Raw genomic sequence first — 115343 nt, 5'->3', positions numbered from 1 at the left:
AGTGCACGTTCGCTCCGGTGAGCAGGCGGGTGTCGCCACCGGTGCCGTACTTGTCGATGTGGGTGCCGTCGAGCAGTTCGCGGGTGGGGTCGCCGTCCCACCAGATCAGGAAGTTCGCCGACGACGGCTTGCGGCCGATCGTCTGGCCCTGGGTGTTGCGAATCTGGCTGTCCGCACTCGACCACGACTCGGCGCCGGGGCTGCCGGCGTGGACGTCACCCGACACACCACGGCCGTTGTCGCCCGCCGGCGCGGTCCGCCAGAGGACCTGACCGGTGCGCGCGTCGGCGAACCACGTACCGGGCTGGCTGCCGTTCTCGGACACCTTGTAGTACTCCAGGCCAGGCCGTGACGGGTCGAGATCACCCAGGTGGGCCGCGTCACCGTGACCGAAGCGGGTGTTCCACAGACCACGGCCGTTGTCGTCCACGACCGCCGCGCCGTAGACGATCTCGTCGCGGCCGTCGGCGTCCACGTCACCGATGGTCAGCGAGTGGTTGCCTTGTCCCGCATAGGTTCCGTTGCCCGAGGCGTTCGAGTCGAACGTCCACCGCCTCACCAGCCGGCCGTCGCGGAAGTCCCACGCCGCGATCACCGCGCGGGTGTAGTAACCGCGAGCCATGATCAGCGACGGACGAGCACCGTCGAGGTAGGCGGTGCCCGCGAGGAACCGGTCGACGCGGTTGCCGTAGCTGTCTCCCCACGACGCCACGTTCCCGCGTGGCGGGTCGTAGTTCACAGTGGACAGCGCGGCACCGGTGAGGCCGCTGAACATCGTCAGGAACTCCGGGCCGGCCAGCACGTAGCCGTCGCCGTTGCGGTGGTCGGCCGAGGCGTTGCCGATGACCGTTCCCCGGCCGTCGCGGGTGCCGTCGGCGGTCTTCATCGCGATCTCGGCACGGCCGTCACCGTCGTAGTCGTAGACCTGGAACTGGGTGTAGTGCGCGCCGGAGCGGATGTTGCGGCCGAGGTCGATGCGCCACAACCGGGTGCCGTCAAGACGGTAGGCGTCGATGAAGGTGTTGTCGGTGACACCGGCCTGCGCGTTGTCCTTGGCGTTGTTCGGATACCACTTCAGGAAGACCTCGTACTGCCCGTCGCCGTCCGCGTCGCCCACACTCGCGTCGTTCGCGGTGTACGCGCTGCCCGGCGGCGAGATCGGAACGTCGAGATAGCCCGCCGCGAACGACAACGACGCCGCGGAAGCCGGCTGCTCGGCACCGTTGACCACCGCTCGCACGGTGTACGACGCACCGGAGGGGCCACCGGAGTCGAGGTAGTTCGTGGACGCCGTGACCGGTGCCGAGTTGAGCTTCGCCCCACCCCGGTAGACGTTGAACCCGGTGTCCCGCGCGTCCCCGGCGAGCAACCGCCAGCTGACCAGGTTCCCACTGCCCGACCGCACGCTGACCACACCGCGGTCCAGCCGCTCGACCTGCTTGCGCCCGGCCGGATCACCTGGGCCTGGCCCCGGCCCCTGGCTCGTGGTGGTCGTAGTGGTGGGTGCTGCACCGCCGTTGCACAGGACTCCGTTGAGCGTGAACGCCTCCGGTTCACCGACCTCGGAACCGGACACCGTTCCGTTGAAACCGAACGACACGTTCCCACCGGTCGGGATCACCCTGTTCCAGTCTACATTGGACGCCACCACGTCCGCACCGGACGGCGCGAACGTGGCGTTCCAGCCCTCACCGAAACGCTCAGAACCCGGAAATGTCCACGCAAGCCTCCACCCGTCTACCGGATCACCAAGATTCTTGATCGTGACGTTGGCGGAGAACCCGCCTTGCCACTTGTTCTGCACCAGGTAGTCGACCTCGCAGCCGGGGGCGGCCGCAGCCATCCCCGCGGCCGCGAAGCCACCTGCAACCACGCAGAGCGCCGTTCCCACAGCGAGTGCGCGCGCGCCAACATTGCTGAGCACCATTGCTCCTTTTGTCTGATTTCTGGGAACGCTCCCAGAGATGCCGCGCATCCATGACAGCACCGGACACCAGGACCGGTCAATGGTTGAAACGTTTCATTTCGAGGCGGACGGTAAGCGCTTTCCACCTTGCAGCGCACCAAACAGATCTTCGTCGTCGCACCTCGGAGGGCGTACGGCACACGGCCAGGGCGAGAACCTGCTCGGCCCGTTCTGGGCGCGAAGCCCGCCGAGCCCCCGCCTTCACTGTCGAACGCTTCGACGGTTCGAAAGACAGCAGTGGACGATTGACGAGGTGTCCGCGATCCTCATCCAGGCAGCGCGCATGGCACGGCGATTGGACATCTCATGACAGTGATCATGGCGCACGACCGTCATCAGCCACGGCCATCGCGGAAGAACCGGTCGTCGCGTCGATCGCTGACCGCCCTTGCGGTGGCCGCACTCACCGCATCGCTGAGCCTCGTCGGCACCACACCCCGGGCCGATGCCGCCACCAGCCAGTTCCGCGGCGTGAACTGGGCCGTGCTGGGCGACAACTTCAGCACCACCGCCCTCGTCGTGCAGGGCCTGAGCAAGTCCGACAGCAACGCCACCGTGCGGGCCAAGGCCAACGCCCTCTACGACGACATGGCCTCCACCTTGGGAATCAACACGGTCCGGTTGCCCGTCAACACCCACACCGTGGCCGACACGACCTGGTGGAACGCCTACCGGGGCGCCATCGACGCCGCCACCGAACGCGGGTTCAAGGTCATCCTCGCCTATTGGGAGGACGGCGCCGCGGCCAACGGCAGAATCACGAACATGGCCGCGTGGAACAGCATGTGGTCCAGCGTGACCAACACCTACGGCTCGAACGGCAACGTCTACTTCGAGCCGATGAACGAGCCGGTCGGCTACAGCTCGGCGGACTGGCGCAACGTCGCCGCGAACTGGCTCAGCCACCACACCTCGGCGGTGCCTTCCCGGGTGCTCATCGGCGGCATCGGCTACAGCCAGGATCTGCGGGACGTCTGCAACGACAGCCGCTTCAACTCGACACTGCTGTCCTTCCACCACTACGCCTTCTTCTACGACGCGATGACGTACGACCAGTTCCGCAGCCACATCCAGACGCGGCTGGGCAACTGCGCCTCCCGCGCGGTCGCCACCGAGTTCGGCGCGCCCATGTCCACCGGCCTCGACTACAGCGACGCGAACAGCACCAACAATTTCGTGCGCCACATCCGCGCCATGGCCCAGGTCATGCGCGACAACAGGATGGGCGGCACCTACTGGCCGGCCATCGGCGGCAAGCCCGGGAACATCGGCTACGACCACTACTCGATGTACTCCCTGAGCGGCAGCGGCACCAACCTCGACCTGACCATCCGCAACGCCTCCGGCGCCGACCGGCTCCGGTACGCCTGGGGCGACGGCACGAACCCGCCCGTGGCGACGTTCCACCGGATCACCGCGCGCCACAGCGGCAAGGCCATGGACGTCCAGCAGCCGAACACCGACAACGGCGCGCGTGTCGGCCAGTACACCTACAACGGCAACGCCTGGCAGCAGTGGGAGTTCCGGGACGCCGGCAGCGGCTACTGGCACATCGTCAGCCGGCACAGCGGCAAGTGCCTCGACGTCGCGAGCGCGTCCACCAGCGACGGCGCCGAACTCATCCAGTACACCTGCGGCAGCGGCGGCAACCAGCAGTTCCAGATGGTCGCCAACGGCAGCTACTTCCAGCTGCGGGCTCGGCACAGCGCCAAGTGCGTCGACGTGCCGGCCGCTTCCACTGTGGACGGTGCGATTCTCAAGCAGTACGCCTGCAACACCGGCACCAACCAGCAGTGGTCACGCGCGCCCGTCTGACGGGTCATGCCAGACGTGAATCAGACGGGCTCAGCGCCGGCCAGCTCCGGCACGCGGAAGTCGAGGACGAAACAGCCGATGGCGCCGTCCCCGGTGCGTCCGATCCACACGGGGTACGAGCCGTCGCTCCACCCCGGCACGATGACCAGGTCAGTGCCGGTCTTCGGATCGGCAAGCCGGTGGAAGACGGCCTCCCCGGCCGTGGCGGCGTCGATGTCGGCCTGCTGGAACGCCTTGACGCCGGCCTGATCGACCAAGGCGAGCGTGGCGGTGTCCACCGGGTTGCCGAAGAACTCGCCGTCGCCCAGGTCCAGTTCGTGCCGGCCTTCGAGCAACGCGAGGTCCCACGACGTGACAGGCGCGTCCTTCACGGTCACCCGGCAGGCGACCGTCCAGGCCGACTTCCCGTCCTCCGCCAGCTCGAACACGTCCACCGGGTACTCACCGGGCGAGACAGTCGCGGTCAGCGGTTCGGGGTCGGTGTGGAGCCAGCCGGGGTCCGCGACGAGCAACTTGCCGCTGGGCAACCTGATCGTGCCCGCCGGGACCCGCTTGATGGTCTGGACACGACCGTTCTGCGTGCGGAAGCGCGAGCCGTCGGTGACGACTTTCTCGATGTGACGGGGGCGCAGCGGGTGCGGCGGGCGCCACGGGAACGTGGCGGGGACGACGTCGGGGCCGGGGCGGACGGTCACCGGGCCGGTCATTCCCGCGAGCGCGGGCCAGCCGTCTGATGCGGGTACGGCGACGTCGTCCGGTGGACGCGTCGGTTCCGGCCAGTTCTGCCAGTCGCGCCAGGTGTCGAGCTTGCCGCCGCTGGACAGTTCCGCCGAGACCGCGACCTGCTCGACCGTCGCGGTCACGGTGCGGTGGACGCGGGCCCGGAACGTCGGGTTCTCGCCGGCGAACTCAGGGGTGTCCTGCTCGCCGTAGCGCCAGCCGCGGACCTCGAACAGTCGCAACCGCCCGTCCGGCCAACGGCGGTAGGCGACGCCCCGGTAGCGGCGGCCGGACTCGTCGATGTGCCACACCTCGGCGTGGCGGGCCGACCAGCACACCTCGACGACTGCCCGGGCCACCCCGCCGACGAACAGGACCGCGGCGTACTGGTCGCCTGCCGCGTCCCGCGCGCGTGCGACCGCCTCGGACATCGGCGAGGCCGCGGAGCGCGTGGCGGGGTCCCATCCCGCGCAGTGCACGACCTCGACCGGCTCGTCCGTCTGGGCAGGCGCGGGCACCGACTCCCAGCTGTGCGGATCATGCGGCCGCGGACCGCGGGAGGTCCGCATCGCCTGCACCCCCAGTGCCACCACCGACGCGGCAACGGTGCCGCCTAGGAGCAGCGATCTTCGCGAAAGACGCGTCGGTGTCCTGTACTTGTCCCCCGCAGTCACGGGTCGCAATGCTACTTGCGTCCGAGGAGCAGGCAGCCGGGCACTTCTCATGCCACCTTGATGACGACCTTGCCCGAAGCGTGACCGTTCTCGACCGCGGCGAGGGCGGCCAGGGCGTCGGAGAACGGGTGGACCGCGGTGATCACCGGTGCGAGGACTCCGTCGAGGGCCAGCCTGGCGGACCGCTCCAGGTTCTCGCGGTCGAGGCGACGCTCGACGAAACGCCCACCGAGATCGGACACGGATGAGTCACCCACGGCGATGACGTTGCGGGTATCCCGGGCCAGCGGGGCGACCGCTCGCAGCGAGGTGCCGCCGACCAGGTCGACGATCCCGTCGAAACCGTCCGGAACCAGCTCGCCCGCCGCGGCGACGACGTCCCCGGCGGTGTAGTCGATGAACCGCACCCCGATGGCCTCGGCGGCCTCGCGCTTGGCGGTGCTCCCGGTGCCGATCACCCGCAGCTCGCGCCCGGCGGCCAGCCGGGCGACGGCGAGGCCGACCCCTCCCCCGACCCCGTTGACCAGGACCGTGGCACCGGCCGGGAGGCCGAGCTGGTCGAGTGCGTCCACCGCGGTCGTCCCGGCCACCGGCAGCGTTGCCGCCACGGCCGCGGACAGACCCGCCGGGATGCGCGCGGTGTTCGGCGCGGACAGCACCGTCGTCTCGGCGTAGGTGCCGCCACCGGTGAGCGCGAAGCCGAAGACCGCGTCCCCCACCTCCAGCCCGTCGACGTCCTCCCCCAGGGCGAGAACGGTTCCGGCTGCCTCCATGCCCAGCACGCGGGGAAACGGACGCCCGCCGTCGAGGCCGTCGACCAGACCCGAGCGCACGATGTGGTCAAGGGGATTCACGCCGGCGACGTCGACCCGGATCAGCACCTCGCCTCGACCGGGAACGGGGTCGGGACGATCGAAGAACTCCTGCACCTCGGGCCCGCCATACCTGCCGAAACCCCACGCCTGCCCCATCTTCTGCCGCCTCTCGGGTGACCGGCCCGGTGGTTCCGGGCTCTGCGGCCATCCTCACCGTTGACACCGATGTGAGGGGCAACCGGCTGAGGTGCAGATCACAGCGTCAGGCCGGCTGTGCCACCGGTTCCGGGGTCGCGGACAGCTCCGCCCGGTGCCGGCTGTTGGCCCTGATCACCACGTCGAGCGCATCCCGGGTCTCGACCAGGTGCGCGATCTCGGCGTCGATCCGGTCGCGCTCGCGCATCATCGCCGTGAACGTCTCCTCGGCGACGCCGAGGTCGTCCGGGAGGTCCACGCACGGCAGCAAAGTCGCGATCACCCGGCTGGACAGACCCGCGTCAAACAACTGCCGGATGAGCGACACGCGCTGGACCGTGGCATCGGAATAGTGACGCTGCCCCGCGCCGGAGCGTGAGCTGGCCAGCAGGCCCTGCTCTTCGTAGTACCGCAATGAGCGCGGACTCACGCCCGTGCGCTTGGACAGCTCGCCGATCCGCATCCCGGAAAGCCTACGCCCGCGTACTCCCCCGAGGTGGCGTGGCCGCTAGCCGGCGAACAGGTGCCCGAGCCGGTAGTCGATGATCCGCGTCGCCTGTTCGGTGTCGTAGGCCTCGACCAGAATTGCGCTGAGCAGGCCGGCGGTCATGGTCGCGAGCGCGTCGGCCTCCAGCCGGGTGTCGAAGTGCACCGGAACGCCGCCGCGCTGCTGGGCTTGGTCGAGCTGGCCGGCGAGCAGGCGTACGAGGTGGGGCAGCATGGCCTGCTGGTCCGGAGCCTGGCCGCCACGGGTGACGTCGACGGCGAAGTAGGCGATCTGCACCGCGCACAGCATGCGGCTGCGTTCGTCGGCCGGCAGCACGGAGAGCAGGCACGCGCGGACGACGGCGCGTTCGTCGCCTGTCCGCAACGCCTCGGCGATGTCTCGTCCTGACCGCTCGCCGTTCAGTTCGGTGATGCGGTGCCAGGCGTACTGCAGCATCTGCTCCTTGGCGGGGAAGTAGTACTGCACCTGGAACATCGAGATGCCGGCCTCCGCGGCGACCGCCCGCAGCGTCACCGCCTGAAGGCCCTGCGTCGCCGCGATCCGGAAGAGCGCCTCCGCGATCTCACGCCTTCTCTCGTCGTGGTCAACGCGTTTCGGCACGTGATCACTGTGCCACACCGGCCTGCTGGCCTGACGAACCGATTTGCCATAACATTGCATCTGCATTGGAAAAACGACCTGGGGGCGGGATGCTCGGAAGATTCAAGGATCAGAAGGCGCAGGAGAGGTACTTCGTCACGTACGAGGCGATCTTGCGGAAGTGGCCCGTTCCGGCTGAGGAGCTGGACGTCGAGACGCGGTTCGGGCCGACCCGGGTCCGGCGCAGCGGCACCGGGCAGGGCACGCCGATCGTGCTGCTGCACGGCGTCATGGGCACGTCGTTGTCCTGGTATCCCTACGTCGCCGAGCTGGCCGAGCGGCACACGGTGTACGCGGTGGACACGATCGGCGAGCCGGGTCGCTCGGTTCAGACGCGTCCCGTGCAGAGCGGCGAGGACCAGGCAGACTGGCTCGCCGACGTGCTCGCAGGCCTCGGCCACGAGGAGTTCCATCTCGTCGGGATCTCCCGCGGCGCCATCTTCGCGCTGGACCTCGCCACGCGCTCCAGTGACCGGATCGCCAGTGTGATCGCCTTCGAACCGGGGGGCTTCGGGACCATCGGGCTGCGGTTCGTCCTCTGGGGCTTCGGCCAGATGTTCCGCTGGCTGCTGCCGGCGCCGATCCTGCGCCGGATCATGTCCGGAGATCCCCACGTGCGCCGCACCCTGGCCCCGTTGCTGTTGCGCGGGCTCAAGTACGAAGCGCACGTCCCGCCGCAGCACGAGTTCACCGACGACGAACTGCGCGCGATCGACGTGCCCGTCCACTTCGTGTTCGCCGAACGCAACGGCGTCTACGACGCGCGCGAGGTCACTGCCCGCGTCCAGTCGCTCAATCCCCACCTCCACGCGGAGATCGTGCCGAAGACCACCCACGCACTGCCCCTGGAGGAACCGGAGCTGACGATCTCCCGGATCCTCACCCTCGTCGAGGACTACGAGGCGGCCTTGCCGGACGATTCCCCGTGACCCAGCCAGTCGAGGTTGATCGAACCGGTGTCGCCCGCGCGGCAGGACAGCGTCACCACCGGGTCGCGACCGCTCAGCGGGACGTTGTCGAAGGTCACCGTGCCCCAGGCGTCCCAGCTGTCGGAGACCTTCGGGAAGCTCACCTGGCGCACCACGCGTCCGTCCACAGAGAGCGTCATCGTGCGCGCATCGCTGTTGGCGTTCGCGTACCGGACGGTGATCGCGCCCGAGCCTTGCCCCTCCGACGCGCGGTGCAGCATGAACGACGACGCGGCGCCCTGGGCCCAGAGTCCGTCGTAGCGGCTGCGCACCGACCTGATCGCCTGGATCGACACCGACGTCCATCAGTGCTCGCACCGACCCGCACCTTCACGGAGCCGGACCCAGCGCCGGACGTGGCGAGTTTCTTGATTTGCCCCGTGACGTCTTCCGGCAGCACCACGAAAGCTCACGAGCCCCTGTGTCAAGCATCTCATGACCACGTTTCGGCGACGAAGGCGAGCTCTTCAAAATATGGGACCAAACAGGTGATGTGTCCGTCGTCGCATCACGTAATGGCATCCACGTCTTGAATGTGGCTTAGGTTAGCTTTACCTTGTCGACACCCGTTCTGACCTGGGGGGTGAGCTGAGGAGGACCGCTGGTGAGGCGTCGTGCACGCACCGTGACGCTGGTGGCAGCACTGTTGGCGTCGACGTTGACTGCTTGCAGTTCAGCAGACGACCTGATCATTTACTCCGGCCGCAACGAACAATTGGTCGGGGCCCTCCTGGACCAGCTCGAGGACGCCGTCGGAATCGATGTCGAGGTCCGCTACGGCGGCAGCGGAGAAATGGCCGCGCAGCTGTTGGAAGAAGGTCAGGGCAGCGAGGCGGACCTGTTCTTCTCGCAGGACGCCGGCGCGCTGGGCGCGGTCGGGGCGCAGGGCAGGCTGGCCGAGCTGCCCGCGGACGTGCTCGGCATGGTGCCGGAGACCTACCAGGCGCGTGACAAGCGGTGGGTGGCGACGAGCGCACGGGCCCGCGTGATCGCTTTCGACCCCCGTGTGGTCGGCGAGGACGAGCTGCCCAAGTCCGTCGAGGAGGTCGTCGACCCGAAGTGGAAGGGCAAGATCGGCTACGCGCCCGCCAACGGGTCCTGGCAGGCGTTCGTGACGTCGGTGCGGGTGCTCAAGGGCGAGGACTTCGCCAGGGACTGGCTGAAGAAGTTCGCCGCCAACGAACCGAAGCGCTTTGACAACAACAACAGCATCCTCAAGGCGGTCGACGACGGTCAGCTCCCCTTTGGACTGATCAACCACTACTACTGGTACGCCATGGTCGCGGAGAAGGGCGGCGAGGCCAACGTCAAGGCCAGGCTGCACCGGGGCGGCGGTGGTGATCCGCTCGCGCTGGTCAACGTGGCCGGTGTCGGGATCATCCAGGGCTCCAACCAGAGCGAGGCCGCGCAGAAGGCCGTACGGTTCCTGCTGTCCGAGCAGGCACAGCGGCACTTCGCCGACGTCACCGCCGAGTACCCGGCGAATCCGGGTGTGAAGCCGGGCAAGCACCAGCTCCCGCCGATCACGGACCTGCAGGCGCCCGACATCGACCTCTCCAAGCTGTCGTCGTTGCAGGAGACGGTGAAGCTGTTGCAGGAAGCGGGGTTGTCCTGAGGCCCGGACACCGGGCCGCCCCAGCTCTCACCACGCTTTCGCTCCTCGTCGCCGCGGTGGCCGTGCTGCCGCTGGCGTACCTGGCCGTGCGTTCGTTCGAACGCGGCGGAGGTGTCGTGTGGGACGTGCTGGCCCGGACCCGGACCGCGGAACTGGCACTGCGCAGCTTCTCGCTCGCGGTGGCGGTGACGGCCGCGTGCATCGTGCTGGGCGTGCTCAGCGCGTGGCTCGTGACGCGCTCGGACCTGGCCGGGCGGCGGGCTTTCGGAGTGCTGCTCGTGCTGCCGCTCGCGGTGCCGTCGTACGTCGCCGGGTTCACCTGGATCTCCGTGGCACCACAGCTCACCGGGTTCACGGGCGCGTTCGTGGTGCTGACGCTGGTGTCGTACCCGTACGTGCTGCTGCCGGTCGCCGCCGCGCTGCGCACGGCCGATCCGGCGGTGGAGGAGGTCGCGCGGTCGCTCGGCAGGACCGGTCGTCAGGTGTTCCTCTCCGTGACGCTGCGGCAGATCCGGCCCGCGGCCCTCGCCGGCGGGCTGCTGGTGGCGCTGTACGTGCTGAGCGACTTCGGCGCTGTGTCGCTGATGCGGTACGAGGCGTTCACCCTCGGCATCTACACGAGCTACCGGGCCACGTTCGACCGCACGCCGGCCGCGATCCTCGGGCTGGTCCTGGTGGTGCTGGCGGTCGCGTTGACCATCGGCGAACGCCGGGCGCGCGGGGTCATCGCGCTGCGCGGGCGTCGTCAGCCGCTGACCGTGCCGCTGGGACGGGCTCGCGTGCCCGCGCTGGCCGGGACAGTGGTGTTGCTCGTGCTGACGCTCGGGGTGCCGGTCGTCAGCCTGGTGTGGTGGCTGGTGGCGGGCACCTCGACGTTCGAGGTGTCCGACCTGCTGGCGACCACCGGGAACACCGTCGCGGTGTCGGCGTTCGGCGCGGTGCTGACGCTGCTGCTGGCGCTGCCGGTGGGAGTCCTGGCGGCGCGGCACCAGGGCCGGCTCGCCAGAGGGGTCGAGCTCGCCAGCTTCGCGGGGCACGCGCTGCCCGGCATCACCGTCGGGCTGGCACTGGTGTTCTTCGGGATCAGGTTCGCGCCTGCGCTGTACCAGACCATCCCCATGCTGGCCTTCGCGTACGCGGTGCTGTTCCTGCCCTTGGCCGTGGGAGCTGTGCGCACCGGCGTGGCGCACGCACCGCCGGTGCTGGAGGACGTCTCGCGATCGCTCGGCCACGGGCGTTGGCGGACAGCGTTGCGGGTCACCGTGCCACTGTCCGCGCCGGGCGTCCTGGCCGGCGCCGCGCTGGTGTTCCTGACGTGTGCCAAGGAGTTGCCGGCGACGTTGCTGCTGCGGCCGACCGGGGTCGACACCCTGGCGACCGAGCTGTGGACCCGCACCGAGGTCGCCGCTTATGCCGCTGCGGCGCCCTATGCGGCGGTGCTGCTCGTGGTGGCGGCGATTCCCGCGGTGGTGCTGGACCGGTTCCTGCGCCAAGACGATTCGGCAGGTGAGCGATGAGCGGCTTGACGGTGAAGCGACTGGTCGCGGGCTACGGCGGAGAACCCGTGCTGCGCGAGGTCGACTTCGAAGTGCCGGAAGGCGGGTTGCTGGCGGTGCTCGGGCCTTCCGGGTGCGGCAAGACGACGCTGCTGCGGGTCCTCGCCGGATTCCACCCGATCGCCTCGGGCGAGGTGTGGCTGGGCGAGCGGCAGCTGACCTCCGACGTGCCGCCGGAGCGGCGCGGGATCGGGATCGTGCCGCAGGAGGGCGCGTTGTTCCCGCACCTGAGCGTGGCGGGGAACGTCGGGTTCGGGCTCAGCCGGGGTGAGCGCGGTGACCGGGTCGAAGAGCTGCTCGACCTGGTGGGCCTGGGCGGGTTCGGCTCGCGGATGCCCGCACAGCTCTCCGGCGGCCAGGCGCAACGGGTGGCACTGGCCCGCGCTCTGGCACCCCGGCCCGGGGTCGTGCTGCTCGACGAGCCCTTCTCGGCGTTGGACGCCGGTCTGCGCGAAGAGCTGAGGGCTGACGTCCGCGCGACGTTGAAGGCGGCCGGCGCGACGGCGTTGCTCGTGACGCACGACCAGGAAGAAGCACTGGGTGTCGCGGACCACGTGGTGGTGCTGCGAGACGGCGTCGTGGCGCAGTTCGCCCGGCCGCAGACGATCTACACCTCGCCCGCTGATCTCGGGGTGGCGTTGTTCGTGGGCGAGGCGGTGACGTTCGCCGGCGTCGCCCGTTCCGGCCTGGTGGAGACACCGCTCGGGATCCTGCCGACGTCCGGTGACGGTCCCGGCACGGTGTTGTTGCGGCCCGAGCAGCTGATCCTCGGCAGCACCGGTGTCCCGTCCACTGTGGACGACGTACTGTTCCACGGGCACGACGCGACGGTTCTGTTGCGGCTCGCCGACGGCACACGGGTGCGGTCACGCGTGCAGGGCCGCATCTCGGTGCGGGCCGGAGACGCGGTCTCCGTGTCGGTCGACGGGACCGCCCTGTTCTTCGAGGGCACACCGTGACGGCCACGGCGGACCTCGGGTTCGCTGATCGTCTCGCGGAGCACGGTGACCGGCTCGCCCTGGTGACACCCGACGGCTCGCTGACCTATCACGAGCTGGACCAGCGGGTGACCTCGGCGGCGGAGCGGCTCGGCACGACGCGGCGGTTGGTGCTGCTAGCCGCGGAGAACGACATCGACTCGGTCGTGGCCTACCTGGCCGCGCTGCGCGGCAGGCACCCGGTCGTTCTCGCGTCCACCGCGCAGATTCCCGCTCTGACCTCCGCCTACGACCCGGACGTGGTGATCTCGGGCTCGTGGACGGAACGGCACGCGGGCACCGTGCACGCGCTGCACCCCGAGCTGGCGTTGCTGCTGTCGACGTCCGGTACGACCGGCTCACCGAAGCTGGTGCGGCTGAGCGCGGACAACCTCGCCGCGAACGCCGCCGCGATCGGCTCGTACCTCGACATCCGGGAGACGGACCGCGCCGTCACGTCCTTGCCGCTGCACTACTGCTACGGCTTGTCGGTCGTGAACAGCAACCTCGCGCGCGGCGCCGGGCTGGTGCTCACCGCACGATCGGTGATCGAGCCGGAGTTCTGGGATCTCGTGCGTTCCCACGGCGTGACGAGCCTGCACGGAGTGCCGCACACGTTCGGGCTGCTGGACGGCATCGGCTTCGAGTCCGTGGACCTCCCGAGTCTGCGCTACGTGACGCAGGCCGGCGGCCGGCTGCCCCCCGCGGACGTGGTCCGGTACGCCCAACTGGGCGCCGCGCGCGGCTGGCGGTTCTTCGTGATGTACGGCCAGACCGAGGCCACCGCGCGCATGGCCTACCTTCCGCCCGAACTCGCCGCCTCACACCCGTCCGCGGTCGGTGTCGCGATCCCCGGCGGAAAGCTGCGCATCGACGACGGCGAACTCGTCTACAGCGGCCCCAACGTCATGCTCGGGTACGCCCACGCGCCCGAAGACCTGGCGCTGGGACGCACGACCTTCGAGCTGCGGACCGGTGATCTGGGAGTGGAGTCCCACGGCCTGTTCTCGGTGACCGGCCGCAAGAACCGGTTCGTGAAGCCGTTCGGGCTGCGCGTCGACCTGGACCAGGTCGAACGCTCGCTCGCCGCCGACGGCCTCCGCGTGGCCTGCACGGGTGACGACAGCGGCCTGGTCGTCGCCGTGCTCGGCGACGCGGACCGCGCGGCGAGGTTGGTGCGCGCCCTGACCGGCCTGCCCGCGACCGCCGTTCGCACCTACGCCGTGACGTCGTTTCCGTTGCTGTCCAACGGCAAAGTCGACTACCGAGCCGTCGTGGCACCGTCCAGTCGCGACTCGAACTCCGTGCGCGAGGTGTTCAGCTCGGTTCTCGGCGTGCGGTCCGTGCCGTCCGACGCGACCTTCAACTCGCTGGGCGGCGACTCGCTGCGCTACGTCCAGATGACCGTTCAGCTGCAACGGTTGCTCGGCGACCTGCCGTCCTCCTGGCCGACGATGCCGGTGTCGTCGCTGGAAGAGCTCCGCGCCGAGCACCGCCGCGTCCCGCTGATCGACACCACGATCGTGCTGCGGGCGTTGGCGATCCTGCTCATCGTGGGCTCGCACGTCGGTTTCTTCAAGCTGCTCGGCGGCGCGCACCTGCTGCTCGTGGTCGCGGGCTGGAACCTCGCCCGCTTCCTGCTGCCCGCCGATCCGCTCCGGATCCTGCGGGCGGCGGCGCTGATAGCGGTGCCGACCTCGCTCTGGCTCGTCTACCGGATGGCTGTCACCGACGACGTGACCATCGACAACGTCCTGCTGGTCAACAACTTCACCCGTGTCGGCGCAGCCGGGTACTGGTTCGTCGAGGTCGTCGTGCACGTCCTTCTCCTGTGCGCACTGGTCTTCGCCGTACCGGCGATCCGGCGCTGGGAACAGCGGCATGGCTACGCACTCGCGTTCGTGATGCTCGGCCTGACACTGGCGCTCAGGTTCACCGTCGACGGCGATTTCTTCGCTCGCAACATGACCACGCTCGGCGCGGCCTGGTTCGTCGCCCTCGGCTGGCTCGCCCAACGCTCCCCCGCGTTGTGGCAGAAGTGCTTCGTCGTGGTGGTGCTGGTCATGATGGTCCCCGGCCGGATGGAGGACCTCTCGCGCGAGATCGTCGTGATCGCCGGCGTGATCCTGCTGCTGTCACTGGCCCGCGTGCCGGTGCCGCGCGGACTGCTCACCCCGGTGAGCCTGCTGGCCAGCGCGTCACTCGCCATCTACCTCACGCACTACGCCGTGTTCCCGCACCTGCAACCACAGGTGCCGTCACCGATCGTGTGGGTCGTGTGCATCGTGGTGGGGTGCGCGGTGTGGCTGGGAATCGACCGCGCGATCAAAGTGGCTCGCTGACGCGGTGGATGCGTCCCCCGCCGCGCGGCGGAACCTCGTCGCGAGGCGGTCGAACGCCACCGCGAGCTCGTCTCCGTCGATCACCTCGATGTCGACGTCGAGCTGTGCCATCCACAGCGCGAGCCGGTCCGGGTCGTCGGAACCCACCGCGACACGGCACGTGGACTCGTCGACCTCCTCGATGTCGACCGGGATGTGGATCTTCGCGGCGACCTCGGCCGCGGGAGCGTGCACGAGTACCTGGGCGCGGTACTTCCAGGCACCCTTGCTGACGCGTGCGACGACGTACTCGACGGCACTGGCCCCCGGGATCACGCGCGGCCGGAACCGCGCACCCGTCGGTGCGTGCGGAACCATGCGGTCGACACGAAAGACCCGCCAGTCGTCACGGTCGAGATCCCACGCCAGCAGGTACCAGAGCGTTCCCCAGCTCACCAGCCGTTGCGGTTCTGCGTGGCGCGCCTCCTCGTCGCCCCTGGGCTTCGTGTATCCGAACCGGAGCCGTTCGTGGCTGCGGATCGCGGCGGCGACCGCGCCGAGAACCGAGGGATCGAGCGTCGGCCCGGCTCCTGGAACAACGCTCATCGCCTCGCGCACGGCCTCCACGCGCCGACGCAGACGCGAGGGCAGCACCTGCTCCAGCTTCGCGAGCGCGGTCAGCGAGGTCTCTTCGACCCCGAGCCTCTGGGTCGCGACCGCACCCAGTCCGACCGCGACGGCGACGGCCTCGTCGTCGTCGAGCAGCAGCGGGGGCATCGCCGTCCCGGCGGCCAGCCGGTACCCGCCCGCGACGCCGGGCCGCGCGTCGACGGGATAACCGAGCGACCGCAGCTTGCCGACGTCGGCGCGCACGGTCCTCGTGCTCACGTCGAGCCGGTCAGCGAGCTCGGTGCTCGTCCAGTCGCGCTTGAGCTGGAGCAACGACAGCAGTTCGAGCAGACGAGCCGAGGTCTCCAACATGTTCTCGATCATTCCAGCAATCGCGGAAGCCATCCTGCCGCAATTGCTGAAAACGTCCAGGTCATGAACGAGAACAACGCACTCACGCCGTTCCACGTCGACATCCCGCAGACGGACCTCGACGACCTGCGCAACCGGCTGGCGCACACGCGCTGGCCGATCCCCGTGCCGGGCCGGGACGAGCGCACCGACTTCAGCCGCGGCATCCCGCTGGTGTACCTGAAGGAGCTCGCCGAGTACTGGCGCGACGGGTTCGACTGGCGTGCGCAGGAGGAGAAGCTCAACGAGCACGATCAGTTCACGACGGTCGTCAACGGCCAGACGTTCCACGTCGTCCACGCTCGATCGGCGAACCCGAAGGCGACCCCGCTGATGCTGAACCACGGCTGGCCGGGATCGTTCGTCGAGTACCAGCGACTCCTCCCGCTGCTGACCGACGAGTTCCACGTGGTCATCCCGGCCCTGCCCGGCTTCGGGTTCTCCACCCCGCTGTCCGGGACCGGCTGGGAGCTGGCGCGGACGACAAAGGCCTACGCCGAGATCATGACGCGTCTCGGCTACGAGAGGTTCGCGGCCCACGGCACCGACATCGGTGCCGGCACCACCGGCCGTCTCGCGGCGATCTACCCCGAGCGCGTCATCGGCACCCACATCGGCGTCGACCCCCGGTTGCTCGGGTTGCTCGGCGCCAAGTTCCCCTTCCCCGACGGCCTGTCCGATGACGAGATCGCCCAGATCGAGGCGGTGCGCACCGAGGACGCGGCCGATCACGGGTATCTCCTGATGCAGGACCACCGTCCCGACACGATCGGCGCGGCGCTCACCGACTCGCCGGTCGGCCAGCTCGCGTGGATCGCCGAGAAGTTCAAGACCAGGACCAGCGGCGACCACCGGACGCCGGACGAGTCGGTCGACCGCGACCAGCTCCTCACGAACATCAGCCTGTACTGGTTCACCCGCAGCGGCGCGTCGAGCGCGCAGTTCTACTACGAGTCCGAGCACTCCGGACTCGACCTGGTCATGGCGTCCGGCGTGCCATCGGGATGGGCCGTGTTCGACACCCACCCGCTCGTGCGCCGCGCGATGGATCCCTGGAAGGCGATCGGTCACTGGAGCGAGTTCGCCGAGGGTGGTCACTTCCCCGCGATGGAGGAGCCGAAGCTGCTCGCGGACGACATCCGCACCTTCTTCCGCGGCATTTCCTGACCCCCACGCCTGCAACGAGGAGCCACCTGTTCCACGAAGAGCTCGTTCGTGGTTCAGGCGTTCCTCGTCATCGTGGGCGGGATTGGCACCACGCGCAGCTGTCGGACGGCATCGGTGATGGGTCGGGCCCGCCGGGCCAGGGCCGTGGAGGCCTCCGGCCCGGCGGGGTCGTCGAGCCGCTCGCGCAGCATCACGACCCAGGGCTCACGCGCCGGTCTTGGTGGTCTTGGTGACGAGTTCGATCAGTGCGTCGGCGGCCGGACCGGAGGAGGCGGGGTTCTGCCCCGTGATCAGCAGGCCGTCGACCAGGACGTACGGCGCCCAGTCGTCGCCCTTGGAGTAGTCGCCGCCCAGCCGCACGAGCTCGTCCTCGACCAGGAACGGGACCACCTCGGTGAGCTGGACTCCCTCTTCCTCGCTGTTGGTGAACCCGGTGACCTTCTTGCCCCGCACCAGCGGCGTGCCGTCCGCGTTCACCGCGTGCTGCAGGACGCCGGGGGCGTGGCAGACCAGGGCGAGCGGCTTGCCGGCGCGCAGGGTCGTCTCGATCAGCCGGATGGAGGTGGCGTCCTCGGCCAGGTCCCACAGGGGGCCGTGACCGCCGGGGTAGAAGACGGTGTCGAAGTCGTCGACGGAGACGGAGTCGAGGCGGACGGTGTTGGCGAGAGCGTCCATTGCCGCGGCGTCGGCTTCGAAGCGGCGGGTCTCGTCGGTCTGGCTGGCCGGCTCGTTGCTCTTGGGGTCCAGCGGGGGCCGGCCGCCCTCGGGCGAGGCGAGCACGATGTCGAAGCCTGCGTCCCGGAAGCGGTAGTACGGGGCGGCCAGCTCCTCCAGCCAGAAACCGGTCTTCCTGCCGGTGTCGCCGAGCTCGTCGTGCGAGGTGAGGACGAGGAGAACCTTCATGAGTACTGCTCCTTCGAATGTCGCCGGCCTAGTAGACCAGTCGTCTCTCAGTGATCAAAACTTGTGGTGGGCCATGCGGCGGCGTTACACGTGCAGGAGCCGGCGAGTGACCGTCATGGTCGTGTCCAGAGGGCTGATGTCGCGGTGGATCTTGGCCATGACGCTTGCGCCGAGCCACATGTCGTACAGGGCCTCCGCGGTGGCACGGGCGTCGCCGTCGATCGCGAGCGAGCCGTCCTCCAGGCCGGCGGCGATCACCCGTTCCAGGCGGTCGACGATGGCGGTGGTGCCTTCCTTCAGCGCGAGCCGCATCGACTCCGACAGGTCGGCGACCTCCGCGCCGAGCTTGACGGCCAGGCACTTGCCCTGGCACTCGTCGACGCTCTGCGTCTCGCGCCAGCTCTGCCAGTAGTTCATCAGCCGCTGCGCCGAGGTCAGGCCCGGACCGGCGAGAACGCGGTCCATGTCCGCGAGGTAGTCGACGAAGTACGACTTCATCATCGCCTCGCCGAAGGCGTCCTTGGAGTTGAAGTAGTGGTAGAAGGACCCCTTGGGCACTCCGGCCTCGGAGAGGACCTCGTTGATCCCCACGGCGGCGAACCCCTTGTGCGACATGATCCGCTGAGCCGCGTCGAGAATGCTGCGACGGGTGTCGCCCTGGGCGCCTGGCATGGATTCCATCCTAGCAGCGATTAGACCGGTCGTCTAGTCGGTCGGCCATTGAGGAAGCCGAGCAGGAAGGGTTCCAGCGAGGCCAGGAGGACGGCCTTGGCCGCGCGGGCGGAACCGTAAGCGGATGGGGCGCACGAGTCCCAGGCCAGGGCCCTCAGGCAGTCAGGATTCGCAGCACCAGCGCGGCCGCCGCAAGAAGCGTGAGCATGACCGCCGGCACGGTCTCGGCGACCTTGTCCTCGGCGCGCACGTGGACGATCACCGCGCCCGCCATCAGCACCGTCAGGCCGAGAGCCGCCGCGATGCCCAGCGGCGCCCACCACAGACCGATGAGCAGACCCGCGGCGCCCGCGACCTCCAGCAGGCCGATGTTGCGGTAGCCGTTCGCGGTGAACCCGTGCGTCTCGGCGGCGGTGACCATCGCGGGCACCTTCATGACCTTCGAGACCCCGGCCCCGATGAAGGCGACGGCGAGCAGTGCGCTGAGAACAAGCGTTGCGATGAACATACGATGGAACATAGCAGATCGTTGACGTCCATCAATGGTTTAGTCGGCCGCTATAGTTGTGGGGTGGACGGGGAACGGGTTGGAATGCTCCTGATGCACCTGGGAAGGGACGTCGACGTCCGGCTGCGCAGGCAGTTGAGCACCTACGGCCTCACGCCCAGGCACGGATACACGCTGTCGCACCTGTGCGAGAACGGTCCGACGAGCCAGCAGAGCCTGCTGGAGGTGCTGGACGTCGACCCCAGCGTCCTCGTCGCGATCCTCAACGACCTGGAGAACGCCGGCCTCGCCGAGCGCAAGCGTGACCCCGAGGACCGCCGCAGGCACATCGTCGAGATGTCCGAACAGGGCCGCACCGCGCTGACGGCCATGGAGGGCACGATCGACACGATCGAACGCGAACTGCTGGCCGACCTGTCCCCCACCGACGCCGACCACCTGCGCTCACTCCTGTCGAAGGTCCGCTCCCCCGGCGACTCCTCCTGCGCGGGCGACTAGAGCCTCGACTGCCGCTCGCGTTCATCCACCGGCCGGGCACGAACTGGTCGATGCCGCTTTGATTCGACGCGGTGTTCGACAGTCCGCGCGAAAAAAATAGGCAGGATAACCACCCCAAAAGCCTTCTGACCAGCCTTTTCTATTCTACCGGCATATCCAAACACTCATTCGACAATCTGCCGCATCATTGACACCTCGGTACGCTGGGAGCGCTCCCATATCCCTGTCACAGGAGTCATCATGCGAAGGACCATCCGTGCCGTCGCCGCTGCCGGCCTGCTGGCCGCGAGCACGTTCGTCGCGACGGCGAGTCCGGCTCACGCCGATGTGACCATCTGCGACCAGTACGGGTCGACCACCATCCAGGGCCGTTACGTGGTCCAGAACAACCGGTGGGGCACCTCGGCGCAGCAGTGCATCAACGTCACGTCATCGGGCTTCCAGATCACCAGGCAGCAGGGCTCGTCCCCGACCAACGGGGCGCCGGTGTCGTACCCGTCGGCGTTCCTCGGTTGCCACTACACCAACTGCTCCCCCGGCTCCACCCTGCCGATGCAGGTCAGCCGGATCCGCAGCGCCACGTCGTCGATCAACTACCGGTACGCCGGCGGCACCTACAACGCCTCGTACGACATCTGGCTCGACCCCACGCCGAAGACCAACGGCGTGAACCAGATGGAGATCATGATCTGGTTCAACCGCCAGGGCTCGATCCAGCCCATCGGCAGTGCGGTCGGCACGACGAACGTCGGCGGGCGCAGCTGGCAGGTGTGGCGCGGCAGCAACGGTTCCAACAACGTCATCTCCTACGTCGCGCCGTCGCCGATCAACTCGTGGTCGTTCAGCGTGCTCGACTTCATCAACGACGTGCGCGCCCGCGGCGCGATCACGAACTCCTGGTACCTGACCAGCATCCAGGCCGGATTCGAGCCCTGGAACGGCGGTGTCGGCCTGGCGGTCGACAACTTCTCGGCCGCGGTCAGCGGCTGAGCCGCACCAACGAAGGCCGGTCGACACCCGAAGGCACCTGCCAGGTGCGGGAGTCGGCCGGCCGTTGCTGGCACAGAGCGGGTCTGCATGTCGTTCGAAGAGATCAGCAGGTGACCTTGACGGTCGCGCTCGCCTGGAACGACACGTGCACGTGGTCCATGTGGTTGGCGGTGGGGCTGCCGCGGTCCTCCATCGGCGTGAAGCCGCTGCCGTCGTTGTAGCGCTGCCGCCAGATCACGTAGGTCACGCCGAACGCCTTGCGGTTGGCCAGCACGTAGTCGGCCAGGGCGTTGCCGGTGGCGGTGTCGACCATGAAGTCGAGCGCCAGGCCCGTGGGGTGGTCGCCGGAGCCTCCTCGGCCGGCGGCGCCGCCGATGTCCTCGACACCGAACTTGCCCGCGATGTGGTGGCCCACCTGCGCCACGTGCGGCTTGACGCCGTCCAGGGTGGTCGGGCAGGGCGGCGGCGGTGGAGGCGGCGGGGGCGCCGGAGGCAGCGTGGTGGTCGTGGTCACCGGGGGCGCCGTGGTGGTCGCCGGGGGCTGCGAGGACGACGGCGTGGTGCTCGACGTCGTGCTGGTCGGCGGGCCCTGACTGGAAGAGGTCGAGGCGGCGGCCAGCTGGGCGGCCGCTCCGGTCGGATCTACCTGCTGGTCGGAAGTGCGGACCACCCAGAAGGTCGCTACGAGGCCCGCGGTGAGGGTGGCGGCGACTGCGATCGGGAGCTTCCGGTTGGGTGTCTCTGGATGCGTTCTATGTCGGCCCGGCATTCGGGAACACCTTGCGTTGGGGACAGGGCATGTTCACACGGGGCGCCACATTACGAAATGAACACGAGAACGTCACAGGCCAGTGTTCATGGTCACATCTCTGCTGGTGAGCGCGTCACTACAGCAAGTGACCGCCCTGTTGTCGTGGGAGGTCACCGCGCCCGGCACCGCCCAAGGCAGACGGGGGCGGATCTTTGAACGGTCAGGCCGCTCTGGTGCTCAGCCCTAGTGTTCGGAGCATGACGCGATACGTCGACGAGGATCTGCACGGTGCGGAGTTCCGCGAGTGCGACCTGACCGGGGCACGCCTGATCGGCGTCGTCATGCAGGACGCCGTGATCGACGGGCTCGTCACGAACCTCGTGGTGAACGGTGTCGAGGTCACCGGGTACGTCGAGGCAGAGCTCGACCGGCGTCATCCGGAGCGGGTGCTGATCCGCTCCGAGGACCCTGCCGATCTGCGCGAGGCATCACGTCAGCTCCATGCCGACTGGGCCGCCACGACCGAGCGGATCCACCGTACGCCCGGCATCGAGCGCCGCAGCGTGAACGACGAGTGGTCGGCGGTGCAGACGTTGCGCCACCTGGTCTTCGTCCACGACTCGTGGTTCCGCCGCTGCTGCCTGGGCTCGACGGAGCTGTTCACGCCGATGGGCATCGGGCCGACCGTCGAGCCCTACCGCGAAGCGCACGGCCTCGACCTCTCGCTCGATCCGGACCTCGACGAGATCGCGAGCGTGCGTGCCGCACAGACCGCCGAGCTCCAGGCGTGGCTCGACGAGGTCACCGCTGGGCAGCTCGCAGCACGGGCGCCGGTGCCCGGCGACGACGTCTGGCCGCCGTACGCCCGAGGCCGCTCCGTGCAGCAGTGCCTCCGCACGGTGCTCAACGAGACCTTCGAACACCACCGCTTCTGCGTCCGCGACCTCGGCCTGATCGAGGCACAGGACGCCGGATAGGGCCGGCTGCGGACTCAGCACCTGCGCTGTCGCGGATCGCCGTGACCTAGGCGCACGGGCGCAGCTGCCCGAGCAACGTGAGCGCGGCCTCCGCGGCCGAACCAGGCTGCGCCGTCACGACGGTCAGCGTCTGGTCCGGGGCGTGCGGGAGGCGGAGCGTCTGCTGCTTCACCAGGAGCTCCCCCACGACGGGGTGGTGCATCTGGTGCGCGGTGCTGTCGCAGGCGCGCACCCGGTGGTCGGCCCACATCGTCGCGAACTCGGGGCTGCGGGTCGCCAGTTCACCGATGAGGGCGCTCAGTTCCCGGTCCTCCGGGTACTTGCCGGCGGTGAGGCGGAGGTTGCCGACCACCGCGCGGGCCTTGACCGCCCAGTTGCGGTAGAGGTCGCGGGTGTGCGCGTCGAGGAAGACCAGCCTGGTCATGTTGGGACGGTCCGCGGGGCGTTGAGGGCTGGACTGGTCGAGGTGGCCCGCGAAGAAGGCGTGGCCCAGGGGGTTCCACGCCAGGACGTCGCCGCGCCTGCCCAGCAGGATCGCCGGTTGGGCCAGCGTGGCGACGAGTTCGGCGGTGTCGGGCGAGACGCGTTCGGGTGGTGGCTTCGGCGCGGTCCGGTGGCGTCGTGGCTGGGCCAGTTCGCGCAGGTGGGAGTGTTCGTCGGGGTTCAGTCGCAACGCTCGGGCGAGTGCGGCCACGACCTCCTGCGACGCGTGCAGCGCTTGTCCTTGTTCCAGCCGGACGTAGTAGGAGGCGCTGACGCCCGCCAGACCGGCGACCTCCTCGCGACGCAGACCGGGGACCCGTCGCCGTTCGCCGTAGGTCGAGAGGCCGACCTGTTCCGGTCGCAGGCGCGCCCGGCAGGCTTGGAGGTACTCGGCGAGCTGTCCCTGTCCGCTCATCCGGCCAGTATGCGCACGCCGGTCACGCCGAGCCTGACCACGCCAGTGGTAGGCAAGAGCGGGTCTGGTTGCCCGCGGCCGGGGTTCGCAGCATCGACGGCATGGACACGATCGAACTGGGTGACGTCTCCGTCACCCGTGTGTGGGAGTACTACGGCTCGGTGGAGATGACGCCCGAGGTCTTCTTCCCCGAGAGCTCACGGCAGGTCTGGGAGGACGTGGCACCGGAGTTCCTCGACCCCGCCACCGGCAACGTGCGTGCCGCCATCCAGACGTGGTTGTTGCGCAGCGAGGGCAGAACGATCCTGGTCGACACCGGGGTCGGCAACCACAAGGAACGCCCCTACGCCCCGGTGTGGAGCCACCTCACGACGGACTTCCTCGGCAACCTCGCCCGCGCCGGCGTCCGCCCCGAGGACGTGGACGTCGTCGTCAACACCCATCTGCACATCGACCACGTCGGCTGGAACACCCGCCTCGAGGACCGCGCCTGGGTGCCGACCTTCCCCAACGCCACCTACCTGATGCCGAAGGACGACTTCGACTTCTGGAACCCCGCCAACAACAGGACCGCCGTGCTCGGCCGCGGCAACCAGAACGTCTTCGAGGACAGCGTCGCCCCCGTGCACCAGGCCGGTCTGGCGCGGCTGTGGGAGCACGGCCACCAGATCGACGCCAACCTGCGCCTGGAACCGGCACCCGGCCACACTCCGGGCTCCAGCGTCCTGACCCTCGCCTCCGGCACCGACCGCGCGGTGTTCGCAGGCGACATGGTGCACGCCCCGGCACAGGTCCTCGAACCGGACGCCAACAGCTGCTTCTGCGAGAACCCCGCCGAGGCCCGCGCCACCCGCCGCAGGATCCTGGGCGAGGCCGCGGACACCGGCACGCTGGTGTTCCAGGCGCACTTCCCCGGCGGGGGCGCCGTGGAGGTCGCGCGCGACGCGGGCACGTTCGCCATCAAGGACTGGGCGTCCTTCTCCCCTTACGAGCAGAGGTGAGGCCGGTGGAGGTCGTCACCACCCGAGGTGCCGTGCGCGGGCTGAGCCGGGACGGGATCGCCGCTTTCCTGGGCATCCCCTACGCCGCCGCACCCTCCGGTGCCGGCCGGTTCGCGGCACCCGCGGAGCACGAGCCGTGGCGGGACGTGCGCGATGCCACCGGGTTCGGGCCCACCGCCCCGCAGGCGCCGCGCCTGCTCGGCACCATGGACCTGCGCGCCTACTTCGGCGAAGGCTGGCACCGCGGTGAGGACTACCTCACCGTCAACGTCTGGACGCCGGATCCCGGTGCCACCGGGCTGCCCGTCATGGTGTTCGTGCACGGTGGCGGCTTCGTCGCGGGCTCCGGACGCGCCGAGCTGTACGACGGGTCGGCGTTCGCCCGCGACGGCGTCGTGCTCGTCACCGTGAACTACCGCCTCGGTGTCGCCGGGTTCCTCGACGTTCCCAGCGCGCCGGCCAACCGCGGCCTGCTCGACGTGGTCGCGGCCCTGCACTGGGTGCGGGAGAACATCAGCGGGTTCGGCGGCGACCCCGGCGCCGTCACGGTGTTCGGCCAGTCCGCCGGGGCGACCATCGTCGGCGGGCTGCTGGCCACGCCCGAGGCCACCGGGCTGTTCCGGCGCGCGATCGTCCAAAGTGGAAGCGGTCTGGGCGCCTTCTCCTCCGAGCAGGCGTCCCTCGTCACCCGCTCCGCCGCCGAGCTCCTCGGCATCGAGGCGAGCGCCGGCGCCTTCGCGGGGATCTCCGACGAGCGTCTCGTGGAGACGGCGTCCAGGCTCGCGGGCATCGACCTGCGCACCGCGACGCACACCGATCCGCTGGCCGGGCTGAGCCCTTTCAGCCTGGTGCTCGACACGCAACCGGCGGACGCCGTAGTCGCCGAGGTCGATCTGCTCATCGGCACGAACACCGAGGAGGGCACTCTCTACCTGGTCCCGTTCGGCAAGTACGACAGCTCGACCAGCGCGGACGTCGACGCCGTCGCGGCCAAGGCGCACCCCGACCCCCTGCTGCTGGTCAAGACCTACCGCGAGCAGCGGCCGGCGGCCACCGACGGGGAGATCCGGTCCGCCGTCCTGGGTGACGCCCTGTTCGGCGCGGGCACCTGGGCGCTCACCGAGGCGTACGCCCGTCACTCCCGGGTCTTCGCCTACGAGTTCGCGTGGAAGTCACCCGCGCTCGACGGCGCGCTCGGCGCCACGCACACGGCCGAGCTCCCGTTCGTGTTCGGGCGGACCGACCTCCCCTCACTGCGCGGGCCCAACAGGCTGCTCGGTGACGACGACGCGCCGTCGTCCCTCGTCACGCGGGTCCACGACAGCTGGGTCCGCTTCGCCCGCACCGGAGATCCCGGCTGGCCGCGCTACACCCGGGACCGGCGCACCACCATGCGGTTCGACCTGGACAGCGGCACGGTCGACGATCCACGCGGGAAGGAGCGCCAGGCTTGGGAACGGCCCCTGCCGAGCTGACGGCGGTGACGCCGGCCTCGGTGACGGTGAGGACGAGCCGGCGCTCGTCCTCACCAACCGGCTCACGCCGCGACGAAAGCCGTGCGCGACCCAGATCCACAAGGGACGACGTCACCGGATCCTCGTCCGGAACACCCAGTTGCGGAACAGCAGGAACCTCAGCACGGTGGCCGCGAGGTTGGCCAGCACGACGGCAACGATCTCCGCGTGCCCGCCCGGCGCCGTGACCTGCTGGATGAGCACGAGTGAGGCACTCGTGAGACCGAGTCCCACACCGAAGACGATCAGTCCCTCGAACTGGTGGCGCACCGCGCCCGCTGCTCCTCGCACCCGGAAGGTGAACCGCCGGTTGGCCGCCGTGTTGGCGATCGCGGTGACCAGCAATGCGACCAGGTTGGCCGCCTGCGCCCCGATCCCGCCGCGCAGCAGGAGGAACAACACGAGGTAGGCCAGTGTGCTCACGACCCCGATCGCACCGAACCGCACCAGCTGGGTGAGCAGTCCCGCCGGAACACCGGGCTGCGGCTGCTCCAGCGGCGCGCGTCCCAGCCGGACGCGCAGCTCCGCGATCGGGACGGCACCCGAGGCGAAGCCCCGCAACAACCGCGCGATGCCCTTGAGGTCGGCGATGGCGGTCGACACGAGGTCGACTCGGCTGTCCGGGTCGTCCACCCAGTCCACCGGCACCTCGTGGATGCGCAGGCCCGCCCGCTCGGCGAGCACCAGCAGTTCGGTGTCGAAGAACCAGCCGGTGTCCTCGACGTGGGGCAGGAGTCCACGGGCGACGTCGGCGCGGATGGCCTTGAAACCGCACTGGGCGTCGCTGAACCGGGCAGCCAGGACGCTGCGCAGGATCACGTTGTAACACCGGGAGATGAACTCCCGCTTGGGACCGCGCACCACGCGGGCGCCACGCGCCAGCCGGCTGCCGATCGCGATGTCGGAGTGTCCGGAACTCAGCGCTGCCACCAGGGGAGGCAACGCGGCGAGGTCGGTGGACAGGTCGACGTCCATGTACGCCAGCACAGCGGCGTCCGATGAGGACCACACCGCCTTGAGCGCGCGGCCCCGGCCCTTCTGGGCGAGGTGCACCGCTCGCACCTCACTCATCTCGTCCGCGAGTGCGTCCGCGATCTCCGCCGTGCCGTCCGTGCTGGCGTTGTCGGCGATGGTGATCCGGAAGGAGTGCGGGAACCGCTGCGTGAGATGCGTGTGCAGCTTCCGCACGCAGGGTGCGAGGTCGTTCTCTTCGTTGTAGACGGGGACCACCACGTCGAGCACAGGTGCGGTGGTGGCCGTCGCGGTGGTGTCGGGAGCGGGAGTCGCGAGGCTCATGGCGCCAGGGTCTTCAACGGATCTTGGCGCCCGATGTGGTGCGGCTGTGCGGAGGCTGTGAGAGGCGCGCACAGCACCTGTTCATCCCTTGCGCAGTGGACTCACAGGAACGGTCGCGACAGCAGTTCGTCGATCTCCGTCAAGAGCGATGACGGCTGCGCGAGGACCTGCACCTTCCCCAGCGACTTCGTCAGCACCGCCCGGGACGTCCGGACCGGTGACACCGCGACCCGGACCGATCTGGGGCCGGGCCGAGTCGTTGCCGTGATCGCGGCAACGCAGGCTGGTCCCATGCGAGCTGGGGTTTTCCTGCGCTGGGTGGCGCATCCGCTGACCGTCGGGGCCACCGCGGTCCTGCTGCTCAACGACCACGTGTTCAAACAGGCGTGGCCGGGCCTCGTCACCGGCAAGCTCAGTGACGTCGCCGGACTGGTGGTGGCGCCGGCGGTGCTGGGGCTGATGTCCGGCCTGTTCCGCGCCGGCCGGATCGGCGCCGCGGTGGCGACGCTGCTGACGGGAGCCGGATTCGCGTGGGTCAAGCTGACCAGCACGGGAGCCGAGGTCGCGTCGGCGGCGTGGTCCGTCGTCAACGGACCTTCGGTCGTTCTGGCCGACCCGAGCGACCTGGTCGCGCTGCCCGCGCTGGGCCTCGCCTGGTGGGCCTGGCGGAGGTCGGCGGCGGCTCCGCCACTGCCGGACCGCATGGCTCAGCGGTTGCGGGTGGTGCTCGCGATGCCGTTCGCGGTGCTGGCGATCGCCGCGACTTCCGCGCCCTCCGTGAGGATTCCGTCGGTGGACTCCGTGGAGATCATGGGCGAGCAGGTGGTCATCGAGGTGGACGAGCGGTTGTACGGTTCCGGCTCCGGTGTCGGCGACTGGACGCTGCTGCCGGAGACGCCGCCCGGACAGTTGCCGGAGCGCCGGCAGGTCGAAGCGTGCGTACCCGATGACACCGCACACTGCTACCGGGTGCACGGCGGTGACCTCGACCTCGACTTCGTCGAAGGGACGCCCCGCGGCGGCCGGCTGCTCGGCGTCGACGAAACGACCGACGCCGGTCGGACCTGGCACACCGCCTGGGAGGTGCCGGCCGCCCGGTGGCCGTTCGTCAAGCGCCAGCACCCGTTCCCCGGCGGGATCGAACACGTGTCCAAAGTGGCCAGTGTGGACGTCCAGGTCCGTGCCGTCCCGGGTGGACACGAGGTGATCGTGGCCAACGGCGTCGAAGGGCTCGCGGTTCGCGGCGCCGACGGCGCGTGGCGACGCGTGCCGGTCGTGGTCGCGGCGACCGGGCTGGAGCTCCGTCCCGCGCCGCTCACCGGGTTCGGCCAGGTGATCGGAGACGACGTGAAGGAAGCCGGAACGATCACCCTGCTCGCCCTGCTGATCGGGATGTCGGTCGCGGTCTGCCGGACCCGCGCCCGGCTCGGACACGTGCTCGTCGTGGTGATGCCACTCGTCTTCCTCCTCGTGGCGGCCGTCCCGATCGCCGGCGCGATGGCGTTCGACAACTCCAGCTCCGGGATGTCGACCGTTCCCGCACTGGTGTTCGCGCTGTGTCTCATCGGCATCGGCATCGGTCTCACGATGGCGCAGGGAGCGGTGCGCCGGTCACGTGCGGCGGTGGTGGACGCCGCCGCCGTGCTGACCGGCCTGGCGTTCCTCGTGCCCTCTCTCGGCTGGACCCTGGGCTTTCCTCCCGAACGCGGGACCGTCGGCCAACTCGGTCTGATCTTCGCAGCGGGATGCGTGGTCCTGGTCGTCGCGGCCGGCGGGTGGGCCGGCCGCGACCCGGCGACCACCGGCGACCTGGTCGCCGACGCGCCTTGGCCGCCTGTTCCCGGCTCAGCCGGTTGAGCGACCGGCCGGTCGTGATCGGGTGAGTGCAGGCACAATCACATCAGGGCCCCGGTGAAGTATTGGGGTCGAATCCAATTGAACCTTTTACGTCGTTGACGACCTGTTTTTCAGCGGTAACACTGCCTTGGCGGCGACATTCACCCCGCACCGCCAGGCGAAACGCCGAAGACGTGACCTCGGTGGAGGTCGACGTGGGCCGCCTGCGCCACAGCCACGTCCGACCCCACCGAGGCGGGATCGCCATTGCCCAGCTCAGCACCGTTCATGATCTGTCCAGGGTTCGTGCGCCGCTCCTGGTGGCGCTCCAGCCAAAGTGCAAGGCTCGCGGTAGCCGGCTTGAGCGTCGTCACCACGGTCGCCACCACGGGAGCGATCGCCTTCAACGGTGTCGCGGTGCCGGGGATGCGCGGGAGCTCGGACCTGGAAGCGAACCTGCGCAGAGGTGACTCCGTCCAGGTGACGGTCCACGAGGTGTCCGAAGTGGACTCTTTCGAGGGCGCGGAGCCGGGCACCGGTCTCCTCGTCCGCGCCCGCGTCGCCGGGGTACGCCGGGTCGGCGACTGCTGGCAGGCGGAGTCCCGCGCCGCCGCCCGGAACCTGTTGCTCGGCAAGGAGGTGCGGCTGGTCATCAGAAGGGATGACAGTTCGGGCAGTGATCACGTCATGGTCGACGTCCTGCTGCCGAACGGCGACGACTACGCCCGCACCGTCGTGCTCGACGGCGCGGCGTCCGCGGATCCGTCGATCCGCGAGGACCTCGCGCCGGTCGAGTCCGACGCTCGCCACGAGCGCCGTGGCGTGTGGGCGACCACCTGTGATCCCGCCGGAACGGAGGTGACGGCGACCGGCGCGCCTTCGACGTCCGCGCAGACCACGACCATCACCGCGACAACCGTTCCAGCCCTGACGGAGTCTCCCCCGCCGCCGTCGTCCTCGGTGACACGGTCCTCCACGCCACCTGACGATCTGCGGGTGGACGTCCTGAGGGGCAGGCGGTGCGCCTCCGAAGGTGAGCGGCGGACGTCCATCATCGGCGGGGAGATGGTGTGTGCCCGCAACGAGAAGGACGAACTGAGGTGGCGGCGTGCGGAATGAGGTCGGTGTCGATCTGTTCGGCAGGCCGGTCCACGTGGTCGAGCCGGCACCTCGCTTGGAGGACGGCAGGCCTCCGCGTGGCCTGACGGCGCAGGGCTGGGTTCGCACGACCGGCTGGCTTCAGATCGGCGACCGGCCGGTGAGTTCCGCCTACGTCGCCGCGGCGGTCGGCTTCCTGTGGGCGCCGATCGTCGCGGTCACGCTGATGGCCGAGTTCCCGGTCGCGGCCGGGGTTCTGGTCATCGCCACTCCTGCGCTGTCCGGTGTGGCGTGGTGGTTCTTCACCACCTGCGTGAAGCCTGCGTCCTCGGCACGGAACATCGGCCAGAAGCACGCGAGCGATCTGCTCTCAGGGGACGTCGTCCGGCTGTGCGGCTCGATCGGACCGGTCGGCAGGGTGACCGCGGTGGTGCACGACGACGTCGTCATAGTGGACTTCCACGGCGGAGGGCGTCAGTCGTGGGCTCCCTCGCGCGTTGTGCACGTCGCGGAGTTGCTCAGTTGAGGACCAACCCAGGAGGCCGGGTGCGGGCCGTCATGGCCAAGCCCGAGCCCACCGCGGACGACCTGGTGTACCTGTTCCTCCCCGAGACCGACACCGGCCGCACCGCAGGACGTGCTTACCTCGCAAGGGTGTCCGCACGGCTGGCGGCCGGCGGTCCCGCCGTCTCCGCGGCCGCCGCCCGGGGTCAGATCACCGCGATCGACAAGAACGCCTCCGTCCCCGTCGACCGGGTGGTGGCCGACCTGAAACCATCACCCACCCGGTTCTCTGCGCCACCGGTGTCCAGGACGTCATGATCCCTGCTCTGGCCTCCTGGACAGCCGTCCAGCATCTCGACGACGTCCCGCACCCGGGGAGATCGCCCTGGCCCCGCGAGCCTCCTGCTCACGGGGCCGGGAAGGCGTCAGCCCGCGGCGCGGAGGACGAGGTCGGCGACCGCGTTCGGACGCGAGACCGCCACGGCGTGCGAAGCTCCCTCGACGGTCACCGTCGCGCGTGAGCCGGCCCGGTCGGCCATGAACTTCTGCGCCCGCACGGGAATGTTCTTGTCTGCGCCGGCCAGCAGAAACCACGAGGGGATGCTCGCCCAGGCGGGTGCGCCGGACGCCTCGTTCAGGGCAACGTCCCGGATGGGGCGCTGGGTGCTGGCCATGAGGGCGGCCTGTCGCGCCGGGACGTCGGCTGCGAACTGCTGCCGGAAGAGCGAGGGCTTGATGTACAGGTCCTTCGAGCCGTCGGGCAACAGGACCGGTGCCAGCGTCTCCCCCAGTGTGCTGCCGGGGTACTTCGCGGCGAGCTGTGCCGCGGCTTCCCCCTCGGCGGGGGCGAAGGCGGCGACGTACACCAGTGCCTTCACCTTCGGCGATCGCGCCTTCACGTTGGTGATGACGGCACCGCCGTAGGAGTGGCCGACGAGCACCACAGGTCCGTCGATGGCAGCGAGACGCGTGTCGAGGGCCTCGGCGTCGGAGCCGACTCCGCGCAGGGGGTTGGCCACGGCGACGGCGGTGAAGCCCCGTCGCTGCAACCGCTCGATGACGGGATTCCAGCCGGCGCCGTCTGCGAAGGCGCCGTGGACGAGGACGATCGTGGGCTTCTGCCCCGTTGCCGGGTGGGCGGCTACCGCGTTCGACATGCCGGACAGGGCGAGCCCGGCGGCAGCGGCGAGCACGGCCAGCAGAGCGGTGACGCGGTGCGTGAGTCTGTGCATGTCCGGTTCTCAGTCTGTGAGGAAGGCGATCAGGGCGGCGTTGACCTCGGCCGCGTGGGTGAGCAGCAGACCGTGCGGAGCGCCGTCGATCTCGACGTAGCGCGCGTCGGGCAGGCGGCGGCGGAACTCGCGGGCGGTGGCGTCGATCGGCAGGATGCGGTCGGCGGTGCCGTGCAGGATCAGCGACGGCACGTCGATGCGCTCCACGTCGGCCCGGAAGTCCGTCAGCCACGCCGGGACGCACGCGTACGCCGCCACGGGCGCCGAGGCGATGGCGGTGGCCCAGTTCGCCCGCAGCGCGGCGTCGCTCAGACGGGAGCCGAGCGTCTCGTCGGTGTTGAAGAAGTCGACGAAGAAGTTCTCGTACCAGGCGTAGCGGTCGGCCTCGGCCTGCTCGGCGATGCCGTCGAACACCGACTGCGGCACGCCTGCGGGGTTGTCCTCCGTCTGCAGCAGGAACGGCTGGAGCGCGCCGAGGAAGGCCGCCTTCGCCACCCGCTGCGAGCCGTAGGTGCCGAGGTAGCGGGCGACCTCGCCCGAGCCCATCGAGAAACCGACGAGGACGACGTCACGCAGGTCGAGCTGCGTCAGGACCTTGTCCAGGTCACCCGCGAAGGTGTCGTAGTCGTAGCCCGTCATGGTCTTGCTCGACCGGCCGAAGCCCCGGCGGTCGTAGGTGATGACCCGGTAGCCGGCCTTGACCAGCGCGTCGGTCTGCTTCTCCCACGACTGCCCGTCCAGCGGGTAGCCGTGGATCAGGACGACCGGCTGGCCGGAGCCGTGGTCCTCGTAGTACAGCTCGACGTCGGTCGAGTTCTCGGTGCCGACGGTGATGGTTCCCATGGTGCCTTCCCGCCCGTCCGCCGTGTGCGGACCGGGCATGGCACGAACCTAGGGAGCGAGCAGGGCCGGCCGCGTCCGTTGGACTACGTCTTCGGCGTACGTCATCGTGCCGCGCAGCACCGCGGCGAGCTCGCCGCGGGACGTCACGCCCAGCTTGGGGAACATCCGCTGGAGGTGAGTGCTCACCGTCCTGGGCGAGACGTAGAGCCGCTCGCCGATCTCCCGGTTGGTGAGCCCTTGCGCGGCGAGCTGGGCGACGTGCAGCTCGGTCGACGTGAGCCGGTCGACGGCGGCCGGGTCCTGGCGGGGCGACGACGTACCCGCTGCGCGCAGCTCCTGACGTGCCCGCTCCGCCCAGGCTGATGCGCCGAGCGCGTCGAAGACCTCGCGCGCGGCCTGCAGGACGACGCGGGAGTCCGCCGGCCGCCGGTGCCGCCGCAGCCACGCCCCCAGGGCGAGGTGCACCCGCGCCCGCTCGAACGGCCAGTCGACGGGAACGGCGTCGAGGGCCTCCCGGAAGAGCTGCTCGGCGGCGTCCGGCGGGCTGAGCAGGGCACGGCCGAGGCGCAACCCGCAGAGCAGGGCGGGTGAGGGGGTCCCCTCCGCGAGTGGCGTCAGCTCCCGCAGGACGTCCCGCGCCGCTTCGGCGGACTCGCTGCGCACGGCCGCCTCGGCCAGTTCAGCGACACCGTAGAACCGCAGCCAGGGGTGGAAGGCGGGGTCGGCCGGCTCGAAGACGCGGTGCAGGTGCCCGAAGGCGTCGCCGTAGCGCCCTTGGCAGAGGGCTGCCTGCCCGCGGGCCATCTGCACGATGGCGAGCGCCGGGCGGGCGCCACCGGGAAGGGCGGTGCGCTCCGCTTCCGCTGCCCACACCTCCGCCTCCGGGTCACCGCAGACGGCGGCGAGCTGTGCGCGGATGGCGTGCACCATCGCGTGCACCAAGGGCTGACCGGTCTCGCGGGCCAGCTCGGCGGCCTCCTCGGCGGCGAGATGAGCGGCACGCACGTCACCGAGCCGTGCGGCACTGCCCGCCTGGACGCAGAGGGCCCTGGCCAGCATCGACAGACGGCCCTGTGCCCGCAGGGCGTCCAGCGACCTCGCTGCCAGCCGACCGGCCAGGGCGGGAGCACCCACCGTCACCGCGGCGGCGCCCAGGAGCTGGTCCCCCTCGGCGTCCTCGGACGAACGATCCAGCTGACGGGTCAGGGACTCGAGGACTGCTCGCCCGCGCTCGACCGGCGCGCAGTACGCCCGCAGGGCCACCAGGTCGGCGTTGTCCGCGTTCACGGGCATCCGGTCGGCGGCGGCGGCGATCCGCCGGCGGGCGTCCGGCCCCGGCTCGCCCCAGAAGCAGTGCAGGACCGCACTCCACAGCATGCGCAGCCCCAGCAGCCGCTCGCCGTCAGCGGCGATCCCGACGGCCAGCTCGGCCAGCTCGGCGGTCGCGGTGCCCTCGCCCTGCGCAGCGCCCTCGACCAGGGCGATGCCGACCCAGGCCGCACGGCCCTGGTCCCGGACCGACAGGTCCAGCGAGCGCGCCTGGGCCACCAGGTGCGCCGCGACGTCGCTCTGGCCCGACTCCAGAGCGAGCTCGGCCGCGCGCAGCAGCCGGTCCGCGCGGGCGGACGGGTCCGCGGTCAGCTCCGCCGCTCGCCGCAGCGCGGCCAGGGCCGCGGCGACACCACCGCGGCGCAGGGCCCTGCCGGCCGTGGAGTCCAGGTCCCGCGCCGCGTGCTCGTCGGAACCGGCGGTGGCGGCAGCGCGGTGCCACGCCTGCCGGTCAGGCTGCCCCTGGAGCTCGCAGGCGAGAGCGGCGTGCGCGGCCTGTCGTTCCGCGGCCGTCGCGGCGTGGTGCATCGCCGAGCGGACGAGCGGGTGCCGGAAGACCAGTTCCCAGGGCTCCACCAGGCCCGCACCGACCGCCGGTTCCAGGGCGGCGACGCCGACCGCCGTCCCGAGCATCCGGGCAGCGGCGGCGAGGCACTCGTCCATCGTCCCGTCACCGTTGAGGGCCGCGAGGAGGAGAACTGCGCGAGTGTCGGCCGGAAGCCGGGAGACCCGTGCCGTGAAGGTCCGCTCCAGCCGCTCGGTCAGCGGCAACGGGCCCGGCGTGAGCGCGTACGCCCCACCGACCGACTGCAGCGCGACCGGCAGCTCGGTCAACGCCAGCGGGTTTCCCGCCGCCTCCACCAGCAGCCGCCGCCTGACCTGCTGCCCCAGGCCGGGGGCCACCGCGTCCAGCAGTTCTCCCGCCACCTCGTCCGTCAGGGGGTTCAGGTGCAGCACGGGCAGCCCGGCGCCGCCGAGCCGGTCGTCGAGGGAGCGGGTGACGGCGACCAGTGCGAGGGGGTCGGACTCGATCCGCCGCGCGACGAACCCGAGCACGTCGAGGCTGGCCCGGTCCATCCAGTGGGCGTCCTCGACGACCACCAGCAGCGGTGCCTTCACCGCCGCGTCCGACAACAGGGTCAGCGCGGCCAGGCCGACGAGGTAGAGGTCGGGAACGGCCTCGTCGACGAGCCCGACGGCCGCGCGCAACGCGGCACGCTGCGGTCCGGGCAGGTCGTCGATCCCGTCTCGCAGCTGGTGGACCAGCTGGTGCAGGCCGGCGCAGGGCACGTCCTCCTCCGACTCCACCCCCACCGCCGTGATCACCCGCGTCCCGCGGTCAGCGGCCCGCGCCGCCGCCTCGGCGACCAACGCCGACTTGCCGATCCCAGGTGCGCCGAGGACGACCACGGCGCCGCCCGACCCCGAGGCGGCCTGCTCGACCAGGGCGGCCAGTGCACGGCGCTCCGTCTCACGCCCCAGCAGCGCCCGTCGTTGCATGCCGCGCTCTCTCTTCCGTGCAACTCCCCGCCGCCGGCAACCGCGGCGGTGACCGGAAAGCGAGGGTTCCAGTTCGTCCGGGGGTATTTGAGCACCAACTTGAACAATCAAGGGGCTTGTTGCTCACGGAGGTGGTGCGCTTCACAGGCGCGCTTCGAACCTCGCCGCACTCACCCGCGGGACCGAGGTGCAGCCTGCTCTACCTGGAACCTGGAAGCCTGCGGTATCGGCGACGCCGGCGAACGCAACTAACTTCGTTGCCATGAACGAAGAAGCGAAATTCTCCCCCGCCCGCAGCCGAGCCCTGCTCGCGGTGGTGCTGGCCGGCAGCCTCGTGGCCAACGTTGCCGCTCAAGCCTTCGGCCTGAGCCTCTACATCAGCGCCGCTTTCGGACTGATCGCCATCGCCAGCGGTGTCGCGCTCTTCTCCAACTACCGCAAGAACCGTCAAGACTCGCGGAACTGAAGCGGCCGTCGAACAGCCCGGCACGGTGCCGGGACAGCGAAAACGGGCGGGATGGGAGACCCGATCCCGCCCGTTCCACAGATGATCAGTCGGTCAGTCGTCCTCCACCTCGGTCATGTTCGTCGTCATCGCGTCGGCGTCGCCGCCGTGCCCGCCGTTGCCGGTGTCGCCGCCGTTGGTGCTGCTGTGGTTGACGGCGTCGCCGGAGTTCCCCGTCGACGTGATGCCGGAGTGGCCGGAGCCGGTGCCGGTCAGACAGGTCGAGTAGACGCACATCACCCAGGCGTCGTTGTCACCGGTGTCGCCGGAATCGCCGGAGTGGCCGGTGTTCCCGGACACCGCGGTGTTGGAGCTGACGGCGTGGCCGCCGTTGCCGGAGGGCGCGCCGTTCCCGGCCGTGGCGGTCGCCGCGACGTCGGTGTTGCTGTGGACGGTGTTGCCCTCGGTCTCGGTTGCGTTCTCCGTTGTGGCGACGGCGTCTCCACCGCTGCCGCCGTTGCCGGTGTCGCCGCCGTTGGTGGTGCTGTGGTTGGTGGCATCGCCGGAGTCCCCTGTCGACGTGGTGCCGGAGTTGCCCGAGCCCGTGCCGGTCGTGCAGGTGGCGTGGACGCACATCACCCACGCGTCGTTGTCACCGGTGTCGCCGGAACCGCCGGAGTGATCGGTGTTGCCCGAGGTAGCGGCGTTGTTGTGGCTGAAGGCGTTGCCGCCGTTTCCGGAGGACGCGCCGTGGCCGGCCGTGGCGGTTGCCGTGGTCTCGGTGTCACTGTGGACGCTGTCGTCGTCTGATTCGGTCTCGGTGGCGTTCGCTGCCGTGACGTTGGCGTCGCCGCCGTTGCCCCCGTTGCCGGTGTCACCGCCGTTGGTGCTGCTGTGGTTGGTGGCGTCGCCGGAATCTCCCGTGGACGTGGTGCCGGAGTGGCCGGAGCCGGTGCCGGTCACGCACGTGGCGTGGACGCACATCACGTGGGCGTCGTTGTCACCGGTGTCACCGGAGTCGCCGGAGTGGCCGGTGTTCCCGGACACCGCGGTGTTGGAGCTGACGGCGTGACCGCCGTGCCCGGCAGGCCCGCCGTGTCCGGCGATGGCGGATGCCGCGACGTGGTGTCCGAACCACTCACCGGACATCAGGTGTCCCGCACCGCTTATGCGGAACGGGTGGAACGCGCTGATGTCGGCACTGGCGGTCGGACCGCCGGCCAGAACGAGACCACTGGCCGCGACTACGGCCAAGAGGCCTGTTTTGACGTTCTTGCGCATGGTCTTCCTTTCATGCGAGGCGTCTCCTGGTGCGGCCGCGCGGTTCGTCCACGGCCCGGAGCACGTCAGCGTCCGTTCCGCGGGTCCCGCCTGCCGCCGCGCCGGTGTTCCGTGCAGAAGTCCCTCCGCTCTCGAACGGATCACCGTGGTTGCGCCGTTTGGAGTAGCCGCGTCGAGGGGGCGAAAACCTGCCGAACGTCTGCCAGCTGAACGGGCGACAAGCGGTGCGTCTGCGCGATGGTGACGGCCACCTGGCAGGGGACGTCCACCTCGGCCAGGGGACGCATGATCGGATGACCGGTTACCGGCGGCCACGTCCATCGACACAGACGAACGTGCCCGGCGTCCACAGTGGAGCGCCGGGCACGTTCGCGACAGGGAGGTGTTACGGGGTGACAGGGGCGTTGGTCAGGCCCTTCACCGCCCCGGCCACGGTGTTGGAGGAGTGGACGACGTTGGGCATCGCCGTGCACTTCGACACCGAGGTGATGTTGATGGCGTACTGGCCCACGCCTCCGAGGTCCGAACGGTTGTTGCGCCAGGTGTTGCCGCAGCCGTTGGGCAGGGTGGGGGTCGTGCTGGTGTTGTGCGTCTCGTAGCCGTTGGCGAAGGTGCCGGGACTGCGGAACGTGCCGGTGTTGTCCTCGATCACGTAGCCGATGCCCTTGACGTCGACCCAGGAGTCGGCCGAGTTCTGGCCGCTGATGCCCTGGCCGTCGAACGTGTTGCCGCGGATGACGCCCTCGTAGGTGCCTTCCTTGACGTCGACGGCCTCGGCCGCGACGTTCGGGCCGATCCTGTTGTTCAGCACCTGGACGCGGTCGCTGCGGTCGATGCCGCCGTTGTTGCCGTGGCAGCCCCAGTTGGAGTTGGCGGAACCGAGGTACACGCCTTCGCCGTAGCCGGGCTGGACCAGGCCGGTGTCGGTGATCGTGGAGTTGCGGATGACGCCGTCGGCCGAGGAACGGCGGAAGTGGACCGCCTCCTCGTCGAGGTGGTGCACGGAGACAGCGTCGATCGTGGCGTGGTGCGAGTCGTCCAGGACGATGCCCTTCTTCGACTCCCGCACGGTGAACCCGGTGAGGTTCCAGTACGGGGAGCCGAAGAGCCACAGGCCGTATCCCGAGTCCCAGCCCGCGGTGGGCGTGGGGCAGGACGGGGCGACGCCGGTGGGGCCGTCGTTGACGAGGACGGCGTCGCGCGGGCCGCTCAGGGTGATGCGCTGGGTGGCGGTGCCCGCCCGGCCGTTGGCGACGAAGGAACCGCGGTACGTGCCCGGCGCCATCCTGATCGTCTGGCCGGGGGCGGCCGCGGCCAGTGCGGCCTGGAGCTGTGCCGCGGTGGACACGTCGACGGTGCCGCCACCGCCGCTGTCCGGGCTGGTCGTCACGCTCACGGCGGTGCTCGCCGCCGACCTGTTGCCCGCCGCGTCGTTGGCGCGGACCGAGAACGAGTACGCGGTGGCCGGCGACAGGCCGCTGACGGTCGCCGCCGTGCCGGTGACGGTCGTGCTGACCGCGTTGCCGAGCAGCACCTCGTAGCCGGTGACGCCGACGTTGTCGGCCGACGCCGTCCACGCGAGCGACACCGAACTCGACGTCACCCCGGTGGACCGCAGGCCGGCCGGCACGGTGGGCGCCTGCGTGTCGGCGGGCGGGGTGGTGCCGCCGCCGCACGGCACGCCGTTGATCGTGCAGTTCACCGGCAGGCTGCCGCCGGACGCGTTGAAGCCGAACTTCGCGCTGGCACCCGGTTTGACGGCGCCGTTGAAGCTCGCGTTGGTGAACTTGTGGTGCTGGCCGGTCGAGGTGCGGACCGAGCTCCACGAACTGGTGATCGTGGTGCCGGACGGCAGGTCGAACTCGACCGTCCACGACGTGCTCGCGGCGTCACCGGAGTTGGTGATCGTCACGTCCGCGCCGTACCCGCCGTTCCACACCGACGTCTGGGTGACCGCCGCCTTCAGCACCGGTGCCGCGGCCTGTGCGGACGCGCCGCTGAGCAGTGCCACGACGGTCGCGGCCACCCCGGCCAGCGCGAATGCCCTGGTGCCCATCAGTTGCCTCCGCAGGTGTTGCCGTTCACCGTGCAGCCGGTGGGAAGACCGGTGCCCGAGGCGTTGAACCCGAACTTCGCGGTGGCACCGGGCTTGATCGCACCGTTGAAGCTCACGTTCGTGAACTTGTGGTGCTGGCCCGTCGAAGTGCGGACCGAGCTCCACGAACTGCTCACCGAGGTACCGGACGGCAGGTCGAACTCGACCGTCCACGCCGACGTCGCGGTCGCGCAGCCGTTGGTCAGCGTCACGTCGGCGCCGTAACCGCTGCTCCACACCGAGGTCTGGGTGATCTTGGCGGTGAGGCACGAGCCCGACGGCGGGTTGGTCGTGGTGGTGCTGGTGCTCGTCGTCGTAGTGGTGGTCGTCGTCGACGTGGTGGTGCTGGTCGGCGGGGTGCCGTTGACCGAGTTGAGGAACAGCGACGCCGCCGAGTCGGTCTTCGTGGCGTCCACGCCGTGGCCGCCGGTGAAGTCGCGCTGCTCGTTGGAGGCCCAGTCGGTGATCGGCGTGCCGCCGATGTCGAGGTGCTGGTAGGCCGTGCCGTTCCAGCCGAACTGGTAGATCCGCGCGTGGTCGGCGTAGTAGTCGGTGAACGGGCCGCCGGTCGCGGTCTGCTTCGTCATGGTGTTGTTGAAGAAGACGTTGCGCGGCCCGGACGCGCCGGACCACTTGACCGCCTTCTTGCCCGCGCCCCACCAGATCGGGAACCAGTTCGAGTTGTCGGGACCGCCGCCGCCCTCCTCACCGCAGTTGGCGCGGCAGTTGGCGGACCGGTGGGCGTAGGGCACCCGGACGGTGTTCAGCTCGAAGAGGTTGTTGCGCTCCCAGCCGCCGTGGAGGTTCAGGTCGGAGTCGAAGTCGTTGCCGATCACGACGTTGCCCGAGGCGGACCACTGGAACGTGAAGTGGCGCAGGTTGCGCGAGGTGTTGCCGGCGTAGAGCGAGTCCCAGACGCGCGAGCCGCGGAAGTAACCGTTGCCGCCCTTGCCCTTGTTCCACGAGCCGTCGAGCTCGTTGTTCACGATCTGGAGGTTCTTGGCCTCCTCCGTGACGATCGGGTGCGACCCGGTCATCTCCGCGCGGATGCCCTTCACCCACGAGTTCGCCGCCCACTTGAAGACGATGCCGTGCATCTGGGCGGCGGGCGCCATGTTGCCGTAGTTGTTGACCGAGTCGGCCTGGTTGAGACCGGGCATCGCCTGCGTGAAGCCGAAGTCCTCGAAGCCGACGCCGACGACCGGGTCGACCAGCGGCGACACCTTCGAGTCGTACGCCGTCCCGCCGATCGCCGGTGAACCGTCCGACGTGGAGTTGACCGGAACGTCGAACTCCAGCGGCTTGTCGAGCGTCACGGTGGTGCCCGACACCGACGCGACGGTGAAGATCTGCTGTCGCATGTGCATGTTCACCATCGGGTACGGCGTCCCCGTCGCGAACTGCTGCTCGTAGAACTTGACCGAGTTCGCGGCACGAACGTTGACGAACGTGCCCGGCTTGATCGCGCTGACCGAGGCGACCGCGATGGCGCGGTCGCCGGCCTTCGCGGCGGCACTCACCTTCACACCGGCCTTCCAGTGCACGTTGACCGTGCCCTCGAAGAGGTCCTTGCGGTTCTCCGGCGCCGCCGCGTAGTCGCTCGCGTAGCTGGAATGCACGCCGCGCGACTGCACGCGGAACAGGCCGCGGCCCGGCCACAGCCAGCCGCCCTTGCCCTGGCCGGACGTCATCCCGTCCTCGTCCCAGTCCGAGCCGTCCGGGGTCAGGGTGTCGTACAGGGTGTTCGCGTCGGGCCGGAAGGTGATCTTCGTGGCGTCCCTGCCCGCGCCGCGGATGATCAGGTAGTCCGCGTCCGCGTGCAGTTCGCGCGAGACCTCCAGCTCACCGGCGGGCAGTGTGATCAGGCTGAGCTCGGAGTAGCTCGCCGACGGTGAACAGGTCGTCCTGATCGAGTCGATGGCCGCCTGCAGACCCGCCGAGTCGTCCTGTCCGTCATTCGGCTTCACGGTGTACTGGCTCGCCAGTTCGGCGGCGGTGATCTGGCACGCCGCACTGGCGTTGATCTCGTTCTGGCCGGGGAGGTTCTGGCCACCCCGATAACCGGCCCTGCTCCAGTCGTACAACCCGCTGACGGGTGCCCGGCGATTGCCCGCCGAGGTGTCCAATCCGGTGAGCGCGCCCGCGCCAGGGGCCGCATCGGCCGCGTTCACCAGCACGGCGATGCCCGCCGCGGCGACTGTGCCCACGATGCCGAGCACCGCTGCTCGTCGTAGGGCTTGACTTCGGGACACGCATGCCTCCAGGGACTCTTCGTGACCGCGGTTGTGGGGCGGCTCACACCGCGGAGTCGAATTGTGAATAGCCCACGAAGTCCCCGTCAACAATTCGCGCGTAATTCGCCACGATGTTCGAGCATGTGAACATCAGATATGTGAATTAGGGAATCGGCAACGTTTGCAGAAGTCTATTCAACCGCTTTCACGACGTCCGTCGAACAGGAATTCATCCCGCGGCCTTCAGCGCGGCGATCACCTCGTCGGCGGCGCGGTCGCCCGAGGTGATGGCGCCCTCGACGTGGCCGTTCCAGACCGACGCGGTCTCCGTCCCCGCCCAGTGCAGCGCACCGGTCGGGGCGCGCCAGCCGTGCTCGCCGTACTCCGTCCAGCCGCCGGGGTACACGAAGCACGCGTAGCCGCCGATGGTCCAGCCGTCCTCGGACCAGGCCATCTCGGCGTAGTCGACGGGCATGCGCGCACGGGCACCGGCGACCTCCGCGAGCGCCGCGAGGACGTCGGCCCGGCGAACGTCGTCCGGCGCCGCGGCCCAGCGGTCGACGCGGTCGCCGTGGATGAACGCCACCAGCACGCCTCGTGACGCGTCCTGCGGCGAGTTGTCGAACACCGCTCCGACCGGGTTGCGGCCGTGGAGGGTCGCGATGCCGGAGCGGTCCTTCTTGCGCCAGAACGGTTCCTCGTAGACCGCGTGCACCTTCGCGACGCGTCCCATCGGGGTGTGGCCCGTCCAGCCGCGGCGCGCGGGTGGCAGGGCGGGCTCGAAGCCGATGCGTCCCAACGCGGCCGGCGGCACGGTGACGATCGCCCGCCGCGCCGTCACCGCCGCCTTGCCGGTGATCACCTCGACGCCGTCGCCCGTGTGCCGGATCGTCAGCACCGGCTCGTCCAGCCGGACGGTCAGCGACGCGGCCATCGCCAGGGCGAGAGCGTCCGCGCCGTCGGCGAAACGGGAGTCCTGCGCGCTTCCGGAGGTCCCCGCCAGCTGCTCGAAGCCGCCCGCCGAGGCGACGTGGAACAACACGTGGAAGAACGAGATCTCCCTCGGCTCGCAACACCACACGCGCTGCACGGCGTGCGCCAGCCTGCGCAGCGCGTCCTCGTCGTCGGTCTGCGAGTGGAAGAACTCCTCCGCGGACATCGAGTCGAGGACCTCGAAGTTGGGGGTGAGCCAGGGTTGGTCCAGCTCGACGGTCAGCGCGAGCTCGCCGAGCGCCGCGATGACGCGACCGTGCTCGGCGACGCCGGGCCCGGACTCCGGCATCGAGCCGGAGTGGTCGCTGCGGGTGCCGTCGTGCCAGATCTCGACGTGCCGGCCGGTCTCCCAGGCCGGGAACGTCGCGCACTCGAACTGCGCCGCGAGCTCGTGGAACCGCTTCTGGGACGGGCCGATCCACTGGCCGCCGTGGTCGACGCGCACACCGGACGGCAGCACCTCGCTGACCACCCGGCCGCCCACGCGGTCCGCAGCCTCCAGGACGACCACACCGAGTCCGGCGGCCGCCAGGCGGGACGCGGCCGCGAGGCCCGCGTAGCCGGCGCCGACGATCACGACGTCGGCCGAATGCTGCTCCAGTCCAGTCACGACGCACACGATGGCAGAACGGACCCGGCAGTCAAGGCAGGAGCCGGTGGATGGCCGGGAGCAGGAACGATCTCGGCGGATCCCAGACGTGCCGGTCCTCGAACCGCCACGCGTAGGTCAGGGCGCCGTCGCGGACGCAGTCGAGCAGGCCCGGCGCCGACAGCTCGGCCGCCGACCACTCGTAGAGCCGCCGCAGCCGCGGCACGATCATCCCGAAGTCCACGAGACGGGCGAACCCGTGCTCCTCGCCGAGGTAGTACCGGACGTCGGCGCGCAGCGGGTACTCGTCCGGCAGCACGCGCGAGAGCTGCAGGAAGATGCCGGTCATGCCGAGCCTCGGGTCGCCCAGCAGCGGCGCGAGCGGGCGCAGCCAGCTCAGCGAGAGCGCGGGCGCGGCCACCAGGGCGTGCGTGTAGAGCACCCGGCACAGGATGACGTTCATGAAGAACCGCTCGGGCTCGCGTTCCGCCTCCGCGAGTTCGCGGTGCTCCAGGTAGGCGGCGACCACACTTCCGTTGTGCGCGCGGTACCACGCTGCCGCCGTGGGATCGCACGCGAAGGCCAGCCACTGGCCGGCCGTGCGCGACGACGGCGGACCACCGAGCCCGCCGCTCAAGCCCACCGCCTCGCACCCGTCGCGGAGGATGCGCTCGTTCACCGCACGCCACCACGGGCTGCCGGGACGCGGGTGGAACGCCGGCTGCAGCACACCGCGGCGCAGCTGCCAGCGCACGAACGACCTAGGCCCTGTCCTGCAGGTCCGTTCGATGAGAGTCACGGTCGAGAGACCCGGAGGCGGTGCCGCCGCAATGCCCTCATACCGGGCGTATCCGGGCCTTGCGGCGGTGCCGCCTCCGGGGCCCTCGGCCGCGACCATCGCGGACGAGACCTGCAGGACAGGGCCTGGCCGCCCGGCGGAACGGCAAATGCCGCGGTGCCTGGCCGAACGGGCCGTAATAGCAGCGTTCCATCAACGCCAGGCGGCCGCCGGGGTCGTCGCGGACCATCGCCACCTGCTGCCCGGCCCAGTCCGCGGCGTCCACCATCAGGCCAGGGGCGCGGCCCAGCGGACCATCAGAAGTCGTCGCCGCTCGTCAGCACGTGCTCGATGGCGTCCGCGCGGCCGACCAGCAACGCGAGCGGGCGCTCGAACTCCTCCCGCACGCTCAGGTCCTCCAGCGGCACCACGTGCTTGAGCAGCGCGAGACCGTCCACCACGGCCGCCCCGCCCACCTGCGACTCGCCCGCGAGCTCGAGGAAACGGCGCAGGTCGACGTCCGCGGCGCGGCCGACCGGCGAGGAAATCTCCACCCACGCCGCCCCGCCGAGGTCCGGCAGGTGGTGCACGGCAACCTGTTGCGTCCGCGCGCCGTCGGTGTCGAGGCGGAAGCGCAGCCAGGCGTCCGATTCCTCCAGCACCTCGTACCGCAGCCGGACATAGTTGATCACTTCAACCCAGGACGTCACGCCCGGTTCCGCCTCTCTCACGCCCGTTTCCACCACCACCGTAGTGCGGAAACAGAGCGTTCGTGTCGCTTTGGCGGATCGTGTCGCAACCGGGTCACGACGCCGCCGGTCACCCGAGTTGGACGAGCAGCGAGCCCGTCACGAGCAGCGCGAGTCCGAAGACCCGCGCGGAGGTGAGCGGCCTGCGGGGCATCCGGAACAGTCCACAGTGGTCGATCACCGCCGACGCGATCTGCTGCCCGGTGACGGTGAGCGCGACCGTGGTCGCCGCGCCGATCTCCGGGATCAGCAGGAACGTCGCGGTGACGTAGGCCGCCGCACACCCGGCACCGAGCCAGCCCCACCACGGCATGTCCCTGAGCGGCACCAGCTTCGGCGCCGGGGTGCGGTTGAGCAGCAGGACCACCGCGATGGCCAGCGTCGCCACGGCGAAGCTGATCAGAGCGACGGCGATCGGCGCGTGCAGGTCGGCGCGCAGCCTGGCGTTGACCGCGCCCTGCACGGGCAGCACCGCACCCGCCGCGATGCCGAGCCCGATCCAGCCTGCCCGCGTGGCCCGCACCGGCCGGGAGAGCACGGTGATGCCCGCGAGCACCGCCGAGGCCCCGATCACGATGCCCGCGGACAGCGGCTGCCGCGGCACGCCGAGCAGGCCGAACAGGTCCAGTGCCGTCGACGGGAACATCTGGCCGGTCACGAAGAGCCCGACGGTAGCGAGCGCACCGAGCTTCGGGAACAGCAGGATGCCGCTGGTGATGTAGAGCGGGCTGGCCAGTCCTCCCGCCAGGTGCCACGGCTCGACGTCCGGCACCAGCGCCACCGCGCCGATCGCGCCGGTCGCCGCGGCGAGCACCGCGAGCACCACCGCCGCGAGGCCGAGCTGCAGCGCCGACGCCCCGTACGGCGTACCCACCGCCCTGGTCAGCTGCAGGTTCGCCGACGCCTGCACGGCGAGCAGGCCTCCGACGAGCAGCGCGGAGCCCAGAAGCACGAAGTACACGACAACCCCCAATAAGTGGACACAATGTCCGCTAATCGAGGGTAAGCATGAAGTGGACATGCTGTCCAGTTACTTGGTGATCGAGTACGATCCGCCCATGGCCAAGGAACGCGCCGACGCCGCGCGCAACCGGGCGCGAGTCCTGGCCGCCGCCGAGGACCTGTTCGCGGCCAAGGACGCCCGCCAGGTCACGATGGACGAGATCGCCCGTGCCGCCGGCGTCGGCCGCGCCACCCTCTACCGCCGCTACCCCGACCCGTCCTCCGTCGCCGCCGCACTGCTGGACGAGCACGAACGCGTCCTGCAGGAACATCTGATGGGCGGTCCGCCACCACTGGGACCGGGGGCGCCGCCGCACGAGCGCCTCGCGGCGTTCTACGAGGCGATGACGGGCCTGCTGGAGCGGCACCTGCACCTGGTGCTCGGAGCGGAGACCGGTGACGTCCGGTTCCGCACGGGGGCCTACGGTTTCTGGCGGCTGCACGTGCTGACGCTGCTGCGCGACGCGGCCGTGCCCGGCCCGGAGGGCCTGGTCGAGGTCCTGCTCGCACCGCTGGCCCCCGAGATCTACCAGGAACAACGGCGGCGTGGCCTCTCCCCGCACCAGATCACCGCCTCGCTGACGTGGCTCAGCCGGCTGCTGAACACCTGAAAGGCGAACGACCGTGGCCACTGCCAATGAGAGCGCCGTCAAACTCGCGGTGCTGATCGACGCGGACAACGCCCAGCCCTCGATCACCGAGGCGCTGCTGGCGGAGATCGCCAAGTACGGCACCGCACACGTCAAACGCGCGTACGGCGACTGGACCGGCACCAACCTCAAGGGCTGGAAGGACCACCTGCTGGCCCAGTCGATCCAGCCGATCCAGCAGTTCGCCTACACGACCGGCAAGAACGCGACCGACGCCGCGATGGTCATCGACGCGATGGACCTGCTGTACTCCGACCGCTTCGACGGCTTCTGCATCGTCTCGAGCGACTCCGACTTCACCCGCCTCGCCGCCCGCCTGCGCGAGTCCGGCCTCACCGTCTACGGCTTCGGCGAACGCAAGACGCCCAAGCCGTTCGTCGCGGCCTGCGACAAGTTCATCTACGTCGAGAACCTCGCCTACCCCGAGGCCGAGGCCCCCGCGGAGACGCCGCTGACGCGGAAGTCGACGGTGTCCGTCGCTCAGCTCAAGGGCGACACCACGCTGGTCAAGCTGCTGCGCAACGCCGTCGAGGCGGCGTCCGACGAGGACGGGTGGGCCTCGCTCGCCGCGGTCGGCAGCATCATCACCAAGCAGCGCCCCGAGTTCGACTCCCGCACGTACGGCTACTCGAAGCTCAGCGACCTGATCACCGCGACGACGCTCTTCGAGGTGGATCGCCGCGTTCAGGGCAAGAAGTCGGCGGTCTACGTGCGCGACCGCCGCCGATGATTCTTTTCGGTCAACACTGAAGCAATAGAGATCGCTGACCCGTTCGCCACGAACGGGTCAGCGGCTCCCCCGCGGGTCAGGTCCCGTCAGCGCCAGCCCAGCGCCGGTGCCACGTGCGTCAGGATGTTCTCCAGGACGTGCACGTTGAACTCGACGCCGAGCTGGTTCGGCACGGTCAGCAGCAGCGTGTCCGCCTCGGCGATCGCCTCGTCCCCCGCCAGCTGCTCGACCAGTACGTCGGGCTCGGCGGCGTAGGAACGGCCGAAGATCGCCTTCTGCGGGCCGTCGATGAAACCGAGCGAGTCCTTGCTCTTGCCGTCGCCGCCGAAGTACATGCGGTCGAGGTCCGTGGTGAGCGCGAAGATGCTGCGCGACACCGAGACGCGCGGCTCGTGCTCCCAGCCGGCCTCGGTCCAGGCCTTGCGGAACGCCCTGATCTGGTCGGCCTGCTGCACGTGGAACGGCGCGCCGCCCTCGTCGAACTTCAGGGTCGAGCTCATGAGGTTCATGCCCTGCTGGGCCGCCCAGGCAGCCGTGCCGTTGGAACCCGCGCCCCACCAGATCCGGTCGCGCAGGCCCGGTGCGTGCGGTTCGAGGCGGAGCAGGCCGGGCGGGTTCGGGAACATCGGGCGCGGGTGCGGCTCCGCGAAGCCGCCGCCCTCCAGCACCTTCAGGAACAGCTCGGCGTGCATGCGGGCCATGTCGGCGTCGGTCTCGCCCTCACCGGGGCCGTAGCCGAAGTGCCGCCAGCCGTCGATGACCTGCTCGGGCGATCCCCGCGAGATGCCGAGCTGCAGCCTTCCGCCGGAGATGAGGTCGGCGGCGCCCGCGTCCTCGGCCATGTACATCGGGTTCTCGTAGCGCATGTCGATCACGCCGGTGCCGATCTCGATGCGGTCGGTCTTCGCGCCGATCGCGGCGAGCAGCGGGAACGGCGAGGCGAGCTGCCGCGCGAAGTGGTGCACGCGGAAGTAGGCGCCGTCCGCACCCAGCTCCTCGGCGGCCACGGCCAGGTCGATCGACTGCAGCAACGTGTCGGCCGCCGACCTCGTCTGCGAGTGCGGGCTGTCCGTCCAGTGCCCGAACGACAGAAAACCGATCTTCTTCATGCCGTCCAAGATAGTTCAATCTTCAAGTAAATGCTGTGACTCGTGCGTCACCTGCTGATCAGCGCTTCGGCCGGCGGTCCACGATCCGCTTCATCTTGCCGACGGACCGCTCGATCCCGCCCGGCGCGACGACGTCCACCGCGACGGTGACGCCGATCGAGTTCTTCACCAGCCGCCGCAGCTCCTCCCCCGCGTCGCCGGCCGCGGCGTCCTCGCGGCGCTCCACGAGCACGGTCAGGTCGTCGAGGTTGCCCGTGCGGCTCAGCACGCACTGGAAGTGCGGCGACAGCGCGGGAACCCGCAGGATCAGCTCCTCGATCTGGGTCGGGAACAGGTTCACGCCGCGCAGGATGATCATGTCGTCGGTGCGGCCGGTGATCTTCTCGATGCGGCGCATGCTCCGCGCGGTGCCCGGCAGCAGGCGGGTCAGGTCACGGGTGCGGTAGCGGATGATCGGCATCGCCTGCTTGGTCAGCGAGGTGAAGACGAGCTCGCCCTCCTCGCCGTCGGGCAGCACCTCCCCGGTGACCGGATCGATGATCTCCGGGTAGAAGTGGTCCTCCCAGACGTGCAGGCCGTCCTTGGTCTCGACGCACTCGCTCGCCACGCCCGGCCCGATCACCTCGGACAGTCCGTAGATGTCCACCGCGTGCATGTCGAGGCGGCGTTCCATCTCGTGGCGCATGTCGTTCGTCCACGGCTCGGCACCGAAGATGCCGACCTTCAGCGAGGTGGTGCGCGGGTCGACGCCCTGACGCTCCATCTCGTCGATGATCGAGAGCATGTACGACGGCGTCACCATGATGACGTCCGGCTCGAAGTCGCGGATCAGCTGGACCTGGCGCTCGGTCATGCCGCCGGACACCGGGACGACCGTGCAGCCCAGCAGTTCCGCGCCCGCGTGCGCGCCGAGTCCGCCGGTGAACAGGCCGTAGCCGTAGGCGTTGTGCAGGACGTGCCCGGCCCGGCCGCCCGCGGCGCGGATGCTGCGCGCCACGACCTTCGCCCACGTGTCCAGGTCGGCTTTCGTGTAGCCGACGACGGTCGGCTTGCCGGTCGTTCCCGACGAGGCGTGCACGCGGGCGACCTCTTCGCGCGGGACGGCGAACATGCCGAACGGGTAGTTGTCCCGCAGGTCGGACTTGGTCGTGAAGGGCAGCTTCGCCAGGTCCGCCAGCGACTTCACGTCGTCGGGGTGCACACCGCTCGCGTCGAGTGAGGCGCGGTAGTGCGGCACGTTCTCGTAGGCGTGGCGGACCGACCACCGCAGCCGTTCGAGCTGCAACGCCCGCAGCTCGTCGATCGAGGCGGTCTCGACGGGCTCCAGGTCGCCCGGCCGCGGGCTCAGGTCCAGCATGCCGCCACCGTAGACGACCGTTCAGCTCAGGAGGCCCGGCGCAGCAGCCGGTGGGTGCGCCGGACCGCCGCGAGGCGTTCGTCGCCGTTCATCGCGAGCGCGCGGACCACCGGGTCCTCCGGTCCCCGCCGCTGCCGGATCTCGGCGAGCCTGCCCTGCACCGTCGTCGGGCTGCCGTCGGGGCCGGTGCTCATGTCGCAGTACCAGAGCGCGTCCCGCAGGCGGCCGCGGTTGTCCGGGAACTCCCCGAGCTCGCCTGCCAGGCCGACGAGCTCGGCGACGGCCGCCGCGCCGGAGTGGTGCGCGACCAGGCCGCAGATCCGTTCCGAGACGCCCGCCCGGCGCAGGTAGCGGGCCCCGTCGAGCGAGTGCAGGCCGGTGTCGCTCACCTCGGCGGCGTAGCCGATGTCGTGCACCCAGGCCGCGGCGACGAGCAGCTCGCGTTCCTCCTCGGGCAGGACGCGTGCCACGTGTTCGGCACGGCGCGCCACCCCGGCCGTGTGCGCCCAGCGACGGGGCAGCTCGGCGGCGAGCAGGCGGCGGGCGGTGTTGCGCGCCCAGGTCGACAGGAACGTTCCCTCCGTCGCCTCGACCGGGAACGCACGCGCCGACGCCCGCACCTCACGGGCCACGAACAACGGCACGTAGTCCTGCAGCCGCGCACTTCCGAACCGTGCGCGCGCACGTTCGATCCACTCGTGCACAAGGCTCGGTGGCACGTCGCCGTACTCGCGAACCAGCTGGGATTCCAGACGCCGGATCTTCTCGTCCGCCTGGCTCACAACATCCGCCGTGGTCGTCACGGGTCCACCGTAAGCTCTGGCGAACCGCCTCGGCCACCGCCGTTCTGCGGGCTTTGGATCACACCGGGGCGGGACCGCCGCCGCGCAGGCGGAGCAGTTCGGCGCGGGCGTGAGCGACCTCGTTCGTCTCGTTTCCCGCGACCGGGCGAGTTCGGTCGCGCCTTCCAGCGGGTGGCGTGCCCTGCGCCGGTCGCGCACCGGCCCGCGGCCATCAAGCCGTCAGGCCGGGTACACGTGGATCTCGGTCGCCTTCACCGCGGCCCACAACGCGTCTCCCGGCCGCAACCGCAGATCGGCGAGAGTGGCCGTCGTGATGTCCGCGAGCACGTTCGGCGCGCCGTCCAGGCGGACGCGGGTGGTGTGCGCGTGCTGTTCGATCCCCTCGACCGTGACCGGCCAGACGTTGCGCGGGCTTCCCTCCGGGCGCTCGGCGTGCAGGCTCACGGCGTTGGGCGGGAACACGACGTGCACCGGACCGTCGACGGGCCGGGGAATCGTGAGCGTGCCGCCTCCGTCCAGGCCGGCCTCGGTGCCGGATGCGGTGCCGCGGTAGAAGTTCAGGCCCACGAGGTTGGCCACGTAGTCGGTGCGCGGCTGGCGGGCGACCTCCGCCGGCGGCCCCGTCTGCACGGCGCGGCCGCCTTCCAGGATCACCAGCCGGTCGGCCAGCACCATGGCGTCCAACGGGTCGTGCGTCACCAGCAGCGTGTGGCCGCCGAAGTCCGCGAGGTGCCGCCCCAGTTCGGAACGGACCTGCAGGCGGGTGCTCGCGTCCAGCGCCGCGAGCGGTTCGTCGAGCAGCAGCAGGCTCGGACCGGTGGCCAGGGCACGGGCCAAAGCGACCCGTTGCGCCTGCCCGCCCGACAACGAGCGCGGCCTGGTCTGGGCGTAGCCGTCCAGCCCGACCCGTCCGAGCCAGCGCGCCGACTCTGCCCGTGCCTCGTTCCGGCGCGTGCCGCGGGCCCTGAGGCCGAACGCGACGTTCTCCAGCGCGGACATGTGCGCGAAGAGCAGGTAGTCCTGGAACACCACGCCGATCGGCCGTTTCTCGGCGGGCACGAACGCATCCGCACCGTCCCAGGTGGACTCGCCGACGGTGATGTGCCCTGAGGTCAACGGGAGCAGGCCCGCCAGAGCGCGCAGCGCGGTGGACTTGCCGGCGCCGTTCGGGCCGAGCAGCGCGACGACCTCGCCCGGTGCGATCGTCAGGCCGAGGTCGAGGGTGAAGGTGCCGCGCGTGACGCGCAGATCAGCGGTCAGGGTCATGTCGGCCCGCTGATCCACCGGTCACGCAGACCGGCCAGCACCCCGACGGACACCAGCAACAGCACGATGCTCAGCACGATCGCCGCGTCCGGATCCGTTTCCAGGGCGAGGTAGACCGCCAGCGGCATGGTCGTCGTCTCGCCGGGGAAGTTGCCCGCGAACGTGATCGTCGCACCGAACTCCCCCAGCGCCCGCGCCCAGCACAGCACCGCGCCCGCCACCACCCCGGGCAGCACCGACGGCAGCGTCACCCGCCGGAACGTCAGCCACCGGGAGGCGCCCAGCGTGGCCGCCGCCTCCTCGTAGCGCGGATCGGCGGCCCGCAGCGCGCCCTCGACCGAGATCACCAGGAACGGCATCGCCACGAACGCCTCCGCGACGACGACCCCGGCCGTGGTGAACGGCAGCGAGATGCCGAACCAGGCGTCGAGGTGCTCGCCGATCAGCCCGCGCCGGCCCAGCACCAGCAACAGCGCGACACCGCCGACGACCGGTGGCAGCACGAGCGGCACGGTGACGAGCGCGCGCAGGAATCCCCGTCCCGGCAAGCCGGACCGCGCCAGCAGCCAGGCCAGCGGGATGCCGAGGAACAGGCACAGCACCGTCGCCAGGGAAGCGCAGATCAACGACAACCGCAGCGCTTCACCGACTTCCGCACTGAGCAAAGTGGACAGCGAGGTCCACGGCGTCTTCACGAGCAGCCCGGCAAGCGGCACCAGCAGGAACGCCAGGCCGATCACGGCGGGGACGACGAGGACGACGGGCAGCCGTCCTCGCACTCGGTTGCGCGTCACGGGCTGTCGAAGCCCGCCGCGCTCAGCACCGCGCGGCCCTCGCCGGACAGCACGAAGTCCACGAAGGCCTTGGCCGCCACGAGGTTGCGCGCCTTGGCCAGCGGGGCGATCGGGTAGTCGTTGACCGCCTGCGCCGACTCGGTGAACTCGACGCTCTCGACCTCGTCACCCGCGGCCTCGACGTCCGTCCGGTAGACGAGCGCGCCGTCGACCTCACCGAGCGAGACCTTGGTGAGCACCGCCTTGACGTCCTGCTCCAGCGTGTCCGGCGCGGGCGTGACCCCGGCCAGTTCGAAGACCTTCTTCGACGCGGCGCCGCACGGCACCTGCTCCGCGCACAGCGCGATCTTCCTGCCGGTGTCCGCGAAGTCCGCGAGCCCGGCGATCCTGCCGGGGTTGCCCTTCGGCACCGCGATGGCGAGCCGGTTCCGCGCGAACGTCCTCGGCGCCTCGGTGATCGTCCTGGTGTCGGTCACCTGCTTCATGTTCGCAGGAGCGGCGCTCGCGAACACGTCGGCGGGCGCGCCCTGGTCGAGCTGCTGCGCGAGCGCCGAACTGCCGCCGAAGTTGAACCTGACCCTCGTGCCGGGGTGGGCGGCCTCGAAGCCCTCGCCCAGCCGGGTGAACGTCTCGGTCAGCGACGCCGCCGCGAACACGGTGACGTCACCGGCGACGGCCCCGGACGCGGTGGCCTGGTCGCCGGAGCCGCACCCCGCGAGCACCAGCGCGGCCGAGGCGGCCACGAGGACGCTGTTCGCGATTCTGGGCATGTTCCGAGCCTCCTGGCGGTCGACCTCGACGCCGATCCGCAGATTCGACACTCACACATCTTAGGTTCCGCTTCTACGGATGCAATGGCCACCCTGGAGGAGCTTCTGCGGATCGCTGCTGCGACCTGCCGTGAGGGGTGCGCGATCCGGCGCACCCTAGGGTGGTGCCATGGCGGACCTGCTGACCATCGACGACGTCCGGGCCGCGGCCGAGGTGCTCGACGGACGGGTGCTGCGCACGCCCACGGTCTCCTCGCCGGGACTGTCCGCGCTGCTGGGCGTTCCGACGACGGTGAAGCTGGAACTGTTGCAGCGCAGCGGTTCGTTCAAGACGCGCGGCGCGTTCGCGAAGATCCTCTCGCTGTCCGCCGAGGACCGGGCGGCCGGTGTCGTCGGGGTCAGCGGCGGCAACCACGGGATCGCGCTGGCCGCCGCCGCGAACGAACTCGGCGTGGCCGCGACCGTCGTGATGCCCTCCACGGCGCCCGCGCGCTCGGTCGAGCTCGCGCGGGCCTCCGGTGCGGACGTGCGGCTCACCGACGGCCTGGCGGCGGCGTTCGCGCTGCTGAACGACCTGGTCGAGGCGGGCGCGACGCTCGTGCACCCCTACGACGACCCGGTCGTGGTCGCAGGCCAGGGCACCGCGGGCCTGGAGTTCGCGACCGACGCGCCGGACGTGACCGACGTGCTGGTCAGCATCGGCGGCGGCGGGTTCGTCTCGGGCATCGCGACGGCGTTCCACGCGCTCGTGCCCGGCGTGCGCGTGTGGGGCGTCGAGGTCGAGGGGGCGGACGCGATGCACCGCGCACTCGCCGCGGGTGGCCCGGTGGAGATCGCGCCGACGTCGATCGTCTCGACCCTCTCGGCGCCGCACGTGTCCCAGCTGACGTACGACCACACCGTCGCGCTGGTCGAGGACGTCCTGGTCGTGTCCGACGCGGATGCCGTGCGGGGGTCGGTGACGCTGGCCGAGACGCAGAAGGTGTGGGCGGAGCCCGCCGCCGGGTGCCTGGTGGCGGCGGCGCCCGCCGTGCTCGAACGGGTCGGTCCTGGTGCGCGGCTGGGCGTCGTGGTGTGCGGCGGCAACGTGACGTTCGCGGACATGGTCCGCTGGACGAACTCCTGAGGGTTGTTCCGCGATTCCGGAAGGTCGCGGGTCATGCTGCGTTCAAGAGCCAAGCCCCGTGCAGCCAGCCCGTATCCGTCCAGGACTGTTTACGGGACAGCCCTTCGCGACAATGCGCCTGGCACGGTTTCGCGCCACAGCACCAGCCCCTCCGACCGCAGAGGACGACAGTGCGACACGACGATCCACTGGCCCTGACCGTCTCCGCCGCGATCCGCGACGGCGACCTCACCACCTTGCGACGACTGCTGGCGGACAACGCGGGCCTGGCGACCGCGCGGATCGTCGACGAGCACGGAGGTGCGCGGACCCTGTTGCACGTGCTGACGGACTGGCCCGCTCACCGCCCCCGCGGCGCGCACACCGTGGCAGTGCTGGTCGCGGCCGGCGCCGATGTCAACGCACGGTTCCAGGGCGCGCACACCGAGACGCCGCTGCACTGGGCCGCCAGCGCCGATGACGTCGAGGTGCTCGACGCGCTGCTCGACGCGGGCGCGGACATCGATGCCGACGGAGCGGTGGTCGGCGGTGGCACTCCGCTGGCCGACGCGCGGGCCTTCGCCCAGTGGCGCGCGGCCCACCGGCTCGTCGAGCGGGGCGCGGCGGTCACGCTGACCGATGCGGCGACGCTCGGGTTGTCCGACCGGCTCGGCGAACTCCTCGTCGGCGCCTCTCCGGATGACGTGAACATCGCGTTCTGGGGCGCGTGCCACGGTGGTCAACGGGAGTGCGCCGAGCGTCTGCTGGCGTCGGGTGCGGACGTGCACTGGTTGCCTCCGTGGGAACCGGTCACGCCGGTGGATGCCGCTGTGCGCAACGGTTTCGACGACCTGGCGGCGTGGCTGCGCCAAGGCTGAGCTGGTTTTCGCACTTCAGTGCTGGGTACTCGGCTGACATGGAGACCGAGGACGAGGAGACCGAGTTGCGGCAGGTGCTGGACGAACTGTCCTATCCGGCCGACAAGGTGCGCATCGTCATCTGTGCCGAGGTCCACGACCTCGGCATCGACGTCCGCCGCCGGCTGCACCACCTGCCCTACCGCCACTACTCCTCTCCGTCCGAGGTGCTGGCCGTGCTGTCGTCCGGCACGGACCGGTCGTGACCCCGTTGGCGGACGAGGACCGGCGCGGTTTTCCGGCACGGCTCCCGCTCGCCGCGCTCGCCGCACTTCCGGGCAGCTACCTGGGAGCGGCGGAGTACCTGGGGTGGCCGCATCCCGACGTCGCTCCCCCGCTGGCGGCCCTGGTCTTCGGCATCGCCATCGTGGGCGCGGCCTTCGTGCTCGCCTGGGCCGCCGAGACCGCCCAGGTGGACGTCAGCGCCGGACTGGCCATCGCCGTGCTCGCACTGGTGGCCGTGCTGCCCGAGTACGCGGTGGACCTGGTGTTCACGTGGGAGGCGGGCCAGGAGTTCGCCCGTGAGGGCACCTGCGTGCCGCCTCCCGGTGAGGCGGACCCGTGTTCGCTCGCCCTGGCGAACATGACCGGTGCCAACCGGGTGCTCGTCGGCTTCGGCTGGCCCCTGGTCGTGCTCGTGGGCGCGCTCGCGGTCCGGCGGGCCCATCGGGAGAGCGCGTCGACCCACGAGGGACGGATCGAGCTCGCGCCGGTCATGTCGGTCGAGGTCGTGTTCCTCGCCTTGGCCACCCTGTACTCGCTGAGCCTGCCGCTGCGCACGTCGCTCACGATGGTCGACGCCGCGGTCTTCCTCGCGATCTTCGCGGGCTACGCCTGGCGGTTGTCCAAAGCGCCCGTGGAGGAGCCGAAGCTGCTCGGCGTGTCCGAGTGGGTGGGCCGTCAGGAACGCAGGCCGCGGCGCTGGTGGGTGATCGGCATGTTCACCTTCGCCGGCGTCGTCATCCTCGCCACGGCCGAGCACTTCGCCCAGAACCTCGTGGACACCGGCAAGAGCCTCGGCGTGGACGAGTTCCTGCTGGTGCAATGGGTGGCGCCGCTGGCGAGCGAGTCACCGGAGCTCATCGTCGCCTGCCTCTACGCCGCCCGGCTGATGGCCTCGCACTCGCTGGGCACGCTGCTGTCCAGCAAGGTCAACCAGTGGACGCTGCTGGTCGGCACCATCCCGATCGTGTTCGCGATCTCCAGCGGAGGCACGCACGGCCTGCCGCTGGACGGGCACCAGCGCCTGGAACTGCTCCTCACCGCCACCCAGTCGTTGTTCGCGGTGAGCATCCTGGCGAACCTCGGTCTCACCACGATCGGCGCGACGACGCTGTTCGTCCTGTTCGCCGCCCAGTTCACGGCCAGCATCGTGCTGCCGGACGCCGCCAACCGCGTGGTGATCCTCGTCCTGTCCGGGCTCTACGTCGTGCTGGCGGTCGGGCAACTGGTGCGCCGCAGGCACATCGGCGCCCGCACCGCGCGTGACGGCGTGGTGACCCCGTTGCCCGAGCTCGCCGGCAGGTCTTCGTGACGGCGCGAGACCTGTGGCCGACAGGTCCCGCGCCGGACGTCACTTCGTCGCGATCTTGTCGCCCGGCCTGATGAGGTCCGGGTTGGTCAGGAACCGGGCGTTCTTGGCGACCAGCGCCTGCCAGCCTCCCTCGACGCGCAGCTCCTCGGCGATGCTGCTGAGCGTGTCACCGGACTTGACCGTGTAGTCGCCGTCGGGATTGCTCGTGGACGGCGCGGCCAGCGGCACCACGCGCGACGCGGCCTTGCGGCCGGCCGGGCTGTGGCCCTGGCGCACTGGTTGCTCTCCGCCTGTGGCGCGGCGTCCGCACACGCCCCACGCTCCCAGGCCCTGGGTCCGCAGAACGTTTTCCGCGACGCGGATCTGCTCCTCGCGGGACGCCTGGTGGGCGTGGCCGGAGCCGCCGTTGGCCTGCCAGGTCGACTGGCTGAACTGAAGTCCGCCGTAGTAGCCGTTGCCGGTGTTGGTCGACCAGTTGTTCCCGCTTTCGCACTGCGCGATCCGGTCCCAGTCGACCGGGGCCGAGGCTGAGGCGACCGTGCCGAACGTGGTGACGAGAGCCGTCGCGGAGAAGGCGATGAGCACGACGCGACTGGTGATGTTGCCACGAAGATGACGCATGTCCCTTTGGCACCTCGTCCCGCTCTCACCCGCGAGGGCGCCTGTCCGACGAGGGATTCGTCCATGGCATGGACAAGGCGCGCCGCTGGACAGGTGAGCGCACGGCGAACCCTGGTGGTGCGGCGGTCTCACGACCGCTGGGCAGGACCGTAGGAACGTCGCGCCGGATCCGCACGGCCGGAGGCGGACAAGATCACCCGATAGGTGATGATCTCCGGATCGGTGCGTAAATGGCGAAAAACACGTGTCCGCTCACCCGTCGCAAGGGGTCATCGGTCGGTCCTGCCGGGGTTCTCCGAGTACGCGGCGGCGCTGAGCCGCTGACGTTCGCGCTTGAGCTGCTTCTCCAGGCCGTGCCGCTCGCCGTCCGCCAGGTCGTTCCGCACGGCGCGTTCGACGTCGCGGAACACGTCGTGGTACATGTCGTCGTACTCCTCGACGATCTGGAAGGTCCACCGTCCAGGAAGGACGTTGCGGCCGAGCAGCTCCCGTTGGACGCGGTTCGCGTGCTCCTCGTGCCCCGCCTCGCGCAGCGCCGTGACCGCGTCACCGAGCTCGAAGTCGGCGGTGCCGGTGAGCTGGTGGAACGAGTACAGGTGACCTCGCGCGCGTTCGGTGGTCTCCAGCGCCTTGCGGAGCTTGCCGAGAGCCTCGATCGTCTTGTCGTCCATACCGGGCCGAGTACCCCGTTGTGGTTCACCCCTATCGCACGGGGGTACTCGGGCAGCGACGTCCAGGGAGAGCGGAGATGGGCACTTGCGGGATGCGTGTGCTGACACCGTTGGGGTGGAAGAGGAGTTCCTGCTCGTCGACGCGGCTTCCCAGCGAACGGTGATGCGCGCGCATGCCGTGCTGGCGCGGGTGCGGGACACCGAGATGACGAAGTTCCACGCGGAGCTGGCCGGAACTCAAGTGGAGGCCGCGACCGGGCCCTGCACCAGCGTCGCCGCTCTGGGCGAGGCGCTCGCGCAGGCCCGTTCGATGCTCGCCGACGCTGCCGGTGCGGAAGGCCTGGAGCTGATCTCCCGTGGCACGCCGGTCAAAGCCTCGACGCGTTCGGTCGTCGCGGACGGCGCACGGTTCCACCGCGTCCTCGACACGTACGCGGGCGTCGTCGAGGACTACGAGGCAAGCGGCTGCCACGTGCACGTCGGTGTGCCGGACCGCGAAACCGCGGTGGCCGTGCTGAACCACGTGCGGCCGTGGCTACCGACCCTGCTGGCCCTGTCCGCCAACTCCCCCGACCACGGCTACGGGAGCTGGCGGATGGTGCTGCAGTCGAGGTTTCCGGGCTCGGGCGTGCCCCCGCTGTTCCGCGACGCGCGGGACTACGACGCCCACGTCTCCAGAATGGTGACGTGCGGGACGCTCGTGGACGCGGCGCAGTCGTTCTGGCTCGTGCGGCTCGCCTCCCGGCTGCCGACCGTGGAGTTCCGCGCGGCGGACGCAGCCGCGGAGGTCGACGGCGCGATGCTGCAGGCCGCGCTGTCCCGTGCTCTCGTCCACGCCGCCTACGAGGACGTCCAGAAAGGCGCGGAACCTCCCGCGGTGCGCGACGACGTGCTCGCCGCCGCCGTGTGGACGGCGTCCAGGTACGGCATCGACGGCGCCGGGGTCGATCCCTGGCAGGAGTGCCGCGTGCCCGCCACCGTCCTGCTGGACGACCTGGTCGAGCACGTGACGCCCGCGCTGGAGGAGCGCGGCGAACTCGCACTCGTGCGTGAGCTCGTCGCCGCGCGGGTATGACTCCGGGGTGCAACTACCATCGCCACGCGGCCCCTTGTCCGAGCAGGTCGTCGCCACGCTGAACGGCGAACCGGGCGGACGTGCCATCGAGTTCACCGACGCCGACCCGTACGGCGAGGACCTGACCATCGCCCTGCACACGTTGTACGAGCTGCATTACGGCGGTTTCGACGGCGTGCACCCCGGCTGGGAGTGGGATCCGGAACTGCTGCGGCTCCGGGCGCGCGTCGAGGACGTCTTCCTCAGCCGGCTCCGGTCCGACGTGGACGGCGGCGACGACCTCGACACAGTCCTCGGAGACCTCCTGGTCGAGCACGTTCCCGGCAGCGGGGTGTCGCACCACCTGCGCGACGACGGGACCTGGGACCAGATGTGCGAGTACTTCGCGCATCGTTCGGTGTACCACCACAAGGAAGCCGACCCGCACGCGTGGGTCATCCCCCGGTTGCGGGGCAGGGCGAAGGCCGCGCTGGTGGCGGTGGAGTTCGACGAGTTCGGCGGCGGGCGGGCCGATCGCATGCACTCACGGCTCTACGCGGACCTGCTCGAAGGCGCGGGCATGTCCTCCGACTACCTGCACTACCTCGACGACGTGCCGGCGCCCGCCATCGCGATCGTCAACATGATGTCGCTGTTCGGCCTGCACCGGTCGTTGCGCGGCGCCCTGGTCGGTCACTTCGCCGCGGCCGAGATCACGACGGCGCCGAGTGCCCGGCGCATGGCACAGGCGTTGGAGCGCCTGGGCGCCGACCCGCGATGTGCCGAGTTCTTCACCGAACACATCGAGGCCGACGCCGTGCACGAGCAGATCATGCGCAACGACGTCATCGGTTCGTTGCTGGAGCAGGAACCGTCGCTCAGGGCCGACGTCGTGTTCGGCATCCAGGCGACGGAACACCTCGAGTCACGCCTGGCCGCTCACCTGCTGTCGTCCTGGGAGTCGGGCGAGTCGTCACTGCGGACCCGCCTGCGGTGGCTGGTGTCGCAGAACGGATAGCGCTTGCTGCGCCGGCACGCGCACACCGCGACCACGAACCGGTCGCTGGTGTGCGTGACGCCGTCGTCCGTGACGAGCTCGACCGGTCCCTCAACCAGCACAGGGCCGTTCGGCACGATCGTCACCCTGCGCGAGCGGGGTTCGGTCACCTCGGATCACCACCAGTTCCTCGTCGCGCTGTCCAGGCTCGATCAGGCCGTGCCGTTCCAGGAACGCCGTCCTGGACCGCATGACCGGCCCGAACGGCACCCGGCGCCGTTGCACGACCGAGGCCTTCAGCCCGCACTCGCGCAACTGCTGCAACGTCGTGTCCACTCCGCACAGTGCGGAGTGGACCATCAGCAGCACGCCGCCGGGCGCGAGCAGGTCGAAAGATCGTGCGCACAAGGGGTTCAGGAGTTCGCGACCGTCCAGACCGGCGTCCCACGCCCGCGCCGGTCCTCGCGCGACGCGGTTCGCGGGCACGTACGGCGGGTTGGCCAGCACCAGGTCGAAGCTCTCGTCCCGCACGACGTCGAGCACGTTGCCCTGGCGGACGCGGATCGGCGTGCGGTTCATCACCGCGTTGATCCGCGCCGTCCACACGGCACGCCGGGAAACGTCCACGGCGGTCACATCGGAGGCACCGGCGCGCATGGCGGCCAGCGCGAGGGCGCCCGTGCCGGTCCCGATGTCCAGAACGCGGGCGCCCTGGGGGATCGCTGCCGCGTGGAGCGCTTCGAGCAGAAGCGCGGTGTCGTCTTGGGGCGCGTACACGCCCCGCGTCCTGAGCAACATCACGAACGTGGAATCGGCCTGCTACAACGCCTTGAAACAACGTGACTTCGCGTGTTTGCGAGCCCGTGACGAGGGCACCCGCCCCACAACTGTGATTTTTGGGAAGGAGCGCCGATGAAGGCGGTCACCTGGCACGGCAAGCGCGACGTCCGGGTGGACACTGTGCCCGATCCGCGGATCGAGTCCCCTACGGACGCCGTCATCCGAGTCACCTCCACGGGTGTGTGCGGCTCGGATCTGCACCTGTACGAGGTGCTCGGCCCGTTCATGACCGAGGGCGACGTCCTGGGACACGAACCGATGGGCATCGTGGAGGAGGTCGGCGCGGAGGTCACCTCGCTCAAGGCCGGCGACCGCGTGGTCGTCCCGTTCAACATCTCCTGCGGCCACTGCTTCATGTGCGAGCGCGGCCTGCAGTCGCAGTGCGAGACGACCCAGGTCACCAGCGAGGGCAAGGGCGCGGCGCTGCTCGGCTACACGAAGCTCTACGGGCAGGTGCCCGGCGGCCAGGCCGAGTACCTGCGGGTGCCGCAGGCGCAGTACGGGCCGATCAAGGTTCCGGACGGGCCACCGGACGACCGGTTCGTCTACCTGTCCGACGTGCTGCCGACGGCCTGGCAGGCGGTGGAGTACGCCGAGATCCCGGCGGGCGGCTCCGTCGTGATCTTCGGTCTCGGGCCGATCGGGCAGATGTGCGCCCGCGTCGCCCTGCACAAGGGCGCCGGACAGGTCATCGGGATCGACCTCGTGTCCGAACGCCTGGCGAGGGCCGAGGCGCACGGGGCGACGGTGCTCGACACGCGCGACCACGACGACATCGGCGACGCCGTCCGCGCGCTCACCTCGGGCCGGGGCGCGGACTCCGTCATCGACGCGGTGGGCATGGAGGCGCACGGCGCACCGGCCGCCCGGATCGCGCACAACCTGGTGGCCGCACTGCCGAAGGCCGCCGGTGCGCTCATCACCGAGAAGGCGGGCATCGACCGGCTGAGCGTGCTGTACGCCGCCATCGACTCGGTGCGGCGCGGCGGCACGATCTCGCTGTCCGGCGTGTACGGCGGCATGATCGACCCGATGCCCATGATGGAACTGTTCGACAAGCAGGTCAGGCTCCACATGGGACAGGCGAACGTGCGGCGCTGGGTCGACGAGATCCTGCCGCTGCTCTCCGGCACCGACGACCCTCTCGGCGTCGACGACTTCGCCACCCACCGGCTGCCGCTGCACGAAGCACCGCGCGCCTACGAGATGTTCCAGAAGAAGCTCCACGGAGCCCAGAAGGTCCTGCTGCAACCGGCGAGCTGAGAAGCCGCCTCAGCGAAACGGTGGGCATCGCGCTTGCGATGCCCACCGTTTCGCCGTCACCGGGAATACCGCACCCCGATCAGTGCCTGCGCGCGACCCGGCCGCGGCCCAGCGCCAGACCGAGCCCGATCATGCCGACGCCCAGGAACAGGTGCAGCCAGTTGTCGGCCGTGTTGAACGGCACGAAGTTGGCCTCGCTGTCGTGGTCGATCACCAACCCGTACAGCCACAGCACCAGGTAGACCGCTCCGCCGCCCACGAGGTACCAGTACGCGCCGCCGGCCGTGCGGGCCATCAGGAACCCGGCCACGCCGAAGGCGAGGTGGACGACGTTGTGGAACACCGACACCGCGAACAGCCCCAGCAGCATCGCCTGGGACTCGTGGCCGGCCAACTCCAGCGCTTCGTAGTTCGTGGTCAGGCCGGGGATGAACCCGGCGATGCCCACCAGGGTGAACACCGCGGCCACGGCCATCGCGGCGGTCTGGATCGTGCCACGCCGCGCCGTTTCGGTTCGGGACATGACGACTCCCTTGAACGTGAGCCCGTTTCGGACGCGATCGGCTACCCCTTCGAAATCGCTCCAAACGTTTGTGGGCCAAGTGGTTGGCATCCGCGGACCACCGGGTACTGCCTCACTGACATTCCTGTGCGGTAGGAGGACGCAGTGGCGAGCAAGAAGCCAGGCAAGGTCGTGAAGGCGGCGGTGGAGAAGGCGGTCGACAAGGTCACCGAGCTGGTCAACCCGCCGATCCCCGGCGCCCCGAACAGCGAGCCGCCGTCGCTTGAGGAGCCGACCGAGCCGAGGGGGCCGTTGCCGCCCAAGCACGACCAGACAGGGCCGGAGAGGTGTCGCCGACCGGCGCCCCGACCGGGGCACCCAAGCTGTCCCAGGGCCAGCAGGGTGAGTTCCTCACCACCTCCGCCGGCGCGCGGCTGCACGACACCGACCACTCCCTGAAGGCCGGAGAGCGCGGGCCGACGCTGCTGCAGGACCACCACCTGCGCGAGAAGGTCATGCACTTCGACCACGAACGCATTCCGGAGCGGGTCGTCCACGCGCGTGGATACGGGGCGCACGGCACGTTCGTCGGCTACGGCACGGCCACGAACGTCTGCATGGCCGGGTTCCTCGGCGACGGCGTGGAAACGCCCGTGTTCGTCCGGTTCTCGACGGTGCTGGGCTCGCGCGGGTCGGCGGACACCGTGCGGGACACCCGCGGGTTCGCGACGAAGTTCTACACCCAGGAGGGCAACTTCGACCTGGTGGGCAACAACATCCCGGTCTTCTTCATCCAGGACGGGATCAAGTTCCCGGACGTGATCCACGCGGGCAAACCCCACCCGGACCGCGAGATCCCGCAGGCGCAGAGCGCGCACGACACGTTCTGGGACTTCGTGTCGACCCACACCGAGGCCACCCATCACGTCATGTGGAACATGTCCGACCGCGGCATCCCCCGGTCGTACCGCACGATGGAGGGATTCGGCGTCCACACGTTCCGCCTCGTCAACGCCGAGGGCGCGACCGCGCTCGCGAAGTTCCACTGGAAGCCGAAGCTGGGCGTGCACTCCCTGGTGTGGGAGGAGGCCCAGATGGCCGGCGGCTTCGACCCCGACTTCCACCGCCGCGACCTCGCCGATGCCATCGAGTCCGGCGCGTACCCGCAGTGGGAGCTCGGCCTGCAGATCATGCCCGACACCCCGCAGCAGACCTTCGAGGGCATCGACCTGCTCGACCCGACGAAGATCGTCCCGGAGGAGCTCGCACCGGTGCAGCCGGTCGGGTTGCTGACGCTCAACCGCAACCCGCAGAACTACTTCGCGGAGACCGAGCAGGTGGCGTTCCACCTCGGCAACCTGGTGCCGGGCATCGACGTGACCGACGACCCGCTGCTCCAGGCCCGTCTGTTCTCCTATTTGGACACCCAGCTGACCAGGCTCGCGGGACCGAACTTCAACCAGATCCCGATCAACCGCCCGCACGTGCCGGTCAACGACATGCTCCGCGACGGGTTCCACCAGCAGGCGGTGCACGCGGGCGTGGCCCCCTACCGGCCGAACACGCTCGACGGCGGCAACCCGTTCGTCGCGAAGGCCCAGGACCGGCCGCTCGTCGAGGTGGCGCAGCCGTTGCCGCGGGCCGTCAAGGTTCGTGAGGCACCGAAGTCGTTCGCGGACCACTACACGCAGCCGAGGCTGTTCTGGCAGAGCCTCTCGCCGGTCGAGAAGGAACACCTCGTCGCCGCGTTCACCTTCGAGCTGGGCAAGTGCTACGAGCAGGCGATCAAGGAACGCGAGCTGCTGGTGCTGGCCAACGTCGACCCCGTCCTGTGCGCCGAGGTGGCCAAGGGGCTGGGACTTCCGGTGCCGGCCAAGGCCAAGCTGAAGAAGGTCACGCCGAGTCCGGCCCTGTCGCAGGTCGGGCAGACGTGGCCGACGGATGGCCGCATCATCGGAATCGTGGTCGACCCGGCCGATCTCGACGGTGTGCGCACGGTGCGCGAGACCGTCCTGGCGGGCGGAATGGTCCCGTTGCTGATCGCTCCGACCGGCGGGCCGCTCGGCGACAGCGGTCTGGTCGCGCAGCGCACGTTCCTCACCGCGCGCTCGATCGAGTTCGACGCGCTGCTGGTCGCGGGCAACGCCACCGACCCGCGCGTCAGCCTCATGATCCAGGAGTGCTTCCGCCACGCCAAGGCCATCGGCGCGTGGGGCACCGGGCGCACCGCCGTGGAGGCCGCCGGCTGCGGGACGGGACCGGGGATCGTGATCGACGACAGCCCATCGGAGGTCCTCGCGGAGGTGACCACCCTGCTCGGCGCCCACCGCGTGTGGGACCGCTTCCCCCCGGCCATCGCATGAGCGGCCAGGAGGCGCTCACCGAGCAGGAACTCGCCTTCCTCCGCTCGATGTTCGACCTGGCCCGGTCCGGGGACACGGCACGGCTGGCGGAGGCGATCGACGCGGGGATACCGGTCAACCTCACCAACGGTGCGGGCGACACCCTGCTGATCCTCGCCGCCTACCACTGCCGTCCGGACGCGGTCCAGGCGTTGCTGGAGCGGGGCGCCGACACCGGCCGGGTCAACGACCGGGGGCAGACCGCACTGGGAGCGGCGGTGTTCCGGCGCTCGGAACGCATCGTCCGCCTGCTGCTCGACGCGGGGGCGGAGCCCGCTCTCGGACCGAGGTCCGCGCTCGACGTCGCCCGGCACTTCGACCTGCCGGAGATGCTGGCGCTGCTGACCCCCGTCAGCGGAGCAGCCAAGCGGTGAGAGCACGTGTGGGCGGGGCGGCACCGCGTTGCCCCGCCCGCAGGCCTACTGGGGAGCGATGTCCACGATCAGCGGCCACATCACCATGTCGAGCGTCAGGTCGTTGCGGATCAGGGGGATCCAGCGCAGGTTCGTGCCGGGGTCGACGATCTCCGGCCCGACCGCGACCGCGCGCCGGAACGGCGGCTCCGCGGACGGCGAGGGATCGAAGTACGTCACGACCGCACCGTTCTCGAGGTGCTCGGTGACGGTTCTTCCGACTTCCGGCGGCCGTGATGGTTCGCCGCGGGGCGCTGACGGTGTGGTGGCCATGGCGAGAAATACCCCGGCCGGACCGGGGTAACCGCGGCGACCGGGTCAGGTTCCGGCGCACTCCACCAGGGCGAACACCGTCTTGCCGCTCTTGCCGCACGGACGGCAGCCCCACTTGCGCGAGATGTCGGCCACCACGACGATTCCCCTGCCGCGGGTCTCCCCCAGGCGCGAACGGCCGTACACCGGTCGCACGGCGGACTCGTCGTCCACCTCGACCGTCACCGCACAGGGCTCCTGACCGCGCAGGATCCGCAGGTGGCCGGTGCTGGAGGTGTGGTCGAGGACGTTCGCGACGAGTTCGGTCACCACGAGCTGCACGTCGTAGAGGTGGTCCTCGCCGAGGTCATGCAGGGCGACGGCGAGATCGAGGCGCAACGAGGCCATCGACATGCCCGCCCGCACCGGCAGGTCGACCACGCGGGCCGTCATCCGAGCCGTCGCAGCAGGAGCAGGGCGATGTCGTCCTGCTTGCCCTGCCCCAGTTCGGCGAGCAGGCGGTCGGCGAGGTGGTCCATGTCCTCGGTGTTCGACACGGTCGCGCGCAGCTTCTCCATGCCCTCGTCCAGGTCGATGCCCGGCCGTTCGACGAGGCCGTCGGTCGTCAGCACGACGGTGGTCGCCGGCGGCAGCGGCAGCACGGTGGCCTCCGGCCGCTCCAACCCGATGCCCAGCAACGGCCCGCGCAAGCTGACGTAGTGAGCGCCCCGGTCGTCGACGACCAGAGGCGGCACGTGACCGGCGTTCGCGACGGCCATCGTGCCCGCCTCCAGGTCGACCTCCAGCAGGCACATGGTGGTGAGGCCGCTGATCGGGTGGAACCGCTCGAGCAGGGCGTCGGCCCGGCGCAGGATCTCGGCCGGCCGATGGCCCTCCACGGCGTAGGCGCGCAGGGTGTGCCGCACCTCCCCCATCACCGTCGCGGCCTCGATCGAGTGGCCGCACACGTCACCGATGGCGATCAGCAGGTTCCCGTCGAGCTCGATCACGTCGTAGAAGTCGCCGCCGATCTCGGCGTTGCTCGACGCCGGCACGTACCTGGCCGTCATCGGCAGTTCCGGGCGGTGCGGCAACGTGCGGGGCAGGAGGCTGCGCTGCAACGTGAGCGCGAGCGAGTGCTCCTCGGCGAACGTGTGCAGGCCTTCGGCGGCCAGCGCGGTCGCCTGGGCGAGCTGGCGCAGCAGGTTCCGGTCGTCGTCCCCGGTCACGGCCCCAGGCCCGACCACGATGCCGATGGGTGGGCGGCGCGGCTTCGTGCGCGCGACCACCGCCACCGCCGACGGATGCCACGGCACGGCACCGGCTTCGACCACGACGACGCCGACTCCCGGGCTGAGCGCCGACATCCACTGGTCGACGTCCTCCGGACGAGGCCGGGTCTCGGTGCCCGCCGTCACGACGCAGACGGCACCGGACGGGGCGGTCAGCACGGCGGTCACCTCCGTGTCGAGCACTCGCGAACATCGAGGCGTGGACCGACCTGTTCGTCGAGGTCTTCACCGGGCGCGTCGCGCAGACCCTCGGCCTGGACGGCACCGAGTACTCGTTCGACCTGCGCCGTTACGGCTACGACGCCGTGCTGGGCAAGCTGGACCCGGCGAGCCGGCCGCCCCGCGAGATCGGCGTCATGCTCCTGGTCCGCGCCGCGCCCCAGGGACTCGCGACCGCCGTGGCCAAGGTCGCCAACCCCCTGATGCTGCACCTGCCGACGCCGGACATGGCCTACCTCCCCAGCCTGGCGTTCGCGACCTCACCCGCCGAGACCGAGCGCGGCCCCGTCTACGAGTTCGTGCTCAACCACGTCGTCGACACCCGCTCCCCCACCGAGATGTTCCGCATCGAGCACCGGAAGGCCCCCGCCCATGACTGAGTCCCCGCAGACGTTCGGAGACCTCGCGCTCGAGGTCCGTTCCAAGAACGCCGGGCCGTTCTGGGTGACGATGGAGGTGTTCCTGCGCGACGAGGCGGGCTATGCGCGGGCGTCGGTGCTCAGCGAGGAGACCATCGCCTGGCTGTACGACGTGCGCGCCGAGGACGTGCAGATCTTCCGGATCCTGGCGCTGAACGTCGTGAAGATCTCGTTCCCCCGGCCCGTCGCCCAGGGCGGGTTGCTCGATCGCGACGTCCACGCGGGGCAGCACCACGTTCCCCTGGCCTCGCTGCCGGTACCGGGCTGAGTCAGATCTCCAGGGTCACGTCGGTCAACGGCGCGCTGGTGCAGGTAAGGACCTGGCCGTCTTCTCCCTGCCGGGAGACCTTGCCCGCGAGGAGCTTCGCCACGCACTCCTGGCAGCTGCCCACCGTGCAGGAGTAGGGCATCGGCAGCCCGGCGGCGAGAGCGGCGTCGAGCAACGTCTGGCCCGGTTCCACCACCGCCGTGCCGACCGGATTCCCGTCGCGCTGGACGAGCATCCGTTGCGGCGTAACGGACCCCGCTGCCATCGACGCGTTGGTGTAGCTCTCGGCGTGCACGCGGTCACCGGGGACGCCCAGCTCGTCCAGCGCCTGCCGCGCGGTGTCCATCAGGGGTTCCGGACCGCAGAGGTAGAACCGCGCGCTGGGCGACAGCGTGAGGTCGGCTGCCCACTTGCGGACCCGTGGGACGTCGAGCCGTCCGTCGTGTGCCGTCAGCACGTGCGTGACGGCGAGCCGGTCGGGGTGCTGCTCCACCAGCCTCACGAGGTCGGCGGCGAAGATGGTCTCTTCCGCGGTCCTGTTGCTGTAGAGCAGGAAGATGCGGTCACCCGGCTCGGCGAGCAGCGTGCGGATGATGCTCATCATCGGCGTCACGCCGCTGCCTGCCGCGAGCAGCACCACCTCGTGGCCGGGTTCCGCGTGGAAAGTGCCCGACGGACCGCGCACGAACAGCCGGTCGCCGGCGACGAGCGTGCGGACGTGGCGGGAGAACCGGCCCACCTGCTTGATCGTGATCTCCAGCCGCCGGGACCCCGGCGCCGACGAAGCCGAGTAGGGCCTGCGCACCCGGGCACCGCCGACGTCGGCGACGAGCGTGAAGAACTGGCCGGGCCGGAAGTCGAACGGCTGGTCGTCCTCCAGCACCAGCGTCACGGCACTCGGCGTCTCGTGGCGCACCTCGGCGACGCGCACCTCCCGCAGCGGATCCTCGGTCGCGGCAGAGGGCCGGACGGCCGCGACCTCGTACCCCTCCTTGCGCAGACCCGAGCGGTAGGCGACGTTGATAATCGCCCGCATCCAGCGCGCGGGGATCCGGCCCGCGATCTTCAACAAGAAGCCGCGAGGTCCGCCGCTCGCGGAGTTCGCGGCCAGGTGCCGGCTCGCCAACGCCATCAGGTCGGGCACGTCGTCAGGGGTGGCCGAGGTCCACAACCGGGCTCGCGTAACCGCGTCGTTCGCACTCAGCACGGCGTCTTCGACGTCCACGAGCAACGCGGCGTGCGGCGGCACTCCGCGCAGCGCCAGCGGTTCCAGCAAGCCTGGGTCCACGGTGATCACCGCCCGGCCCCGGACGTGCAGGACGCCGGTGCGTCCCGGTACGAGCGCGGCGAACGAGAGCCGGTCGTCCTCCAGCAGGTTGCGCAGCGTGTCGGCACGCTTGTTGCCGCGCCGGTCGGCGATCAGGAGCGTGCGGCCGTCCACGATCCGTGCGACCGTCGGCTGGTCTCCGCGCGGACTGGTGTCACTGCCACCCCTGGAGTCCCATGTGGACAGAACCAGGAACGGCGCGGCGGCCAGGAAGTCCGCGACACCGGGCAGCGCGAGCGGACCGTCGCCGACCTCGGGCGCGGCCGGCGTGTCACCGGGCGGTTGCCACAGCCCGGAACGCAGGACCGACTGGGCGCAGTGGACGTACACCTCGCCCACGTCGAAGCCGCCGCCGCGCGCGACGCCGTTGACCCGCAAGGTCTCCCCGACTCCCGGCAGCAGGAAGACCAGCGACGCCGGACCGTCGGCGGCCTCGCACAGGGGGAACGAGATCCGCCCTGGCGAGTGCACCCGTGCGAAACCCGGTGTGCCGCCCACGAACGTCGTCCTGCTCGCTCCGTCCGCGCCCCGGTACCCGAACCCGGCGATCGGGCTGCGCGCGAGCAGGTCCGCACATCCCTCGTCGAGCGCGCCGACCTGCTTGCGCATGATCATCGACGCCGGCCGCCCGACCACGACCTCGACCTCCGCTACCGTGCCCAGCCGTGCGGGAGGATTGTTTTCCCAGCTCATGACACTATTATGAGCTTTTGCTCAGGTCCTGGATACTCGCTTTCGGACAGCTGCAGAGAGGGCGTCATGCCGTCCGCCAACCGCGACATCGACCCACGTCGCAAGCCCCGGCAGGTGCGCGCGGAACTCACCCGCGACCGCATCCTGACCGCGGCTGCTCACGTTTTCTCCGAGCACGGCTACGCCGCGGGCACCACGAACCGCATCGCCGCACGGGCCCGCGTCTCGATCGGCTCGCTGTACCAGTACTTCCCCAACAAGGACGCCGTCCTGGCCGAGCTGATGGTCCGCCACATCGACCGCGGCTCCTGGACCGACGCCGACCGGCTGGACCTCTCACCGGGCACCCTGGAGTCCGTCGTACGGGCGCTGGTGCGCGACGCGATCGACAACCACCGCGACGACCCCCGGCTGCTGCGGATCATGATCGAGGAGGGCCAGCTCTCCGCGGAGCTGCGCGAGACGATCACGCGGCACGGCGAGCAGCGCGTCGCCCAGGTCCGCGACGTGTTCGCGCGGCACCCCGACGTCGACGTGCGCGACCTGGACGCCGCGGTCGACCTCGTCGTGTTCACGGTGGAGCTGAACACGCACCGGCTGGCCGCGTTCCCGCAGCCGGTCGCGATGGAGACGTTCGAGAACGAACTCGTGGACATGGTGACCCGGTACCTGCGCGGCCCCGTCCACTGAGGCCTCGGTTTGCCCTGTGGGCTGACGGGTACCTGTTCAGACCTCCAACGGTTCAAGGAAAGGCAGACGGTGGATCCAGGACCGCTGCTGTACGCCGGCGCGGGCCTGGCGACGCTCGCCGCCGCACTGCTCCCCCGGTTGCTCGACCGCGCGCCGATCTCCATGCCGATGCTCTTCCTCGGCGCGGGCGCCCTGACGTTCACGGTGGCCGGTTCCCTGCCCGATCCGGATCCCGTCGCGCACAGCGGCGTGCTCCTGCACCTGACCGAGATCTGCGTGATCATCTCCCTGATGGGCGCGGGCCTCGCGCTGAACCGCCAGGTCGGTCTGCGCGGCTGGGCGAGCACCTGGCGGCTGCTCGCCATCACCATGCCCCTGTCCATGCTCGCCGTGGCCCTGCTCGGCTGGGGGGCGCTGGGCTTCGGCGTCGGGGCGTCGGTCCTGCTCGCGGCCGTGCTCGCGCCCACCGACCCGGTGCTGGCCAGCGAGGTGCAGGTCGCCGAACCCGCCGAGCACCCGGATTCCGACGAGGACGAGGCCAGGTTCGCGCTCACCTCGGAGGCGGGGCTCAACGACGGGCTGGCGTTCCCGTTCACCTACGCCGCCATCGCGATCAGCGTGGCCGGGGCGGCGCCGTCGCAGTGGCTCGGGCACTGGCTCGCGGTGGACGTGCTCTGGCGGCTCGCGTCCGCGATCGCCATCGGCCTGCTCATCGGCTGGGCGCTGGGCAAGCTGTTCTTCTCCGCACCCTCGGAGAAGTTCCGCCTGGCCGAGCACGCGGAGGGCTTCGTGGCGCTCGCGGCGGCGTTCCTCGCCTACGGGATCACCGAACTCGTGGAGGGGTACGGGTTCATCGCGGTGTTCGTGTGCGCGTGCGCGATCCGGGCGGGCGAACGCCGGCACGGCTACCACCAGGTCCTGCACCGCTACATCGAGCAGGCCGAGCGGATGCTCACCGTGCTGATCGTCTTCCTGCTCGGCGGTGCCGCCGCCACCGGACTGCTGGCGGGCATCGGCTGGCGGCAGGTCCTCGTCGCTGCGGCGGTGCTGCTGCTCGTGCGGCCGCTCGCGGGATGGATCGGCCTGCTGGGCGGCAAAACCGGTCCACGCGAACGGACGGTCATCGCGTTCTTCGGGGTGCGCGGCGTCGGCTCGCTGTTCTACCTCGTGTACGCCCTGCAGAACGGCGAGTTCGCCGAGCAGACCGCGCTGTGGCAGATCGTCGGGCTCGTCGTGATCGGCTCGATCCTCCTGCACGGGCTCTCCGCGTCCCCGGTGATGTGGCTGCTGGACCGGAAACGACGGCAGAAGGCACAGGCGCGGCACGAGGAGACCTCGGACACGCACGTGTGAGGTTCAGCGGTTCAGGTACGCGGCCAGCCCGCCGAGTTCCTCGCTCGCGATGAAGACCGAGCGCACGTGGATGAGGATCTCCTCGACGTGTGCGGCGCAGCCCCACGCCGAGTCGCCCCACGAGTCGGCGACCTTGATCTCGGCGGGCAGGGCGCACCCGGTCCTGCCGCCCAGCTGGCAGAACTCGGGATGCGGTGTCTTGGCCTGCACGGCCGCGGCGACGCGCATCTGGGCGGTCAGTTCCGCGGCGGCTTCCGCGCGCTGCTCGGCTTCGGCGCGCAGTTCCCGCTCCGCGCGCACCGCCTCGGCCAGCGCCGCGCGGGCGGATTCGGCCTGTGCCTCGGCGGCCTGCCGCGCCACCTCGTTGTGGTGGCGCTCGATGGCCAGGGCCGCGGTGCCGGCGAAGACCCGGATGAGGGCGAAGTCGTTCTCCTGCGGGACACGCGCGGTCCGGTGGTACATCGCGAAGGTGCCCAGCAGGCTGCCGTCGCGGGCGAGGATCAGCGTCGACCAGCAGGAGCCCAGTCCGGCCTGCTCCGCCAGATCGCGGAAGTCGTCCCAGAACGGGTCGGTGGCGATGTCGGTGACGATGACCGGTTCACGCCGGTGGGCGGCCGTTCCGCAGGAGCCGACACCTTCTCCGGTGGCGATGCCGTCGATGGCCTCGTTGTAGAAGTCCGGCAGGCTGGGCGCGGCACCGTGCCGCAGGTGCAGACCGTCGGGCTCGGCGAGCAGGACGGACACGAACAGCTCCTCCGGCGCCAGCTCCTCGATGCACCGGGCCATCCCGTCGAGCACCTCGGTCAGCGGCGCCTGACGGGCGATCTGCTCGAGCAGCGCACGATGCTCGGCCATCAACCGCTGGGCGTGCTTGACCTGGGTGGTCTCCACGCCGATCACCCGGACCCCGAGCACGCCGCCGCGGTCGTCCCGGCGCGGCTCGCAGGTGAGGTCGAAGAACACCTCGCGCGCGTCCGGGCCGCTGCCCACCACGACCCGCACGTCACGGCGGACGCGCGGTTCGCTCGTCCGGTACACCTCGTCCAGCAGGTCGGCCAGGCCCGCACCGCCCTCGCCGAAGGTGGTGAGGAAGGCCGGATCGGCCGTCTCCACCACGTGGTCCGGGCCTCTGAACGTCGCGAACACCGCGGTGGACTGCCCGAACAGAGCGCGCAGGTCCCCGTCCGTGCCCGCCGCGTCCGCGGTCTGCTCCTGCATGCCGAACGCCCTCATGGCCGCCCTCTCGCCATGCGCCACAGGCTCACTGTTTGACCTCGGACGCGGTCTTTTCCACTCGGACCATCATGATCACCGAAGATCGTACGCACCACCGGACGGCGGCTCAGGAGGCAGCCGTGTCCCAGGGTGCGGCGCGGTCGGCGTTGTCGATGTCGAGCATGCCCAGCAACGATCCCACCTGCCCCGTCCGGAACGCCTGGCGCTGGCGGTCGGCACCCGTTCCCGGGCCGTCCAGCAGACGCAGACCTCGTTGCACCGCAGGCAGATCACCATTGGCCTCGAACACCGGGGTCAACCGGGTCACCAGGTCGTCGAGCTGACGCCGCAGCGGCCTCGGCTCACCGGAGAGCACGTCCAGCGTGCTGCCGCGCAGGCCTTCGTTGGCCGCGCCCCAGCACGCCTGGCGCAACGTCTCCTGGGGAACCGGCTCCGGCTGCACACCGCGTTCGACGTCGACGACCGCCTGGGCGACCAGCGCCCGGACGAGCGCCGCCAGCAGCACCGCCTCGTCCACGGTCGCCGCGACGTCCGAGACCCGCACCTCGACGGTCGGCAGCTCGGTGGCGGGCCGCACGTCCCAGTAGATCATCGCCCGGTCGAGGGCGGTGCCCGCCTTGATCATGGTGTCGCAGACTTCCTCGTAGTGCTGCCACGAGGTGAAGACCGGCGGCGGCCCGGACACGGGCCAGCGCGACCACACCGTCGAACGCCAGCTCGCGAAACCGGTGTCCTCGCCACCGGAGAACGGCGAGTTCGCGGTCACCGCGGACAGCACGGGCAGCCACGGGCGCACGTGGTTGCACACCTGGACCGCGGTCTCCCGGTCGGGCACGGCGACGTGGACGTGGCAGCCGCAGATGAGCTGTTGTTCGGCCAGGGCACCGAACTCGCGCGCGATCCGCCGGTACCGCAGGCTGTCCGTCACCTCTCCAGTCGCATCGCCCAGCGGAGGTGCCCCGACGGCGATGGCCCGGCACCCCACCGTGCGCGCGGCCCGTGCGACCGAGCGGCGAGCCTCGATCAGTTCACGCCGAGCCTGCTCCGCGTCGCGGCACACCGTCGTGTTGATCTCGACCTGGGCGCCGGTGAGCTCGCGTTCCAGTTCGAGGCCGAGCTCCTCGCGCGCGACCGCGACGACCTCGTCCGCCCGGTTCACCGGAACCCCGGTCTCCGGGTCCACCAGGAGGAACTCCTCCTCCACACCGACCGTGGGACACCACATGTCCTTCGATGGCGGTCTCGCCACGTCACACCGTCCTGCTGATAGGGGACCGGCGAATACCCTTTCGTGTCAGGAAGAAAACGTCAGGGCCGGCCGCCGGCCGACAGGGTCAGCCCGATCGGCCGTCTGGCCGCACAGACAGCGGAAAGCAGTAGGCAAACCGCATTTCCACTCGGGTATTTCGGTTGCGGCACTCCCCCCACCGCGCCCAGACTGAGCGGCTGATACCGGGGCCTGCGAAAATGGGTGGTTCATGTTCGATGTCGTCATCGCCGGATGCGGGCCGACCGGCGCGATGCTGGCCGCCGAACTCCGGCTGCACGACGTGCGAGTGCTCGTCCTGGAGAGGGAACCCGAGCCCGCTTCGTCGTTCGCCCGAATAGTCAGCCTGCACATCCGCAGTCTTGAGATACTGGCGATGCGCGGCCTGCTGGACCGTTTCCTGGAACGCGGCAGGCAACGTCCGGTCGGAGGTTCCTTCGCCGGCATCCCGAAACCCACGCCGGAGGGCTTGGACTCCGGCTTCACGTCGCTGCTGGGCATCCCGCAGCCGGTCGTCGAAGGTCTGCTCCGAGATCACGCGATCGCACTGGGCGCGCAGGTCCGGCCCGGTTGCGCGGTGACGGGGCTCGAACAGGACGACGAGGGCGTGACGGTCGAACTGGCCGGCGGCGAGAGGCTGCGGTCGCGTTACCTGGCCGGCTGCGACGGCGCGCGCAGCACCGTGCGCAAACTCCTCGGCGTCGGATTCCCCGGCGAACCCTCCCGCAACGACACGCTGATGGGTGAAATGGCGGCGGCCGTGCCGCAGGAGGAGATCGCCGCCAAGGTCGCCGAAATCCGCGAGACCGACAGGGTGTTCATTTTCAGCCCTTTCGGCGAAGGAACCTATCGCGTCGTGATTCCGGTCGCGGGAGTAAGCGAGCACCGCGCGGAACCGCCCACCCTCGACGATTTCGCACAACAGCTGAAGGCGATCGCCGGAACTGATTTCGGCGTGCACTCCCCCCGCTGGTTGTCCCGTTTCGGTGACGCCACCCGGCTGGCCGAGCGCTATCGGACCGGACGGGTGCTGCTCGCCGGCGACGCCGCGCACATCCACCCGCCCGCAGGCGGCCAGGGCCTGAACCTCGGCGTCCAGGACGCGGTCAACCTCGGCTGGAAGCTCGCCGCGCAGGTCCACGGCTGGGCACCCGGCACGTTGCTGGACACCTACCACGCCGAACGTCATCCGGTCGCCGCGGACGTGCTCGACAACACCCGCGCCCAGGTGGCGCTGGCATCCGGCGAACCGGGTGCACGGGCCGTGCGCAGGCTGCTCACCGAACTGATGGACATCAACGAGGTCAACCGGCGGCTGATCGAGAAGATCACCGCGATCGGCGTCCGCTACGACTTCAGCCCCGGACCCGACCTGCTCGGCCGCCGCCTGCGCGACACCACCCTGGCGCAGGGCCACCTCTACGACCACCTGCACGGGGGCCGCGGCCTGGTGCTCGACCGCACCGGACGCCTGACCGCCGACGGCTGGACGGACCGGGTCGGTCTCGTCACAGACGCCACTGCCGCGCTGGACGTCCCGGCGCTGCTGCTCCGTCCCGACGGCCACGTCGCCTGGATCGGCGAGCACCAGCAGGATCTCGACGACCACCTCACGCGCTGGTTCGGCGACCCTGCCGCCAGGGCCTAGGCATCGGTCATCGCGGCCGCTGGGGCGTGTCCCGCAAGTCCCGTCCGCGACAGTCGCGGCCGAGGGCCCCGGAGGCGGCACCGCCGCAACGCCCGGTATGAGGCCGTCGCGGCGGCACCGCCTCCGGGACTCTCGACCGTGACTCTCATCGAACGGACTTACGGGACACGCCCCAGCCCAGCTGATGCGAAAAGCGCTTTCCGATCTCACGCTTCCGGCCACACCGAAGCGGTGTCCACAGTGGTCGTTGGTCTCGCCCCACAGCGGACCGGCCGTCCGGGCAGTTCACCGGCTCACACTGATCGCCACCAAGCGGTGTGGGCCTGACACCGGCGGGGTACTGACACATCGCCGAGCACGCGCGCGTGTTCGCACGGAGGACGCCCTCGGGCGGTCCGGCCGAGGCCGGCGCGGGAAGTTGAGACCTTGCAGCGACCCGTCGCCGGCCCCGGTTCCGGCACGGCGGTCGCGGGCCCACGCGTCACCGGTGGCCGTACGATGCACTGGACGCGCGTCGAGCAGCCGGCGGCGGGGACTCCACCAGCCGATGAAGGGGCGCTGCGCCATGGCCGACTACGTGCAGACGGATCGATGAGAGCGGTCGACGACGAACGCCCGGATCCGGTGTCACGCCTGGACGAGGCCACGGAGGCGTTGACCGAGCTGCGGGACGCGTTCACCGGCGAGGAATCGCTCGACGACGCGTTGCAGCGGGTCGCGGAGACCGCGGCCAGGGCCGTTCCCGACGCCGACGAGGTGACCGTGTCCGTGGTGACGGCGGACCAGCCGCACACCGCGGCGGCCACGGACCGGCGCCTGGTCGTGCTCGACACCGAGCAGTACGACTCCGGCCGCGGGCCCTGCCTGGAGGCCGCGCTCGAACTGAAGCCCGTGCGGGCGGTGATCGGTGAGCACAGCGAGCTGTGGCCGGAGTTCGAGGCCGCCGCCAAGGAGGCCGGTGTCCGCGCCTACCTGTCGGTGCCGGTCGTCCTGCCCGCCTCGGACGGCACCGGGGCGCGGCACATCGGGACGCTCAACATCTACAGCTACACCGCGGCGGCCTTCGACCCGTTCGACGAAGGGCTCATGCGGCTCTTCACGGCGGCCGCGTCCGCGACGATCACCAGCGCCCAGCGGTGGCGGCACTCTCAGGGCCGGGTCGGGCAGCTGGAGCAGGCGCTGGAGTCGCGGGCCGTGATCGAGCAGGCCAAGGGCGTGCTGATGGCGGTGCACACCTGCGGCGCGGACGAGGCGTTCAGGATGCTCGTGGACCGGTCGCAGCGCGCGAACATCAAGCTGCGCGACGTCGCGGCGACGTTGCTCGAGTCGGCCAGCCGGCCCGCGAAAGAGCGATGAGCCGCGGGAACGCCTGACGTTCGGGGTGGCTCTGTTCCTCATGATCGGCCGAGGCGGGCGAGCCTGATGCCCGCCCAGATCAACAGGGCGAGCACGGCCACCAGCAGGTACTCGATCAACGGGATGCGCACGACCTCGTCGATCCTGCCGAGGCCGCGCCAGGAGTAGACCGCGAGCGCGCCGGCCACGAACGTGCCCCCGATCCACCACCGTGCCGCCGCGCTGAGGCCGACGCCGTGCATCTGGGTGAGCACGAAGATCGCCACGAAGCCGAAGAAGAACATCGGCCACATACCGTCGGGGCCGGAGTTCATCACGGCGACCAACGTGCCGTGCACGGCCACGAGCAGTTCCAGGGTCAGCGTCCACCAGCGGTTCGTGTGGGATGTCGTGAACATCAGGCTGCTCTGCACCAGCAGCAGGAACATGTAGAAGAACCCGATGAGGTGCCCGCTGCTCGACTCCATCGGGTGGTACCAGAACGTGTAGATCGCGGCCCAGCTGAACAGGTAGCCGTGGTAGCGGCGCGCGAACCCGACGACCTGCTCGGAGATCGGCGCGGACCAGGTCAGCACCAGGCCCCGGCGGCGGTTCTCCATCAGCAGGACGACGACCAGCAGCAGGACGACGGAGCCCTGCGAGCTGAAGATCGAGACGTCCTGGGCGAGACCGTCGTAGAACACCTGGGTCTGCAGGGCGTGCAGGCCGATGAACGCGCCGTTCGCGGCGAGCGCGATGACGTTGATGCGGTGCAGGCCCGTGGTGTAGCGGCGGATCCGGGTCTGCGCGTAGTAGATCAGGCCCCAGGACACGAGTTGGTGCGCCGCGTAGCCCACCCAGGCGGACGCTCTGGTCCAGAAGGTCGGATCCGGCAGCTTCCAGTAGTACCAGGAGGCTCCCTGGTCGGGCAGCAGCGTGACTCCGTGCAGCCGTTGGCCCAGCAGCCACACCAGGCCGGTGAGCAGCACACTTGCCACGACTCCCCACACGAGGACACCGCGACCGGGCCGCCGCAATTCGTTCAGCATGCTGAGCATTATGCATTGCCCGGCGTGATACGTTCAGCGCGCTGAGCAAATCAGGAGGGATCGCGGTGGCCCGATATCTGTTGCGCGTCAACGGTGAACGGCACGAGGTCGACGTCGATGGCGACACTCCCCTGCTGTGGGTGTTGCGCGACGAGCTGGGGCTGACAGGGGTCAAGTACGGGTGCGGGGTCGGCCTGTGCGGTGCCTGCACGTCCCATGTGGACGGTGCGGCGGCGCGGCCCTGCGTGCGGACGGCGGCCGACAGCGCGCGGACCCGGATCACGACGATCGAGGGGTTGTCCCGCGACGGGGACCACCCGGTGCAGCGGGCGTGGCGGGAGCTCGACGTGGCGCAGTGCGGCTACTGCCAGCCGGGCCAGGTCATGGCCGCGGCGGCGCTGCTCGCCCGTGACCCCGACCCCGACGACGCGGCGATCGAGGAAGCCCTGCGCGACAACGTGTGCCGCTGCGGCAGCTATCCCCGCATCCGCGCCGCCGTGCGCCGCGCGAGCCGGATCATGCGGGAGGGCCTGTGATCAGCAGGCGGACGTTGTTGCGCGGTGCGGGAATCGGCGCGCTGGTCGTCGCGGTGCCGGTGCCCGCGCTCGCCGCGGAGGGGCTCGTGCCGAACGTCTTCGTGCGGCTGGACGACGCGGGCCGGATCACCGCGACCGTGCCCCGTCCGGACACCGGCCAGGGCGTGCGGACCGTGGTCGCGCTGATGGTGGCCGAGGAACTGGCGGTCGAGGCCGGCGACGTCGCGCTGGAGCAGGCACACGGTGACACCGAACGCTTCGGCTCGCAGGCCGTGGCGAACTCGACCTCGGTGCGGCAGCTCGCCACCCCGATCCGCACGGCGGCCGCGACCGCGCGCTGCCTGCTCGTCACCGCCGCCGCACGGCGCTGGCGCGTGCCGGTCGCCGAGTGCACGGCGAAGGACGGCGCGGTGTGCCATCCGCGCCGGGGGAAGCTCCCCTACCGGGCGCTGGTCCGGGCCGCGGCCGCACTCGATCCCGCCCCCGTGCCCGTCGAGCTCACGCCACCGGAGAAGTGGCGGCTGCTGGGCAGGACCCGCGGCGGACGCGTGGACGCCCGCGATGCCGTCACCGGCCGCACCAGGTACGGCATCGACTCCCGGCCACCCGGAGGCCTGGTCGCCGTGGTCGCCCGCCCGCCGTGGATCGGCGCGGTCCCCGACACGGTGGACGACACCGCGACCCGTGGCCTGCCGGGCGTGGTCGACGTCCTCACGCTCACCGCCCCGGCCGACGGACAGGGTGGCGTCGCGGTCATCGCCCGGTCGACCCACCAGGCGTTGCGGGGCCGCGACGCGCTGCGGATCACCTGGCGCGGCGGCGCACCCACCGCCGACAGCCGCGCGTGGCTCACGGATCTGCGCGCGGCGTTGCCCGCGCAGGTCCCGATCGACGGCGTTCAGCAGATCTACTCCATGCCGTTGCTCGCGCACGCGCCGATGGAACCGATGAACGCCACCGCGCACGTCCGTCCGGATGGCGTGACCATCTGGGCTCCCACGCAGGATCCCGGCGGACTGCGCACCCAGCTGGCCCGCCAGCTCGGCGTTCCCGCCACGTCCGTGCGGGTGGAGGCGACGGCGTCGGGAGGCGCGTTCGGACGGCGCATCGAACCCGACCCGGTGCTGGAGGCGGTGGCCTGCTCACGGCGTGCGGGCGCCCCGGTCCAGGTGCTGTGGACCAGGGCCGACGACATGCGCAACGACTCCTACCGGCCGATGTCGGTGCACCGGATGTCCGCGGAGATCGGTTCCGACGGCGTGCCCGTCCGGAGGGCCCACGAGGTCGTCACCTGGCCGTTGACCGTCCTGCCGTTCTTCGCCAACCCCGCCCTGATCAAGGCCAGCGGCGACCACTTCCCCTACACCGTGCCCGGCGACGTCTCCGTCATCGTGCGACCCGCGCCGCTGCGCACCGGGTTCTGGCGGTCCGTCTACGCGGGGCAGTTCGTCTACGCCGAGGAGAACTTCCTCAGCGAGATCGGCAGGAGGTCCGGCCTGGACCAGGTCGCACTGCGCCGTTCACTGCTGCCCGCCGGCTCGCGCCTGCACGAGGTGCTCGACACCGTCGCCGACCGCGCCCGCTGGACCAGGCCGCCCGCACCCGGCACTTCGCGCGGTGTCGCGTGCCTGGAGGAATACGGTTCCGCGATCGCGGTGATCGCCGTCGCCGAGCCGGCCTCACGCCGGGTGCTGCGCGTGCACGCGGCCGTCGACGTCGGCGTGGCGCTGCACCCGTCCGGTGTCCGCGCCCAGGTCGAGGGCTGCGTGGTCGACGCGCTGTCCACAGTGCTCGGTGCGCAGATCACCGTCCGGGAGGGCGCGGTGGCGGAGTCGTCGTTCGGCGACTACCGGTGGGCGCGGATCGGCCAGACACCGGACATCGACGTCACCATCGTGCAGTCGAACGCCCCGCTGGGTGGCCTCGGCGAGCTCGCCTACCCGCCCGCGGCCGCCGCCATCGCATCGGCGATCGCGGGCGACACGCCCGTGACCAGCATGCCGTTCGGGACCGCCGTGGGGTGATCGGGCGGGTCTGGGATGATGGGGCCGTGGCCGAGGGAGACGAGCTGGCGGTGGCCGACCGCCCGGACCAGGTGGGCGCGGACGTCGCCTCCTGGCCCACCGGCAGGCTCCTGTCCGTGGCGGCACGCGTCGTCGAGAAGCGCTTCGAGGACTTCCTGGCGACCCGCGGCCTCACCCACGCCGGCATGATCACCCTGCACCACCTGGCCGACGGCCCGCGCTCGCAACGCGAACTCGCCGTGCTCTGCCGCGTCACCGACCAGACCATGAGCCGCACGATCGACCACCTCGACCGAGGCGGCCACGTCGTGCGCAGCCAGGACACCAAGGACCGCCGCCGGACGTCGGTGAAGATCACTCCGGCGGGCCGCCGCGCCCTCGCCGCCGCCCGCCGCGAGGAACGCGAGTCCGACACGCTGCTCGGCGCCGTGGACGACTACGACCACTTCCGGCACCAGCTGATCGCGCTCATCGCGGCGGCGACGTCCACAGAGGACCAGCGCCCCCAGTAGTGCCGCCTGTCAGGCCGCGAGTGCGCGCCTGACAGGGCAGCCGCCCGTACCGAAGCCACCCGGTGCCGTTCAGGTCACACGACACCCGCCCAGCACCTCCACCTCACCCTTGGCGCGCACCGCAGGAGTCCCTGACCACCAGCTTGGCCGGGAGCACCACGGGCTCCTCCCGCCCGCCCCCGGTGATCATCGCCATGATCGCCTTCGCGGCCGCCACCCCGAACCCCGGTTTGTCCTGGGCCACGGTCGTCAGCGCCGGGTCGACCACCGAGGCGATCTCGATGTCGTCGAACCCGACCAGCGCCAGGTCCCGCGGCACCCGCAACCCGGCCGCACGGGCGGCGAGCAACGCGCCGACCGCCATCTCGTCGCTGGACGCGAACACCGCGGTGGGCGGCTCGTCCAGCGCCAGAAGCCGTTGCACGGCAGCGGTTCCGCTCGCCCGGTAGAAGTCGCCGGCGACGACGTAGTCGGCTCGTGGCTCCACACCGGCGTCCCGCAGTGCCGCGCGATAGCCCGAAAGGCGGGCGTCGGACGGCTGGTTGCCGGGCGGGCCGGTGATCGTGGCGATCCGCGAGTGGCCGAGTCCGAGGAGGTGGGCGACGGCCTCCCGGGCACCGCCGGAGTTGTCCGACGTGACGTAGGTGGCCCGGGGTCCGTCGACGGCCACGTCGAGCGCGACGCACGGAAATCCGGACTGGGCGAAGGATTCGAACGCCTCGGCGTCGGAGCCGCTGTCGATCAGGACGAGCCCGCCGAGGTGGTGGCGGCGGGTCATGTTCACGTAGCCGACGGGGTCCGCGAGTGACGCGCCCACCTCGCGGGCGTCGCCGCTCGTCGCGAGCATCAGCAGGTGGTAGCCGTGCGCGCTCAGGGCGGACTTCAGGCCTATCAACAGGTCCTGCAGGTACGGGTGCCGCCAGCCGGGCCTGCGGTGGTCGGTGTCCCAGACCAGTCCGATCATCGTCGACTGCTTCGTCGACAACGCCCGCGCGGACTCGTTGGGCCGGTAGTCCAGCTCTTTCGCGACGCGCAGGACGCGTTCTCGCGTGTCCTCGTTCACCGTTTCCGGCTGGTTGAAGACGCGCGACACCGTCGCCACGGACACGCCGCAGAGCTGGGCGATCTCTCGCCCGGTCGCCATCGGACCTCCCGTTTCACCGTAAGCGGTTACAGAGACCCTAGGAGCAGCACTTCTGCTAGTCAAACGCCCGCGCCAGTTGATCTGTTTATCGGTTCGTTACTTGACTGGAGCTGCGTAACACCGCTGTCATAGGCGCCACACAAATCTTCCCGGAGAACCACTTCTCTGGTTCAGCGCGCTCAAAAATCGACGGAGGCCAGGAAAATGCGCCCCAAAGCACTCGCACTCGGCTGCGCCGCCCTGGCGACAGCCGTGGTGCTCAGCGGTTGCGGCAGTGACACCGCGTCCGGTGGCAAGACCAAGCTGACGATCGGGCTGTTCGGCAACTTCGGGTACGCCGAACTGCTCAAGGAGTACGCCGCGGTGCACCCGGACGTCGAGATCTCGGACCGGACCGCGTCGTACTCCGACCACCACAAGAACCTCGCCGCCCACCTCGCCACCAGCAGCGGCGCCGCGGACATCGAGGCGGTCGACACCGGTTACATCAACCAGTTCAAGGCCACGCCGGACAAGTTCGTCGACCTCAACACCAAGGGCGGCGACCAGCTGAAGGACCGCTGGCTGCCGTGGAAGTGGGAGGGCTCGCTCAGCAAGGACGGCAAGCAGATCGGCTACGGCACCGACGTCGGCGGCCTGGCCATCTGCTACCGCCGCGACCTGCTGCAGAACGCCGGGCTGCCGGCCGACCGCGACCAGGTCGCCGCGCTGTGGCCGACCTGGCAGGACTTCATGGCCGCAGGCAAGAAGTTCCAGGAGAAGGCGCCCGAGGGCGTGAAGTGGTTCGACGGCGGTCCGACCGTGCTCAACGCCATCGTCGGCCAGGCGTCCGTCGGCTACTACGACAAGTCCGACAAGATCGTCGTCGGTGAGAACGAGGAGATCAAGGCGGGCTGGGACCTCGTCGTCGACGGCGTGCAGTCCGGTCTGTCCTCGAAGCTGCTCTACTCCACGCCCGTCTGGAACACCGGCTTCAAGCAGGGCCAGTTCGCGACCGTGACCTGCCCCGCCTGGCAGATGGCGAAGATCAAGGACCAGGCCGGTCCGGAGGCCGCCGGCAAGTGGGACGTCACGTCCGTGCCGGGCGGTGGCGGCAACTGGGGCGGTTCGTACCTCACCGTTCCCAAGTCGGGCAAGAACGTCGACAAGGCCGTGGAGCTGGCGGCGTGGCTGACCGCGCCCGAGCAGCAGGCCAAGGTGTTCAAGAGCGCCGGGCTGCTGCCGTCGATCCCGAAGCTGTACGAGGACCCGTCGATCGTCGACTACAAGAACCCGTACTTCAACGACGCCCCCATCGGCAAGCTGTTCACCGACGCGGCGAAGAAGCTGAACCCGCAGTACCAGGGCCCGAAGGCGGGCGACATCCAGACCGCGATCGGCAACGCGATGCAGCGCGTCGAGCAGGGCAAGCAGAACGGCGACGAGTCGTGGACCCAGTTCGTCGGCGACGTCCAGAAGTGATGCGCTGACATGGTCTTGATGGATAAGACGGCCAAAAGGCACCGGTGGGACACGAAGTTCGCGCCGTACGGGTACGTGGCGCCGTACTTCCTGATCTTCGGTGTCTTCGGGCTGTTCCCCCTCCTCTACACCATCTGGGTCTCGCTGCAGGACCGCAACCTGCTCGAGTCCGACGCGGCGACCTTCGTGTGGTTCGCGAACTACGCCAAGCTGATGGCGGACCCGTACTTCTGGAACGCCATGGGCAACACGCTCAGCCTGTGGCTGCTCACCACGGTCCCGCAGATCCTGTTCGCGCTGTTCATCGCACAGCTGCTCAACCGCAAGGTCCGCACCCGCACGCTGTTCCGGATGGGCGTGATCCTGCCGAACATCACCTCGGTGGCGGCGGTGACGATCATCTTCGCGCAGCTGTTCGGCCGGGACTTCGGCCTGGTCAACTGGGTGCTGGACCTGTTCGGCGCGGGGCAGATCGACTGGCAGGCGGGCACGGCCAGCTCGCACATCGCGATCGCCGTGATGGTGGTGTGGCGCTGGACGGGATACCACGCGCTGATCTTCCTGGCGTCCATGCAGGCGATCCCGTCGACGCTGTACGAGGCGGCCACCCTGGACGGCGCGAGCGGCCGTCAGCAGTTCTGGCGCATCACAGTCCCGTTGCTGCGGCCGCAGATCATCTTCACGACGATCATCGCGACCACCGGCAACATGCGGCTGCTCGCCGAGCCGCTGCTGTTCAACCCCGGCGCCGCGGCCGCGACGGGCGGCTCCGACCGGCAGTTCCAGACCGCCGCGCTGTACCTCTACGAGCAGGGCTTCACGAAGTACGACTTCGGCTACAGCTCGTCGATCGCGGTCGTGCTGGCCATCGCCACCGTCGTCGTCGCCGGTCTCGGCTACCTGGTGACCAAACGGATCCGGACGGAGTGACCCCATGACCGCTGTGCTGGAACGTCCCGCACCGGTGCGGCCCGCCGGTCCCGCGACGAGGGCGCGCAGGCTGGCCCGGCGCGTCGCAGGGCCGTGGACCTATGCCGCGCTGATCGCCGTGCTGGCCGGGTCGGCCTTCCCGGTGTACTGGTCGTTCGTGGTGTCCTCGCAGACGCCGGACGCGATCGACAGCGTGCCGCCCGTCCTGGTGCCGGGCGGACACCTCTTCGCGAACATCGCCCGCGTCTTCGACACCACCGACTTCGCGCTGGCGATGGTGAACTCGATCGTGGTGGCGGGAACCGTGACCATCTCGGTGGTGCTGTTCTCGACGCTGGCGGGCTTCGCGTTCGCCAAGCTGAAGTTCCGCGGCCGCAACGTGTTGCTGCTGCTCATCATCGGCACGCAGGCGATCCCGACCGAGCTCGGCATCATCCCGCTCTACATGATGATGGCCGAGTTCGGCTGGGCCGGCGAGATCCACGCGGTGATCGTGCCGGGGCTCGTGACCGCGTTCGGCGTGTTCTTCATGCGCCAGTACTTCGAGCGGGCGATCCCGGACGAGCTGCTGGAGGCGGGCCGGATGGACGGCTGCCACTCGCTGCGGCTGTTCTGGCACGTCGCGCTGCCCGCGGCCCGTCCGGCGGCGGCCGTGCTGGGCCTGTTCACGTTCATGCAGGCGTGGAACGACTTCTTCTGGCCCCTGGTCGTCCTCACGCCGGAGAACCCGACCGTGCAGACCGCGCTGTCCACTTTGGCCAGTGGCTACACCACCGACTACACGCTGGTGCTGACCGCCGCGACGATCGGCACGGTGCCCGTGCTGGCCGTGTTCCTGTTGTTCGGCCGTCAGATCGTCGGCGGCATCATGTCCGGCGCCGTCAAGGGCTGACTTTCTTTTGGAGACTGCTGTGAGCTTTCCGGACGGTTTTCGCTGGGGCGTGGCGACCTCGGCCTATCAGATCGAAGGAGCGGCACGGCTCGACGGCCGCGGCCCGTCCATCTGGGACACCTTCGCCCAGGTGCCCGGTGCCGTCGCGTCCGGCGACACCGGGGACGTGGCGGCGGACCACTACCACCGCTGGGCCGAGGACGTCCAGCTGCTCGCCGGCCTGGGTGTCGACGCGTACCGGTTCTCGGTCTCGTGGTCGCGGATCCTGCCCGAGGGGCACGGCAAGGTCGAGCAGCGTGGTCTCGACTTCTACCGGCGGCTCGTCGAGGCGTTGCTGGGCAAGGGGATCGAGCCCTTCCTGACGCTGTACCACTGGGACCTGCCCCAGGCGCTGGAGGACGAGGGCGGCTGGCGCAACCGCGACACGGCCCTCAGGTTCGCCGACTACGCCGCCATCGTGCACGAGGAACTCGGTGACGTGGTCAGGAAGTGGACCACGCTGAACGAACCGTACTGCTCCTCGATCATCGGCTACGGCGAAGGCCGGCACGCCCCCGGCGCGCGCGAGGGCCACGGCGCGCTGGCGGCGGTGCACCACCTGCTGCTGGGTCACGGCCTCGCCGTGCAGTCCATGCGGGCGAACGGGTTGCCGGAGCAGGAGTTCGGCATCGTGCTCAACCAGTCCCCCACCGTGCCAGTCACGGACTCGCCCGCCGACGTCGCCGCCGCGAACCGCCAGGACGTCCTGCTGCGCCGGCAGTTCACCGACCCGCTGTTCGGCTCCGCCTACCCGGACGAGCTGACCTCGATGTTCGCGGGCATCAGCGACTTCTCGTTCCGGCAGGACGGCGACCTGGAGACCATCGGGCAGCCGCTCGACTACGTCGGCCTCAACTACTACTACCGGCTGCACGTCGCCGACGCGCCGCACCGCGAGCCCGACCTGGCCAAGCGCACGGCGCACGACATCGGCGTCGACACGACGCAGCTGCCGGACGTCCCGCGCACCGGCATGGGCTGGCCCGTCGAACCGGCCGGCATGACGACCGCGCTCGCGGACCTCAAGGCACGGCACCCCGGCCTGCCGCCCGTCTACGTCACCGAGAACGGCTGCGTCTACCCCGACGTGGACGGCTTCGAGGACACCGACCGCATCGCCTACCTGCGCGACCACATCGCGGCGGCGCAGGCTGCGGACGTGGACCTGCGCGGTTACTTCTGCTGGTCGCTGCTCGACAACTTCGAGTGGGCGCACGGCTACAAGCACCGGTTCGGCCTGGTGCACGTCGACTACCAGACGCTGGAACGCACGCCGCGGGCCAGCTACCGCTGGTACCGCGACTTCATCTCGGCCGCGCGCGGGTGAACACCGACGACCGGCCGGCACGACAGCGCCGGCCGGTCGTCGGTCAGCGCATCACCAGAGCGTGACTCCGTACACGGACTGGTAGTAGGGCAGGCTGATCGCGGCCGGGTAGTACCAGGACACGTTCGGCTGGCCGACCGCCTGACCGCACCGGTACTGGCCGTTCAGCAGGTACAGCTGGGCGCCGCTGGTGACGCCCTCGGCGGTGCGGGTGCCGGAGTTGCGGTAGTTCGAGCCGCCTGAGTCACCGCGCTCGACGCAGGCGCTGTGCCGGGTCAGGTCGTACACCGTCTGCCCGCCCGTGTAGGTCACGGTCTGCCGCTTCGCAGTGATGACACCGCAGGTCAGCTTGGTGGTGACACCGGACTTGCAGATCGCGGTGCCGACCGGCGAGTCGCTGTACCCGCTGACGGTCACGACCCCGCCCTGCGACGGGTTGACGTCGACCCAGGGCCCCTGCGTCCACGCGCCGGTGTTGGTCACGCGCACCAGGGCGTCGTCGTACGTCGGGAAGAACGCCGACTGCACGGTGCCGATCTGCGCACCGGTGTAGCCGTACACGGCCGTGCCCGCGGGGCCGCAGTGGCCGGCGGTCAGCACGTAACGCAGGCCGTTGCTGACGTTGCGCACGTTGAAACCCGTCGAGCAGTACCCGCCGCCGAAGGCGCCGTAGTACAGGACGTCACCTCCGTCGAGGAACGCCGTCGTGGACGGCTCGACATCGGTGTACTCGACCTTCACCGCGTCGCCGTACTTCTTCAGGCCCGCCACGGCCTTCTCCGACCTGCCGGCCAGCGCGACGACGGTCACGGCGTTCGTCCGCGGGTCGACCGACCAGGAGGTCAGGCCCTTGACCGCGTCGGACGGGGCACGGCCGGGTCTGGTGCGGCTGCCGTCGTCCTCGGCCCGGCCCGCGAGCGAGTCGAGGTCCTTCTTGATCTTCTCCAGGTCGGACTCGCTGTGCCTGACCACGTGCGCCCGCGCACCTGCGGCCCGCACCTCGCCGGCCCGCGCCGCATCGGTGACGGCGACAGCGAGCCTGCCGGAGTCCGAGTCGAACCACGCGCCACCGAACGCCGTGCCCAGACGTCCCTTCAGCACGTCGTCGAGCCGGTCGGCGTCGTCCTGCTGAGCCGCGCGTCTGGCCGCCTGCTCGGCGGTGAGCCCCAGATCCCGCTGCATCGCCGACACCACGTCGGACGGCAGGTCGGCGGCGCGTTCCGGGCCTGCGGTGCTGACCGCGCTGCCGGCGAACCCGAGGGCCACGGCCGACACGCCGATGATCAGAGTGCGGAAACTTTTTCGCATTTCTCTCACTTCCACGAGGCGCTTTCTACCTGGCTTCGCATATGCGGAACCTGACCACGCTGAGAGAAGTCGTTGTGCACGATCGAATGTTTCGCTCATCTTGCGAGAGCACTCGTACGGCGCAATTTTCAATTCACGATCCGGATGCACCGAAAAGCACTATTGCCAATAAGGAACGTCGACGGCATGGCAGCTCAGCAGCCAGGCCGCATCAACGAGGTGTCACTGTTACGCCGCCGGACGAATCAGTAGCAGGAATACCGACATAGCACGCAAGGCAATGACCGAAAGGGTGAATTCACTTTTCCACACCCAGAGCGACTTCTGTCACCACAGAGCGTGAGACACCCGTTCAGTCCTTGTGGGACAATCCCACGAATACTTCAAATGCGATGAAACAGCGCCAAGGGAGTTCTACCGGTGGCGCAGCCGCTGGGCGGCGAGCCTGCCCGAGATCAGCACCGGGGGAATGCCGACACCGGGGGTGGTGCCGCTGCCCGCCAGCACGACGTTGCCGTCGCGGAACGGCAGGTTGCCGGGCCGGAACGGGCCGGTCTGGGCGAACGTGTGGGCGGCGGAGAACGGCGTGCCGGCGGCCTGGCCGCCGCGCGCCCAGTCGTCCGGTGTCACGACCGCGAGCGGCTCGGCGTCGACGAGGAGCTTGCGCGCCGACATCTCGTCGACGAGTTCCTCGGCGTAACGGTGTGCCAGCGCGTCCCAGCGCAGTGGGGCGGCGTCGAGGTTCGGGCATGGCGCGAGCAGGTACTGCAGGTGCCTGCCTTCCGGCGCCAGCGCGGGATCGGTCAGGGTGGGTGTGGTGAGCAGCAACGACGGATCGCTCATCAGCTTCCCCTGCCGGATGATCTCGTCGAAGGTGCCGTTCCACTTGTCGCCGAAGGAGATCGTGTGGTGGGCGAGGTCTTCGGCCACGCGTCCGGAACTGAGGTGCACCACCACCGCGGACGGCGACCAGCGCAGCGGCACGACCCGGCGCGGTTCGCCGCGAAGCAGCCGGATGCTCTGGGCGGGCCCGGTCGCCAGAACGACGGCGTCGCAGGCGATCCGCGTGTCGGCCGTGCGCACCGCGTTCACGCGGTGGCCGACGCGTTCGAGCTCCTCGACCTCGACGCCGTAGTGGAACACGACCCCGGCTTCGGCGGCCGCGTCGGCCAACGCCTGCGGCACGGCGCGCATACCGCCGCGCGGGAACCACACGCCCGCAATGGTGTCCATGTAGGCGATGACGGCGTATGCGGCGAGAGCGTCCTTCGGTGCGACGCCGGCGTAGAGCGACTGGAAAGTGAAGACGCGCCGGAGCCGGTCGTCGCGCAGGAACCGGCCCACCGCCTTCGCCAGCGAGCCGAAGCCGCCGAGGCGGGCGAGCCTCACCAGGTCGGGGCCCACGAGGTCGAGCGGCGAGTCGAAGCTCGCGCCGATGAACCTGTCGCGCTCCACCTCGTACAGCTTCGTGAGCCACGCCCGCAGGTCGCGGTACCCCTGGGCTTCGCGGTCACCCGCGAAGTCGCGCACCGCCTGCTCCATGCGGTCCGCGTCGGTGTGCACGTCCAGCGCCGTGCCGTCGGCGAACGCCGCGCGGTAGGCGGGGTGCAGCGGCAGCAGTTCCAGGTGGTCCTCGCGCTTGTGGCCCACCGCGGCGAACGCGTCGTCCAGCAGTTCCGGCATCGTCAGCACGGTCGGGCCGGTGTCGATCCGGTGGCCGCCGACGTCGAGCCGGCCCGCGAGCCCGCCGGGGTGCGGCTGTCGTTCGACGACCGTCACCTCGTGTCCCGCGCCGCGCAGGTGCAGCGCCGCCGAGAGCCCCGAGAGTCCCGCGCCGACCACGACCACCCGGTCAGTGCGGCCTTTCACCACGTGCACCACTGCGTTCCCCTCAGGTCGTTCGCGTCACTGCACGGTCAGCGAGGCGCACAAGTTCGTGACGCACGTCGCTGGGAATGGCCGCGCGGTCCAGCGCCGCCATTCCGGACCCTGCCAGTTTCTCAATGTGCTTCTCCACGGCGCCGACGGCTCCGAGTTCCACGAGCAGCGCGCGCACGTCGTCGACGGTCCGGTCGCTGACGCTGCCGCTCTCCAGGCATCGGCGGAGCAACCGCTGCGCGGCGGGTTTGCCTTGTGCGCGTGACAGGGCGATGGACATCAACGGCGTCCGCTTGCCCTCCCTCAGGTCCTCCCCCACCGGCTTCCCGGTGACCGAGGAGTCACCGAACACGCCCATCAGGTCGTCCCTCAGCTGGAAGGCGACGCCGATGTCGTGCCCGTAGGCACGCAGGCAGTCCACGACGTCGTCGTCGGCTCCCGCGAGGGCGGCGCCGAGGTGCAGCGGCCGTTCCACCGTGTAGGCGGCGGTCTTCAGCGCCGCCACGCGGACGGCGTGCTCCAGCGACTCCTCGCGTCGTGCGACGGCGAGGAGGTCGAGGTGCTGTCCCATGATCATCTCGGTCCGCATCGCCTGCCACGGCCCCCAGACGCGGCTCAGCGACTCGGCGGACAGGCCGGCGGTCACCAGCGCGTCGTCCGCCCACGCGAGCGCGAGGTCGCCGACCAGGATCGCCGCGGAGTCGCCGTACTGACGGGCGCTCGCGGCCCACCGTTCACGCCGGTGCCGCGCCGCGAAGGACTCGTGCACCGACGGCTTGCCCCGCCTGGTCGCCGAACGGTCCATCACGTCGTCGTGCACGAGCGCACAGCATTGCAGCAGTTCGAGCGCCACCATCGCCTGCACCACGGCGTCGACCTGCGTCGAGCCGCCTCCCGCACGCCATCCCCACCAGGCGAACGTCGGCCTGATCCTCTTGCCACCGGCGAGGATCAGTTCCCGCAGCTCGGCGGCGAGCTCGGGAGCGAGGTCCTGCCTGGCGAGCAGGAAGTCGTGCAGTGCGCCGTCGAGCAGGACGCGGAAGTCGTCCACCTGCGACGTGCGAGCGTCCACGCTGGTCAGCAGCGACATCGGCGTTCCCCCGGGAGTGGGTCGGTGTTCGGCTTTTCGAGCTAAGCAGCGCGGCGGGGGCTCCGCATGATGAGCGCCGCCGTTGTGCGAAGGGCAACTCGCGGACTTAGCGTGGAGGAACCTCCTCCGCGAAAGGACAGCTGATGTCGGCTGAACGCGAACTGGACGCCGCGGGTGTCACCGCGCCGGCGTTGCGCGACGCGTACCGGCGCTGCCGTGAGCTCAACGCACAGCACGGCCGGACCTATTACCTGGCAACCAGGTTGCTCAGCGCGGAGCAACGGCCCGCCGTGCACGCGCTGTACGGGTTCGCCCGGTGGGTGGACGACGTGGTCGACGACCTCCACAGTGGACCGGACGAGAAGTCCGCCGAGCTCCTGGCGATCGACGGGCGGCTCCAGGCCGCGCTGAGGGACGGGGCGACGGACGACCCGGTGCTGGCGGCGCTCATCGACACCGTGCACCGCTACGACATCCCGGTTCGGCATTTCCAGGACTTCATGGAGTCGATGCGGATGGATCTCACCGTCACCGACTACCCCACTTTCGCCGACCTCGAACAGTACGTGCACGGATCCGCCGCGGTGATCGGCCTGCAGGTGCTCCCGGTGCTCGGCACCAGCGTGCCCCGCGAGGAGGCGGAGCCCGCGGCGGCCGCGCTCGGCGTCGCGTTCCAGCTCACCAACTTCATCCGCGACATAGGCGAGGACCTCGACCGCGGCCGGGTGTACCTGCCGGCCGACGAGCTCGCGGCGTTCGGCGTCGACCGGGAACGGCTGATGCGCGCGCGGGCGGAGGGCCGGGCCGACCAGCAGGTGCGGGCCGCGCTGCGCGACCAGGTGCGCAGGGCGCGCCAGGTCTACGAGCGGGCCTGGCCGGGCATCGGCATGCTCGCGCCGCGCTCCAGGCCGTGCGTGCTCACCGCCTACCGGCTCTACGGCCGGATCCTCGACCTCGTCGAGCACGCGGACTGCGACGTGCTGTCGCGCCGCGTGGTCGTGTCGAACGGCAGGCGCCTCGCCGTCGCCCTGCCCGCGCTGGCCAGGGCGGTGTTCGCCCGTGCGGCCTGAAGAGAGGAAGACCATGCGCGACCGGATCCCGCTGCGGGTCTACCACAGCCCGCCGTGGCGCGAGCAGCGGCCGACGTGGCAGGACGCCAAGCCCGCGCTGATCGAGTCGGCGCTCAAGCGCGCCACCGCGCGGCCGTCCGGCAACTGGTTCGTCGCCGGTGCGAGCCGCGACGTGGTGAAGGGCAAACCGTGCGGCCGCACCATCGCGGGTCAGGAGGTCGTGCTCTGGCGCGGGCCCCACGGTGTGCTCATGGCCGGTTCGGGCTCGTGTCCCCACCTCGGCGCCCCGCTGTGCGATGGCGCCGTGGCCGAGGGCAAGCTGATCTGCCGCTGGCACGGCCTCGCGCTCGACGGCACGCGGTTCGGAGCCTGGACGCCGTTCCCCGCGCACGACGACGGGGTGCTGGTGTGGGTCCGCCTCGACCAGGCAGGGGGCGAGGACCCCCTGCCCGCCCCGGTGCTGCCGGAGCGCCCGCCCGCGGGATCGATCGACGCGGTGGCCACGCTCGTCGGCCGCTGCGATCCCGAGGACGTGGTCGCGAACCGCCTCGACCCGTGGCACGGCGCGTGGTTCCACCCCTACTCGTTCGCGAACCTGCACGTGCTGGAGACCCCGGCCGAGGCGGACGACCGCTTCCTGGTGGAGGTGACGTTCCGGCTCGCCGGTCGCGTCGGCGTCCCGGTCATCGCCGCGTTCACCTGCCCGGAGCCGCGCACCGTCGTGATGCACATCGTCGAGGGCGAGGGTGAGGGCAGCGTCGTCGAGACGCACGCGACCCCGATCCGCGACGGCCGCACAGCGGTGGTGGAGGCGACCATCGCGCACTCGGACCGTCCCGGGTTCGCGCTGGCCAAGCCGGCGGCGGGAGCATTGCGGCCGATCATGCGCTGGGCGGCGGCACGGCTGTGGCGCGACGACCTCGCTTACGCCGAACGCCGGTACGAACTACGCCGGAAGGGTCGCTTTCCGGACTAGGCACCCCGAGTTGCGTCGTTTCTGAGTCGATTTTACGATGGTGTCCCCATCGAGGTCGACTCACCGGAGGACGTGCCCGTCATGCCTGAACTGTCCCGTCTGCCTCAGCCGGTCGTGGAATCGTGGGACTGGCAGCTGGCCGGTCTGTGCCGCGGCATGGACAGCGCCTACTTCTTCCACACGCCGAACGAACGAGGCTCCGCGCGAGACCAGCGCGAGGCCGCGGCCAAGGCCATCTGTCAGCGCTGCCCGGTCATGGAAAAATGTCGGTCGCACGCCCTGGAGGTCCACGAGACCTTCGGCATCTGGGGCGGACTCGGTGAAAGTGAGTTGAGGGCGATGCTCGCGAAGCGCGCACGTAGGACGTGACGTACACGCCACGCGCTGTGGCGGGCATGCTCGGCATCGCCCCCACCACGCTCAGGACCTGGGACCAGCGCTACGGCCTGGGGCCCTCCGTTCGCACCGACGGCGGCCACCGCCGTTACGAGGAAGCGGACATCGAGGTGTTGCGCCGGATGGTGGCGCTGACCGCACAGGGCGTGGCTGCGTCCGCCGCGGCGGTGCTGGCGCGCAAGCAGCCGGTGGCTCCGCCCAGCGGCCTGCGCACCCCGATCGACTCCGCGGAGGCCTTGACGGCACAACGGGGTTTCCTGGCCGCCGCGAAACGTCTCGACGAACCCGCGATGGCCGATCTGGCCGCGAAGCTCCTGGTCGCGCACGGCGTCGTGGCCGCGTGGGACGAGGTGTTCGTACCGGCGCTGGTCGAACTCGGCGAGCTGGTCGCCGCGAGCGGCCAGGGCGTGGAGATCGAGCACCTGGCGAGTGGATGCGTCCTGCACGCGCTGCGCGGGATCCCGCGCACGAGCAGTCCTGGGCCGCTGTCCGCGTTGCTGTCGTGCGCACCGGACGAGCAGCATTGGCTTCCCCTGGAAGCGCTCGGTGCGGCACTGTCCGAACAGGACCGCAGATGGGGCAACCTCGGCGCGAGGGTGCCCGCCGAGGCGTTGTGCGACGCGGTGGCGCGCTTGTGTCCTCAGGTCGTGCTGATCTGGGCGCACCGGCAGGACCTGGCGCTGCGCGTGCCTCTGGAAGATCTCGGCACGCGCTCGGGGGCGGTGATCGCGGTCGCCGGTTCCGGGTGGGACGGCGTGGCGCTGCCGTCGTTCGTGCACCGGCCGCAGTCCCTGGCCGAGGCGGTCGGGCTCGTGGTGGACCGTCAGTAGATCTCGCGGTCGCGTTCCCGCACCCGGACCTCGTCCAGGTCGGAGAGGCGCCGCAGCCCTTGCACTGCTCGCGCCATGCGGTGGTTGCCGCTCACCCGGTCCTCGTGCCGGTCCAGCCACGCCCAGTACCCCGCGGTGAACGGGCACGCGCGTTCTCCCGTGCGCCGCTTCGGGTCGAACCAGCACGTCGCGCAGTGGTCGGTCATGCGGTTGAGGTACGCGCCGCCGCTGAGGTAGGGCTTGGTCGCGATCACGCCGCCGTCCGCGTGCTGGCTCATGCCGATCACGTTCACCGGCATCACCCACGGGAAGCCGTCCACGAAGGACGTGACGAACCAGTCGTTGAGCGCGGCCGGGTCGTAGCCGCGTTGCAGCGCATGGTTTCCGAGCACCATCAACCGTTGGATGTGGTGCACCCAGCCGTGGTCGCGGACGCCTTCCAACGCGGTCCGCAGGCACGCCGCGCGCACTGTCGCCGGCCTCAGGTCCGCCCACCACGACGGCAGCTCGGTGGTGGCGCGGAAACCGTTGCGCCGCCGGTACTCCGGGCCCAGGTGCCAGTACAGGTGCCACACGTACTCACGCCAGCCGAGCACCTGCCGGACGAAGCCCTCCACGCTCGCCAGCGGTGCGTCGCCGGCGCGGTAGGCGTCCTCCGCCGCGTAGACGACCTCCAGCGGGTGCAGGAGCCCGTGGTTGAGCGGCACCGACAACAGCGAGTGCGCCATCGTCCAGTCCTTGGCCAGCACGGCGTCCTCGTGCGGACCGAAATGCGGCAGGCGGTCGCGGACGAAGACCTCCAGGGCGCTGAGCGCCTCCTCCCTCGTGATGGCGAAGCGGCGCGGGCCGTCCCTGCCCACCGCGGGCAGGTCCATCGCGTCGAGGTCCGCGCGCACCCGCGCGTCGATGTCGTCCTCTTCCGGCCACCAGGGAGCCGGAACGCCGAGCCGCCCGCGTTTCGGTGGTGGTTCGCGGTTCTCGGCGTCGAAGTTCCACCGGCCGCCCACCGGGACCTCGCCCTCCATCAGCACGTCGAACCGGGTGCGCTGGTAGTGGTAGAAGTCCTCCATCAGGAACCGCTCGCGCGTCCCCGCCCACGCGGAGAACTCGTCGCGGGACAACGCGAACGCGGGCGTGGGCAGCACCTCCACCCCGAGCTCGGTCAGCATCTCGAGCGCGGCGGCGGAACCCGGCTGGTAGGCGACCAGCGGCCGTCCCAGGTCGCGGATCGCCTCCCGGTAGGTGTTCCCGCGCACGAGGGTGATGCGATCGGGGAACTCGGCGGCGAGATGACGCATGCCGGACAGCACGAGGTGCAGCTTCTGCCGGTGGTACGGCTTGCGGCGCAGGGCCGCCGCCGACTCGATCAGCACGATCTCGTCGTGGCCGGAGTGGAACTGCGGTCCGAGCTGATCGCCGAACAGCAGCAGCGTCGTCACCGGTCACCGCGCAGGTCGGCCAGCACGGCGTGCGCGGCCCTGCGTCCCGAGTGCAATGCTCCCTGGATCGAGCTGGTGTCGCGATGGTCACCGCACACGTACCGGCGGCCGCCCGCGCGAACGGACTGCTTCAACCGGTGTGGCGCGGGCATCGCCGGGATCGCGTGCAGGATGTCGTAGCGCCGCAGCACCTCCCACCGGCTGGTGTCCGTGCCGTACAAGCGATTCAGGTGCGTGCGCACGGCCTGCTCATCTGCGTCGCAGAGCACCGAGGCCTGCACCAGTGGGGCGTGCGGCGAGTACGGGCGCGACACCTCCGACATCACCGCCGTGTTCACGACCGGGCCGCCGCCCGCGTCGACGACCAGGCAACCGTCGCGCAGCGGGGACCGCGGCGGGCGGAAGTACCACGTGGTCACGCCGTTCCAGCGGGGTTCGGCCAGCCCCGGCAGCAGGCGGGCCGCGGTCGTGCCGTCCGTCGCCACCACCACGGCGTCGGCGGCGATCCGGCCGCCCTCCTCCAGCTCCACGCCGGTGTCGTGCACGGCCCGCACGGCGGTTTCCAGCTGAACGACGTCCTTGGGCAGACGTTCCGCCATCGCCTTCGGCAACTCCCCCATGCCGAGCGCCGGCACCGCGGCACCGCCCTGGGCGAAACTGCGCCACACCAGGTGGAAAAATCGCGACGACGTGCTCAGTTCCGGTTCCAGGAACACACCGGACAGGAACGGACGGAACACCGCCTCGACCGCGCGGTCGGACACTCCGAGCCGCCGCAGCGCCTCGCGGGTCGTGCGGTCCGGCGCGGTGAGCAACGGCCGCACCGGCCCGAAGGCGTCCGGGCCCGAGAACCGGGCGATCGCCGCCACGTCCCGCACGCCCAGGACGTGCTGGCGCAGGAACCCGTCCCAGGCCGCCGGCCCGCTGCGCGGATCGGCGAGCAGGTCGTGCCTGCCGTCGTCGTGCACGAACACACCCGGCCTGAAGTGCCGCAACGGGAACGGGTCCAGGCCCAGCCGCGCCAGGTCGGGGTAGGCGGGCAGCATGATCTGGAAACCGCGGTCGAACCGCACGCCGTCTTCGACGTCGGTCCGCACCCGGCCGCCGACCTCGTCGCCCGCTTCGAGCACGGTGACCTCGACGCCCGCCGCCGCCAGTTCCAGCGCGGCGCTCAAGCCCGCCAGACCGGCTCCCACCACGACGATCACAGCGTCCTCCAGCGCCGGGCGGCCGCGCGCAGCAGCGGAACACGGCCCTCGGTCGGCACCGTCCACAGGTCGGTGCCCGCGACGCCCCAACGGCTGAGCAGGTGGTTGGCGGCCGCGAAACCGGTGGTGGCCGCGCGTTCCATGAGCGCGACCGGCAGGTCGATGCGCACGAGATCGCCCGCGACCACGAGGAAGTCGTCCGGTGTGGTGACGCCCGGCCGTCCGGAGTACCCGCCGGCCGGGAAGAGCGGGCAGTCCTCGCGCAGCTCGTGGCGTTCGTCGACCACTCCCGCCCGCTTGGTCTCCGGGTAGACCTCGGTGAGCTGTTCCCAGAGCCGGGCGCGTGCGTCCTGTTCGTCCACATCGGACGGCAGCGCGTAGCCGTGCAGCTCCACCACGGAGCCACCCGTGCGTGCGGCCCAGGCCCGTGCCTCGTGCTCGTAGTGGTTGAGCACGCTGATGTTGTCGAGCAGGTCGTGGCCGCCGGTGCCGAGGAAACCGGGCCGGTCCGCGTCCACCGGCGTGTCCAGCCAGTACCTCGACACGAGGAACCGGGGTGCGGTGCGCAGCGCGCCGACCTTCTCGCGCCACGCGGTGTCGCCGAGCGCGGGCGAGTCGCCGACGAGGGCCCGCAGGCCGGGGACGTCCGCGGCGAGCACCACGGCGTCCGCCTCGATCGCCCCGTCGCCGATGGTGACGCTGAACCGCTTGTGCTCACCCGGCAACACGGACCTGACCTCGGTGCCGGTGCACACCGTCGCCCCCAGCAGGGCGAGGTGGCGCCGGAGCGGTTCCCACAGGCCGTGCGGGAACGGGTCCGCGGCCACGTCGAACAGCAACCCCTCGCTGGAACCGAGGAAGTAGATGTGGAACATCACCGCGAGTTCCGCGGCCGACATGCGGGTCGGGTGGGCGAAGAAGCTGCGGGAGAACACCTCGAAGGCGAGGGCGTGCGCGGCCTCCGGGAAGCGGATGCGCTCCAGGTAGGTCGCGGCGTCGATGCCGTCGAGCTCCTCGTACACCCGCGGCACCGACACGTCGAGCAACGACAGCGCGGCCCGCGCGTTGACGTCGGGCAGGTCGCGCCACCGGAACGTGGGGCTGCTGCGCAGGAACGCGAGCGCGTTCCACGGCACGGCCTTCGGGAGGTTCGCGAAGCCGTCCCGGTGGCCCGAGGCGTGCTGCAACGGGTAGTCCGGCACCCCGACCAGGGCACGTCCGGACGGGTCGACGCGTTCGAGCAGGGACCGGAGGTTGTAGTACTGCCGGAAGAACGCGTGGAAGCCGCGCGTCATGGTGGCGTCGCTGCCGTCCGCGAGCCGGGTGCTCCAGCCGCCGACGCGTCCGCCCAGGTAGTCCTCCCGTTCGCACAGCACGACCTGCGCCCCGCGTTCGGCGAGCAGCGTCGCGGCGGACAGCCCGGCGATGCCCCCGCCCACCACGACCACGACGGGTGCGGTCCCGTCGAACTGCGCACGACCGGCCGGCGCCGGGATCCGCACGGCCTTGCGATCCCTCACCGCTGCTCCTGTTCCGGCGCGTGGCCGCGGAAGGTGTGCACCACACCGAGTTGCAGGCCCGGCAGCGGCGCGCTGCGCACGCCGATGAAGCCGTTGCGCCGCAACCTGTCCCGCAGTGCCGTCGCCCCGTCGAAGTCCATCACGCTGCGCCACAGGTAGGTGTAGAGCGAGCGGTCGCCGGTGACCAGCCACCCCGCCGGGACGATGAACCCGCACAGCAGCGTCCACACCGCCGTGCTCACCAGGGACTCGCGCACCGAGTACTCGTGCAGCACCAGCGTTCCGCCGGGTTTGAGCAGTTCCCTGATCCGGGTGAGCGTCGGGTCCGGCTCGGGCAGGTTGCGCACCAGGTACGCGGCGAACACCGCGTCGAACCGGCCCTCGTCCACGTCCTCGGCGCGGCTGTGCACGAACCTCACCGTGGAGGGCCAGCGCTTCTCCCGCGCCCGCGCGATCATGCCCGCCGAGGCGTCCACGGCGACGATCTCCACGCCGGGCGCGGCCGCGACCAGCGCGGCGGTGGAGGCGCCCGTGCCGCAGCCCAGGTCGAGCACCCGCATGCCGGGACGCAGGCCGAGCGCCAGCGCGGAACGGCGCAGCGCCTGGTGATAGCCGGGGTTGAGCCCGACGAGGAAGTCGTAACCACGGGCTGCCCGGTCGAACTTCCCCGGTACCTCAAGCTTGTTCACGTGCCGGCCTTCCCCGTTCCCACAACAACAACACGGCGGTGACCATGGCGAACCCGTAGAGGAAGTCCTCCACCGGGATGTCCCACGGCACTCGTACCCCGGTGATCGCCCAGTCCGCGTACAGCACGACGGGCGCGTCGAGCTTCGTCAGCCATCCGTCCACCGGCACCTGGAACCCGAGCACGATCGCCATCGTGATCCAGTACGCCGGACGCTTGAACAAACCCGTGCGCAGCAAGAAGAACTCCAGCAGCAGCACGACGACAACCGCCGCCATCGCGGCGAACGAGTACTCCTCAACCATCCCGCAACCAGCGTTCCGAATGTCCGCGGACGGCCTCGTAGGTCAGCACCGCGCAGAGCGGGATCGCCACGAAGAACAGAATCTCCTCGATCGGCAGCACCCCGCCGATCAACACCCCGGTCGTCGCCTCGGGGTGAAAGCTCCAATGCCCTCGCACGATCGCGACGACGTCCCAGACGGCGAGGACGAGCAGCACAGGCGCGATGGCGCGCACCAGATCCGGGCCACGGCGGTAGACGCCACGTCCCATCCACTCCAGCGGCAGCGTGATGAGCACGCACACACCCAGCACCATCAAGTATTCGTACTGGCTTCGCATCACCGACCTCCCACAACGACCGTATGGGCGGCGCGACAAGTCTGCACAACGGCGAGTCGTCCTCGGCAGAGCGTCAGGTCGGTTCCGCCTTGGAGATCGCGTAGTAGGCGTCCACGGTGTCGCCGTCGATGCCCACGTAGACGTCGATCCACGCCGCCGCGGCGCGCACCAGCACCAGCACCGCGTCGAACTGCTGGTCCTCCGTCAACGTCCCCAGCACCAGGGCGACACGCCGGTCGTCACCGCACGCCAGTCCGCTCAACACCTCCGAGGCCACCTCGGCCGCCCGCCCGCAGGTCGCGTCACCTCGCGTCGCCGGCACGGAGATCGGAATGCGGACGGACGGTTCGAGCGAGCCGCGCGGAACACCGCGCAAAAGGATCGCCGCACACGTGTCGATCGCGACCACCCGAGTCCGCTCGTCCGACACCAGGCACCGCACGGCGTCGACGGACCACAGGTGATCGCGCCTGTTGACGGCGCCCACCGCGGCCAGGGTCAGCTCCCTGGCCTGCACTTCATCGAGTCGATGCATCGACTCCCGGTCTCCTTCGCGATCGGCCCCAACTGCGCCCCCGAACCTGAATTCTGTGTTGCTACAACCGCAACTCAGCCATGTTCAAACGACCCTGCCCGCGCTGCATGACGAGTGGCCCGCAGTTCACCCGTCCGCAGCAGCGCATCCGGTATCGCATCGTTTACGCCTGGCATCTCAGATGTTGCTAACATCCGAATGTCGACAACCTGGGAGTGATCACGATGGCGACCCGGCACCTCTACGTGGTGCGTCACGGCGCAGCGGACCCGTTCGGCGAACTCACCGGCACCGGCGAACGACAGGCGCACCTGCTGGGCGAGCGCCTGTCCCGGTCGCCGATCGACACCGTCCTGCACTCGCCCCTGGCCAGGGCGACGAGCACAGCTCAGATCCTGGGCGAGCACCTGCCGGCCGTCCCCGTCACCGAGGCGCCCGAACTGGTCGACCACGTACCGCACGTACCGGCCGATCCCCCGCCCGCGTGGGCAGGCTTCTTCGACGGCTACGACGCGGCGGAAGCAGCCGCGGGCGCAAACCTCGCGGAGGCCTTGACCGCCCGGTTCGCCCGCCCAGCCGACACCGAGTCCCACGAGGTCCTGGTCACGCACGCCTACCAGGTCGCCTGGCTGGTGCGCCACGCCCTCGGCGCACCGCCGGACCGGTGGCTGGCGATGAGCTGCGGCAACACCGCACTGACTGTTCTCCAGTTCCGCGACGGCACGCCACCTGCCTTGCTGCTGTACAACGACATGAGCCACCTGCCGGAGGACCTGCGCTGGACGGGTTTCGGTCCGGGCACCCGACCTTGAGCCGCCTCACCGCCGCCAGCGCTGTGACCCGTGGGGTTTACTCGGCATCGCAGGTCGTGGCCTCGAATCCGGTCGGTTCGGTAGACGTCGTGCCGGCATTCTCGCTCTTCTCACCCGTCCCAACGGAGGCGTAGCGCCGCCGTTGAAGCTCATCGCGTTCAACGTCCGGAATGGTCATCGACTCGGCGAGCACGGCGGCGAGCGCGTCCACGTGACTGTTGTCGACGTCGGCGTGGAAGAGCCACCGGATGTTCTCGTCGCGCGTGATGAGATCGATCACCAAGCGCGAACCGCTGTCCGGTGCGGTTGGTGCTCGGACGTAGCGCACCTGGTCGATCGGGATGTCCTGGTGGATCTCGGCCTGCTCGAGGAACGTGTTCGTCGTGGCCAGGATGATGCGGCGATCCGTGACGGCGACCAGTGTCCTGTCCGTGGTCTTGTCCATCGCTGCCGCCAGCATCCCCCTCGCTCCGCCGACGATCGCGGAAATGGGACCGTCGTCGAGCTGCTCGGGGAAACCGAGGGCACGCAGGACCTCACCGTCCTCGAAGAGCCACCGCAGAACGCGGAGGTACGGCTCTGAGTCCAGCGACGCGGGTCCGCAGACGACGCCAGGGGCCTCGAGCGGAGGGACCGGCGGACGGAGAGCGTCGGCAAGAGGCTCGATCGCCTCCAGAAGCCGGGCGGAGATGTCGCGGGCCGCCTTCACGTCCTTCCGCTTCCCCGACAGCGGCCACGCGTCGGGATCGCGGAGCTCGACCGTGAGCCGAAGCTCCCGAACCAGCGCATCGACGAGGCCCGTCATTTCGGCGAGGGTCGAGTCGAACTCCGCGCGGGTGTCGCGGGCGATGACCTCCGCGTACTGCGCCTCGGCTGCGTCTGCGCGTCCAGCCGCTCTCGCCCTCGCGGCACGCAGCGCGTGATACCCCGTCCACGCGTTGAGGGAGGACAGCAGGGCACGGACGTCGAAGGCGATGACCTGGGCGTTGGTCTGCAGGTACTCGCGGTGGCCGCGTGCGTCGGCCCGGCTGATCTGCTTGACGTGGTCGCGGACGTTCCCCTGGTAGAGCTCGAGCTGCTTCTGCAGCAACGCTCCGCTGCCCGCGACGTCCTCCCACAACGAGGTCGGCACCGACTCGATCTCCCGGGCCTGCTCGACCGCGCGATCGACAGCGGCGACGAGCCCCGTCAGCTCGGCCCACTGATCCTTGCGGACGGTGGTCAGGACCTGGTTCGTCACCGCGAGATTGGTCCTGACGAGACCCGAGACCTCGTTCAGCATCATCTGCAACGCGACCATGGCCAGCGCCGGCCCGACCGAGGCCGCGATCGGCGCCTTGCTCACCGCGGTCACCGGGTAGAAGCGGGCCTGGTGCACGATGCCGCCTGAACTCATGACAGTTCCGAGGTTCCCGCCGTCCTTCACCGCGAGCGTCGCGCCGCTCCTCAGCAAGGCCTGTGCGGTGTCGCCGATCCGGTAGAGCCCCTGCACGCCGGCGAACGCGTTCCCGAGATCGCCGGCCACGGTCGCCGCGTTCCCGATCGAGGCGAGGATCGCTGAGATCTGCTTGCGGTCGGCAGCCGGCACGATGCCGAAGTCGATCAGATCGGGCTTCAGGTCCGGCGGGACCTCACCGGCCACGACAGCCACCCCGGGGAGCACCTCCACCAGGACCGTCGAGCCGCTCTCCTCGGGCTGGGCGATCTCCATCGAGTCCAAAGGGTCCTGCATGCGATCTTCTCCTGACAGGCGCGCAACGGCTGGACCTCGTCCGCGTTGATCGCCGAGGCTCATGACACTCGCTGAAAGCAGATCGACACACTCCTCACGATCGTTACGCAGTGCCCGCAACCGCATGAGTCCACTGTGGACGACCGCGCCGATCCGAACCGGACGCACTGACGTCCCGGATCGGTGTGCTCACAGGGTGATCGTGCAGGTGAGTCGGAATCAGGAGTAGATGCCGTTCGCCAACCGGACGACCGTGCACACGGCTACCGAAACTTCTGCCGGAGGCGGCAGCGCTTCCCGGCACTGGCCTGCTCTCTCGATCGGTTCGTCGATCAGATAGCGCGTCCGATCGAGGCCGGACCGCCGGGGAACGGGTGCGCTGGCCACAACCACCGCCTCACCACACGCTTCCAGCGAACGCATGGCCGCGACGCCGACCGTGTGGCCTCTCAGATCGATGCTCTTCGCGAAACGCTCCTCTTTCAGCCTTGCGCATTCATCAGCGTCGACCCCGTCCAAGACGGCTTCCGCCGACAGGCTGGAAATCGGCCCCGCCGCGTGTGCGACAGCGGCCTTGGCGATCTTGACAGGGTCCTTCGTGGTCACCGAGGCGGTCGCCGCACCGGTGACCAGCACAGACCCGTCGGAACGCAGGAGGAACGCGACATGCCGGTATCCGATCTTGGACCCGAGGAGGGAGACCGCGGTATCCGTGATCGGACTGTCGCGCGGCAACGTGTACAGCTCGAACTCCAGATTCACGCCGGCGGCACTCATGCCTTTGGCGACCTCGTCGAACGTTCCGGAGGACATGGTCGAGAACTCGCCGAGGACGGGCACGCGCGAAGGGTATCCGCCCCTCACGTGCGGTGAGCGCACCTTCTCCGCCTCTGTCTCGGAAACAGCACCGCCCAGCTTCGCCGCCACGTCGGCAGCGTCGAGCTTCGCCGCGCACGGCGACTCCCCGTCCGCGGCGACGACGGTGAACAGGCCGGAGTCCGCGTGCGGCAGACCGGTCGTGGCGCACGCCTTCGGCTGGGTCAAATCGACGACCACGACCGCGGACACCACCGTGGCAGCGGCGAGCCACAGAGCGGCAGCACGGACGACCGGACGCCCCGACCGCAGGTTCTTGCCTCGCACGACGAGGCGTTCCTGCAGTGCTACGTGCCAGAACTCGTATCCGGCGACGCCCGCCCGCAGCAACCCCTTGTCACGAGCGTCTCCCAGGAACAGCTCCAGTCGCAACGGCAGCTGGCCGGTCGCCCAGAGCAGCACCTTGGCCACCACGTACCGGGGCCAGCGGCTCGTGAGCAGCACCGCGGCCGTAAGCACAACCGCTCCCGCCACGATGAACACGACGATCGCCATCACGGGCGTCGAGTCCAGTTTCTCCATCTCGGTGGAGATGGCGGTGATGGTGACGGGCTTGCCCAGCGTGGCGGCGGTGCGCTGGCCCACGTGCAGGCTGATGACCTCCGTGACCTTCCACAGTGCCGCGCTGAGCGTGCTGACGACCACCAGCGTGGTGCCTGCACCGAACAGGGTCGCTCGTCGTTCGCGTCGCAGAACGTCGACCGGCTCCGCACGGCCGACGACCGCGGCTCGGGCGATCAGGTGGCGGTGGAGTCCGACCGCCAGAGCGCACAGGGCCGCCAGTGCCCCTGCCAGACACACGAAAGACACCGCTCCGACGACGAACTTGCCCGTGTCCTTCCCACTTCCCGCAGCCAAGCCGATGACGAGAATCATCGCCGCGGGTACCAGGACGAGCAACGCCCCGTCGCGCGCGCCGTGCCGGAAGCCCGGACTCGCCCGGCCCGCCCGGCGACCCAGGCCGAGGAACCACAGGACGGTGCAGACGAGGCCGAAAACGCCTGCCGAGATGAACGGCGAGTTCACCACCTCGGTCGGATCGTCGACCTCCAGCGGGGCGAGCACCGCGGCCAGCACCCCGGCGCCGGCCAGGCCGACGAGCGCGCCCGTCCAGGGCGACAGGACGCGGTTGGGCAGTGCCCACCAGTTCAGCTCCCGCTCGGCGTGCTCGTGCAGGTAACGGGCGAGGTAGGTCAGGTAGCGGCGGGCCCTGCGCGAGGTCCATCCCCTGCCCTGCTCCGGATAGACCGAGTCGATCAGCACGTCGACCAGGCGGTCCCGCACGTCGTTGCCGCTGGTGAGGGTGAGCAGGTCGGCCGGGTTCCGGCCGGCGTAGGCCTTGGTGAACAACGAGAGCATCAGCGGCGTCGACAAAGCGATGCCGAGCGGGCACGCCGGGTCCGTCGCGATGGCCTCCGCGACCGGCGCCCACAGGGGCTCTGTCCGGAGACGGCGCGAGATCTGGCCCGGCATCAGCGGCAGGATCTCGAACACCGGGGACTGGCTCAGCGCGGGCGCCCCCGCGGCGATGCCCTCCGCGTACTCGACCGACCGGCAGGTGAGCAGGATGCGACGGTTCCCGGCAAGCGTGTCGTTGATGCGGCTCAGCGCACGGCGGCGCAGATGCTCAGGCAGTTCATCGAGCCCGTCGAGGACGGGGAAGATCACGTTCTTGTCCAGAAGGGCCTTCGGGATGCGTTCGGCTCCGGCGTAGTGGGCGGCCGCCAGCGCGCGCACGATGAACGTGTCGAGGTCGTCCTCGACCGGGTCCCACGCCGACAGCGACAGCAGCACGGGCACCTTGTCGTCGGCCGCCTCCTCGCTCAGCAGGCCGACGACCAGCGAGATGGCCAGGAACGTCTTGCCGCCGCCAGGTTCGCCGAGCAGCACGGCGCGCTGTGCGGGCAGGGCGCGGAAGGCTCTCGCCACGTCCAGGACTGCCTGTTCCGGGTTGCCGGTGACGACGCGGCGTGGCTGGTCCGAAGGGGCGACCTGCCGCCACTGCACCGGCAACGTGTCCATGGCACCGGACCGCTGACGCCGCGTGGCGAGCTCCGGCCTCCACCGCTTCAGCAACTCTTCAGCGAGCTTGACTCCTTCCGCCTCGGTGTCCACGGGCATCCGGCGGGCATCGAGGTAGCGCGACAGCGCGGCACCAGCCCCCACCAACGCGAGAAGGCCGCTCAGCACGCCGGCAAGCGCGTTGTTGGTCTCCAATGGTGATCTCAGGATCGTGTACGCGACGCCGGCGGCCACCAGGACGATTGCTGCGTATCTGCCGCGGCGGGAAGGAAGGAGCACACGTGATCATCGCCGCTGGACCGGCCGCGTTACCTTGTCCCGCAACGCAATCACGTGGAATAGCGTCCTGCGCCCGCTAGGAGATCTTGCGGCGGTAGGTCATCGTGGCGAGAACGTACGCGACGACGAGGATGCCCACGCACCAGGCGAGTGCGATCCAGATGTCGCTACCGACCGGCTGCTGCGTGTACAGGGCGCGGATGGCGTTGACGATGGACGTCACCGGCTGGTTCTCAGCGAAGGCTCGTACCGGGCCGGGCATGGTGTCGGTGGGTACGAAGGCCGAGCTGAGGAACGGCAGGAAGATCAGCGGGTAGGAGAACGCGCTCGCGCCGTCCACGGACTTCGCGGTGAGACCGGGGATGACGGCGAGCCACGTCAACGCCAGGGTGAACAGGATCAGGATGCCGGTGACCGCGAGCCACGCCAGTGGTCCCGCCCCCGAGCGGAAGCCCATGAGCAGAGCGACGAGCACGACGACCACGAGCGAGAGCAGGTTGGCGACCAGCGAGGTCAGCACGTGCGCCCACAGCACCGACGACCGCGCGATCGGCATGGACTGGAACCGCTCGAAGATGCCGCTCTGCATGTCCATGAACAGCCGGAACGCGGTGTAAGCGATGCCGGAGGCGACCGTGATCAGCAGGATGCCGGGCAGCAGGTAGTTCACGTACGAGCCGGACCCGGTCTGGATCGCGCCACCGAACACGTAGACGAACATCAGCATCATGGCGATCGGCGTGATGACGGTCGTGAGGATGGTGTCCAGACTGCGCGTGATGTGACTCAGGGACCGTCCCAACAGGACGATCGTGTCAACGAAGAAGTGCTTGGTCATCATCGCTCCTCACTCGACGTCGTGTCCTTGCGAGCACCGACCAGTGCGAGGAAGACTTCCTCGAGCGTCGGTTGTTTCTCGACGTATTCGAGCTTGGCCGGCGGGAGCAGCTGCTTGAGCTCGGCGAGGGTGCCGTTCACGATGATCCGGCCCTCGTGCAGGATCGCGATCCGGTCGGCGAGTTGCTCGGCCTCGTCCAGGTACTGCGTCGTGAGCAGCACCGTCGTGCCCTGGCCGGCGAGCTCCCGGACGGCCTGCCACACCTCGAGGCGTCCTTCGGGGTCGAGCCCGGTCGTCGGCTCGTCGAGGAAGATGACCGGCGGGTTCCCGACGAGGCTCATCGCGATGTCGAGGCGGCGGCGCATGCCGCCCGAGTAGGTCGACACCCTCCGCGCGCCCGCGTCGGTCAGCGAGAACCGGGCCAGCAGATCGTCCGCGATCTTGCCGGGGCCTTCGAGGTGCCGCAGCCGGGCGACGAGCACGAGGTTCTCCCTGCCGGTGAGGATCTCGTCGACGGCGGCGAACTGTCCGGTGAGGCTGATGGACTCCCGCACGTTCGCGGCCTGCGTGGTGACGTCGAAGCCGTTGACGCCGGCGGTCCCCGCGTCGGCTTTCAGCAGTGTGGAGAGGATCTTCACGACGGTGGTCTTGCCTGCGCCGTTCGAGCCGAGCAGCGCGAAGATGCTGCCCCGAGCCACGTCGAAGTCCACGCCGCGCAGCACCTTCAGCGTCTTGTACGACTTCTCCAGGCCTTGCACTTGGATTGCGGGTGGTGTCGTCATCGGACGCTCCTGAGTGGATGGTGGGTCAGGCCCAGGTGACCGGAAGTTCGTGAACGCCGTAGATGTGCATGTCGGTCCTGAGCTTCACGTCGCCGGCGGGAACGGCGAGCTGCAAGGCCGGGAAGCGGCGCAGCAGCCCCTCGAAGCCGGCGCGCATCTCGATGCGGGCCAGCTGCTGGCCGAGGCACTGGTGGATGCCGTGCCCGAAGGCGACCTGACCGCGGACCTTGCGGTGCACGTCCAGAACATCCGGGTTCTCGAACCGTTGCGGGTCGCGGTTGGCGGCCAGCAGCGAGACGACGACGGTGGAGCCGGCGGGGATGATTTCGCCGCCGAGCTCGATGTCCTCCGTGGCGTAGCGGTAGAAGATGTCGGCCACGGACAGGTAGCGCATGAGCTCCTCGACGGCGTCGGGGAGCAGATCCGGGTTCTCGCGCAGCTCCGCCATTTCCGCAGGGTGCTCCAGGAGGGCGAACGTCCCCAGCGCCAGCATGTTCGCGGTGGTCTCGTGCCCCGCGAGCAGCAGCAGGAAAGCCATCCCGGACAGTTCCTCGATGGTGAGGTCCTCGTCGCGAGCCAGGTCGGACAGGATGTCCTCACCGGGGTCGGCGCGCTTGCCCATGACCAGTTCGGCGAGGTAGCCGAACATGGCACCGACCGCGGCCATCTTGTCCTCGAGCGTGATGTCCCGTTCCATGAACTTCGAGGAGTTCGACTGGAAGGTCTCGCGGTCCGCGTAGGGGACGCCGAGCAGCTCGCAGATCACCAGTGACGGCACCGGCAACGCGAACTCGCGCACCAGGTCGACCGGCGGGGTCAGGCGAGCCAGCTCGTCCAGCTGCTGTTCGGTGATCGCGATGATGCCCTCTTCGAGCTGCTTCATCCGCTTGACCGTGAACGCGCCGGTCAGCTTGCGGCGCAACCGGGTGTGGTCCGGCGGGTCCATGCTGATGAACAGGCCCGGCGTCTGCGGGGACGGTTCGGTGGCCCCCGGCATGCCGGGGGTCTCGAACGGCACGTGGATGACGCCGATGTCCTGGCGATTGCTGAACCTGGTGTCGGCCATGACCTGGCGCACCACGTCGTAGCCGGTGATCAGCCAGCCCTCGTGGCCGTCCGGGAAGACCATGGGGCTGACCGGGCGCACTTCACGCAACCCGGTGATCTGGCTGGGCGGGTCGAACGGGCCCGCGTCGCGCTCCATCGGCAGGCCCTGCGGCACGGAAACCGTCTGGCTCATCGGAATTCCCCTCGTGATGGTGTGTTGCCACCACGGTCGCCGATGAGCCGGACACGGGACTGTCACGGCGCTGACACGGGCCGTGCCCGCGTCAGCCCGGCATGTCAGGGAGCGAGTGCGACCGCCACGAGGTCGCTCCAGCTCGTCTCCGCACCCACTCGAGCGGCCTCGTCGAACGCCGCGTTGCCGAGGTGGCTTCGTGTTGCCCGCTCGATCCGGTCCACGTCGAGGTGTGAACGATCCGGTAGTCCGCGCACGGCGGTGCTCGCCGCGAGCAGCTGGGCGGCCTGCTCGTGCTGGTCGCGGCGCAGTGCCAGGTCCGCGACCGCGACGAGCACATGCGCGATCGTGGGCGCGTACCCCACCTCGGCCGCCGCCTGGTACGCGCCGACGAGGAAGTCCCTGGCCTCGCCGAGATCGTCGGTCAGGTAGCCGAGCAGTACGTGTGTCGCGGCGCGGATACTCACCTGCCTCGCGTCGGTGCCCCACACGGCGGTCGCGACACCGAGCTGTTCGTACGCCGTGTCGGCATCGCCGTTCCACCGCGCGAGGTCCGCCTTCGCAAGGGCCAGCATGGCGAGCGCATCCGGCCAGGTGACGCCTTTCGCACACCGCTCGGCCTCGGCCATGGCGGCCGCGCTCGCGTCCTTGTCGCCCATCAGCCAGTACAGCTGAGCTTGCCGCGCGCGCATCCGGATGACGTCGTCGACGGCACCGATCTCGGTGACGACCGCGATCGCCTCTTCGTAGTGATCGCACGCCTCAGCGAACTCTCCGCGCGTGGCGATCCGGTCCGCCAGCTCGGTCAGGGCGAACGAGATCCCGAACCGTTCGCCGAGCACCCGGAACTCGACGAGCGCCTCCTCCAGGAACTGATCTGCCTCCGGCCCGGCTTGGCCGACTGCGATCCGCATCTTCCCGAGGTGCAGCCGGCCTATCGCACGCACCCAGGGATCCTCGCTGTCCAGCGCCACTTCCCACGCGGACGGAGTCCTGTCCGGCTCCCGCAACATGCGTTCCAGCGAGGCGACCAGCCCCAGCATCGGGGGGCGAACCTGAAGACGCTGGTAGAGCTCGTAGGTCCGGTGGATCCACTCCGCCGCATGGCGTTCGTCACCCAGCCCGGAACTCACGAACGTCACGACGAGGCCGTACACCCAGGCCCGGATGTCGTCGGGGACCTCGCCCGGCGTCTCGGTGGCCGCGAGGATCAGCTCCAAGCCCTCGGCCTTGTGCCCGACGAGCCACCAGTACCAGCCGGCGCCCGCCGCCAGCCGCATCGCCGCATGCGCTTCACCGGCTGCGAGCGCACCACGCATCGCGGCACTGATGTTGTCGTGCTCGGCACTCAGTGCGGCGAGCCAGGTCAGCTGTTCGGCGCGGAGCAGGTGCGGTGCCGCTGTTTCGGCGAGTTCGGTGAAGAAGGCGAGGTGCGCTTGGCGAGCCAGCTCCGACTCCCCTGCCTCGGTGAGCCGGTGCGCGGCGTACTCCTTGATCGTGCCGAGCATCCGGTACCGCGGTGCGCCCTCGTCACCGACGACCAGCAGCGACTTCTCGGTCAGCGAGGTGAGCAGGTCCAGGACCTCGTACTCCTCGACAGCCTCATCCGCGCAGACCCGCTCGGCCGCTTCCAGGCCGGCACCGCCGGCGAACACCGAGAGCCTGCGCAGCACCACCCGTTCGGCGGCGGTCAGCAGCTCCCAGCTCCAGTCGACCATCGCGCGCAACGTCCGGTGGCGGGGCAACGCGGTGCGGCTGCCTCCGGTCAGCAGGCGGAACCGGTCGTCGAGCCGTGTGGCCAGCTGGTCGATGGGCATGGTGCGCAACCTGGCCGCGGCCAGTTCGATCGCGAGCGGCATCCCGTCCAGCGCCCGGCAGACGCGCGTCATCGTCGCCAACGTACCGGCGTCGACCACGAGGTCGGTGCGCACGGCGGCCGCTCGTTCCCGCAGCAGTTGAACTGCCGCCGACAGGTCCAGCGGTCCGACCGACCACAACGCCTCGCCGGTGATGCCGAGCGGCTCGCGGCTGGTCGCCAGGATTCGCAGCCGCCGGCACTCCCCCAGCAGCCGATGAGCGAACGCCGCCGCCGACTCGATCACGTGCTCGCAGTTGTCCAGCACGAGCAGCGCCTCGCGCTCGCGGATCGCGGAGATGAGCCGCTCCATCGGCTCCGCGCTCGTCGCTTCGCCGAGCAGCGCGTCCCGGAGGCTGAGCGCGGCGAGCGCCGGCTGCGCCACCGTGTTCTTCCCGCCCCCCTGCCCTTCGGGCCCACCCCCCTCACTCTCAGCGCCGATGGCGGCGAGCTCCACCAGCCACACCCCGTCCGGCAGGTCGCCGAGCAGCGTGCGCGCGGTCTCCGTTGCCAGCCTCGTCTTTCCCGACCCTCCCGGTCCGGTCAGGGTGGTGAGCCGATGGCCGGCGACCAGCTCGCGCACCGCGGTGACATCCGCGTCCTTGCCGATGTAGCTGGTCAGTTCGGCGCGCAGGTTGGTCTTGCGGTTCTCCTCACCGCGACCGACTTCGCCGCGCAGCAGTGCGACGTGCAGCGCGGACAACTCCGGTGAGGGATCGACGCCCAGCTCGTCGGCCAGCGCTTCCCTCGTGCGCTGGTACGCGTGCAGCGCCTCGCTGTTGCGGCCGGCCGCGACGAGTGCGCGCATCAGCGCGGCGACGAGTTTCTCCCGCACGGGATGCGCGGCCACCAGGTCGGTCAGTTCCGTGACCAGCTCCGCGCCTCGGCCGAGGCTGATCTCCGCGGCGAACCGGTCCTCCACGGCGGCAAGGCGCAGCCCTTCGAGCCGGGTGGCCGCGGCGTCGAATGCGGCGCTCTCCTGCAAACCGACGTCCTGCAGGGCCGGGCCACGCCACAACTCGAGAGCATCACGCAGCCGCTGGACCCGCAGCGATCCCTCGTCGGCACGAGCACGGGCGCCGAGGCGTTCGAACCGCACCGCGTCCACAGCATCGGGATCCACCGCCAGGCGGTACCCGTCCGTCATCCCTTCGACCAACGGATCCGGCAGCGCCTTGCGCAGCCGGGAAACCAAGCGTTGCAAGGCGTTCGCCGAATCGGCAGGCGGGTTCTCGCCCCAGATCCAGTCGACGAGCGTCGCTTTCGGGACCACGCGACCCGGTTGGAGCGCGAGGGCGATCAGCAGCGCACGCAGCCGTGCACCTGGCACGTCCGCGAGAGTGCCGTCGTCCGCACGAACCTCGAACGGTCCCAGAATCCCGATCTGCACCCGCCCGATCCTGCCACGGCCGACTGGCAGTGCCCTGACAGCGGACTCAGGCGGCAACGCGGCGGACGACGATGTCGTCGAGCCGGGTGCGGGCGTAAACCTCGACCTCGGGGTTGTCCTGCGTGAACACCGTGCTGCGCACCAGACCCTTCGTGCTCTTCGCGTCGACCTCGGCGGAGGTGCCCTCGCTGACACCGATCTCGATGCCACCGGAGGCGTTCATCGCCTCCACCCGGCCACGCGTGACCCGTCCGATCCGGATCGGACAGCCGGCCGCCTTGGCGACGACGCCGCCGTCGGCCCGGCCGATGTCGAAGCTGCCGTTCGAGCCGCCCAGATCGACGTCCGAGCGGGCATGGCCGATCCAGACCTTCCCGGTCGTGCCCCGGTACCTGACGACGCCTTCGACCTCACCGATCCGCACACCGGCCGAGCTGCCCTCGAGCACGGCGGACCCGGCGACGTGCCCGACCGCGAGCCCGCCCACCCCGAGGTTGCCCCGCAGCGCGGCGACGCGGTCGAGCTGGACCTGCCCCGACCCGATGTTGACCTCGCAGTCGCCGAGCACGCCGTCGGCCTGCACCTCCGTCCACGCCGTGTTCAGGATCAGACTGGACCCGGCCGGCAGTTCGATCGTGATGGCGACGGAGCCGTTCTGGTCCCCCGACTTGGTCGTCTTGACCGCCAGCACGCCGTCGGCGAAGTCGACCTTGGTCTTCTCGGCGACCTTCACGTCCTTGACGTTGGCGCTGTTGACGGGTTCGACCCGGACCACCGTGTCTGCCCGCTCACTGGCGGCGATCCGCACACGGGCGCCTGCGGTGGTCAGCGTGGCGGTGATCGGGTTCGGCGTGGTGAACGTGGACATCTCGTGTCTCCCCTTGTCGGCTTTCGTGGTTGTTGTGACCACGTTCGCCAACAGGCCGGACACAGGGCTGTCACGGCCCTGACACCGGCGACAGCACCGATGTCAGCCGCCATCGGATACCAGCGCTGCGAGACGCACGCCCCTCTAGCGCCGCCGAAGCACAGCGTGCGCGGCCTCGATGCGCTCGGCCTCGTCCCGCTCCGAGCGGTCCCCCGACACCTCGTCCGCCCACCCGAGCAACCGTCCCAGGTGCTCGTCCGCCCCTCCCGTGGCGATGCGCGGCGTGCCGAACACGACCTCGCCGCCGGTCCCGTCGATGGTGACCACTGCGCCCACACCGGCGGTGTGCCCGCCCAGCGCCACCGAGTCGATGCCCACGACGAGGTCGGCAACGCCCACCACGGCGGGTTTGCCCATCGAGCGGGCGACGACGGCCGCGTGGCTCGCCGGGCCGCCCCGGGCGGTGACGATGCCGGTGGCCGCGGCCAGGCCGCGGATGTCCTCCGGCGACGTCTCCGGACGCACCAGGACCACCGGGCCGTCGGCGGCCATGCGCACCGCCTCGTCGGCCGTGACCGCCACCCTGCCCGCCGCCACTCCGGGGCAGACGCCCAGTCCGCGCGCGATGACGTCGGCATCCGGAGCGATCCGGGGTACGCGGACGTGCCGGAGGTCGTGCGGTGTCACTCGCAGGAGTGCTTCGTCCCGGGCGATCGCGTGGGCGTCGGCCAGGTCGGTGGCCAGCCGGACGGCGGCGGCGCCGGTGAACCTGCCTCGCCGCACCTGCAGCAGCCACAACACACCCGACTCGAAGGTGAACTCGACGTAGCACGCGTCGCGGTAGTGCTGTTCGATGCGGCGCAGGGCGTCGAGAAGGTCCTGCCAGACCGCGGGTTCGCGGTCCGCGAGTGTGCGCAGGGGCAGGGTCAGCGACCGGCCCGAGACGACGTCGTCGCCCTGGTGTCCGAAGAGGACTTCACCGAATGGCACGTTCTCGCCCGTGCCGGGGTCGCGGCTGAACGCCACACCGGAGCCGCTGCGGTCGTCGCGGTCGCCGAACACCATCCGCTGCACGATCACGGCCGTGCCGAGGTCGTGTGGGATGCCGTGCAGGGTGCGGTAGGTGCGGGCGCGGGGCGTGTCCCACGACGAGAACACCGACTGCAGCGCCTCGTCCAGCGAGTCCGGCGTGGGGCGGAGGTTGAGGATCGTGTCCATCATGCCGGGCATCGACACGGCGGCCCCGGAGCGCACCGAGACCATCGACGGCCCCAGCGCCTCGACGGCGGAAGCCAGTTCGTCACCGAGACCGTCGGGAAGCCGGCCCGTGCGAAGGAAGACCCGGCACGCTTCGGTGGTGACGACGAAGCCGGCGGGCACCGGCAGGCCGAGGCGGTGCAGCAGCACGAGGCCGTGTGCCTTGCCGCCCACGACCTCCGGCGGTTCGCCGAGCGCGCCGGAGAGGTGCCTCACCCACCCCATCGCGCGATCCCCAGTGTGGCGAGCAGGTCCTCGTGCAGTTCCGCCCAGATCGCGTGGTACGAGTCGATGGTGTCGGCCAGGCGTTCCCGCTCCCCCGCCTGAGCGCGGTCCAGGGCTTCGGACAGGCGCGCGTCGTACCGGTCGAAGCGGGGCGCGGCGGCGGCCAGAGCGGCGATCACCACGACGGCACGGGCGTGGAAGTCGCTGAACAGGGCGAGAACCCGGGCGTCGTAGGCGGTGTCGCTGTGGTCGTTGACGGTCGTGACGCCGTCGGCGGACCGGATCTGCCACGCCGTGCACAGGTCGAGCAGTTCGGGGTTGAGCACGAGGAACGCGTCGAACGCCTCGGCCAGCGCGGGGCGGGTGCCGGCCGACTCCAGCTCGGCCTTGATCCGCGCCGCGTCGGCGGACCGGCCGGACTC

107 protein-coding genes (2 of these 107 running past the window's edge) are annotated in these 115343 nt (G+C 70.3%); 46 read left to right on the top strand and 61 right to left on the bottom strand.

What is annotated here, in order from left to right; translation table 11 throughout:
- Positions 1–1924, bottom strand: the 5' portion of a protein-coding gene (locus SK571_RS23245; protein ID WP_406602019.1) for a rhamnogalacturonan lyase family protein. 278 nt of this gene lie to the left of the window's left edge; the window shows 1924 of its 2202 coding nt (coding positions 1–1924); it begins with the start codon at positions 1922–1924; its stop codon lies beyond the left edge, outside the window.
- 435 nt (positions 1925–2359) lie between these two features.
- On the opposite strand from SK571_RS23245, the gene SK571_RS23240 reads away from it, so the two are divergent.
- The gene (locus SK571_RS23240; protein ID WP_319986196.1) at positions 2360–3781 is read left to right on the top strand and encodes an RICIN domain-containing protein; all 1422 of its coding nucleotides are present in this window, start codon (positions 2360–2362) and stop codon (positions 3779–3781) included.
- 20 nt (positions 3782–3801) lie between these two features.
- Here SK571_RS23240 and SK571_RS23235 read toward each other — a convergent pair whose 3' ends face one another.
- The 4 genes from SK571_RS23235 to SK571_RS23220 all read right to left on the bottom strand — a co-directional run bounded on the left by SK571_RS23235 (position 3802) and on the right by SK571_RS23220 (position 7293).
- Positions 3802–5070 carry a DUF4241 domain-containing protein gene (locus tag SK571_RS23235; RefSeq protein ID WP_319986195.1) on the bottom strand — a complete coding sequence of 423 codons (1269 nt, stop codon included), beginning with the start codon at positions 5068–5070 and terminating at the stop codon, positions 3802–3804.
- 152 nt (positions 5071–5222) lie between these two features.
- Positions 5223–6146, bottom strand: a complete 924-nt coding sequence (locus SK571_RS23230; RefSeq protein WP_319986194.1) for an NADP-dependent oxidoreductase — start codon at positions 6144–6146, stop codon at positions 5223–5225.
- 106 nt (positions 6147–6252) lie between these two features.
- Complete coding sequence (locus SK571_RS23225) at positions 6253–6648, bottom strand: MerR family transcriptional regulator (protein WP_319986193.1); 396 nt, start codon at positions 6646–6648, stop codon at positions 6253–6255.
- A 45-nt stretch (positions 6649–6693) separates the two neighbouring features.
- A complete protein-coding gene (locus SK571_RS23220) occupies positions 6694–7293 on the bottom strand; it encodes a TetR/AcrR family transcriptional regulator (RefSeq protein ID WP_319986192.1) in 600 nt (199 codons plus the stop codon).
- Positions 7294–7382: 89 nt separating this feature from the next.
- On the opposite strand from SK571_RS23220, the gene SK571_RS23215 reads away from it, so the two are divergent.
- Positions 7383–8261, top strand: coding sequence for an alpha/beta fold hydrolase (locus tag SK571_RS23215; RefSeq protein WP_319986191.1), 879 nt, complete (start codon positions 7383–7385; stop codon positions 8259–8261).
- On the opposite strand, the gene SK571_RS23210 is transcribed toward SK571_RS23215, so the two are convergent.
- Positions 8228–8596 carry a carbohydrate-binding protein gene (locus tag SK571_RS23210; protein WP_319986190.1) on the bottom strand — a complete coding sequence of 123 codons (369 nt, stop codon included), beginning with the start codon at positions 8594–8596 and terminating at the stop codon, positions 8228–8230. The two genes, SK571_RS23215 and SK571_RS23210, sit on opposite strands and share 34 nt — an antisense overlap.
- A gap of 338 nt (positions 8597–8934) precedes the next feature.
- Here SK571_RS23210 and SK571_RS23205 point away from each other — a divergent pair, with 338 nt between their 5' ends.
- From SK571_RS23205 to SK571_RS23190, 4 genes are read left to right on the top strand one after another with little or no spacing between them, the layout of a single operon-like run.
- Positions 8935–9915 (top strand): iron ABC transporter substrate-binding protein, encoded by a 981-nt coding sequence (locus tag SK571_RS23205; protein WP_319986189.1) that lies wholly within the window; start codon positions 8935–8937, stop codon positions 9913–9915.
- A gap of 56 nt (positions 9916–9971) precedes the next feature.
- Positions 9972–11432, top strand: coding sequence for an ABC transporter permease (locus SK571_RS23200; RefSeq protein WP_319986188.1), 1461 nt, complete (start codon positions 9972–9974; stop codon positions 11430–11432).
- The gene (locus SK571_RS23195; RefSeq protein WP_319986187.1) at positions 11429–12430 is read left to right on the top strand and encodes an ABC transporter ATP-binding protein; all 1002 of its coding nucleotides are present in this window, start codon (positions 11429–11431) and stop codon (positions 12428–12430) included. The genes SK571_RS23200 and SK571_RS23195 overlap by 4 nt, the downstream gene beginning before the upstream one ends.
- Positions 12427–14790, top strand: coding sequence for an AMP-binding protein (locus tag SK571_RS23190; protein ID WP_319986186.1), 2364 nt, complete (start codon positions 12427–12429; stop codon positions 14788–14790). The genes SK571_RS23195 and SK571_RS23190 overlap by 4 nt, the downstream gene beginning before the upstream one ends.
- Here the strand turns inward: SK571_RS23190 and SK571_RS23185 are convergent.
- Complete coding sequence (locus SK571_RS23185; protein WP_406602022.1) at positions 14707–15750, bottom strand: helix-turn-helix transcriptional regulator; 1044 nt, start codon at positions 15748–15750, stop codon at positions 14707–14709. The genes SK571_RS23190 and SK571_RS23185 overlap by 84 nt on opposite strands.
- A 63-nt stretch (positions 15751–15813) precedes the next feature.
- Here SK571_RS23185 and SK571_RS23180 point away from each other — a divergent pair, with 63 nt between their 5' ends.
- Positions 15814–16956, top strand: coding sequence for an epoxide hydrolase family protein (locus SK571_RS23180; protein WP_319986184.1), 1143 nt, complete (start codon positions 15814–15816; stop codon positions 16954–16956).
- Positions 16957–17160: 204 nt separating this feature from the next.
- Here the strand turns inward: SK571_RS23180 and SK571_RS23175 are convergent, their stop codons facing one another.
- The 3 genes from SK571_RS23175 to SK571_RS23165 all read right to left on the bottom strand — a co-directional run bounded on the left by SK571_RS23175 (position 17161) and on the right by SK571_RS23165 (position 19039).
- Positions 17161–17859 (bottom strand): type 1 glutamine amidotransferase domain-containing protein, encoded by a 699-nt coding sequence (locus SK571_RS23175; protein WP_319986183.1) that lies wholly within the window; start codon positions 17857–17859, stop codon positions 17161–17163.
- 84 nt (positions 17860–17943) lie between these two features.
- The gene (locus SK571_RS23170) at positions 17944–18531 is read right to left on the bottom strand and encodes a TetR/AcrR family transcriptional regulator (RefSeq protein WP_319986182.1); all 588 of its coding nucleotides are present in this window, start codon (positions 18529–18531) and stop codon (positions 17944–17946) included.
- Between the two features lie 154 nt (positions 18532–18685).
- Positions 18686–19039 carry a DoxX family protein gene (locus SK571_RS23165; protein ID WP_319986181.1) on the bottom strand — a complete coding sequence of 118 codons (354 nt, stop codon included), beginning with the start codon at positions 19037–19039 and terminating at the stop codon, positions 18686–18688.
- Positions 19040–19132: 93 nt separating this feature from the next.
- On the opposite strand from SK571_RS23165, the gene SK571_RS23160 reads away from it, so the two are divergent.
- Both SK571_RS23160 and SK571_RS23155 read left to right on the top strand, forming a co-directional pair.
- The gene (locus SK571_RS23160) at positions 19133–19537 is read left to right on the top strand and encodes a MarR family winged helix-turn-helix transcriptional regulator (protein WP_319986180.1); all 405 of its coding nucleotides are present in this window, start codon (positions 19133–19135) and stop codon (positions 19535–19537) included.
- A gap of 240 nt (positions 19538–19777) precedes the next feature.
- A complete protein-coding gene (locus tag SK571_RS23155; RefSeq protein WP_319986179.1) occupies positions 19778–20527 on the top strand; it encodes a GH12 family glycosyl hydrolase domain-containing protein in 750 nt (249 codons plus the stop codon).
- Between the two features lie 103 nt (positions 20528–20630).
- On the opposite strand, the gene SK571_RS23150 is transcribed toward SK571_RS23155, so the two are convergent.
- On the bottom strand, positions 20631–21197 hold the full coding sequence (locus SK571_RS23150; RefSeq protein ID WP_319986178.1) for a hypothetical protein: 567 nt from the start codon (positions 21195–21197) through the stop codon (positions 20631–20633).
- Between the two features lie 338 nt (positions 21198–21535).
- On the opposite strand from SK571_RS23150, the gene SK571_RS23145 reads away from it, so the two are divergent.
- Positions 21536–22255, top strand: coding sequence for a DinB family protein (locus tag SK571_RS23145; protein WP_319986177.1), 720 nt, complete (start codon positions 21536–21538; stop codon positions 22253–22255).
- A 46-nt stretch (positions 22256–22301) separates the two neighbouring features.
- Here the strand turns inward: SK571_RS23145 and SK571_RS23140 are convergent, their stop codons facing one another.
- The gene (locus SK571_RS23140; protein ID WP_319986176.1) at positions 22302–23153 is read right to left on the bottom strand and encodes a helix-turn-helix domain-containing protein; all 852 of its coding nucleotides are present in this window, start codon (positions 23151–23153) and stop codon (positions 22302–22304) included.
- A gap of 101 nt (positions 23154–23254) precedes the next feature.
- Between SK571_RS23140 and SK571_RS23135 the strand changes: the two genes are divergently transcribed.
- Complete coding sequence (locus tag SK571_RS23135; RefSeq protein ID WP_319986175.1) at positions 23255–24154, top strand: MBL fold metallo-hydrolase; 900 nt, start codon at positions 23255–23257, stop codon at positions 24152–24154.
- 5 nt (positions 24155–24159) lie between these two features.
- Entirely contained in the window at positions 24160–25629 is a 1470-nt protein-coding gene (locus tag SK571_RS23130; RefSeq protein ID WP_319986174.1) for a carboxylesterase/lipase family protein, read from the top strand.
- A 111-nt stretch (positions 25630–25740) separates the two neighbouring features.
- On the opposite strand, the gene SK571_RS23125 is transcribed toward SK571_RS23130, so the two are convergent.
- Positions 25741–26964, bottom strand: coding sequence for a bifunctional glycosyltransferase family 2/GtrA family protein (locus SK571_RS23125; RefSeq protein ID WP_319986173.1), 1224 nt, complete (start codon positions 26962–26964; stop codon positions 25741–25743).
- A gap of 291 nt (positions 26965–27255) precedes the next feature.
- Between SK571_RS23125 and SK571_RS23120 the strand changes: the two genes are divergently transcribed.
- From SK571_RS23120 to SK571_RS23105, 4 genes are all read left to right on the top strand, one after another.
- Entirely contained in the window at positions 27256–28821 is a 1566-nt protein-coding gene (locus SK571_RS23120; RefSeq protein ID WP_319986172.1) for a DUF2339 domain-containing protein, read from the top strand.
- Positions 28822–29160: 339 nt separating this feature from the next.
- Complete coding sequence (locus SK571_RS23115; RefSeq protein ID WP_319986171.1) at positions 29161–29919, top strand: hypothetical protein; 759 nt, start codon at positions 29161–29163, stop codon at positions 29917–29919.
- Complete coding sequence (locus SK571_RS23110; RefSeq protein WP_319986170.1) at positions 29909–30424, top strand: hypothetical protein; 516 nt, start codon at positions 29909–29911, stop codon at positions 30422–30424. The genes SK571_RS23115 and SK571_RS23110 overlap by 11 nt, the downstream gene beginning before the upstream one ends.
- Before the next feature lie 20 nt (positions 30425–30444).
- Positions 30445–30720: a hypothetical protein gene (locus tag SK571_RS23105; protein ID WP_319986169.1), complete on the top strand. Its 276-nt coding sequence runs from the start codon at positions 30445–30447 to the stop codon at positions 30718–30720.
- Between the two features lie 107 nt (positions 30721–30827).
- Here SK571_RS23105 and SK571_RS23100 read toward each other — a convergent pair whose 3' ends face one another.
- The 3 genes from SK571_RS23100 to SK571_RS23090 all read right to left on the bottom strand — a co-directional run bounded on the left by SK571_RS23100 (position 30828) and on the right by SK571_RS23090 (position 35306).
- A complete protein-coding gene (locus SK571_RS23100) occupies positions 30828–31559 on the bottom strand; it encodes an alpha/beta fold hydrolase (protein WP_319986319.1) in 732 nt (243 codons plus the stop codon).
- An 84-nt stretch (positions 31560–31643) separates the two neighbouring features.
- Positions 31644–32516, bottom strand: a complete 873-nt coding sequence (locus SK571_RS23095; protein WP_319986168.1) for an alpha/beta fold hydrolase — start codon at positions 32514–32516, stop codon at positions 31644–31646.
- A gap of 9 nt (positions 32517–32525) precedes the next feature.
- Entirely contained in the window at positions 32526–35306 is a 2781-nt protein-coding gene (locus SK571_RS23090) for a helix-turn-helix transcriptional regulator (RefSeq protein WP_319986167.1), read from the bottom strand.
- Between the two features lie 262 nt (positions 35307–35568).
- Between SK571_RS23090 and SK571_RS23085 the strand changes: the two genes are divergently transcribed.
- Positions 35569–35772: a hypothetical protein gene (locus SK571_RS23085; RefSeq protein WP_319986166.1), complete on the top strand. Its 204-nt coding sequence runs from the start codon at positions 35569–35571 to the stop codon at positions 35770–35772.
- A gap of 93 nt (positions 35773–35865) precedes the next feature.
- Here SK571_RS23085 and SK571_RS23080 read toward each other — a convergent pair whose 3' ends face one another.
- The 7 genes from SK571_RS23080 to SK571_RS23050 all read right to left on the bottom strand — a co-directional run bounded on the left by SK571_RS23080 (position 35866) and on the right by SK571_RS23050 (position 45431).
- Complete coding sequence (locus tag SK571_RS23080) at positions 35866–37032, bottom strand: hypothetical protein (RefSeq protein WP_319986165.1); 1167 nt, start codon at positions 37030–37032, stop codon at positions 35866–35868.
- 385 nt (positions 37033–37417) lie between these two features.
- Positions 37418–39088, bottom strand: a complete 1671-nt coding sequence (locus SK571_RS23075) for a cellulose binding domain-containing protein (RefSeq protein WP_319986164.1) — start codon at positions 39086–39088, stop codon at positions 37418–37420.
- Entirely contained in the window at positions 39088–41346 is a 2259-nt protein-coding gene (locus SK571_RS23070; protein WP_319986163.1) for a cellulose binding domain-containing protein, read from the bottom strand. Before SK571_RS23070 ends, SK571_RS23075 begins: the two co-directional genes overlap by 1 nt.
- A 244-nt stretch (positions 41347–41590) precedes the next feature.
- Entirely contained in the window at positions 41591–42964 is a 1374-nt protein-coding gene (locus SK571_RS23065; protein WP_319986162.1) for a flavin monoamine oxidase family protein, read from the bottom strand.
- 31 nt (positions 42965–42995) lie between these two features.
- Positions 42996–43697: a hypothetical protein gene (locus tag SK571_RS23060; RefSeq protein ID WP_319986161.1), complete on the bottom strand. Its 702-nt coding sequence runs from the start codon at positions 43695–43697 to the stop codon at positions 42996–42998.
- Between the two features lie 341 nt (positions 43698–44038).
- Positions 44039–44431, bottom strand: coding sequence for a hypothetical protein (locus tag SK571_RS23055; protein ID WP_319986318.1), 393 nt, complete (start codon positions 44429–44431; stop codon positions 44039–44041).
- Positions 44432–44540: 109 nt separating this feature from the next.
- Positions 44541–45431 (bottom strand): DMT family transporter, encoded by an 891-nt coding sequence (locus SK571_RS23050; protein ID WP_319986160.1) that lies wholly within the window; start codon positions 45429–45431, stop codon positions 44541–44543.
- A 97-nt stretch (positions 45432–45528) separates the two neighbouring features.
- Between SK571_RS23050 and SK571_RS23045 the strand changes: the two genes are divergently transcribed.
- Both SK571_RS23045 and SK571_RS23040 read left to right on the top strand, forming a co-directional pair.
- The gene (locus tag SK571_RS23045; protein WP_319986159.1) at positions 45529–46083 is read left to right on the top strand and encodes a TetR/AcrR family transcriptional regulator; all 555 of its coding nucleotides are present in this window, start codon (positions 45529–45531) and stop codon (positions 46081–46083) included.
- A 13-nt stretch (positions 46084–46096) separates the two neighbouring features.
- On the top strand, positions 46097–46852 hold the full coding sequence (locus SK571_RS23040; RefSeq protein WP_319986158.1) for an NYN domain-containing protein: 756 nt from the start codon (positions 46097–46099) through the stop codon (positions 46850–46852).
- An 86-nt stretch (positions 46853–46938) separates the two neighbouring features.
- Here SK571_RS23040 and SK571_RS23035 read toward each other — a convergent pair whose 3' ends face one another.
- From SK571_RS23035 to modA, 6 genes are all read right to left on the bottom strand, one after another.
- Positions 46939–47961, bottom strand: coding sequence for an LLM class flavin-dependent oxidoreductase (locus tag SK571_RS23035; RefSeq protein ID WP_319986157.1), 1023 nt, complete (start codon positions 47959–47961; stop codon positions 46939–46941).
- A gap of 58 nt (positions 47962–48019) precedes the next feature.
- Positions 48020–49318 carry a phenylacetate--CoA ligase PaaK gene (paaK, locus tag SK571_RS23030; protein WP_319986156.1) on the bottom strand — a complete coding sequence of 433 codons (1299 nt, stop codon included), beginning with the start codon at positions 49316–49318 and terminating at the stop codon, positions 48020–48022.
- Positions 49319–49344: 26 nt separating this feature from the next.
- Positions 49345–50121, bottom strand: coding sequence for an HD domain-containing protein (locus tag SK571_RS23025; RefSeq protein WP_319986155.1), 777 nt, complete (start codon positions 50119–50121; stop codon positions 49345–49347).
- Positions 50122–50340: 219 nt separating this feature from the next.
- A complete protein-coding gene (locus tag SK571_RS23020; protein WP_319986154.1) occupies positions 50341–51387 on the bottom strand; it encodes an ABC transporter ATP-binding protein in 1047 nt (348 codons plus the stop codon).
- A complete protein-coding gene (gene modB / locus SK571_RS23015; RefSeq protein ID WP_319986153.1) occupies positions 51384–52181 on the bottom strand; it encodes a molybdate ABC transporter permease subunit in 798 nt (265 codons plus the stop codon). The genes SK571_RS23020 and modB overlap by 4 nt, the downstream gene beginning before the upstream one ends.
- The gene (gene modA / locus SK571_RS23010) at positions 52178–52951 is read right to left on the bottom strand and encodes a molybdate ABC transporter substrate-binding protein (protein ID WP_406602021.1); all 774 of its coding nucleotides are present in this window, start codon (positions 52949–52951) and stop codon (positions 52178–52180) included. The genes modB and modA overlap by 4 nt, the downstream gene beginning before the upstream one ends.
- Before the next feature lie 169 nt (positions 52952–53120).
- On the opposite strand from modA, the gene SK571_RS23005 reads away from it, so the two are divergent.
- The 4 genes from SK571_RS23005 (at position 53121) to SK571_RS22990 (ending at position 56507) form a co-directional block, all read left to right on the top strand.
- Positions 53121–54077: a threonine ammonia-lyase gene (locus tag SK571_RS23005; RefSeq protein WP_319986151.1), complete on the top strand. Its 957-nt coding sequence runs from the start codon at positions 53121–53123 to the stop codon at positions 54075–54077.
- A 170-nt stretch (positions 54078–54247) separates the two neighbouring features.
- A complete protein-coding gene (locus tag SK571_RS23000; protein WP_319986150.1) occupies positions 54248–54934 on the top strand; it encodes an ankyrin repeat domain-containing protein in 687 nt (228 codons plus the stop codon).
- 38 nt (positions 54935–54972) lie between these two features.
- The gene (locus SK571_RS22995) at positions 54973–55179 is read left to right on the top strand and encodes a DUF2795 domain-containing protein (RefSeq protein ID WP_319986149.1); all 207 of its coding nucleotides are present in this window, start codon (positions 54973–54975) and stop codon (positions 55177–55179) included.
- A gap of 5 nt (positions 55180–55184) precedes the next feature.
- On the top strand, positions 55185–56507 hold the full coding sequence (locus SK571_RS22990) for a sodium:proton exchanger (protein WP_406602020.1): 1323 nt from the start codon (positions 55185–55187) through the stop codon (positions 56505–56507).
- 39 nt (positions 56508–56546) lie between these two features.
- On the opposite strand, the gene SK571_RS22985 is transcribed toward SK571_RS22990, so the two are convergent.
- Both SK571_RS22985 and SK571_RS22980 read right to left on the bottom strand, forming a co-directional pair.
- Complete coding sequence (locus tag SK571_RS22985; protein ID WP_319986147.1) at positions 56547–57128, bottom strand: transglycosylase family protein; 582 nt, start codon at positions 57126–57128, stop codon at positions 56547–56549.
- A 269-nt stretch (positions 57129–57397) separates the two neighbouring features.
- Positions 57398–57799 carry a hypothetical protein gene (locus SK571_RS22980; RefSeq protein WP_319986146.1) on the bottom strand — a complete coding sequence of 134 codons (402 nt, stop codon included), beginning with the start codon at positions 57797–57799 and terminating at the stop codon, positions 57398–57400.
- 115 nt (positions 57800–57914) lie between these two features.
- On the opposite strand from SK571_RS22980, the gene SK571_RS22975 reads away from it, so the two are divergent.
- Together SK571_RS22975 and SK571_RS22970 are read left to right on the top strand one after the other, a co-directional pair.
- Complete coding sequence (locus tag SK571_RS22975) at positions 57915–58874, top strand: carboxylate-amine ligase (RefSeq protein ID WP_319986145.1); 960 nt, start codon at positions 57915–57917, stop codon at positions 58872–58874.
- A gap of 34 nt (positions 58875–58908) precedes the next feature.
- Positions 58909–59871 carry an iron-containing redox enzyme family protein gene (locus SK571_RS22970; protein ID WP_319986144.1) on the top strand — a complete coding sequence of 321 codons (963 nt, stop codon included), beginning with the start codon at positions 58909–58911 and terminating at the stop codon, positions 59869–59871.
- Here SK571_RS22970 and SK571_RS22965 read toward each other — a convergent pair.
- Positions 59793–60020 carry a CDGSH iron-sulfur domain-containing protein gene (locus tag SK571_RS22965; RefSeq protein WP_319986143.1) on the bottom strand — a complete coding sequence of 76 codons (228 nt, stop codon included), beginning with the start codon at positions 60018–60020 and terminating at the stop codon, positions 59793–59795. The two genes, SK571_RS22970 and SK571_RS22965, sit on opposite strands and share 79 nt — an antisense overlap.
- A complete protein-coding gene (locus tag SK571_RS22960; protein WP_319986142.1) occupies positions 59962–60651 on the bottom strand; it encodes a HemK2/MTQ2 family protein methyltransferase in 690 nt (229 codons plus the stop codon). Before SK571_RS22960 ends, SK571_RS22965 begins: the two co-directional genes overlap by 59 nt.
- A 111-nt stretch (positions 60652–60762) precedes the next feature.
- On the opposite strand from SK571_RS22960, the gene SK571_RS22955 reads away from it, so the two are divergent.
- Positions 60763–61953 (top strand): zinc-dependent alcohol dehydrogenase, encoded by a 1191-nt coding sequence (locus SK571_RS22955; RefSeq protein ID WP_319986141.1) that lies wholly within the window; start codon positions 60763–60765, stop codon positions 61951–61953.
- A gap of 79 nt (positions 61954–62032) precedes the next feature.
- Here SK571_RS22955 and SK571_RS22950 read toward each other — a convergent pair whose 3' ends face one another.
- Positions 62033–62476, bottom strand: a complete 444-nt coding sequence (locus tag SK571_RS22950; RefSeq protein WP_319986140.1) for a DUF4383 domain-containing protein — start codon at positions 62474–62476, stop codon at positions 62033–62035.
- Between the two features lie 326 nt (positions 62477–62802).
- Here SK571_RS22950 and SK571_RS22945 point away from each other — a divergent pair, with 326 nt between their 5' ends.
- Together SK571_RS22945 and SK571_RS22940 are read left to right on the top strand one after the other, a co-directional pair.
- The gene (locus SK571_RS22945) at positions 62803–64818 is read left to right on the top strand and encodes a catalase (RefSeq protein WP_319986139.1); all 2016 of its coding nucleotides are present in this window, start codon (positions 62803–62805) and stop codon (positions 64816–64818) included.
- On the top strand, positions 64815–65231 hold the full coding sequence (locus tag SK571_RS22940) for an ankyrin repeat domain-containing protein (RefSeq protein WP_319986138.1): 417 nt from the start codon (positions 64815–64817) through the stop codon (positions 65229–65231). Before SK571_RS22945 ends, SK571_RS22940 begins: the two co-directional genes overlap by 4 nt.
- A gap of 45 nt (positions 65232–65276) precedes the next feature.
- Here the strand turns inward: SK571_RS22940 and SK571_RS22935 are convergent, their stop codons facing one another.
- The 3 genes from SK571_RS22935 to SK571_RS22925 form a co-directional block, all read right to left on the bottom strand.
- Positions 65277–65450, bottom strand: coding sequence for a hypothetical protein (locus SK571_RS22935; protein WP_319986137.1), 174 nt, complete (start codon positions 65448–65450; stop codon positions 65277–65279).
- 138 nt (positions 65451–65588) lie between these two features.
- Positions 65589–65975, bottom strand: coding sequence for an ATP-binding protein (locus SK571_RS22930; RefSeq protein ID WP_319986136.1), 387 nt, complete (start codon positions 65973–65975; stop codon positions 65589–65591).
- Positions 65972–66997 carry a PP2C family protein-serine/threonine phosphatase gene (locus tag SK571_RS22925; RefSeq protein ID WP_319986135.1) on the bottom strand — a complete coding sequence of 342 codons (1026 nt, stop codon included), beginning with the start codon at positions 66995–66997 and terminating at the stop codon, positions 65972–65974. The genes SK571_RS22930 and SK571_RS22925 overlap by 4 nt, the downstream gene beginning before the upstream one ends.
- Before the next feature lie 122 nt (positions 66998–67119).
- Here SK571_RS22925 and SK571_RS22920 point away from each other — a divergent pair, with 122 nt between their 5' ends.
- Together SK571_RS22920 and SK571_RS22915 are read left to right on the top strand one after the other, a co-directional pair.
- A complete protein-coding gene (locus SK571_RS22920; RefSeq protein ID WP_319986134.1) occupies positions 67120–67413 on the top strand; it encodes a hypothetical protein in 294 nt (97 codons plus the stop codon).
- Positions 67406–67720 (top strand): DUF4387 domain-containing protein, encoded by a 315-nt coding sequence (locus SK571_RS22915; RefSeq protein ID WP_319986133.1) that lies wholly within the window; start codon positions 67406–67408, stop codon positions 67718–67720. Before SK571_RS22920 ends, SK571_RS22915 begins: the two co-directional genes overlap by 8 nt.
- A gap of 1 nt (position 67721) precedes the next feature.
- On the opposite strand, the gene SK571_RS22910 is transcribed toward SK571_RS22915, so the two are convergent.
- Positions 67722–69740 (bottom strand): 2Fe-2S iron-sulfur cluster-binding protein, encoded by a 2019-nt coding sequence (locus SK571_RS22910; RefSeq protein WP_319986132.1) that lies wholly within the window; start codon positions 69738–69740, stop codon positions 67722–67724.
- A 66-nt stretch (positions 69741–69806) separates the two neighbouring features.
- Between SK571_RS22910 and SK571_RS22905 the strand changes: the two genes are divergently transcribed.
- Positions 69807–70430 (top strand): TetR/AcrR family transcriptional regulator, encoded by a 624-nt coding sequence (locus tag SK571_RS22905; RefSeq protein ID WP_319986131.1) that lies wholly within the window; start codon positions 69807–69809, stop codon positions 70428–70430.
- Between the two features lie 69 nt (positions 70431–70499).
- On the top strand, positions 70500–71783 hold the full coding sequence (locus SK571_RS22900) for a cation:proton antiporter (protein WP_319986130.1): 1284 nt from the start codon (positions 70500–70502) through the stop codon (positions 71781–71783).
- Between the two features lie 3 nt (positions 71784–71786).
- On the opposite strand, the gene SK571_RS22895 is transcribed toward SK571_RS22900, so the two are convergent.
- A complete protein-coding gene (locus tag SK571_RS22895; protein WP_319986129.1) occupies positions 71787–73040 on the bottom strand; it encodes a GAF domain-containing protein in 1254 nt (417 codons plus the stop codon).
- 85 nt (positions 73041–73125) lie between these two features.
- A complete protein-coding gene (locus tag SK571_RS22890) occupies positions 73126–74268 on the bottom strand; it encodes a carboxylate-amine ligase (protein ID WP_319986128.1) in 1143 nt (380 codons plus the stop codon).
- Positions 74269–74497: 229 nt separating this feature from the next.
- On the opposite strand from SK571_RS22890, the gene SK571_RS22885 reads away from it, so the two are divergent.
- Both SK571_RS22885 and SK571_RS22880 read left to right on the top strand, forming a co-directional pair.
- Positions 74498–75934: an FAD-dependent monooxygenase gene (locus SK571_RS22885; protein ID WP_319986127.1), complete on the top strand. Its 1437-nt coding sequence runs from the start codon at positions 74498–74500 to the stop codon at positions 75932–75934.
- Positions 75935–76525: 591 nt separating this feature from the next.
- Positions 76526–77290: a GAF and ANTAR domain-containing protein gene (locus SK571_RS22880; protein WP_319986126.1), complete on the top strand. Its 765-nt coding sequence runs from the start codon at positions 76526–76528 to the stop codon at positions 77288–77290.
- Positions 77291–77328: 38 nt separating this feature from the next.
- On the opposite strand, the gene SK571_RS22875 is transcribed toward SK571_RS22880, so the two are convergent.
- Positions 77329–78318, bottom strand: coding sequence for a hypothetical protein (locus SK571_RS22875; RefSeq protein WP_319986125.1), 990 nt, complete (start codon positions 78316–78318; stop codon positions 77329–77331).
- Positions 78319–78383: 65 nt separating this feature from the next.
- On the opposite strand from SK571_RS22875, the gene SK571_RS22870 reads away from it, so the two are divergent.
- The 3 genes from SK571_RS22870 to SK571_RS22860 are packed head-to-tail and all read left to right on the top strand — an operon-like array spanning position 78384 to position 81390.
- Positions 78384–78854, top strand: a complete 471-nt coding sequence (locus tag SK571_RS22870) for a (2Fe-2S)-binding protein (protein ID WP_319986124.1) — start codon at positions 78384–78386, stop codon at positions 78852–78854.
- Positions 78851–80878, top strand: coding sequence for a xanthine dehydrogenase family protein molybdopterin-binding subunit (locus SK571_RS22865; protein WP_319986123.1), 2028 nt, complete (start codon positions 78851–78853; stop codon positions 80876–80878). The genes SK571_RS22870 and SK571_RS22865 overlap by 4 nt, the downstream gene beginning before the upstream one ends.
- A gap of 26 nt (positions 80879–80904) precedes the next feature.
- Positions 80905–81390: a MarR family winged helix-turn-helix transcriptional regulator gene (locus SK571_RS22860; RefSeq protein WP_319986122.1), complete on the top strand. Its 486-nt coding sequence runs from the start codon at positions 80905–80907 to the stop codon at positions 81388–81390.
- A 103-nt stretch (positions 81391–81493) separates the two neighbouring features.
- On the opposite strand, the gene SK571_RS22855 is transcribed toward SK571_RS22860, so the two are convergent.
- Complete coding sequence (locus SK571_RS22855; RefSeq protein WP_319986121.1) at positions 81494–82534, bottom strand: LacI family DNA-binding transcriptional regulator; 1041 nt, start codon at positions 82532–82534, stop codon at positions 81494–81496.
- Positions 82535–82738: 204 nt separating this feature from the next.
- Between SK571_RS22855 and SK571_RS22850 the strand changes: the two genes are divergently transcribed.
- The 4 genes from SK571_RS22850 to SK571_RS22835 are packed head-to-tail and all read left to right on the top strand — an operon-like array spanning position 82739 to position 87183.
- On the top strand, positions 82739–83995 hold the full coding sequence (locus SK571_RS22850) for an ABC transporter substrate-binding protein (protein ID WP_319986120.1): 1257 nt from the start codon (positions 82739–82741) through the stop codon (positions 83993–83995).
- Positions 83996–84013: 18 nt separating this feature from the next.
- Positions 84014–84925, top strand: a complete 912-nt coding sequence (locus tag SK571_RS22845) for a carbohydrate ABC transporter permease (RefSeq protein ID WP_319986119.1) — start codon at positions 84014–84016, stop codon at positions 84923–84925.
- A gap of 4 nt (positions 84926–84929) precedes the next feature.
- A complete protein-coding gene (locus SK571_RS22840; protein ID WP_319986118.1) occupies positions 84930–85817 on the top strand; it encodes a carbohydrate ABC transporter permease in 888 nt (295 codons plus the stop codon).
- 19 nt (positions 85818–85836) lie between these two features.
- Entirely contained in the window at positions 85837–87183 is a 1347-nt protein-coding gene (locus SK571_RS22835; RefSeq protein ID WP_319986117.1) for a GH1 family beta-glucosidase, read from the top strand.
- A 51-nt stretch (positions 87184–87234) separates the two neighbouring features.
- Here the strand turns inward: SK571_RS22835 and SK571_RS22830 are convergent, their stop codons facing one another.
- The 3 genes from SK571_RS22830 to SK571_RS22820 form a co-directional block, all read right to left on the bottom strand.
- Positions 87235–88491, bottom strand: coding sequence for a S1 family peptidase (locus SK571_RS22830; protein ID WP_319986116.1), 1257 nt, complete (start codon positions 88489–88491; stop codon positions 87235–87237).
- A gap of 414 nt (positions 88492–88905) precedes the next feature.
- A complete protein-coding gene (gene crtI / locus SK571_RS22825) occupies positions 88906–90369 on the bottom strand; it encodes a phytoene desaturase family protein (protein WP_319986115.1) in 1464 nt (487 codons plus the stop codon).
- Between the two features lie 13 nt (positions 90370–90382).
- Positions 90383–91459, bottom strand: coding sequence for a polyprenyl synthetase family protein (locus SK571_RS22820; RefSeq protein WP_319986114.1), 1077 nt, complete (start codon positions 91457–91459; stop codon positions 90383–90385).
- Between the two features lie 143 nt (positions 91460–91602).
- Between SK571_RS22820 and SK571_RS22815 the strand changes: the two genes are divergently transcribed.
- From SK571_RS22815 to SK571_RS22800, 4 genes are all read left to right on the top strand, one after another.
- Positions 91603–92529 carry a phytoene/squalene synthase family protein gene (locus tag SK571_RS22815; RefSeq protein ID WP_319986113.1) on the top strand — a complete coding sequence of 309 codons (927 nt, stop codon included), beginning with the start codon at positions 91603–91605 and terminating at the stop codon, positions 92527–92529.
- Between the two features lie 13 nt (positions 92530–92542).
- A complete protein-coding gene (locus SK571_RS22810) occupies positions 92543–93505 on the top strand; it encodes a DUF5914 domain-containing protein (protein WP_319986112.1) in 963 nt (320 codons plus the stop codon).
- An 81-nt stretch (positions 93506–93586) separates the two neighbouring features.
- Positions 93587–93874, top strand: a complete 288-nt coding sequence (locus tag SK571_RS22805) for a WhiB family transcriptional regulator (RefSeq protein WP_319986111.1) — start codon at positions 93587–93589, stop codon at positions 93872–93874.
- Positions 93871–94731: a MerR family transcriptional regulator gene (locus tag SK571_RS22800; RefSeq protein WP_319986110.1), complete on the top strand. Its 861-nt coding sequence runs from the start codon at positions 93871–93873 to the stop codon at positions 94729–94731. Before SK571_RS22805 ends, SK571_RS22800 begins: the two co-directional genes overlap by 4 nt.
- On the opposite strand, the gene SK571_RS22795 is transcribed toward SK571_RS22800, so the two are convergent.
- The 7 genes from SK571_RS22795 to SK571_RS22765 all read right to left on the bottom strand — a co-directional run bounded on the left by SK571_RS22795 (position 94725) and on the right by SK571_RS22765 (position 100745).
- Positions 94725–96170 (bottom strand): cryptochrome/photolyase family protein, encoded by a 1446-nt coding sequence (locus SK571_RS22795; RefSeq protein ID WP_319986109.1) that lies wholly within the window; start codon positions 96168–96170, stop codon positions 94725–94727. The two genes, SK571_RS22800 and SK571_RS22795, sit on opposite strands and share 7 nt — an antisense overlap.
- Positions 96167–97378 (bottom strand): NAD(P)/FAD-dependent oxidoreductase, encoded by a 1212-nt coding sequence (locus SK571_RS22790; RefSeq protein WP_319986108.1) that lies wholly within the window; start codon positions 97376–97378, stop codon positions 96167–96169. The genes SK571_RS22795 and SK571_RS22790 overlap by 4 nt, the downstream gene beginning before the upstream one ends.
- On the bottom strand, positions 97375–98898 hold the full coding sequence (locus SK571_RS22785) for an FAD-dependent oxidoreductase (protein ID WP_319986107.1): 1524 nt from the start codon (positions 98896–98898) through the stop codon (positions 97375–97377). Before SK571_RS22785 ends, SK571_RS22790 begins: the two co-directional genes overlap by 4 nt.
- Positions 98895–99587, bottom strand: a complete 693-nt coding sequence (locus tag SK571_RS22780; protein ID WP_319986106.1) for a class I SAM-dependent methyltransferase — start codon at positions 99585–99587, stop codon at positions 98895–98897. Before SK571_RS22780 ends, SK571_RS22785 begins: the two co-directional genes overlap by 4 nt.
- The gene (locus SK571_RS22775; RefSeq protein WP_266043704.1) at positions 99574–99891 is read right to left on the bottom strand and encodes a lycopene cyclase domain-containing protein; all 318 of its coding nucleotides are present in this window, start codon (positions 99889–99891) and stop codon (positions 99574–99576) included. The genes SK571_RS22780 and SK571_RS22775 overlap by 14 nt, the downstream gene beginning before the upstream one ends.
- Positions 99884–100210, bottom strand: coding sequence for a lycopene cyclase domain-containing protein (locus SK571_RS22770; RefSeq protein WP_319986105.1), 327 nt, complete (start codon positions 100208–100210; stop codon positions 99884–99886). Before SK571_RS22770 ends, SK571_RS22775 begins: the two co-directional genes overlap by 8 nt.
- Before the next feature lie 73 nt (positions 100211–100283).
- Positions 100284–100745: a hypothetical protein gene (locus SK571_RS22765; protein WP_319986104.1), complete on the bottom strand. Its 462-nt coding sequence runs from the start codon at positions 100743–100745 to the stop codon at positions 100284–100286.
- Between the two features lie 224 nt (positions 100746–100969).
- On the opposite strand from SK571_RS22765, the gene SK571_RS22760 reads away from it, so the two are divergent.
- Positions 100970–101557, top strand: a complete 588-nt coding sequence (locus tag SK571_RS22760; protein ID WP_319986103.1) for a histidine phosphatase family protein — start codon at positions 100970–100972, stop codon at positions 101555–101557.
- 37 nt (positions 101558–101594) lie between these two features.
- Here the strand turns inward: SK571_RS22760 and SK571_RS22755 are convergent, their stop codons facing one another.
- The 9 genes from SK571_RS22755 to SK571_RS22715 form a co-directional block, all read right to left on the bottom strand.
- Positions 101595–103289 (bottom strand): hypothetical protein, encoded by a 1695-nt coding sequence (locus SK571_RS22755; RefSeq protein ID WP_319986102.1) that lies wholly within the window; start codon positions 103287–103289, stop codon positions 101595–101597.
- A 219-nt stretch (positions 103290–103508) separates the two neighbouring features.
- Positions 103509–106421 carry an NACHT domain-containing protein gene (locus SK571_RS22750; protein ID WP_319986101.1) on the bottom strand — a complete coding sequence of 971 codons (2913 nt, stop codon included), beginning with the start codon at positions 106419–106421 and terminating at the stop codon, positions 103509–103511.
- Between the two features lie 121 nt (positions 106422–106542).
- Entirely contained in the window at positions 106543–107304 is a 762-nt protein-coding gene (locus SK571_RS22745; RefSeq protein WP_319986100.1) for an ABC transporter permease, read from the bottom strand.
- Positions 107304–108086, bottom strand: a complete 783-nt coding sequence (locus SK571_RS22740; protein ID WP_319986099.1) for an ABC transporter ATP-binding protein — start codon at positions 108084–108086, stop codon at positions 107304–107306. The genes SK571_RS22745 and SK571_RS22740 overlap by 1 nt, the downstream gene beginning before the upstream one ends.
- A gap of 25 nt (positions 108087–108111) precedes the next feature.
- Positions 108112–109326 (bottom strand): cytochrome P450, encoded by a 1215-nt coding sequence (locus SK571_RS22735; RefSeq protein WP_319986098.1) that lies wholly within the window; start codon positions 109324–109326, stop codon positions 108112–108114.
- 104 nt (positions 109327–109430) lie between these two features.
- Positions 109431–112571 (bottom strand): BTAD domain-containing putative transcriptional regulator, encoded by a 3141-nt coding sequence (locus SK571_RS22730; RefSeq protein ID WP_319986097.1) that lies wholly within the window; start codon positions 112569–112571, stop codon positions 109431–109433.
- 46 nt (positions 112572–112617) lie between these two features.
- Positions 112618–113439 carry a DUF4097 family beta strand repeat-containing protein gene (locus SK571_RS22725; protein WP_319986096.1) on the bottom strand — a complete coding sequence of 274 codons (822 nt, stop codon included), beginning with the start codon at positions 113437–113439 and terminating at the stop codon, positions 112618–112620.
- Positions 113440–113583: 144 nt separating this feature from the next.
- Complete coding sequence (locus tag SK571_RS22720; protein WP_319986095.1) at positions 113584–114921, bottom strand: PEP/pyruvate-binding domain-containing protein; 1338 nt, start codon at positions 114919–114921, stop codon at positions 113584–113586.
- Positions 114909–115343, bottom strand: the 3' portion of a protein-coding gene (locus SK571_RS22715; protein ID WP_319986094.1) for a transcriptional regulator. It continues 174 nt past the right edge of the window; only the last 435 of its 609 coding nucleotides appear in the window; its start codon lies off the right edge, out of view — the gene reads right to left on this strand; it ends in the stop codon at positions 114909–114911. The genes SK571_RS22720 and SK571_RS22715 overlap by 13 nt, the downstream gene beginning before the upstream one ends.

Source organism: Lentzea kristufekii (assembly GCF_033949925.1).
Lineage (GTDB): Bacteria > Actinomycetota > Actinomycetes > Mycobacteriales > Pseudonocardiaceae > Lentzea > Lentzea kristufekii.
This window is presented reverse-complemented; position numbering and strand designations above follow the sequence as displayed.

Coding starts and splice junctions, on each gene's coding strand:
- SK571_RS23235 (WP_319986195.1), bottom strand. CDS start 5,070: ATGCGGACCTCCCGCGGTCCGCGGCCGCATGATCCGCACAGCTGGGAG.
- SK571_RS23230 (WP_319986194.1), bottom strand. CDS start 6,146: ATGGGGCAGGCGTGGGGTTTCGGCAGGTATGGCGGGCCCGAGGTGCAG.
- SK571_RS23225 (WP_319986193.1), bottom strand. CDS start 6,648: ATGCGGATCGGCGAGCTGTCCAAGCGCACGGGCGTGAGTCCGCGCTCA.
- SK571_RS23215 (WP_319986191.1), top strand. CDS start 7,383: ATGCTCGGAAGATTCAAGGATCAGAAGGCGCAGGAGAGGTACTTCGTC.
- SK571_RS23195 (WP_319986187.1), top strand. CDS start 11,429: ATGAGCGGCTTGACGGTGAAGCGACTGGTCGCGGGCTACGGCGGAGAA.
- SK571_RS23185 (WP_406602022.1), bottom strand. CDS start 15,750: ATGTTGGAGACCTCGGCTCGTCTGCTCGAACTGCTGTCGTTGCTCCAG.
- SK571_RS23180 (WP_319986184.1), top strand. CDS start 15,814: ATGAACGAGAACAACGCACTCACGCCGTTCCACGTCGACATCCCGCAG.
- SK571_RS23175 (WP_319986183.1), bottom strand. CDS start 17,859: ATGAAGGTTCTCCTCGTCCTCACCTCGCACGACGAGCTCGGCGACACC.
- SK571_RS23170 (WP_319986182.1), bottom strand. CDS start 18,531: ATGCCAGGCGCCCAGGGCGACACCCGTCGCAGCATTCTCGACGCGGCT.
- SK571_RS23165 (WP_319986181.1), bottom strand. CDS start 19,039: ATGTTCATCGCAACGCTTGTTCTCAGCGCACTGCTCGCCGTCGCCTTC.
- SK571_RS23160 (WP_319986180.1), top strand. CDS start 19,133: ATGCACCTGGGAAGGGACGTCGACGTCCGGCTGCGCAGGCAGTTGAGC.
- SK571_RS23155 (WP_319986179.1), top strand. CDS start 19,778: ATGCGAAGGACCATCCGTGCCGTCGCCGCTGCCGGCCTGCTGGCCGCG.
- SK571_RS23145 (WP_319986177.1), top strand. CDS start 21,536: ATGACGCGATACGTCGACGAGGATCTGCACGGTGCGGAGTTCCGCGAG.
- SK571_RS23140 (WP_319986176.1), bottom strand. CDS start 23,153: ATGAGCGGACAGGGACAGCTCGCCGAGTACCTCCAAGCCTGCCGGGCG.
- SK571_RS23135 (WP_319986175.1), top strand. CDS start 23,255: ATGGACACGATCGAACTGGGTGACGTCTCCGTCACCCGTGTGTGGGAG.
- SK571_RS23125 (WP_319986173.1), bottom strand. CDS start 26,964: ATGAGCCTCGCGACTCCCGCTCCCGACACCACCGCGACGGCCACCACC.
- SK571_RS23120 (WP_319986172.1), top strand. CDS start 27,256: ATGCGAGCTGGGGTTTTCCTGCGCTGGGTGGCGCATCCGCTGACCGTC.
- SK571_RS23100 (WP_319986319.1), bottom strand. CDS start 31,559: ATGTCGAACGCGGTAGCCGCCCACCCGGCAACGGGGCAGAAGCCCACG.
- SK571_RS23095 (WP_319986168.1), bottom strand. CDS start 32,516: ATGCCCGGTCCGCACACGGCGGACGGGCGGGAAGGCACCATGGGAACC.
- SK571_RS23090 (WP_319986167.1), bottom strand. CDS start 35,306: ATGCAACGACGGGCGCTGCTGGGGCGTGAGACGGAGCGCCGTGCACTG.
- SK571_RS23085 (WP_319986166.1), top strand. CDS start 35,569: ATGAACGAAGAAGCGAAATTCTCCCCCGCCCGCAGCCGAGCCCTGCTC.
- SK571_RS23080 (WP_319986165.1), bottom strand. CDS start 37,032: ATGCGCAAGAACGTCAAAACAGGCCTCTTGGCCGTAGTCGCGGCCAGT.
- SK571_RS23075 (WP_319986164.1), bottom strand. CDS start 39,088: ATGGGCACCAGGGCATTCGCGCTGGCCGGGGTGGCCGCGACCGTCGTG.
- SK571_RS23045 (WP_319986159.1), top strand. CDS start 45,529: ATGGCCAAGGAACGCGCCGACGCCGCGCGCAACCGGGCGCGAGTCCTG.
- SK571_RS23035 (WP_319986157.1), bottom strand. CDS start 47,961: ATGAAGAAGATCGGTTTTCTGTCGTTCGGGCACTGGACGGACAGCCCG.
- paaK (WP_319986156.1), bottom strand. CDS start 49,318: ATGCTGGACCTGAGCCCGCGGCCGGGCGACCTGGAGCCCGTCGAGACC.
- SK571_RS23020 (WP_319986154.1), bottom strand. CDS start 51,387: ATGACCCTGACCGCTGATCTGCGCGTCACGCGCGGCACCTTCACCCTC.
- modA (WP_406602021.1), bottom strand. CDS start 52,951: ATGCCCAGAATCGCGAACAGCGTCCTCGTGGCCGCCTCGGCCGCGCTG.
- SK571_RS23005 (WP_319986151.1), top strand. CDS start 53,121: ATGGCGGACCTGCTGACCATCGACGACGTCCGGGCCGCGGCCGAGGTG.
- SK571_RS22995 (WP_319986149.1), top strand. CDS start 54,973: ATGGAGACCGAGGACGAGGAGACCGAGTTGCGGCAGGTGCTGGACGAA.
- SK571_RS22985 (WP_319986147.1), bottom strand. CDS start 57,128: ATGCGTCATCTTCGTGGCAACATCACCAGTCGCGTCGTGCTCATCGCC.
- SK571_RS22980 (WP_319986146.1), bottom strand. CDS start 57,799: ATGGACGACAAGACGATCGAGGCTCTCGGCAAGCTCCGCAAGGCGCTG.
- SK571_RS22955 (WP_319986141.1), top strand. CDS start 60,763: ATGAAGGCGGTCACCTGGCACGGCAAGCGCGACGTCCGGGTGGACACT.
- SK571_RS22950 (WP_319986140.1), bottom strand. CDS start 62,476: ATGTCCCGAACCGAAACGGCGCGGCGTGGCACGATCCAGACCGCCGCG.
- SK571_RS22940 (WP_319986138.1), top strand. CDS start 64,815: ATGAGCGGCCAGGAGGCGCTCACCGAGCAGGAACTCGCCTTCCTCCGC.
- SK571_RS22930 (WP_319986136.1), bottom strand. CDS start 65,975: ATGACGGCCCGCGTGGTCGACCTGCCGGTGCGGGCGGGCATGTCGATG.
- SK571_RS22915 (WP_319986133.1), top strand. CDS start 67,406: ATGACTGAGTCCCCGCAGACGTTCGGAGACCTCGCGCTCGAGGTCCGT.
- SK571_RS22910 (WP_319986132.1), bottom strand. CDS start 69,740: ATGAGCTGGGAAAACAATCCTCCCGCACGGCTGGGCACGGTAGCGGAG.
- SK571_RS22905 (WP_319986131.1), top strand. CDS start 69,807: ATGCCGTCCGCCAACCGCGACATCGACCCACGTCGCAAGCCCCGGCAG.
- SK571_RS22885 (WP_319986127.1), top strand. CDS start 74,498: ATGTTCGATGTCGTCATCGCCGGATGCGGGCCGACCGGCGCGATGCTG.
- SK571_RS22880 (WP_319986126.1), top strand. CDS start 76,526: ATGAGAGCGGTCGACGACGAACGCCCGGATCCGGTGTCACGCCTGGAC.
- SK571_RS22875 (WP_319986125.1), bottom strand. CDS start 78,318: ATGCTGAACGAATTGCGGCGGCCCGGTCGCGGTGTCCTCGTGTGGGGA.
- SK571_RS22855 (WP_319986121.1), bottom strand. CDS start 82,534: ATGGCGACCGGGCGAGAGATCGCCCAGCTCTGCGGCGTGTCCGTGGCG.
- SK571_RS22850 (WP_319986120.1), top strand. CDS start 82,739: ATGCGCCCCAAAGCACTCGCACTCGGCTGCGCCGCCCTGGCGACAGCC.
- SK571_RS22845 (WP_319986119.1), top strand. CDS start 84,014: ATGGATAAGACGGCCAAAAGGCACCGGTGGGACACGAAGTTCGCGCCG.
- SK571_RS22840 (WP_319986118.1), top strand. CDS start 84,930: ATGACCGCTGTGCTGGAACGTCCCGCACCGGTGCGGCCCGCCGGTCCC.
- SK571_RS22830 (WP_319986116.1), bottom strand. CDS start 88,491: ATGCGAAAAAGTTTCCGCACTCTGATCATCGGCGTGTCGGCCGTGGCC.
- SK571_RS22820 (WP_319986114.1), bottom strand. CDS start 91,459: ATGTCGCTGCTGACCAGCGTGGACGCTCGCACGTCGCAGGTGGACGAC.
- SK571_RS22815 (WP_319986113.1), top strand. CDS start 91,603: ATGTCGGCTGAACGCGAACTGGACGCCGCGGGTGTCACCGCGCCGGCG.
- SK571_RS22810 (WP_319986112.1), top strand. CDS start 92,543: ATGCGCGACCGGATCCCGCTGCGGGTCTACCACAGCCCGCCGTGGCGC.
- SK571_RS22805 (WP_319986111.1), top strand. CDS start 93,587: ATGCCTGAACTGTCCCGTCTGCCTCAGCCGGTCGTGGAATCGTGGGAC.
- SK571_RS22775 (WP_266043704.1), bottom strand. CDS start 99,891: ATGGTTGAGGAGTACTCGTTCGCCGCGATGGCGGCGGTTGTCGTCGTG.
- SK571_RS22770 (WP_319986105.1), bottom strand. CDS start 100,210: ATGCGAAGCCAGTACGAATACTTGATGGTGCTGGGTGTGTGCGTGCTC.
- SK571_RS22765 (WP_319986104.1), bottom strand. CDS start 100,745: ATGCATCGACTCGATGAAGTGCAGGCCAGGGAGCTGACCCTGGCCGCG.
- SK571_RS22760 (WP_319986103.1), top strand. CDS start 100,970: ATGGCGACCCGGCACCTCTACGTGGTGCGTCACGGCGCAGCGGACCCG.
- SK571_RS22755 (WP_319986102.1), bottom strand. CDS start 103,289: ATGCAGGACCCTTTGGACTCGATGGAGATCGCCCAGCCCGAGGAGAGC.
- SK571_RS22745 (WP_319986100.1), bottom strand. CDS start 107,304: ATGACCAAGCACTTCTTCGTTGACACGATCGTCCTGTTGGGACGGTCC.
- SK571_RS22740 (WP_319986099.1), bottom strand. CDS start 108,086: ATGACGACACCACCCGCAATCCAAGTGCAAGGCCTGGAGAAGTCGTAC.
- SK571_RS22735 (WP_319986098.1), bottom strand. CDS start 109,326: ATGAGCCAGACGGTTTCCGTGCCGCAGGGCCTGCCGATGGAGCGCGAC.
- SK571_RS22725 (WP_319986096.1), bottom strand. CDS start 113,439: ATGTCCACGTTCACCACGCCGAACCCGATCACCGCCACGCTGACCACC.
- SK571_RS22720 (WP_319986095.1), bottom strand. CDS start 114,921: ATGGGGTGGGTGAGGCACCTCTCCGGCGCGCTCGGCGAACCGCCGGAG.